This window comes from Paranoxybacillus vitaminiphilus (genome assembly GCF_003259935.1).
In the GTDB taxonomy this organism is placed as follows: Bacteria; Bacillota; Bacilli; order Bacillales; family Anoxybacillaceae; genus Paranoxybacillus; species Paranoxybacillus vitaminiphilus.
Genome location: NZ_QLMH01000004.1, coordinates 115343 through 230685 on the forward strand (window position 1 = coordinate 115343; position 115343 = coordinate 230685).

The following is a 115343-nucleotide window of genomic DNA, read 5'->3' on the forward strand; positions in this document are numbered from 1 at the left end:
CGTGTTCCTGTTCAAGCGCAAGGATAGAAAAATTATACCAACAAGAATGCTGTGCTTCTACATGGATAGTAAAATCATTCGCGATAGGACGTGCCAATTTTACGAGAAAAATACCAACTATTCGTAAAAATTTGCCGAAATTTTGGCACAAAAATGAACGAAATACGCATTTTACTATCATAAATGTAGATTGGTTTTCCTACATATATAAAATTCTTAACGGCTCTTTTGCCCAAACCTAAACGCTTTATTTATGTCGATTTTTCAGTCTGAATTTATATATTTTCACTTTGGCACACTTTTTGCATTTTAAATTTTATGAAACTAATTGAAAGGGGATTGGGAGAATGAAAGCAGCTGTTGTCAACGAGTTTAAACAAAAACTTGAAATTAAAGAAGTAGAGAAACCTAAACTAGAGTATGGCGAAGTACTTGTCAAAATCGAGGCGTGCGGCGTCTGCCATACAGACTTGCATGCCGCACACGGAGATTGGCCTGTAAAGCCGAAACTTCCATTAATTCCTGGACATGAAGGGGTAGGAATTGTTGTGGAAGTGGCCGAAGGAGTCAAATCGATAAAAGTAGGCGATCGCGTCGGCATCCCTTGGTTATATTCCGCTTGTGGTGAATGTGAATATTGCTTGAGCGGACAAGAAACACTTTGTCCACATCAATTAAACGGGGGATATTCCGTAGACGGCGGATATGCTGAATATTGTAAAGCACCCGCTAATTATGTTGCCAGAATTCCAGAAAATTTAGATCCGGTTGAAGTTGCACCTATTCTTTGTGCCGGGGTGACAACATACAAAGCATTAAAAGTTTCGAATGCAAAACCTGGCGAATGGGTAGCTATTTACGGAATCGGCGGTTTAGGGCATATAGCGCTTCAATATGCTAAAGCGATGGGGTTAAATGTTGTTGCTGTTGATATCAGTGACGAAAAAATGGAGCTCGCAAAAAATTTAGGTGCTGACATCGCGATTAACGGGTTAAAAGAAGATCCGGTAGAAACGATTCAGAAAAAAGTTGGCGGCGTACAAGCAGCGATTAGCGTCGCGGTAACAAAAAAGGCATTTGAACAAGCTTATCAATCTGTAAAACGGGGTGGAACGCTAGTTGTTGTCGGATTGCCTCATGATGATTTGCCGATTCCTATTTTTAATACCGTATTAAACGGAGTGACTGTAAAAGGCTCCATCGTTGGTACGAGAAAAGATATGCAAGAAGCTTTAGACTTCGCTGCAAGAGGAAAAGTCCGCCCTATCGTGGAAACGGCTCCATTAGATTCTATTAATGAAGTATTCGAAAGAATGGAAAAGGGGCAAATCAATGGCCGGGTTGTATTGACAATGAATGGAACAAAATAATTCGTTCATGGGATGCGGTCATTTCCGGCCGCTCCCACGCAACATATGCTAAAGAAATATAGGAGGTATAAAACATGATATACAGCCAGCCGGGAGAAAAGAATGCGAAAGTACAATTTAAAAAGAGGTACGACAATTATATTAACGGAGAGTGGGTTCCACCGGTTGCCGGCCAATATTTTGAAAACATTACTCCTGTGACTGGCGAGGTGTTTTGTGAAGTTGCCCGCTCGCAGGCTGAAGATATTGATATGCTTCTCAAAATATTATTCCAGTCACACTTGAACTAGGCGGAAAATCTCCAAATATCTTTTTTGCGGATGTCATGGATAAGGACGACGAATTTTTAGATAAAGCAATTGAAGGTTTTGTGATGTTCGCTTTAAATCAAGGAGAAGTTTGTACATGTCCTTCAAGGGCTCTCATCCATGAATCAATTTATGACACTTTCATGGAACGAGCGATTGAACGGGTAAAGAAGATTAAAACGGGTAATCCGTTAGACACCGAAACCATGATGGGTGCACAGGCATCATCCGAACAAATGGAAAAAATTCTTTCTTATATTGATATCGGTAAACAAGAAGGGGCCGAATGTCTCATTGGCGGTGAAAAAAATATTATCGAAGGATTCGAAAATGGGTATTATATCAAACCTACCGTGTTTAAAGGTCATAATAAAATGAGAATCTTCCAAGAAGAAATTTTTGGTCCTGTTGTATCTGTAACAACCTTTAAGGATGAAAAGGAAGCATTGGAAATTGCCAATGATACTTTATATGGCTTAGGCGCCGGAGTCTGGACAAGAAATATTAATCTTGCCTACCGCTTTGGCAGAGGCATTCAAGCCGGTAGAGTCTGGACGAATTGTTATCACGCTTACCCTGCCCACGCAGCTTTTGGCGGTTATAAAATGTCCGGTATAGGCCGTGAAACCCATCAAATGATGCTAACCCATTATCAACAAACAAAAAATATACTAGTCAGTTATAATCCAAATGCACAAGGATTTTTCTAAAATAAAGAAACGTGAAGAATTGACGAAACAAGTACTTCTGAAGTTGAAACTAACCAACAAAAAGGGACTGAATCTCAAAAGTGATTTATCCTTTTGAGTCAGCCCCTTTTTCTTTTAATAAATATCTAAGTTTACGAATGGTGATATTCAATCGTTCCGCTGCTTCTTTCCTATTTCCTACTGTTTCCTTTAACGTTTTCATCACAAAAGACCTTCCTATCTGTTTTTCTAAATCTTTGACCAATGATAACACTTGTTCAAGGTCAACTCTCTTATTCTCTTTCCATAATGAAAGAATATAGCTTGTCCATTCGTGCAGATAATGTTCTAAATCATCTATGTCATCTTCAGTATTTTTACTAACGGAAAATAATTTCTGTGACGGAGATGTCCTTTCCGTTTTCAATTTTTCAGGCAAGAAATGAGGAGTGATGATTGTTGTTTCTCCTTCTGCCAAAGTCACCGCCCGCTTCACCACATTAAAAAGTTCCCGCACATTTCCCGGCCAATGATATTGTTTCATTTGCAAAATCGTGTCGTCGGAAAAAGATAAATTCGAATTCAATTTTTTCAAAAAACATTCGATGAAAAGCGGCAAATCCTCTATTCGTTCTCTTAGCGGAGGAATCGTTAATTTCACCACGTCTAACCGATACAATAAGTCCTCCCTAAATGTTTTTTCAGCTACAGCTTGAGCAAGATTGACATGAGAAGCAGCAATGATCCGCGTATTTGTTCTTCGGATCGTCTCGCCACCTACCCGAATATACTCTCCTGTTTCCAACACCCTCAGCAATTTTACTTGAGTGGAAAGCGATGCTTCTCCAATTTCATCCAAAAATAAAGTTCCTCTGTTGGCTATTTCAAAAATTCCCTTTTTTTCTTTCACAGCTCCTGTAAACGCACCTTTCTCATGGCCAAACAACTCGCTTTCCAAAAGGGTTTCAGAAACGGCACCACAATTGATTCCGATAAAAGGTTGATCATAGCGCATACTCGCATTATGGATAAAATGTGCGAGTACTTCTTTTCCTGTACCTGTCTCTCCTTCAATCAGCACATTGACATTTTTTTTCGCAATTTTGTAGGCTAGTTTGATTAAATCATTCATCTCTTTGTTTTTGCCTACAATCAAACCAAGTGTTTCTGCCAACCTGTACATATCATTTTGCGATGATGTTGAATGACTGTCTAACAACCCTTCTATTAATCTTTCTAATTCATCAATATCGTCAAATGGTTTTTCAATATAATCGCTTGCGCCATATTTAATCGCTTCGACTGCTGTTTTCACCGTACTATAGCCAGTCATAATAATCGCTTTACAAGATGGCAATACGGTTTTCAATTGTTTTAATAGGTTCAAACCATTTATGTCCGGTAATTTTACGTCAATTAACGCAAGATCAAATCGGTGTTCTTTTATTAGTCTTAAAAAATCTTTTCCATTAAATCCGAGTTTTACGTGATAACCCTTCCCTTCTAATAAATGTAGAAAGAAAGTTCCTACTTCCCGTTCATCATCAATCACTAAAATATTCGCCATAAATTTCCCCCATCCCATTTACCGTTATTGCTTGACTGGAAGTTTTAATATAAACTCACTTCCCTTTCCAAGTTCGCTTATCACCTCAATCGTTCCACCGTGGGCTTCTGCTATTCCTAAACTGACGGATAGTCCAAGTCCAGTCCCTTTTCCCGGCCGCTTTGTCGTAAAAAACGGATTGAAAATTTCTTGTAAATGTTGTTCGCCTATTCCTTTTCCGTTATCTTTGACAGAAAGAAGGACCCAACGTTTTTCATTTTCTAATATTGACCTCGTTTCAATTGTTATCACTTTTTTTGGGATATCCATATCTTCAAGTGCATCTTTTGCATTGATTAAAAGGTTTAAAATAATTTGTCCAATTTGCTGAACATTCCCTTCAATGAATTCAACCGAATCATCCAATTTTTTTTGAATCATAATGTTCTGCTTTTTGATTTGATCACCTACTAATCCCAATACTTGCTCAACCGCCTCATTGACAGAGCAATCTTCAAACATGTATTCATCTTGCCGCGAAAAGGTCAATAAATTTTGAATGATGATTTTGCATCGTTTCCCGCACAAATAAATATCTGACAGAAGTTTATACGAGCGGTCATCTTTTGAAGCAGATCGTAACAATAGTTGCGCGTTTCCGAGAATAGCAGTTAACGGATTATTCAATTCATGGGCGATTCCCGCTGCCATCTCGCCAATTGCCGCTAGTTTCCCGGATTGCAATAATTGAGCTTCAATCTGGCATTTCTCTGTGATGTCGTTGATATAAATAATGACGGCATACATGCTTTGACTCTCGTTAAACACAGGATATGAATGAAGTTCACATACTCGTTGCTGGATATGAATTTGCCGATGAACAGGTTTTTTCGTTTGAAGATTTTCTATTATAGGACTTTCATTGATGTCCATTGATAGCAATTGATGAATGTTTTCTCTCGCACGTTTCTGCAAATCGAATTGAAAAAATTCTTTCGCCGCGTCATTATAGCGTAAAATATTTCCTTGCAAATCAACAACCAATATCATTTCCGAAACGGCCCGAAAAGTCTCTTCCCACTCTTTTTTACTTGTGAGTACCTCATTATAAAGTCTGGCATTTTCAATACAAACAGCCAATTGATCACAAAGCTGCTGGAAAAAAGAACGATCGGCCTCGTCATATTCGATAACCTCTTTACTGCCTATACTTAACACCCCAATGACTTTTCCCTTGCTGACGAGAGGGATTAACAACACACTTTGAATCCCCAACTCTTCATAAACTTTATTTTCAATATAGGAATCTTTTTCGGCCTGTACCTGATAAAAAACCTTTTTTAGTGACTGAATCACTTGCCAATAAAGAGAATTTTCCTTTGGCAAAGCAAAGCCGATTGGGAAATATAATGAATGGGCCGGATAAACATTGGTTAAAATCAATTTTTCATTTTCATATAAAGATAAACTAATCCTTTCTAGCGGGAAAATTTCTTTTAATTTATCAAAAATGTTTTTTAACATTTCATCCATTGACATATCGATGTTAAAACTTTTTGTTACATCATTTATAATTTCTAACTGCATATTCTTCTTTTTTAACTCCACAACCATCTTTTTTAATTCTGTATAATAACTTTTTTTAGAAGATTGAACACCTGTTAGAAGATTAATTATTTTTTGCCGTTCGTTAATCCCCATCATTACCATGCCTTTCTAAATATTTCTTCAATATCTTCCACCGTTACATCCCGAGGATTTGTAATCATGCAGGCATCATGTAAGGCAATTAAGCTCATGTTTCGTATTTCCTCTTTCTCTAAACCAATATCGGATAGTCGCTGGGGAGCTCCAATATCCACTGTTAGATGCTTTACGTATTCAATTGCTTTTTTCCCTGCTTCCATATCAGACATGCCGCGAATATCAATGCCAAGGAAAAGAGCAATATCGGCAAATTTTTTCGGATTTGCTAGAAGGTTATATTCCATTACATGTGGAAGTAATATGGAGTTTACGTCACCGTGAAGGATTGGATACTTCCCGCCTACTGCATGCGACATGGCGTGTACAGCCCCTAAAATGGCATTAGAAAAAGCAAGGCCGGCTTGCAAACTTGCCATCGCCATATTTGTCTTAGCTTCCCTATTTATTTTTGACGCTACCGAAGGACGTAAATATTGCGCTACTAAAGAAATGGCATTTTTTGCTTGAACATCCGTTAACGGAGTCGCAGCCAAACTTACGTATGCTTCAATTCCGTGCGTTAAAACATCTAATCCTGTTGAAGCGGTTAAATGAGCACTTTTGGTTGACAATGTTTTCGGATCGACAATTGCAATGTCAGGAACAAGCGATTTTGAAACAATGGTCATCTTTTTTTGTCCTATTGTATCTACAATGACTGAAAATTGCGACACTTCTGAGCCTGATCCGGCTGTTGTTGGAATCATTACTTGCGGAGGGAGAGGATTTTTAATTTTGTCAACTCCTTCATAGTCATGAATTCTCCCGCCATTTGTTACAAGAACGGCAATCGCTTTCGCCACATCGATAGGACTTCCCCCGCCAATTCCAATAATTGAATCACATTCATTTTGGATATATACTTCACATCCATTTTCCACTTCTTTATCTTTTGGATTAATGGTTACATCATAAAATGTCGTATATTTTAACCCAGCTTGTTTACAGCTCTTAATGACAACATCTAGCCATCCTGCTTCAATAACACCGGGGTCACTTACAATTAATACATTTGTAGCCCCAAGCCTAAGACAGCTTTCTCCTACCTGGTGAATAGCATCATTTCCGAAAATGACCTCAGGCATAACAAATTTATGAATATTCATTTTCTTCCCACCTAACGAAAAAATCGTATTATCACATGCCAGAAGCTTTCACTTTAAGATAAAAAGGCTGCCATATGTTACAAGGTTTTATCCAATAAGACTTTCACGTTGATATCTTTATTCGATAGACAAATGAAAATTTCCTGTTTAACCATCTACCGAGTCTAAGTAAAAAGAGGTTGTCTCATAAAGGGTCTGACCTCACATGCGTTTCACAATATATAAATTTACCCAACATGATGTCCTATATATTGTGTTGTGCGGTCTGACCCTTGACTTTTGATTCAAGCTCTAATCCATATTCAAATGAATATGATAGCGCGGCATTGCTCTTGTAAGTGTTTTATATATTTTATCGCGATCTTTTTCCCTTTGTTTTCGGGAAACATTTTTTGTGGCGTGCACAGTTACCCATGCATCGCGCCCGTTAAGCCAAATTGATCCTGGCCTGTAGTCTGTATACTTTTCAATCGCCTGGGCGATTTGATTCACATCGGCACGATTGTTTGCACTTCCTTCCGTTAAGCTAATAAAATTTGGATTTTGGTTTGTTTTTTCCGGAGCGGCAAAATCGTTATAAAAATCTTCCTCTAAATAACGCCGATAAGCTTTGTTATCCTTATCATACGTCATTAATTTTGTTCCATCTTTATCCAAGCTTTGCGCTTCATAGTCTGAACGATTCGGATTTACTGCACATGCTGAAAGAAGTATGAAAACAAAAAACGGCAGTAAGGTTCTCATGTTTGTCGCCTCCCTGCCGTTAGCTTGCCCAGCCATATGAAAAGTATTTGTCCGTTTAGCCAACAATCTCTTCCATTTACATGATCGCGCCATTTTTTACTTTTTTATCGACTGCGCTCACCGGCTTGTCCGGCACTTCATGGTGATGACGGCACCGCGGTTCATATGACTCACTTGCGCCGACTAAAATAACGGGATCATAATACGAAGCAGGCTTGCCATTAATCAGGCGTTGAGTGCGGCTCGCCGGTGAGCCGCATACCGTACAAACGGCTTGCAGTTTGGTGACAGATTCAGCGATGGCCATCAACACAGGAACAGGTCCGAATGGCTCACCGCGAAAATCTTGATCCAGCCCTGCGACAATGACGCGATATCCTTTGTTCGCTAATGTTTGCACGACTTCAATAATGTCGTTTTCAAAAAATTGTACTTCGTCAATCGCAATGATGTCCGTTTGTTCAGTAATATACTGGAAAATTTCTGCAGCCGAAGAAACAGGAATGGCAATGATGGATGTGCCGTTATGGGAAACAACAGCTTCATCACTGTAACGGTTATCAATGGTTGGTTTAAATACTTTCACTTCCTGTTTGGCAAATGTCGCCCGACGGACACGGCGAATTAATTCCTCTGATTTTCCGGAGAACATGCTTCCGCAAATCACTTCGAGCCAGCCGGATTGCTTCATCACATACATAATAGACGGCTCTCCCTTCTTCGTCCTTTTCTCTCATTCGGTAGTTTTGACGACTGTATAACCGCCATTATTGTTCATCTTTTGCTCTAGTCAGTAAAAAAACAGGCAAGCTCTTTTTATTCACTTGCCTGTTTCTTATAATTGGCTCCGCTTTTTTATTGTCTAGCTCCAGCGGCCAGCCGCTCGGGGTCAAATAACCTTCCGGAGCGAAGTCAAAAAGCGACTTCTTGCTCCGGAAGAACATTTGCCCATCGCGGCTAAGCAGGCCGCTTCCGCTTTTCTTTATTGTCTAGCTCGCCTCGCAACGCCTTCTGGAAAATAACCTTCCTCCCTCGAAGTGACAAGTACTTCTCGTCGGAAGAACATTTTCCTTCGGCGTTAAACGCTCGGCTCCGCTTTTTTTTATTGTCCAGCTCCATCGCCTAGCTCTCTTCTGCCAAATAACCTTCACTCTCGAAGTGTTATGCACTTCTGCGGGCGAAGAACATTTGGCTTCGAGAGCTAATCGCGGCGACTACACCTTTCTTATTTCAAGCCGTATTTTTTGTTGAATTTATCTACACGTCCTGCAGCAGAAGCGAATTTTTGACGTCCTGTATAGAATGGATGGCACTCAGAGCAAATCTCAACGCGCACTTCGTCTTTAACAGAACCGCTTTCGAATTCGTTTCCGCAAGCGCATTTTACCATTACTTTTTTGTACTCTGGATGGATTCCTGCTTTCATTCTTTTCATCTCCTTCCGCCCTGAATCTTTTCGAAACAGAGTTATATATTCATTTGTGAGCAAGATAATCTTCTCACGTTTTATCAAAACACACATGGTAAAATTATAACAAGCCGTATCTCTTTTTGCAACTCCCTGTTTTTTCATGGCAGCAAAGATTGCTTTAAATTCGCTTTGCTGCTGTGGCGCTTAGCCCTTTCCATTCCTCATCAAGCATTTCGAAAAATTCTTCGTTTGTTTTCGTTTGCTTTAATTTGTTTAAAAATCTTTCAATGAAATCCGGCGTATCGGACATTGTTTTGCGGATCGCCCAAAGTTTATCAAGATGTTCTTTCGGAATTAACAGCTCTTCTTTGCGTGTGCCGGAGCGGCGAATGTCAATGGCAGGGAAAATGCGCTTTTCTGCCAACGAACGGTCAAGATGAAGTTCCATATTGCCTGTTCCTTTAAATTCTTCATAAATAACGTCATCCATTCTTGACCCTGTATCAACTAACGCTGTCGCCAAAATCGTCAAGCTGCCCCCTTCTTCAATGTTGCGCGCGGCCCCGAAAAATCGTTTTGGGCGATGGAACGCAGCCGGATCAATCCCCCCGGAAAGCGTGCGGCCGCTTGGCGGAATGACTAAGTTATAAGCACGGGCCAATCGAGTAATACTGTCCATTAAAATGATCACATCGCGCTTATGTTCCACAAGACGCATCGCTCTCTCTAACACAAGTTCCGCTACTTTAATGTGGTTTTCCGGCACTTCGTCAAACGTGGAGCTAACAACATCTGCATCGACAGAACGCTCAATATCTGTTACTTCTTCAGGCCGTTCATCAATGAGAAGGACAATCAACTCTGCCTCAGGATGATTCGTTGTAATACTGTTGGCAATTTCTTTTAATAACGTCGTCTTACCCGCTTTCGGCGGCGCTACAATGAGACCGCGCTGACCAAAACCGATCGGAGCAATTAAATCAATAATTCTCGTTGACAGTTTGTCTGGCGTTGTTTCTAATTTCATTTGGCGATTTGGATAAAGCGGAGTCAATGCTGGAAAGTGAACACGTTCTTTAGCGATTTCTGGATCCTCTCCGTTAACCGCTTCAACGTGAAGCAAGCCGTAATAACGCTCGTTTTCCTTTGGTGGGCGCACTTTTCCGGATACTTTATCACCATTTCTCAAATCGAAACGGCGAATTTGAGAGGCAGAAATATAAATATCCTCAGAGCTTGGCGAATAGTTAATCGGCCTTAAGAAACCGAATCCTTCTGATTGTATAATTTCCAAAACGCCTTCCATAAATAACAGTCCGTCTTGTTCTGCTTGTGCTTTTAAAATCGCAAAAATTAATTCTTTTTTTGTTAGTTTACTGTAATACGAAATTTTGTACTGACGAGCTAATTCATAAAGCTCTTTCAGTTTCATATTTTCTAAAGTAGCAATTGTTAAATCCATTTCTACACCACTCTTTTACTATTTTTAGTTTTCCTCCCATTGTTAATGCGAGTTTTATATTGATGAAATCACTATGGATGGAATGAAAGAAGATAAAGAAGGTTTATTGCAATGGAAGCAGAATAGCAGAGCTTGTTATTTATGCAAGCACAACATGACTATTTTACCCTTTTTACCGTTTTTTAATCAATATATATTTTATTTTTTTAAAAGCAAAAATAGGCGAGGTGATAGGCACACCCCGCAAAAATTTTAAAATTATTTGATGACTAAGTTTGGTTTTTTGTTTAAATTATGACGTCCTTCAATAAAGCGGACAGAGCCGGATTTGGCGCGCATAACAACGGAATGGGTCTCGGCATAAGCGCCTTTAAATTGGACTCCGCGCAGCAATTCTCCATCCGTTACACCCGTCGCGGCAAAAATCGCGTCGTCTCCTTTCACAAGGTCCTCCATACGCAATACTTTATTTACGTCCAACCCCATTTTTTTACAGCGCTCCAATTCTTCATCGTTTTGCGGCAATAGTTTTCCTTGAATTTCGCCGCCTAAACATTTTAAAGCAACTGCAGCTATGACTCCTTCAGGGGCGCCGCCGGAGCCAAATAAAATATCGACACCTGTATGGTCAAATGCCGTATTGATCGCAGCGGCTACATCTCCGTCATTAATCAGCTTAATACGGGCACCGGCCTGGCGGAGCTCGGCGATAATTCGTTCATGGCGAGGACGGTTCAATACGATCGCCACAACATCTTCAATATCTTTATTTTTTGCCTTTGCAACCGCTTTTAAATTATCGATAATAGGCGCATTAATATCAATCATGCCAACTGCTTCCGGTCCGACAGCAATTTTCTCCATATACATATCAGGGGCATGAAGCAAATTGCCATGATCGGCAACGGCAACGACAGCAAGCGCATTCCATCCGCCCGAAGCAACAATATTTGTTCCTTCAAGCGGATCGACAGCTACATCGACACGCGGACCGTAACCTGTCCCTAATTTCTCCCCAATATATAACATCGGTGCTTCATCCATTTCCCCTTCACCGATCACAACCGTTCCTTTCATCGGCACTGTATCAAAAACATCGCGCATTGCCGAAGTAGCAGCCTCGTCTGCCTCATTTTTCTTCCCGCGCCCCATCCAGCGCGCAGATGCTAATGCAGCAGCTTCTGTCACACGAACAAGTTCCATTGATAAGCTTCTTTCCATGATGATTTCTCCCTCTTCCCCTTTATTCACATCAATTTTGCATTTGTTCGATTTCTTGGTCGCTCATTTTCTCGCGCCAAACCGTTGCGCCTAAACCGTTCAGCTTTTCCACTAGATTGCAATAACCGCGGTCAATATGTTCAAGACCTGTAATTTCCGTAATTCCTTCTGCCATTAAGCCAGCCACTACAAGAGCCGCACCGGCACGCAAATCACTAGCTTTCACTTTTGCTCCTTGAAGCTGTGTAGGACCGGTAACAATGGCCGAACGACCTTCCACTTTTATGTTAGCGTTCATTCTTCGCAATTCATCAATATGTTTAAAGCGGGCACAGTAAATCGTATCTGTTACTATGCTTGTCCCATTTGCTTTTGTTAAAAGGGCGGTAAACGGTTGCTGCAAATCAGTAGGAAATCCCGGATAAACGAGCGTTTTTATATCAACTGCCTTTAACTCTTTCGTTCCAGTCACTAAAATTTGATCATCGCTCGTTTCAACCCGTACTCCCATTTCGCGTAACTTCGCTGTTAATGATTCGACATGCTGAGGAATGACATTGTCGACAACAACTTCTTCGCCCATCGCGGCACCGATAATCATAAACGTTCCAGCTTCAATACGATCAGGGATAATGGAATGACGGCAGCCGGACAGCTTTTCAACACCGTCAATGCGAATAACGTCCGTTCCCGCCCCCTTAATTTTTGCGCCCATATTGGATAAAAGGGTGGCAACATCAATAATTTCCGGTTCTTTTGCTGCGTTTTCAATAATGGTGCGCCCTTTTGCACGTACCGCTGCCAACATAATATTTATGGTCGCTCCGACGCTTACCACGTCCAAATAAATGCGGGCGCCGCGCAGTTCATCCGCGCGCAGATAAATTGCGCCTTGTTCGTTCGTTACTTTTGCTCCAAGCGCCTCGAACCCTTTAATGTGCTGGTCAATCGGACGAGGTCCTAAATGACATCCGCCGGGCAAACCGACAACAGCCTTTTTAAACCGCCCGAGCATGGCTCCCATTAAATAATAAGAAGCGCGCAATTTTTTCACTTTTCCGTTTGGAAGAGGCATAGACACGATATTCGTCGGATCCACTGTTGCCTCTTTCCCATCAAAATCAAATGTTCCGCCTATTTCTTCAATTAAATCTCCTAAAACGCGAACATCTGAAATATCCGGCAATCCTTCAATCGTGACGGGCGATTCGGCTAGGATCGTAGCTGGAATTAAAGCAACAGCACTGTTTTTTGCTCCGCTCACTCTTACGGTTCCTCTTAAAGGATAGCCGCCAGCGATCTTTAACTTTTCCATTATAGTCTCCCTTCCAGCGAAGATAACTGCGTTTACACGATGCAACCGGTAATTTTTCCCACACAAAAATAACGCAACAAAATTAGTATCTACTTCTTTAGTTTACACAAAAATGTATAAATCATGTAAGCGGTTTTAACAAAATTCACTGTTTTGATTTATTATTGATTTTGCTTATTCCAGTCAGCTAGAAACTTCTCGATGCCTTGATCTGTCAATGGGTGATGAAATAACTGCATGAGCACTTTATACGGCACAGTGGCAATATGTGCACCTCTCAACGCTGCTTCTGTGACGTGAAGCGGGTGACGGATAGAGGCAGCAATAATTTCTGTGTCAATACCATGGATATTAAAAATTTCTGCGATCGTTGAAATCAATTCTAAACCGTTATGACCAATATCGTCTAAACGGCCGAGGAATGGGGAAACATATGTTGCGCCGGCGCGTGCTGCCAAAAGCGCTTGATTGGCACTAAAAATAAGCGTAACGTTCGTTTTAATTCCTTTTTCGCTGAACGTTTTTACTGCTTTTAAGCCGTCTGGGGTCATCGGAACTTTAATCGTGATATTTGGAGCAATTTTCGCAAGTTCTTCTCCTTCTTTAATCATTTCTTCAGCGGTTGTGGAAATGACTTCAGCGCTCACAGAGCCGGAAACAATGGCTGTAATTTCGCGAAGGCGGTCATGAAAAGATACGTTTTCTTTCGCAACAAGGCTTGGGTTCGTTGTCACGCCTGCTAAAATCCCTAACTCATTTGCTTTTTTTATTTCCTCGATATTGGCGGTATCAATAAAAAATTTCATAATAAACATCCTCCTATTTCTAAGCTTTTATTATTAACAAATGAAAAGGAAACCGCCCTGATGTGACAAGTTATTCGTCACAACAGTGCGGTTTCTTTATTATATTTTTAATTTTTCTGCATTAGCTAAAGTGCAAGTGCTTCTGCCGGAAGAACATTTGGCTTCGAGAGCTAATCGCGGCGACTCCGCTTTTCTTTTTGTCTAGCTCCGTCGCCTAGCTCTCCTCTGCCAAATAACCTTCTCCCTCGAAGTGTCAAGCACTTCTGCGGGCGAAGAACATTTGGCTTCGAGAGCTAATCGCGGCGACTCCGCTTTTCTTTTTGTCTAGCTCCGTCGCCTAGCTCTCCTCTGCCAAATAACCTTCTCCCTCGAAGTGTCAAGCACTTCTGCGGGCGAAGAACATTTGGCTTCGAGAGCTAATCGCGGCGACTCCGCTTTTCTTTTTGTCTAGCTCCAGCGCCCAGCCGCTCGGGGTCAAATAACCTTCCGGAGCGAAGTCAAAAAGCGACTTCTTGCTCCGGAAGAACATTTGCCCATCGCGGCTAAGCAGGGCGCTTCCGCTTTTCTTATGCTCTTCCTGAGGAGCCGAATTCGCGGATTTTGCCGATTACAGTCGCTTTGATGGCGTCGCGGCCAGGGCCGATAATTTTGCGCGGATCGTACACTTTTTCATCTTTCGCCAACAATTCGCGCACGACTTTTGTAAATGCCATTTGGTTTTCCGTATTTACATTAATTTTGGAAGTACCTAACGAAATCGCACGTTGAATTTGTTCCGTCGGAATGCCTGTACCGCCGTGCAATACAAGCGGAACGCCCGTTAAGTCGCGGATTTCCTCCATCTCTTTAAAGCCTAACTTTGGCTCTCCTTTATAAGGGCCATGAACAGAGCCTAACGCAGGAGCCAAGCAGTCGATGCCTGTCCGCTTCACAAGCTCTTCACACTCTTTCGGGTCAGCATAAATGACGCCGTCTGCCACAACATCGTCCTCTTGTCCGCCTACGATGCCTAACTCCGCTTCAACAGAGACGCCGCGGGCATGAGCATACTCTACTACTTTTGATGTGATTTCAACGTTCTCTTCAAATGGATGATGAGAAGCATCGATCATGACAGAAGTAAAGCCTGCATCAATCGCTTCTTTACATTTTTCAAAGCTGGAGCCGTGGTCTAAGTGAATCGCCACCGGAACAGTGATATTCATGTCTTCCATTAAGCCTTTGACCATGTTAACAACCGTTTTGAAACCGCTCATGTAGCGCGCAGCACCTTCGGATACACCGAGAATAACAGGCGATTTTTCTTCTTCCGCTGCCGCTAAAATCGCTTGTGTCCACTCGAGGTTGTTAATATTAAACTGGCCAACTGCATACTTACCTTCCAATGCTTTATTAAGCATTTCCGTCATTGAAACTAAAGGCATTGTAAAGTTCCCCCTTACTATCTAGCTTCGCCTTTCTGCCAAAAAATCGTTTGCTGCTGTCATGTGTAGCATGCCGAAAATGAGAAAATATATGTATGAAAGGCGGTATGAAAACATGCGACAAATACTATACGTTATAAGCATACCAACTTACAGAAAAAACAGCAATATAAACCGCTTGAAGTTCGACAAACAGTCACAGATGGAGACAAAAAACTGTCTTACAAAACATTATGTTATAATTGGCAAATGCTTTTTCACCGCTGCACGCAGTTCGTCAATATCAAACGGTTTAGCAAAATGCATAATCGCTCCTAATTCTTTTGTCTCCTGAATCATATCCAGCTCTCCGTACGCTGTCATAATAATGACGCGAATATCTTGATTAATCGCCTTAATTCGTTTTAAAATCTCAATCCCATCCATCCCTGGAATTTTCATATCCAATAACACAAGGTCCGGCAAATGTTTTTGAACAACATCTAACGCCTGAACACCATTTGCAGCTTGAAACGTTGTATATCCTTCCTTTTGAAAAACTTCGTTTAATAAAATACGAATGCCGTATTGATCGTCTACAATTAAAATTTTATTGCTCATGGCATACACCTCAATTCCATTTTCTATAAAGTATTAATTCGTAATAAAACAAAAATTTCCTGCTGTCTTTTAGTATAATGATTGACAAATTCTATCGAATTTTATTGTTTTTCTCATTTGTATTTTACACCTGTTATAATTAAATATAACTTAAATCAGACAGAAGGAAGGTTAGCCAATGTTAAAAATTTTCATGACACAATTAAGCGGATATTTTAAAAAAATTGCCGAACAAGAGGAATTTAATTTAGAAGATGGAGCACGCCTGCTTGCTCAAGCACTCTTTGGAGACGGACATATTTTTCTTCATGGTTTTAACGAAATGGAAGCGATTGTTCTTGAAGCGACAATGGGACAAGAACCGATGCCAAAAGCGAAGAAACTGATTGAAAATGGAACAATGGCCGATGTGGATGAAACGGATCGCATTTTATTAATTACGCGCTTTTCACATGACAAAGAAGCGATTGCTTTAGCTCAGCAATTAAAAGAGAGAGGATTGCAGATCGTCGGTCTATCAGCCGTTGTAGATGAAGCGAATGCTTCACTTGCAGACTATGTCGATGTACATATTGACACGAAACTCGTTAAACCGTTAATTCCCGATGAAGACGGCAGCCGCTTTGGGTTTCCAGCCGTGATGACCGCATTGTTTGCCTACTATGGCTTGCTGTTTACAATCAAAGAAATTTTAGATGAATATTGAGGCAACAAAAGGGCTGACCCATAAGTGCCTGACCTCACGTGCATTCACAATATATTGTGCTGCGGGGTCTGACACTTTGCCTTAGGTCAGCCTTTTCTTATTACTGTTTTAACGATGCTCTCACAAACTCACGGAACAGCGGCTGCGGTCTCGTCGGACGAGAGGTAAATTCCGGATGGAATTGAGCGGCAACAAACCATGGATGGTCTTTCAATTCAATAATTTCGACTAAGCGGCCGTCCGGGCTTGTACCGGAAAAGACAAAACCGTGCTGCTCCATCACTTGACGATATTGGTTATTAAATTCATAGCGGTGGCGGTGACGCTCATAAATGACTTCATCTTGATATGCCGCAAATGCAAGCGTGCCTTCTGTCAGCTTGCAAGGATAAAGTCCTAAACGCAATGTTCCGCCTAAATCTTCGACTTCTTTTTGCTCCGGCAACAGGTCGATAATCGGATGCGGTGTATTTGGATCAATTTCTGATGAATGAGCGCTTTTCAAGCCGACAACATTGCGGGCAAATTCAACGGAAGCGAGTTGCATTCCTAAGCAAATGCCAAGAAACGGAACTTTATTCTCACGAGCATAGCGAATCGCTTCAATTTTTCCTTCAATGCCGCGGTCGCCAAAGCCGCCCGGCACAAGAATGCCATCAGCGTCTTTTAATAGCTCTTCAACATTTTCGCGATTGACATGTTCAGAGTTAATCCACTTAATTTCTACTTCTGCATCAAACGCATAACCTGCATGACGAAGCGCCTCAACAACGGAAATGTATGCGTCTTGAAGCTCTACATATTTACCAACAAGCGCAATTTTGGTTTTATTAGAAAGATTGCGCACTTTTTCAACAAGCGCTTTCCATTCTGTCATATCTGCTTCTTTGCAATCCAGCTTTAAATGTTCGCAGACGATTTGGTCTAATTTTTGTTCTTGAAGCATTAACGGAACAGCATACAACGTGTCAGCATCGCGCGCTTCGATAACCGCTTTCGGATCAATATCGCAGAATAAAGCAATTTTGTCTTTCATATCTTGAGACATCGGCATTTCTGTACGAACAACAATCACGTTCGGCTGAATGCCAAGGCTGCGAAGTTCTTTTACGCTGTGCTGCGTCGGCTTCGTTTTCATTTCGCCAGCCGCTTTAATATAAGGAACAAGCGTACAATGGATATACATCACATTTTCACGGCCGACATCGCTTTTAATTTGACGAATCGCTTCTAAAAACGGCAATGATTCGATATCACCAACCGTACCGCCAATTTCTGTAATCACCACATCTGCATTTGTTTCACGTCCCGCACGAAATACCCGTTCTTTAATTTCATTCGTAATATGCGGGATGACTTGCACCGTACCGCCTAAGTAATCGCCGCGGCGCTCTTTTTTCAAAACAGTAGAGTAGATTTTTCCGGTCGTTACGTTACTATATTTATTTAAGTTAATATCAATGAAACGTTCATAGTGACCCAAGTCCAAATCCGTTTCCGCACCGTCGTCTGTGACGAACACTTCTCCGTGTTGATACGGACTCATTGTTCCAGGGTCAACGTTAATATATGGATCAAATTTTTGAATCGTTACATTTAACCCGCGGTTTTTCAGCAAACGGCCCAAAGAGGCTGCAGTAATCCCTTTTCCTAAAGATGAAACAACACCGCCGGTCACGAAAATATACTTTGTCATCGCTTGTTTCCCCCTTGCTAAAAATATATGTAACAATTAAAGTGTGCGCAAAACAAAACGATTTCATATTCATAGGGGACGGCAAAAATAAAAAACGCTCCGCTTACTTAATACGTAAGGGAGCGATATATGTTTTTATAAATAGCTTTTTTAAAGAGCCCAAATAAAATTCTACATAGTTCACTATATAAAGTCAAGAAAATTATAATTCCTCTTCTTCAGATTCCTCATCGATGTCTAACTCTTCTTCTAAATCTTCATCGCCTAAATCAAACTCTTCATCATCCAGAAGTTCATCATCGAACTCGTCTGCATCATCAAGATCAAACTCATCATCGATTATATCTTCATCATCGAGATCGATGTCATCTTCATCTTCAAAGTCATCGAGATCATCATATTCAAGTTCGTCTTCATCGATATCATCAAAGTCATCGTACTCATCAAGCGCTTTTTTCTTCTTCTTCGGTCTAACAACCTGTACTGTCTCTTCTTCCGTTTGATCATAAGGATACCATGTGCGCAATCCCCAACGGTTTTCGCCAATACAGATAAAACGGCCGTCAATGTTTAAGTCTGTATAAAATTGCGCGATACGCTCTTTTACTTCCTCCTCTGACAACTGGAGAATAGCGGCAATTTCATCGACCAGCTGTTTAAAAGACACGGCTTCCCTTTTATCGGACAGTACTAAGTAAGCAAGCTCAACGAATGACATTTCTTGCAATTCTTCTTGAGAGTATTGCTCCAAACTCAACTCAGGCACTCCCCTTCTATGTATAATGGAACTTTTATGACAAATAAATCGTGTTCCTATTAGAATACATACCATTCATTATAAACAATTTCATTGAGTTTATGCTAGCTCATTCTTAATAGTTTCTGAAAAATTCTTTTTACAGTTTCGCAAAAGTAAAGGGTCAGACCCCGCAACCATAATATATAGGAAATAACATTAGATAATAACACTATATATTATGGATGAAGCGTGAGGTCAGACCCTTATGAGACAGCCGTTACATGTTGCGGCGATATTGACCGCCGACTTCGTATAGCGCCTTTGTAATTTGACCAAGGCTGGCAACTTTCACTGTTTCCATCAATTCTTCAAAAATATTGCCGCCGCTTACTGCCACATGCTTTAAGCGTTTCAGCGCCTCGTCTACTTTATCTTTATTGCGCTCTTGGAAGGCGCGCAAATTGTTAATTTGCAATTCTTTTTCTTCATAAGAAGCGCGCGCCAGCTGGATCTTATTCAATTCTTCTTCAGATGGCGGATTTGGGTTTAAATATGTGTTCACGCCGATAATCGGAAGCTCTCCGCTATGCTTTTTCATTTCATAATACATCGACTCATCTTGAATTTTTCCGCGCTGATATTGCATCTCCATCGCACCGAGCACGCCGCCGCGGTCATTGAGCCGTTCAAATTCTTTCAATACCGCTTCTTCTACTAAGTCGGTTAACTCTTCAATAATAAACGAGCCTTGCAATGGATTTTCGTTTTTCGTTAAGCCATGCTCTTTTGTAATAATAAGTTGAATCGCCATCGCACGGCGGACAGATTCTTCTGTCGGCGTTGTGATCGCTTCATCATATGCATTTGTATGCAATGAGTTGCAGTTGTCATGAATCGCCATCAATGCCTGCAGTGTTGTGCGAATATCATTAAAGTCAATCTCTTGTGCATGGAGCGAACGGCCTGATGTTTGAACATGATATTTTAATTTTTGGCTTCTTTCATTTGCTCCGTATTTTTCACGCATGACAATCGCCCAAATGCGGCGCGCCACACGGCCAAGCACCGTATACTCCGGATCGAGTCCGTTGCTGAAGAAGAAGGAGAGGTTTGGCGCAAAATCGTCAATATGCATGCCGCGGCTTAAGTAGTACTCGACGTACGTAAAGCCGTTGGCCAACGTAAACGCAAGCTGCGAAATTGGATTCGCTCCCGCTTCGGCAATATGATAGCCGGAAATCGAGACAGAATAATAGTTGCGCACTTTATTTTTTATGAAGTACTCTTGAATGTCTCCCATCATTTTCAGCGCAAATTCGGTTGAGAAAATACATGTGTTTTGTCCTTGGTCTTCTTTCAGAATATCCGCTTGCACCGTACCGCGCACCCTTTGCAGCGTATATGCCTTTACCTCTTCATATTCTGCTTCTGTTAACGGACGGCCCAACTCAGCTTCACGTTTTTCTACTTGCTGATCGATAGCCGTATTCATAAACATTGCTAAAATAATTGGTGCCGGACCGTTAATAGTCATCGAAACGGAAGTTAATGGATCGCATAAATCAAAGCCTTTATACAGCTTTTTCATATCATCTAACGTACATACGCTGACGCCGCTTTCGCCGATTTTTCCGAAAATGTCCGGGCGATAGTCCGGGTCTTCTCCGTACAATGTAACGGAATCAAACGCTGTACTTAAACGCTTTGCTGGATCATCTTTACATAAATAATGGAAGCGGCGGTTTGTCCGCTCAGGTGTTCCTTCACCGGCAAATTGCCGTTTCGGATCTTCATCTTGGCGCTTAAATGGGAACACACCCGCTGTAAACGGGAAGGACCCCGGTATGTTTTCTTTATATACCCAGCGCAAAATCTCGCCGTAATCTTTAAATTTTGGAAGTGCCACTTTCGGAATATCCAAGCCGGATAAGCTTTTTGTTTTCAGCTCTGTAACAATTTCCTTGTCACGAATTTTTGTGACAAATTGATCCGCTGCATATTTTGCTTTTAAATCCTCCCAAGAAGCAAGAATTTGTTTTGATTCTGGAGTCAGCTGATTTTCACAGTGCTGTTTCAATGCTTCCAATGAAGTAAGAATTTCTTCGTTTCGCTCGCGCTCTTTCACCGCTTCAATCGCACCTTCTAACTGAAACAAGCGGCGCGCAATGTTCACTTGTTGTTCAACCTTTTTATGATAGTTGCGAACCGTTTCGGTAATTTCACGCAAATAGTGGCGACGTTCATTCGGAATAATGACGTTTTGTTTTTGGACATGGTCCACTTTTTGGAGTGTTGTCGTCCAGTTTGTTCCTGCTTTTTTGTTAATTAGATCAATGAGGGCAACAAATAATGTGTTCGTTCCCGGATCGTTAAATTGGCTGGCAATTGTACCGTAAACAGGCATTTCTGATAAGTCTTTATCAAAGAGCTGATGGCTGCGCTGATATTGCTTTTGCACTTGGCGTTTCGCATCTTCGGAGCCTTTTCGGTCAAATTTGTTAATGACGACTAAATCGGCATAGTCAATCATATCGATTTTCTCAAGCTGTGACGGTGCCCCAAACTCGCTCGTCATAACATACATGGAAATGTCGCATACTTCCGTAATCGCTGCATCACCTTGACCAATTCCGCTTGTCTCGACAATGATTAAGTCGAACCCAGCTGCTTTGACAATATTAATCGCATCTTTAATCGCAAGTGACAACTCAGAACGGGAATTTCTTGTCGCTAAACTGCGCATATAGACGCGCGGCGAGTTAATGGAGTTCATGCGAATGCGGTCACCTAAAAGCGCCCCGCCTGTTTTTTGTTTCGTTGGGTCAACAGATAGCACCGCGACTTTCTTTTCCGGAATTTCATTTAAGAAACGGCGGATGAGCTCGTCTGTCAATGAACTTTTACCTGCACCGCCCGTACCGGTAATACCGACAACCGGAACCGGCTTTGTCAGTTCTTTCACTTTTTCCATGACGCTTTCGACTGTCGCCGCTGCTTCCTCTGCTGCGTCAATGCGGTTTTCTGAAAATGTAATTAAGCGGGCGATCGCCTGTACATCCCCTTTCGGCAGCCGTTCAATTTCGTCAGTAATTTCCCGGACAGTTGGAAAATCGCACTCTTCCATCATGACGTTAATCATTCCTTGCAACCCAAGGGCGCGGCCATCTTCCGGCGAGAAAATGCGGGCAATTCCGTATTCGTGCAGCTCTTTTATTTCTCTAGGAATAATGACGCCGCCACCGCCGCCATAAATACGGATATGCGGCGCACCGCGTTCTTTTAACAAGTCATACATATATTTAAAAAACTCCATATGCCCGCCTTGATAGGAAGATACGGCAACCCCTTGTACATCTTCTTGAATCGCCGCGTTGACAATTTCCCCAACAGAGCGGTTATGTCCTAAGTGAATGACCTCGGCACCGCTGGCTTGTAAAATGCGGCGCATAATATTAATCGATGCGTCATGACCGTCAAACAAGCTGGATGCTGTTACAAAGCGAACGTGATGTTTCGGACGATAAATATGCGTCATACCTTCTCCCCCTTTTATGACCGATTCTCCAAAATCCCCTTTAACAATAAGTTCGTTTGCAGCTCAATGTACTCATCAAGCGTGTACATTTTTTGTAATGCCCAACGCCGGAAGCTCCACATTTGTCCCAAAACGAAAATGTTGTGAGCAAATAAGCGAATTTCTTGTTCATTTAAGTGAAATACTCCGTTATCGACACATTTTTTCAAGATGTTTTCGAACATGCTAACCATTTGCAGCTCTTTATTCAACACATATGGCAAAGATTCTTTGCTTAGTGATTTCACTTCCTGATACATGACAAGCACTTCATCTTGCAATTCATCAACCACTTTAAAGTAATGGGCAATGGCCAATTTAAAGCTTTCGAGAGTACCTTGATGTGTATCAATATCTTTTTCCATGCGCTCGCGCACTTCATCGTAAATGCGGTCACATACTAAGTAAAGAATATCTTCTTTTTGCCGGATATATTCATAAAGCGTTCCGATACTGAAGCCGGATGCTTTGGCAATTTCCCTTGTCGTCGTACGATGAAAGCCTTTTTGTTTAAACAGGGCAATTGCTCCTTTAATCATTTGGTTACGCCTTTTTTTAATAAGGCGCTCATCTTTAACAGATGCCGGTACTTCACGCTTGCTCATTGTCATCACCTACAAAAGATGAGGCTGACTTTTCCAATATTCACATTTATTGTGCGATGATCAGCCCCATTATATTGATCAAATCATTATTTGGTTAACATACGAGAAATAACAATACGTTGAATTTCTTGTGTTCCTTCATAAATTTGCGTAATTTTTGCATCGCGCATGAAACGTTCAACCGGATAGTCTTTCGTATAACCGTATCCGCCAAAAATTTGTACGGCATCGACTGTTACTTTCATTGCCGTGTCACCGGCGAACAATTTGGCCATTGCCGATTCTTTTCCGTACGGCAGACCGTTTGATTCAAGCCATGCCGCCTGGTACGTCAGCAAGCGGGCCGCTTCAATCGCCGTTGCCATATCCGCCAATTTAAAACTGACACCTTGCTGTTCAATAATTGGTTTGCCGAACTGAACGCGTCCTTTTGCATATTCCACTGCCGCATCCAATGCTCCCTGGGCAATACCGACGGCCTGTGCCGCGATGCCGTTGCGGCCGCCGTCTAATGTCATCATCGCAATTTTAAAGCCTTCTCCTTCTTGACCAAGAAGGTTTTCTTTCGGAATGCGGCAGTCTTCAAAAATTAACTCTGTTGTCGGTGACGAACGGATGCCAAGTTTTTTCTCTTTTTTACCGATGGAGAACCCCGGTGTGCCTTTTTCCACGATGAACGCGCTGATTCCTCTATGCTTCTTCTCTGGGTCTGTTACGGCAAACACGACATAAATTTCTGCTTCACCGCCGTTTGTAATCCATACTTTTGAGCCATTTAATACATAGTGATCGCCATCTAATACCGCTCTTGTCTTCATCGAAGACACGTCCGACCCCGCTCCCGGCTCGGAAAGGCCGTAAGCCCCTAGCTTTTCCCCTGTTGCTAATGCGCGCAAATATTTTTGTTTTTGTTCTTCCGTACCGAACTTATAAATCGGCCAGCTTGCCAAAGAAATGTGTGCAGATAGCGTAACACCTGTAGAAGCGCATACTTTTGATAATTCTTCCACAGCAATGACATAAGCTAAATAGTCGCTGCCGATGCCGCCATATTCTTCCGGCCAAGGAATTCCTGTTAAACCGAGTTCCGCCATTTTATTAAAAATCTCGCGGTCAAATCGTTCTTCTTCGTCACGCTCTGCCGCTGTCGGTGCGACTTCATTTTTCGCAAAATCGCGCACCATTTTTCGTATCATTTCATGCTCTTCTGTTAATTGAAAGTTCATGTCCCCATCCCCCTATAACTGTTTGCTGATGACTAAGCGCTGAATTTCGCTTGTTCCTTCATAAATTTCACAAACTTTTGCATCGCGGAACAGGCGCTCAACCGGGTAGTCTTCTGTATAGCCGTTCCCGCCGAAAATTTGTACCGCTTCGATCGCATTTTCCATCGCTGCTCTTGAAGCAAACAGCTTTGCCATGGAAGCTTCTTTGCCGCATGGAAGTCCGTTAGAGCGCAGGAATGCGGCACGGTACACTAACAGTTTCGCGGCTTCAACCGCCGTTGCCATATCCGCAAGCTTAAATGCCACACTTTGCTGTTCAGCAATCGGTTTGCCGAATTGAATCCGCTCTTTGGCATAGGCGGTCGCATGTTCTAATGCCGCTTCCGCAATTCCGAGCGATTGTGCGGCAATGCCGATGCGGCCGGCATCAAGGTTAGCCATCGCAATTTTAAAGCCTTGTCCTTCTTCGCCTAATAAATTTTCTGCCGGTACCTTTGCATCTTCAAAGGAAATTTGCACTGTGCGCGAACCGTGCAGTCCCATCTTTTTCTCGTCTTTGCCGATCATCAATCCAGGCGTGTTTTTTTCAACAATAAAAGCAGAAACGCCGCGGCTTCCCGGTTCATCATGGTTGGTGCGGGCAAAGACGATATACGTATCCGCCTCACCGCCGTTTGTAATGAATACTTTTGAGCCGTTAAGAATATAGTAATCACCTTGGCGAACCGCTTTCGTTTTTAAGCTTTTTGCATCGGAACCTGCCCCCGGCTCCGTTAAGCAAAACGCTCCCAAATATTCGCCGCTTGCTAATTTCGGCACATACTTTCGCTTTTGCTCTTCCGTACCAAAATATAAAATTGGATTTGTGCCGACAGACGTATGCACGGATAAAATAACGCCGACAGTCGCGCTGACCTTTGAGATTTCATGAATCGCAATAATGTAGGAAGTAAAGTCCATTCCCGCGCCGCCGTATTGTTCAGGAATGGTGATTCCCATTAAACCGAGCTCCGCCATTTTCTTTAAAATTTCGCGCGGAAACTCTCCCTTTTCCATCCGTTCAACAAACGGCGCAATTTCATTTTCTGCAAACTCTTTAACCATTTTCCGCATCATTTCTTGTTCTTCTGTAAAACGTAAATTCACGTATGCCACCTTCTTTGTTGGAATTTAGCCATGAGTTATTCGTATGTGTAAAAACCTCTTCCGGTTTTGCGTCCAAGCCAGCCGGCTTTCACATATTTTCTTAACAACGGGCAAGGACGGTATTTGTCATCGCCAAATCCTTCATGTAATGTTTCCATAATATAGAGGCACGTATCTAACCCGATAAAGTCCGCTAAAGTTAGAGGCCCCATCGGATGATTCATGCCGAGCTTCATCACTTCATCGATCGCTTCTTTTGTTGCTACCCCTTCATATAACGCATAAATCGCTTCGTTAATCATCGGCATTAAAATGCGATTCGACACAAACCCAGGGAAATCGTTCACTTCTACCGGCACTTTATTCAATTTGCGCGTAATATCTTCGATTGTTTGGTACACTTCATCGGCTGTTGCTAAGCCGCGAATAATTTCAACAAGCTTCATGACAGGAACTGGGTTCATAAAGTGCATGCCGATCACTTTTTCTGGCCGTTTCGTTGCTGCGGCGATTTCCGTGATTGGTAATGAGGAAGTATTTGTTGCTAAAATGGCATGCTCTGGAGCGATTTCGTCAAGCTGGGAGAAAATACTTGTTTTCACTTCCATGTTTTCCACAACAGCTTCGATGACTAAATCAATGTTTCTTGCATTGTTTAAGTCAAGGGAAGGAGTAATTCGATTTAAAATGCTTTCTTTCTCTTCTTCTGTCATTCGTCCTTTTTCAACTTGACGCGTTAAATTTTTTGTGATTGTCGCAAGTCCGCGATCCACATACTCTTGTTTTAAGTCGTGCAAGAAAACATCGTATCCGGCCATGGCACAAACTTGGGCAATGCCAGAACCCATTTGCCCGGCACCAACAACCATCATTTTTTGTACGTCCATTGTCCCATCCCCCATCAACGAATATTTTTTGAACAATAGCGCTGACCCATAAGTGTCTGACCTCACGTAATTCATTGATCCAATGTTATGCTCTATCTTATCTATTGTGTTGCGGGATCTGACACTTCGCTGTCGGGTCAGCCTTACTATTTTTAGTTAACTTCAATCATAATCGCATCGCCTTGGCCGCCGCCGCTGCAAATAGAAGCAATGCCAATTCCGCCGCCGCGGCGCTTTAACTCATGAATAAGCGTAATAATAATGCGTGCTCCGCTTGCACCGATTGGATGTCCTAGCGCTACTGCACCGCCGTTGACATTGACTTTTTCCGGATCTAACCCGGCAATTTTGATGCTTGCTAACGCCACTGCGGCAAATGCTTCGTTAATTTCAAATAAATCAATTTCATCTGCTGTTTTGCCTGTTTTTCTTAGCAATTCTTTGATGACAAGACCCGGTGTTTTCGGGAAGTCTTTTGCTTCAACAGCAATCGATGTATGAGCAAGAATCGTTGCCAGCGGTTTTCTTCCTTCACGCAATGCCCGCTCTTCGCTCATCAATACAAGCGCTGCCGCTCCATCATTGACGCCAGGGGCATTTCCTGCCGTAATCGTTCCTGTCGGGTCAAACACAGGAGCAAGTTTCGCTAATTTTTCAAGAGATGTATCTTTGCGCGGCGCTTCATCGTGTTCAACTAGAAGAGGCTCGCCTTTGCGCTGCGGAATTTCCACCGGCACGATCTCCTCCGCTAACTTTCCAGACTCAATGGCCGCAATGGCACGCTGATGGCTGCGGTATGCCCAGGCATCTTGTTCTTGTCGGCTAATTTCAAGCTCTTGTGCTGTTTGGCTCCCATAGTTGCCCATATGCACGCCCGTAAAGCTGCAAGTTAACCCATCATATACCATTAAGTCTTTTACTGTTGAATCTCCCATGCGGAATCCCCAACGCGCCTTCGGCAACAAGTAAGGAGCATTGCTCATTGATTCCATTCCGCCCGCAACAATGACTTCTTCGTCGCCTGCGCGAATAATTTGATCGGCAAGCGTAACGCTGCGCATACCGGATGCGCACACTTTATTGATTGTTTCTGTTTTAACTTCCCAAGGAATTCCTGCATAACGAGCTGCCTGCCGGGATGGAATTTGTCCTTGACCGCCTTGAAGCACCGTTCCTAAAATCACTTCATCTACTTCTTCTGCCTTTACTTGAGCGCGCAGCAATGCCTCCTTTACAGCGATCCCGCCTAATTGAGATGCTGTTAAAGAGCTTAATCCGCCGCCAAATTTACCAAACGGAGTGCGCACTCCGCTTAAAATAACCGTTTTTCCCATTTCCCTCTCCCCTTTAAAAAATGTATATGTTGAACTAGGCAACGCCTAACGTTCAGACATGTGAACTCTAAAGAAAGCGATTACAAAATCGACTGAACGTTCGCTCAATTTATAATGTTATGGTAAGGGGCTGACCCAAAAGCAGAGTGTCAACCCCCTTCAAATTTATTATACTATATTTTACTGATAATTCATTATTTTTTTAATTCGTTTATTTATGTGCAAATACAGATTTTTCTAATAATTCAGCGACATCATAAGTTGCCACTTGATCTTCTACTTCTTTCGCTTTTGTTCCGTCTGTCAACATCGTTAAGCAATAAGGACAGCCAGAACTGATGACGGTTGGATTGACCTCCAGCGCTTGTTCCGTGCGTGCGACGTTTATGCGCGTTCCTGTCGTTTCCTCCATCCACATGAGGCCGCCGCCAGCGCCACAGCACATTCCTGTTTCACGGTTACGTTCCATCTCAACAAGTTTTACGCCAGGAATAGAGCGTAAAATTTTCCGCGGTTGTTCGTATACATCGTTATAGCGTCCGAGGTAACATGAATCATGGAACGTAACCGTTTCGTTCACTTCATATTTCGGCACTAATCTGCCTTCTTCAATGAGCTTTGCAAGCAATTCTGTGTGATGATATACTTCCGCCTCTAAACCGAAATCAGGGTATTCGTTTTTGAACGTGTTGTAAGCGTGCGGGTCAATCGTTACGATTTTCTTAACGCCTGCTTTTTCAAATTCAGCAATATTGTTTGCTGCTAGTTCCTGGAATAAAAATTCATTTCCAAGACGGCGCGGCGTATCTCCGGAGTTTTTCTCTTTGTTTCCTAAAATCGCAAACTTGACGCCCGCTTCGTTTAAAAGACGCGCAAACGCTAAAGCGATTTTTTGGCTGCGATTATCAAATGCTCCCATTGAGCCAACCCAGAATAAATATTCAAACTCTTCACCGGCTTTCTGCATTTCTTTTACTGTTGGAATATGAACATCTTCTCTTAATTCACGCCAATTTTCTTTTTCTTTTCGGTTGAGTCCCCACGGGTTTCCTTGACGTTCAATGTTTGTCATCGCCCGTTGTGCATCTGGATTCATTCTGCCTTCCGTTAGTACGAGATAACGGCGAAGATCGATAATTTTATCGACGTGTTCGTTCATAACCGGACATTGGTCTTCACAATTGCGGCATGTTGTACATGCCCAAATTTCTTCTTCCGTGATGACATCGCCAATCAAATTTGGCATTTCTAGCGCTGCTGCCTGCTCTTGCGCTCCTTGTGCCGCAAAAGCAAGTTGATTTCCCTTTGTGTTTTTAAATAAAAATGTCGGCACCCAAGGCGCTCTTGACGTGACGGCTGCACCTTTTTCGGTTAAATGGTCGCGCAGCTTTAAAATTAAATCCATTGGTGAAAGCATTTTTCCTGTTCCCGTCGCCGGGCACATGTTTGTACAGCGGCCGCACTCCACACAAGCGTATAAATCAATCAGCTGCGTTTGCTTAAAGTCTTCAATTTTTCCAACGCCAAATGATTCTTGTGTTTCATCTTCAAAATCGATTTTTTCAAGTTTTGGTCTAGACAGCCGGCTGAAAAATACATTCACAGGACCGGCAATTAAGTGCGCATGCTTTGATTGCGGTACATACACTAGAAATGTAAGCAAAATTAATAAATGTACCCACCAAGAAACATAGAAAAGAAAAGCCGCTCCTGTTTGACCTGTCCATTGGAATGCAGCGGCAATCGCTGAGGCGACAGGTTCGCTCCACTTCATATCTTCGCCGTGCCAAATGATGCTCATTCCGTTGCCAAACAATACAGACAGCATGAGACCGCCGATGAAAATTAATACTAAGCCTGCTTTAAAATCGCGTTTTAAACGAACAAGTTTTTCAATATAGCGGCGGTAAAATGCCCAAAATACTGCAAATAAAATGATCAGCGTAACAATTTCTTGGAAAAACGTAAAGGCAGGATACAGCGGACCAAGCGGAAGGTGAGCCCCCGGTACTAATCCTTTAATGATGAAATCAATCGCACCGAATTGGACGAGAATAAAACCGTAGAAAAACATCACATGAATGATTCCGCTTTTTTTATCTTTCAATAGCTTTTTCTGCCCGAAAACATTGACCCAGATTTTTTCTAAGCGCTCTTTTACTTTTTGGTCAAATTCCACTTTTTTGCCTAATTTAATGTAGGCAATTCTCGTTTGGACCAGATAAATAAATAAATACACTGCGTAAGCGGTTACAAACAAAAACGCAACAAAATTAATGAGCAGTAATCCGTTCACCGTTCATTCCCCTTTCCCCTTCGATAACATTACATTAATTGAAAATATTTATAACATAATAAATTTTCAGAATTATATTCTTGAGTCTATTTTATTGGTGAATGAGCATTCAGTCAACAATCTTTTTTTGACAAGTTATCCCATTATTGATTCGAGCCAAGAAGGGAAAATTAATAATTAACGGAAACTAGCGGGAGGGAATAAAATGGCGGTTCTTCTTTTCATTGTTATATTATTATTGCTCGTCGTTCTCGATGACAAGCTTGGACAAAAAATATACCGCTCTATTAGAGTACGCAGGGAATACCCGATGCGGAAAAGTAATCTGCAGTTTTTTACAGATGGACGGCAGTTATTTGATGACTATTTTCAAACGATTAAACAGGCAAAACACCATATTCATATTTTGTTTTATATTGTAAAAACCGATCAAGTTAGTCAACAGTTTTACGACCTGTTAAAACAAAAAGCAAAAGAAGGTGTAGAAGTGCGTCTCCTTGTTGACTGGATTGGGAGCTTTGGCCTTCCAAAAACAGTGATTCGTTCTTTACAGGAGAGCGGCGTAAAGCTTGCTTACAGTCATAGACCGACATTTCCCCGCTTTTTTTATAAACTGAACCGAAGAAATCATCGAAAAATTACCGTTATCGATGGGAAAACAGGATACATCGGCGGCTTTAATATTGGCAAAGAGTATATTGGACAAGATCCGAAATTCGGAGATTGGCGGGATTATCATTTAAAAGTAACGGGTGAAGGTGTCCAAGATTTACAAACACAATTTTTCGATGATTGGGCCGCAGCGACAAAAGAAAAATTATTTTCGAAAAATGATTATTTTCCGGAGCTTGAATCCGGAACGATTCCCCATAAATTCATTGCGACAAATGGTCATTTTTTAGAAAATGACTACATTCACTTAATTGAGCAAACAAAAAAAGAATTAATTATTGGGAGCCCTTATTTCATTCCAAGTAAGAAAGTCATGAAAGCCTTATTAGATGCCTTGCGCCGCGGTGTGAAAGTGATCATTCTTGTACCATTAAAAGCTGACCACCCTTTAGTCAAAGAAGCTGCTTTTCCTTACTTTTATCGTCTGCTTAAAGCAGGAGCGCATATTTATCGTTTTTATCAAGGGTTTTATCACGCAAAAGTGATTATTATTGATGACGGGCTGTGCGATATTGGGACAGCGAATTTTGATAAACGCAGCTTTTTCCTTAACAGCGAAATCAACTGTTATATTCATGATAAGCAATTTGTAAAAATAGCTCGGACAGCTGTGAATCGGGACCTTGCTGATGCGGAAAAACTGACGCTTGATTTTTGGCGAAAGCGGACATTATGGGATCGGGGGAAAGAATCTGTTTCCATGTTCATTTCTCGATTATTGTAAAGTGAAAAAAGTTGAGGGAAATCCCTCAACTTTTTAAAATTTACTTCAATAAAGGTGCTACCCACTGAAATACTTTCACTCCTAAATAAATACCAACAATCCCCATAATCCCTGCCAACGCGGGCGGAGCCGGAATGGGCAATTTTAATAAGGCAAAGACAAAGCCAACGACCATGCCAGTTAGTAAAGATAAAATGATTTCATTCATTTTTTTTCCTCCATTTCTCTACTATACATTATGCACACAGAAAAGACCCTCTACTCATAAAAAGTAGAAGGTCAACCATTATCACATTTTTTCTGGTGCTGATACGCCCACTAACGCAAGCGCATTTTGTAATGTAATTTGTACAGCTTTCATTAACGCCAAACGAGCGCGGCTTTTCTCTTTGTTTTCTGGATCTAATACTTTTTCCGCGTTATAGAAGCTATGCAATGCGGAAGCTAAATCAAAAATGTAGTTAGTAATGCGATGCGGCATGCGTTTGAGCGCCGCTTCGGACACCACCGCCGGGAACTCCCCTAATTTTTTCAATAGCTCAATTTCTTTTTCAGATTGAATGTAGTCGAGCTGTAATTCGCCTTCATACGATAAGTTTTGCTCTTCTCCTTGACGAAGAATGCTGCATACGCGTGCATGCGCATATTGTGCATAGTAAACAGGGTTTTCATTTGATTTAGAAACCGCTAAATCCATGTCAAAGTCAAGGTGTGTATCGCTTGAACGCATCGCAAAGAAATAACGTGTCGCATCAAGTCCGACTTCTTCCATTAAGTCGCGCATTGTCACTGCTTTGCCTGTGCGCTTGCTCATTTTTACTTTTTCTCCGTTTTGGTACAGACTGACAAGCTGAATGATTTCGACTTCAAGCATATCCGGGTCATATCCAAGCGCCTGAATCGCTGCTTTCATGCGCGGAATGTATCCGTGATGGTCAGCTCCCCAAATGTTAATAATTTTTTGGAAGCCGCGTTTTAGTTTATCTTGATGATAGGCAATGTCCGGCATTAAATACGTATAGGATCCGTCCTGCTTAATGAGGACGCGGTCTTTGTCGTCGCCAAATGTCGTCGAGCGGAACCATGTCGCGCCATCCTTCTCATAAATATGACCCTTCTCGCGAAGTGTCGCTAATGCCTCGTCAATTTTGCCGTTATGATACAGCGATGTCTCAGAATACCAGACATCAAACGTGACGCGAAAATCTTCTAAGTCTTTTTTAATCTTGTCCAGCTCATATTTTAAGCCATACTCGCGGAAAAATGTTAAGCGTTCCTGTTCGTCGATATGAACGTACTTGTCGCCGTATTCTTCTGCAAGTTTTTTCCCGATTTCAATAATGTCATCTCCGTAATAGCCATCTTCCGGCATATCTTTGTCGATGCCCAGCGCTTGGAAGTAGCGCGCTTCGATCGATTTTGCCAAGTTGTAAACTTGGTTGCCGGCATCGTTAATGTAATACTCGCGTGTTACGTCAAATCCCGCTTTTGCTAAAATATTGCATAGTGAGTCACCGACAGCCGCACCGCGCGCATGTCCTAAATGCAGATTCCCTGTTGGGTTCGCGGAAACGAACTCGACCTGCACTTTTTGTCCTTGTCCGACATTTGTCTCCCCATAAGACGCGCCTGCTTTTATAATCGCCGGAATTAAGTCGGTTAAATAACTGTTGTTCATATAGAAGTTGATGAAACCGGGACCGGCGATTTCAATTTTGTCAATGGATGCTTTTGTTTTGTCAAAGTGGTTGACGATATCTTCCGCGATCATGCGCGGTGCTTTTTTCGCGACGCGCGCAAGCTGCATCGCCATGTTCGTTGAGTAGTCACCATGTGCTTTATCTTTCGGCACTTCAAGAATGACGCTTGGAATTTGCTCTTCTGTCGCTAATCCCGCTTTTAAGACAGCAGCTTTAATTTCGGCTCTAAGGTTCTCCTTCATTTGTTCAACAATATTCATACTCGTGCCTCCCTGAACGTAATCGTAATGGAATAACGCCCTGATTGTTGATTTTGCAGCTGTAATATGTAAGAAAAAAATAATTGTCCTTTTTTTGTTTTTTCATTGTATTGATATTGCACGTTTTCTGTTTTTGTTTTCATTGTAAAATGACCGAACGGACTTTGATAGTTTCCCGTGGTCTCTTTGCTTTTGCGAAATACATGACGCATGTTAACCGCGCCAGAACGGAGCACCGTCACTTCCTCGCCAGCAATTTTTATAATTGTTTTCACTTTTCCTGTTTCTTGTTCTTCCTCAAAGCTTAAATATACAGTATTTCCTTTTAAGTAGTATAGACCATTTGTTTCGAATGCAACAGTCTCTTTGCGGAAACCATCGCGGATTTCTGTGACTTGCTTTAAGCGAATTGGAGTACCGGTTGTTTGGTCCACAACGTACACGCCCTTTTTACAATCTATAACCATAATAGTATAAATAAATTGTTTAATGATATGCAAGAGTTACACGAGATTCAATGAATATCAAAATAAAAAAGAGAGGCCGCTCTAAATGCAGCCTCATTATAACTTATTTTCTCTTTTGTACCCATCCGAGAATCATTTCACGAACAAGTTTACTTGCTGTGTTGGCTGTTTGTTCGGAATGGTCATAAACAGGAGCCACCTCTACTAAGTCGGCACCGACTACTTTCACATCAGACTTAGCAATTTCATGGATCGCAGCAAGCAATTCTTTTGACGTAATCCCGCCGGCATCAACTGTTCCTGTTCCAGGTGCATGTGCTGGATCTAATACGTCAATGTCAATCGTAACATAGACAGGACGTCCAGCGAGTTTTGGGAGAACTTCTTTTAACGGCTCTAATACTTCAAATTTTGCGATGTACATACCGTTTTCTTTTGCCCATTCAAACTCTTCTTTCATACCGGAGCGAATTCCGAAAGAATATACGTTTTTTGGCCCGATTAATTCTGCTGCCTTGCGAATTGGTGTCGAGTGGGAAAGCGGCTCGCCTTCATATTGCTCGCGCAAGTCAGTATGCGCGTCCATATGAATAATCGCTAAATCCGGATATTTTTTGTGCATTGCCTTAATAACAGGCCAAGATACTAAGTGTTCGCCGCCAAGACCGAGCGGGAATTTATCTGCCGCTAAAATTTTGTCAACAAACTCTTCAATCATATCTAAACTGCGCTGTGCATTACCGAATGGAAGCGGGATATCACCGGCATCGAAATATTTGACTTCCTCTAATTCACGGTCTAAATAAGGGCTGTACTCTTCAAGACCGATGGATACTTCACGAATGCGCGCCGGACCGAAACGCGAACCTGGACGATAGCTAACGGTCCAGTCCATCGGCATGCCGTAAATAACCGCTTCACTTTCCGCAAAATTCGGATGACTCTTAATAAACACATTACCAGAATAAGCTTCATCAAACCGCATCACATAAACCTCCTTTATGTAGGGGGTCTGTCCCCCCAGTCAACTAATGCGTTAACGCCTTAAAAAAGCGGGGGTCAGTCCCCGATTAAATCTTTAACGAATTTTGGTAGTACAAAGCAAGCTTTGTGAAGTTCTTTTGTGTAATATTTTGTGTCGATGTCGTGGAAGCGTTCATCGCTGACTTCTAATGGGTCATATTTTTTCGAGCCGATTGTGAAAGTCCACATGCCGCTTGGATATGTTGGAATGTTGGCGATATATAGACGTGTAATCGGGAAAATTTCGCGCACATCTCTTTGTACGTTTTTAATTAAGTCAGCTTTGAACCACGGATTGTCTGTTTGGGCAACAAAAATGCCGTCTTCTTTTAATGCTTTTGCGATGCCCGCATAGAATCCTTTTGTAAATAAGCTCACCGCCGGACCAACAGGTTCTGTAGAGTCAACCATAATGACATCATATTCGTTCTCGCTTTGGGCAATATGCATGAAACCGTCGTCCACTTTCACTTCCACACGCGGATCATCCAATTTTCCAGCAATCTCAGGAAGATATTTTTTTGAATATTCGATAACTTTTCCGTCGATTTCAACTAATGTTGCTTTTTTCACACTTGGATGTTTCAGCACTTCGCGGATAACACCACCGTCTCCGCCGCCAACAACAAGTACGTTTTCCGGATTTGGATGTGTAAATAAAGGAACGTGCGCCACCATTTCATGGTAGACGAACTCATCCTTTTGCGTTGTCATTACCATGCCGTCTAAAATAAGCATGTTGCCAAACTCTTCTGTCTCCACCATGTCCAGCTTTTGAAATTCTGTTTGTTCTGTATGTAAAGTACGTTTAATTTTTGCTGTGATTCCAAAGTTTTCTGTCTGTTTTTCTGTAAACCATAATTCCATTGTGTACACCCTTTCTTTGCTAAATCACTATTAAGAATATTCTACTTATCAAAAAAATGATAGTCCTTTTCAACAAAATTTAACCGATATTTTATATTTCCCTGCCAAACAAAAAACTAAACATGAAAAAGTATAGAGTAATCTAGCAAAATTTCAAGTAAAAATTGCTAGAAAAACGTTTAAAATGAGAAAAATTTCCTCATACTAAAAACAATTCGCAACCATCAAGAAATGTATATGAGGTGATTTACCTTGGAAATCATCCCGAGCCGCCGATTTAGAGGAACGTTGAAATATATTCGCGCGTTTGTTTTTGTGAGCCTCATCCTAGCAATCTTATTCATTATTGGCATTATCAGCGTCATTGTATTGGCTAAAGTTGAAGGAGCTCCACCTTTAGCCGTTCCGCAAACAACGATTTTTTATGCCGATGATGGTTCAAAAATTGGCGAAATCCACAACGGGCAAAAACGTTATTGGATCAACCTCGATGAAATATCTCCCACCCTTATTAATGCAACGATTGCCGTTGAGGATCGCAAATTTTTTGAGCATTACGGCTTTGACATGAAACGAATTGCCGCAGCAGCACTCGCTGATATAAAAGCAATGGCAAAAATACAAGGCGCAAGTACCATTACACAGCAATACGCGCGTAATTTATTTTTAAGCCATGATAAAACATGGACAAGAAAACTTCAGGAGGCGTTATATACGATTCGCCTAGAAGTAAACTATAGCAAAAAAGAAATATTGGAGGGTTATTTAAACACTATTTATTATGGTCACGGTGTATATGGCATTGAAGCAGCTGCCAATTATTATTTTGATAAACCAGCGAAGCAATTAACATTAAGCGAAGCCAGCATGCTGGCAGGCATTCCAAAGGGACCTTTTTACTATTCGCCGCTCATTCATGAAAAGCGGGCGAAGCAACGCCAAAAAGCCGTTTTAACATCGATGATAGAAGCCGGCTATATTAGCAAAAAAGAAGCGGAAAAAGCTTATGAGACAGCGCTTGTGTACTCTCGTCATCATGAAGTCGCAAAAAAACAAATAGCTCCTTATTTTCAAGATGTCGTCAAACATATTCTTAAAACCGATTTAGGACTTGATGAACGAACAATCGAAATGGGCGGTTTGCGCGTCTATACTTCTCTTGACCCAAAACTGCAAACAATCGCAGAAAAGCATATCACCGAAACAATCGACCAAAACTCTAATATCCAGGCCGCCCTTGTCGCGATGGAACCGCACACTGGCGAGATCAAGGCATTAATTGGCGGACGGGATTATGAAAAAAGCACGTTTAATCGAGCCGTCCAAGCAGAGCGTCAGCCTGGCTCTACATTCAAACCGTTTCTTTACTATGCAGCTCTTAAACAAGGATTTACTCCTTCGACAGAAATGCGGAGTGAGCTTACAACCTTTACTTTTGACAACGGAAGTGCGACATACACACCGCGCAACTATAATAACTATTATGCAAATGATACGATTACACTCGCTCAGGCCATCGCCCTTTCCGATAATGTCTTTGCCGTGAAAACACATTTGTTCATCGGTGAAGAGGAACTCGTAAAAACAGCGAAACAATTAGGAATTACAAGTCAACTAAAAGAAGTGCCATCCCTGGCATTAGGAACATCACCGGTGAAAGTGATTGATATGGTCAACGCTTACAGTATTATTGCAAATAATGGAAAAAAAGCCGGGCCTGTATTTATTAAAAAAGTCGTTAACTATCAAGGCGAGACCATTTATGAACATAAAAAGAGCGAAGAGCAAATTCTCGACCGGGATATCGCCTATGTAACAACTCAACTAATGACAGGAATGTTTGATGCGCGGTTAAACGATTATACGTCTGTTACCGGACAAACGATTGCGAGAGAAATGACCCGTCCTTATGCCGGCAAGTCAGGAACGACGAAAACAGATAGCTGGATGATTGGCTATACGCCGCAGCTTGTTGCCGGAGTATGGACGGGATATGATAAAGGCCAAACGATTGACAAAGTAGCGGAAAAGCAATATGCGAAAAAAATTTGGGTCGGCTTTATGGAAGAAGGACTTACAGGAAAACCAGTTAAAACATTTAAACCGACCGAGGGTGTAGTCGGTGTTTACATCAATCCGGACAATGGAAAGCTGGCGACAAAAGCTTGTCCAGTGAAACGTCTTACTTACTATGTCGCAGGTACAGAGCCGTCAGAATATTGTACCGATCACGTTCATCATCATAAAACGAAACAGAAAAAATCAAATGAAAACAAAGAGAAGGAAAATTGGTTCGAGAAAATATTTAATTGGTTCTAAATACGAAAATCCCCAAGCGTTTTGCTTGGGGATTTTCGTGTCCTAGTTTTATATTGTGTTACACATGTAGGTTTAGTTTACTCTTTTTCCAATAAAAGCTCAAGTCTTGACGGAAGGTCTTTCACAAAACCGTCACATCTTTGGTAATTTTTTTCAGAAAATTAGTTTTCCGCCAGCAAACCTTTCTTCAATTCCTCGCTTGAACGGTTCCACATTTCAATGTCATGATTCTTTAAAAAATTGGCAAGCACCTTTTTCGACTTTTCATCCATGTGCTCGACAATAATATGACGCTTTAATGACTTATCCATCCGGTTTACATGTTCCGGCAGCGATTTATAGCCGCGGCGAGCTTCGCGGTCCACCGTCATTTCACAAGCAGCAACCCCTGCATAGTACGGTCCCTCCGCCGTGCGGTCAATTGTCACCCATACAAGCCAGTACGGTTTTCCGTTTGGCACTTCCTCACGATTCGGTGTAAATTTGATCCCCTTTTCAACAACGCTGCGCGCATGCATCGCTCCCATATCAACAAACGCTTCTCCCGCTTCAATATCGATAATGACAGGAGAGACATTTTCCAAGCTTAACGCTCCTACCCCAAAACCGCCATGTCCATGCATAGGATCATTTTTAATAATATTAAAACCGAGATTTTTCTTTTTTTGTTCCATTGACTCGCTCCCCCTTCAACATCTACATAATCAGTCCGGAAAAAATTGAATTAAGCATTTGAATGACAAACGGAATGGCCACATGAAAAATTGGCTGAATCGTATATTTATCCAGCGGTGTTAACACGAGAACAAGAAAAATAAGGGCACCGTAATTTTCAAATTGCGACATTTTCACCCGCACATCATTCGGAGCTAAATCTTCAATAATCCGGTAGCCGTCTAAAGGCGGGAATGGCAATAAGTTAAAAATAAATAATACGACATTCAAGCCAATAAAAATTTGGAAAAACTGATCAAAACCGGCAGCAAACCAATCCGGTATCATGTCAAGGATTCCAAAGCGAATCAGACTGTACCAAGCCGCAAATCCAAACGCTGCCAACATTAAATTGCTAAGCGGTCCGGCAAATGAGACAAGAATGCCTGCGAGGCGTGGATTTTTAAAATGGTGGCGATTCACCGGCACAGGTCTTGCCCAGCCGAACCCGGCAATAAAGATGAGAAGCGTACCGAGCAAATCTAAATGAGCAAGCGGCGATAACGTCAATCTCCCTTGATTTTTGGCAGTCGGATCGCCAAATTTATACGCTGTATATGCATGGGCAAATTCATGCACGGAAAAAGCCATCGCTAACGCCATCAATACATACGGAATTTCTTGAATTGAGTATGGCAGCAAATTTTCCACTCCTTTTTGTACTATTCTCATCAACAGTATACATGATTCTTTATCAATACTAAAACAATGAGGAAACGAAAATGGTATAATAAATTTGCAAACTTCATGATAAAGGAGACGATTGGCATGCCTTACGTAACTGTAAAAATGCTTGAAGGCCGCACAGAAGAACAAAAGAAAGCACTTGTAGAAAAAGTAACGGAAGCAGTTGTCGAAACAACCGGTGCACCAAAAGAAAAAGTCGTTGTATTTATTGAAGAAATGCCGAAAAACCACTATGCAATTGCCGGCAAACGTTTAAGCGATGAGTAAAGTGCATATGGCAGAGGCTGTCTCAAAGGCGAAATATCAGATCTCGCAACTACGATCTATCGTATATCGTGCGCGGGGGCGATACCTTTATGGGACAGCCTCTAATTTTTTGTTGCACTTTTATTAAAAAACGAATATTATAATATATGATTTAAAAAATGTTCGTTTTTTGGAGGGTCACATGTTTAAGCTATCACAATATAAGACAAGCACAAAAACAGAAATATTGGCTGGGTTAACGACTTTCTTGACAATGGTATACATCGTCATTGTCAATCCAGTCATCTTATCAGACGCCGGCGTTCCGTTTGAACAAGTGTTTATGGCAACGATTATCGCTACGATCATTGGAACACTTTGGATGGCGTTGTTTGCCAACTATCCAATCGCCATTGCACCCGGTATGGGATTAAATGCTTATTTTGCCTACTCCGTTGTCGGCTCACACGGAAATATTTCTTATGAAATTGCGTTCTCAGCTGTATTTGTTGCGGGAATTATTTTTATTATCTTATCGTTAACACCGTTTCGCCGCAAACTTATCGAGGCGATTCCGGAGAACTTAAAACATGGAATTACCGCGGGAATTGGACTGTTTATCGCGTTTATCGGGCTGCGTTTGACAGGAATTATTACGGATCATCCGACAAATCTAGTAGCTTTAGGTGATTTACATTCGCCTTCTGCGATTCTTGCGTTAATCGGCTTAGCTGTTACGCTTATTTTGATGTCGCTCCGCATAAACGGTGCTCTCTTTTTCGGAATGATTGTAACAGGAGTTATCGCTTATTTTACTGGACAGTTAAAGTTTGATAAAGGCTTTGTCTCCATGCCGTCTTTACCTGAAGGTCTCATCATTATCAATCCGCTGACGGCCATCGGCGATGTCGTGCAATATGGATTATATGCCGTTGTCTTCTCGTTTTTGCTTGTAACGATTTTTGATACGACAGGAACAATGATTGGTGTCGCGCAGCAGGCCGGTCTTATGAAAGGAAATACAATGCCGCGCGCCCGCGAAGCACTTCTAGCTGATTCGATTGCGACAACAGTAGGCGCTATGTTCGGGACAAGCCCGACATCAGCTTACATTGAGTCTTCTGCCGGTGTAGCAGCTGGAGGACGCACTGGATTAACATCACTGACTGTTGCGGTATTATTTGCGATTTCCGCCTTTTTCGGTCCGCTTGTCGGGGCCGTATCCGGAATTTCAGCGATTACCGCACCTGCTTTAATCATTGTCGGCAGTCTCATGATAGGAAGCATCGCACACATTAAATGGAACGAGCTTGACGAAGCATTCCCTGCTTTTCTCATTATCTTAAGCATGCCGCTGACATCCAGCATCGCGACAGGGATCGCGCTCGGCTTTATCTCTTATCCATTATTAAAAATCACGCGCGGAAAATGGCGCGAAGTACACCCGCTCGTCTACTTGTTCGCAGTATTGTTCTTCTATCAACTGGCTTTCCTGCCGCACTAATTTGCAAGTTTTGAGAAGCAAATAATGACGGCATAAAAAAGGAGGCTGTCCCAAAAGCCCAAGGTCAGACCCCGCAACACAATATATAGGGGATAAATGAACGATATATTGTGAAATGCGCGTGAGGTCAGACCCTTATGAGACAGCCTCTTGATTTTTATTTCCTGTGATTTTGTTACGCAAATTTTCGATATATGCATACGCCTGTTCGATTTCTTCCTCTGTATAGCGCTGTTTACTTTTCAGAGAAAACACTTTTTCTTTCACTTCATCTTTACTTAAATTCTCAAAGTAGAGAATCGTTGATACCAACTCTAAAAACCGCGAGTTTTGTTTATTCATATCCTGCATGCATTCTTGTAAATGCGGCATTTCAATGTCATAGTGGCTTAAAAACTCTTCACCAGCCTCCGTTAAAGTATAACGATATTGGAAATAACCGCCCCTTTTCTCTTTCATTTCATTGAGAAATCCAAGGTTACAAAGCTCTTCTATTCTTAGAGTCAATTCCTCGGAATATGGGCCGTAAAAATGGAAACCGAATTTTTCATAAAAAGGAAAGCTCATTTTTTTCGCAATATAAATCATTTTTTGTAATTTTTTTCGTCCAACAATCTCCCCTGCCATCGCCAAAGCCTTCATAATTTTTGCATGCTCCATTAACAACTCCCCGTCATCTCCTAACCCTCTAATATTTCTTTAATTTTTTTCTTTGTCGCACGCTTCGTCGATAAATCATCAATAAAATCTTGCGGAAAATATAGTTTATGATCGGTCCGCCGCTTCCCCGATATCGCATCGACAATGACAGACTCTCTTGACAGCTCCCGCAATTCACCATTTGGCATCAGCAAATAAATCGGCAGACGCTCTCCCTCTTCTCCCGGCCGATAAAAGTCATAAGGCAAATCAGACGATGAATCAACGACTAAATAATATTCCGGATCAATGCCTGCCTTTTTAAACAGTGCATTCAGTTCCAAAAGCTTCTTCATCTGCTCGTTCGTCGGGCTGAACTCCACATATTTAAACAGGTTGCGGTTGACAAAACGACGGCATAAATCGCTTAAAATCGGGTCCGTTTCATTTTGCCACTCTTGAAAATAATAGAGAATTATCGCCTCATCCAATCTTAAATATTCTTCAAGAGTCACGTTTTCTTGAAATAGGGAATAAAAATGAACAGGTTTTGTCTTAAAAGAATAACCAGCTTCATGGAGTTTTTTCGCACGGTGCAAAATTTTCGTGAGTATCACTTCAGCGCTTCTTGTGACCGGATGAAAGTATACTTGCCAATACATTTGATAGCGGCTCATAATGTAATCTTCTACGGCATGCATTCCGCTCCGTTTAATAACAACTTGGTCTTCGCGCGGACGCATGACGCGCAAAATTCGCTCCATATCAAAATTTCCGTAACTGACGCCTGTATAGTAAGCATCGCGAAGCAAATAATCCATGCGATCGGCATCAATTTGACTGGAAATTAAACTGACAACAAGCTTATTTTTATATGTTTTGGCAATGACTTCGGCAACTTTTTTCGGAAAATCATCGCCCATGCGGCGCAATACTTTATTCACTTCCGTATCGCCTAAAATAATCGCTTGCGTAAAATCTTCATGATCGAGATGAAACACTTTTTCAAACGAATGCGAAAATGGACCGTGCCCTAAATCATGCAAAAGCGCCGCGCATAAACATAAAAGCCGTTCACTATGATCCCAATGCTCCCGTCCAACAAACACATCGTCAATAATGCGGCGAATGATTTCATAGACGCCAAGCGAATGATTAAATCGGCTATGTTCAGCGCCGTGGAACGTTAAATAGGTCGTACCAAGCTGCTTAATGCGGCGCAAACGCTGAAATTCTTTCGTCCCTATTAAATCCCAAATAATTTTATCGCGAACATGTATGTAACGGTGAACGGGATCTTTAAATACTTTTTCTTCGCTTAATTGTCCGCCTGGATACGCCATTTTATCTCCTCTTCCATTTCTAACATGAGTCTATTATAAGCGGTTTATTTCGGCAAAAAAATACTTGATTTTTATATACTAGTATTTCCTGAAAATAGAAACAAAAAATCACCTTTCATAACAATGAAGGCGATTTTTTTCGTTATTTTTTAATCTTTTGTGCGATTTTTTCAATTAATTCATCTTCGTTTGCAGCGGAAATCGGACGGTTATTGACAAAAGCAAAAGATTTTTTTCTTCCCGGACCGCAGTAAGATTGACAACCGATTTGGATTTTCGCGTTCGGATCGAGTTTTTTTAGACGCGGCAAAAGCGTCTTCAAATTCGTCGCTTGACAATCATCACACACACGAAACTCGTTTGCCATCGATTTTCATCCTTTCTATAACATTCAGGCGTTTTAACACTAACGTGTATTCTACATCTTCTCGACTGACAATGCAAGCTGTTCGATCGGCCTGTTAATGGATTAAAAGTCTCGCAAATTTTTATTTATAAAAAATCTACTAAAAAATAGTATGGGCTTTTTTATTTTTGTCTATGCTACTACTAATTAAGAAAAGCGAAGGCGCCCCGCCCAGCCCCGCAACGCGCTGGAAGAAAGCTGCCACAGCAAAACGGAAGCGCCGCGGGCTGCTTAAAGCATCACTTTTCAAGTCATGCTTTCAGCAAGTTTTGAAATGAAGTATTTTCAAGAAGCTAACGGCCGGGCGCTGAAGCTGGACATTTATGAAGAAAAGGGAGTTGAGAGTATGAAACAACGACAAGATGCATGGTCAGAAGAAGATGATTTACTATTGGCGGAAACGGTGTTGCGCCACGTGAGAGAAGGAAGCACACAGTTGAATGCTTTCGAGGAAGTTGGAGATAAATTAAATCGAACGTCAGCTGCTTGCGGGTTCCGCTGGAACGCAGTGGTTCGCCAGCATTACGAACAAGCGCTGCAGCTTGCCAAAAAACAACGAAAACAACGTCAACGAGCGTTTGGCAAAAATCAACCGGTGCGCAAAAAATTACTTTATACACCTCCTGTTCCGCCATTAGAAGATTTAGAAACACCGGGCGTTTTGCAGCCGGCAACGAACAACGTTGAAGTAAATGACATGTCCATTGACCACGTCATTTCTTTCTTGCAAACATTAAAAGGAATGAATACCAATCATGAGGTGCTGCAAAAAGAGAATGAAAGACTGAAAAAAGAAAATGCTGAAATCACGGCAAAAAATGAAGAACTTGAGAAAAAGATTGCCAAACTGGAAGAAAGCTCTTCAACGATTCAAGAAGACTATGAAACATTGATGAAAATTATGAACCGCGCCCGCAAAATGGTGCTGCTTGAAGAAGAAGAACGTCCAGCAACGAAATTTAAAATGGATCGAAATGGGAATTTAGAGAAAATTGCCGAATAAAGAAAGGAGGCTGACCGACAAGCAAAGGGCCAGACCCCGCAGCACAATATATAGTACATAAATTGTGAAATGCATGCGAGGTCGGACACTTAAGGGTCAGCCCTTTTGATGATATGTTAATAAACCATAGTCTTTATAATTGATTAAACACTTTTTCATTCCTTTCCATCATCCGCTGCAAATGATGTTCATACAGCGATAATTCTTCCGCCGTTAATGAGGATGCATACAGCTCGCCGCCAAAGGAATGGAGCGTTTCAAGCAATCGCAGCATTAATGTTGGTACGGTAATCGCTTCTTGCAATAATTCCGACAACGATGCCATTGTTTCCGGAACAATATTCGGGTAGGTGAACTTCGTTTCTTCTCCTTTTAAAGCGCGCTCATAAAACCCGCGAACGACTTCCGCACGGGCTGAGCCGCTGCCGCTGACGCATAAATAAATTTGCACGGCGACACCGCCGCGAAGGCGCCGCTGTGAAATGCCGGCAAATTTTCTCCCGCTAATGCTCAAATCATAGCTGCCCGGACAATATGAGCCGGCAATTTCCCGCGCCTCAACGTTCGCTTGATACGGCGCAAGCATATGTTTGACAAGCTCCCACATTGCATCATAGCCGCGGTTAATATCGATTCCTTTTTTCGTCTCTGGTAAAATAAGCGATATATTCAATACCCCCTCATCAAGAACGACCGCCAATCCCCCAGAGTTGCGGACAATGACCCGATATCCTTGTTCTTCTAAAAAGGACACACCATCATGTAAATATGGAAGCTTCGTATCTTGAATCCCAAGCACAATCGTATTGTGGTGAACCCATGAACGGACAACCGCGTCAGACATACCTTGTCCAACCGTTGTGCAAAGCGTATCATCGATCGCAAATGACTGTTTTGCATCAAACATTGGACCGAAATGCGATTGATCGATAATCCGCCATTTCGGCTGTTGTAAAAGCTCATTCATCATCTCTATCTCCTCACACTGCATTTAACGTTCCCATTATATCATAATGACATCAAGAGAAAATCAACAGGCAAATTTCTTGAAACAATCTAAGATATTAGTTCGTCTAATTTTATAAAACGAAAGGAGAAGAAAGATGAAAACGTTCATTTTTACCGCTTTTGCTCTATTATTGAGCGCCTCTTTATTTGGCTGCAATCATGCAGAAGATGAAGTACAAAATAATGAGCAAAAACGGGATTTAAACCGTAACATGATTATCGTTGACTCTGTCAATGAGCCTTTGCCGCCAGAAGCAAACAATGTTCAATCGCTCCCAAGCAAAAAAGAACCGCAGCAAATTCCTAATGCCAACTTAAACGAGCCGATGATTGTGATTACGAAAATGCCTTATTCAGAAACAAAAAGACCTTAAGACATAAATAGAAAAACGCTCGGATCGTAACATCCAAGCGTTGTTTGTTTACTATCTTCTCTAGATGGGAAAAGATATTTTCTTCATTACAGAGCCTGGGCAGCCGTAATTAACGCCAGCTTGTACACATCTTCGGCATTGCAACCGCGCGATAAGTCATTTACTGGTTGATTTAAGCCTTGTAAAATTGGACCAATCGCTTCAAAGTTTCCTAAGCGCTGCGCAATTTTGTAACCAATGTTGCCTGCTTCAAGGCTAGGGAAAATAAATACATTTGCATCGCCTTGAATGACGGAATCCGGTGCTTTCTTTTTCGCCACAGAAGGCACGAATGCCGCATCAAATTGAAACTCGCCGTCAATGATTAAGTCAGGAGCCTTTTCTTTCGCAAGACGCACCGCTTCAATCACTTTCTCCGTCTCTGGGGATTTTGCTGAACCTTTTGTTGAAAAGCTTAACATCGCCACACGCGGTTCAATGTCAAACATTTTAGCCGTATTGGCCGTTTCAACGGCAATTTCCGCTAAATCGGCACTGTCAGGGGCAATGTTGATGGCACAATCCGCAAACACATATTTCTCATCGCCGCGAACCATAATGAATACGCCTGAAGTTCTGCGTACTCCTTCTTTCGTCTTAATGATTTGCAACGCTGGACGCACTGTGTCCGCCGTCGAATGAGCAGCACCGCTCACTAACCCGTGCGCTTTTCCCATATAAACAAGCATTGTGCCAAAATAGTTCACATCAAGCAGCGTTTTTTGTGCATCTTCTTTTGACACTTTTCCTTTGCGGCGCTCAACAAATGCCTCAACAAACTCATCCATCCGCTCATACTGCTTTGGATCGATAATTTCTACATTTGAAAGGGCAACACCGATTTCCGCTGCTTTTTTCTCTACTGCTTCTTTGTTGCCAATGACAATCGGACTCAGTATATTTTCGTTTGCTAAACGGCTTACCGCTGTTAAAATGCGTTCATCTAATCCTTCTGGAAAAACAATTTTGAGGTTTTTCCCGGAAATTTTTTGTTTTAAGACAGAAAATAAATCACTCACAAAAGTTCCTCCTCAGCATAAATAAAAATCATTCTACCTACTAGGATACCCTGATCGAAGGGAAAATCAACCAAGTTAAGCCCTTACAAAAATAGTTTTTTTATTAAAATAATTCAGTCATATCGTTAGCAGTGCAACTTGCAAACACTTGTTGGGTAAACTATGATATAGTAAATATGTAAATACATAAATATCGGGGTGAAAGTAAAATGAGTGAAGCAGCACAAACGCTTGAAGGTTGGTATTGCCTGCATGATTTCCGTTCTGTCGACTGGTCCGCATGGAAAACACTCACAAGCGACGAACGCCAAGCAGCCATTCATGAATTTTTAGCGATAGTCGAAAAATGGCAGGCGACAGAAGACAAAAAAGAAGGAAGCCATGCAATTTATACGGTTGTCGGACAAAAAGCCGATTTGATGTTCATGATTCTGCGTCCGACAATGGAAGAGCTAAATGAAATTGAGACTGAACTTAATAAGACAAAGTTGGCGGAATATTTAATTCCAACTTATTCTTATGTCTCCGTTGTCGAGCTAAGCAACTATCTGCCTTCTGACGGCAGCGATCCATACGAAAATCCAGAAGTGCGCCGCCGCCTGTTCCCAATTCTGCCAAAAACAAAACATATTTGCTTCTATCCGATGGACAAGCGCCGTCAAGGAAATGATAACTGGTATATGCTTTCGATGGAAGAACGCCGCAATTTAATGCGCGCCCACGGCATGACAGGCCGCAAATACGCCGGAAAAGTCGTACAAATTATTACCGGTTCTGTCGGTTTTGACGATTACGAATGGGGCGTCACACTATTCTCTGATGATGTCTTGCAATTTAAAAAGCTTGTCTACGAAATGCGCTTTGATGAAGTCAGCGCGCGTTACGGCGAGTTCGGTTCTTTCTTCGTTGGGAATATTTTGCCAAAAGAAAAAGTGGCTTCGTTTTTACATGTATAAATAAAAGACAGGGCTGACCTATCAGTGTCTGCATTTCACAATATATTTATCGGGTTGTGGGATCTGACACTCTATTTTAGGTCAGCCCTATTTTTTTAAATTTTTTTTAAATTTAAGGACAAGCTTCGTTTTATTGTCATATAACAACGTATTTTCCCATAAATATAAATCAGAAATTTGTTCATAAAAACCTGTTTTTCTTGTCACCATTTTCCACTTCTGCAATAGCCTATTAATGTCTAGGAAAAACGTAAAACTATGCGCTTGTAGATAAGAGGTGAGAAAATGGCGGTTGTTGCGTGTACAGAAGAAGATGTAAGACTACTGGCAAGATTGATGCGGGCCGAGGCGGAAGGTGACGGAAGATTAGGGATGCTCATGGTCGGGAATGTTGGCGTCAACCGCGTCAGGGCGAATTGTCTTGATTTTCGAGGGATACGTACGATTCCCCAAATGGTATACCAACGTCCAGGTGGCTTTGAGGCGACGCAAAAGGGATATTTTTACCAACGCGCAAGAGAACTAGATATCCAATTAGCGCGCCAAGTCATCCGTGGCTGGCGCTATCATCCTGCTACTTATTGCCTTTGGTTTTTTAAACCGGACGGAGCCTGTCCGCCGCAATGGTTTAATCAATGGAACACTGGACGCTATAAGTCACATTGTTTTTATGCACCGACACAAACAGATTGTCCCGGCGTTTATTCTTAAACTTAAATATTTTGATAGGAGGTAACCCTATGACTAAAAATCAATATGATTCTTTAGATCACTCTCACGGCGACGAACGCCAGCAAGGTTATAATCCATACCCGTATGGCTACATGCTTTCACAGCCGTATTACACAACGGCATACCCATACTACCAACAACCACCTGCCCAACCAACCGGATTCGGACTACAAACACCTACTTTCGCCATGCCGACGCAAGCACCAACAACGGTCAGCCAGCCAATTCCAGGCATGCTCCCACTTGAAGAATCTTATATTGAAAACATTTTGCGCTTAAATAAAGGCAAGATTGCGACTGTCTATGCAACATTTGAAAACAATCGTGAATGGAATGCGAAAATATTTAGAGGGGTCATTGAAGCAGCAGGGCGTGATCATGTCATTTTAAGCGACCCACAAACCGGAATGCGCTATCTTCTACCGATGATTTATGTAGACTATATTACATTTGATGAACCAATCGCCTATGAATATCCATATGCAGGCGGAGGCCCCGGATTTAGCACATACTCTCCTCGTTAACAAAAACGAGGCTGTCCTAAAAGCAAAGTGTCAGATCTCATATAAATGAACGATTATAATGGAATGATCATGAAGTCAGACAATTTATAGGACAGCCTCTGCAACTTTTTACAAATATTTAACCGCTACATATCCAAGAATAAGCCATGCTGCCAAAAAAGCAATTCCACCAAATGGGGTAATGGCTCCTAGTATTTTAACTTGGGTAATGCTTAAAACATAAAGGCTGCCAGAAAAGAGAATGATTCCTGCCAGCATCACCCATCCTGCTGATGTGACAAGCCCAACATTTGGCAGTTTATCCGCTAAAAACGCAACGACAAACAATCCTAATGTATGGAACATTTGGTAGTTGACACCGGTTTTCCATGTCTCTAAATATTTTTCAGGGATTTTCCCCTCTAGACCATGCGCACCGAAAGCACCCAGTGCCACTGCTAAAAAGGCATTAACAGCCCCCAATAATAAAAATATTTTCATTGACCTCTTTCCCCTTTTATGTTTATGTAAAAGCGCTATCTCTATATTAAAACATTATTTTCGAAAAGAAAATATTTCTATATCTTAAAAATCAAACAAGGAAGGACCGTTTGCATCGTCCCCTATCTCAATCCGCTCATTGCTTGCGGAAAATGGCTGTATCGGCTTTACAAGTTGATGATTTAGCATCGTATTGGCGGTTTGCTCCTCGTTTGGCCGCTCATCAAGTATCAGGTCGCAAAGCGCCCGAATAACAGCAGCATGTTCACGAATTTGTTGCATGTTATGGCACAACTGAGCCTCATGAATCTCTTTGGCCATTTTTGCAAAAACCGTTGTAACAGGTATATCCAAAACGTTTTCACTCCCATCTTTCGTTTTTGGGTGATTTAATGGCAACCTAAATGAAAACTGTAAATGTTTAATTTTGATAAGGAAAAAAACAAATAAAGGAAGGCTTCCTGATGAAACTGCTGCTTTTTCATCTCATTTGCAAAACCGCTTCTTTCTCAAACAGCGCCATTTGTTCTTTTGTTCCTAAAACAATGACAACATCTTTTTTATTTCTTAAAAGCTCGCCTAATACTTGTTCACCAACCCGCCCTAAACCGCAAATAATAATATGGTTTTCCAGCGAGCGAATTTTTTTATCCATTTGCCGCCTCCGTACTTTTTTCGAAAACTCCCCTTCAATCATCATTGATGTAACAGCACCTGTGGCATAGGTGACAATACCGATTCCAACCGGAACAATGATTAAAGCAAATAATCTTCCTAATGGCGTTTCCGGAACCGTATCACCATAACCAACCGTGAAAATAGTAATGACGGTTAACCATAATGCTTCAAAAAAAGACATCTGCTCGGAAAAAATAAATCCAACCGTGCCAATCATCACGGAAATCAACATCGCAGTCACTGCGACAACTAGCGATCTCGACGATCTCATTGCTAATTCCCCATTATTTTTTTTGTTTTTGTTCAAACTTCATGCATGGCTGACCAGATGATTGAAATACAACAATAGAAGGTAAGCTTGCGCTTTTAAACGCAAAAGCGCGACAGCCTCTTGGAAACATCGGATCCCATGTGACATAAAAATGTTTGCACTGATAGCAATTCATTCGTTTGTTTTGCATGTTCCCCCCTCATATGTTCTCAATTTGCCAATCAATTGGTTCACGTCCGACTTGTTTCAAAAACTCGTTCGTTTTTGAAAACGGACGGCTGCCAAAAAAGCCGCGTGCTGCAGAAAATGGACTCGGGTGAGGCGCTTCGATCATGTAATGATGCGGATTTGTAATGAGCTCTTTTTTTGCTTGGGCGTGTCTTCCCCATAAAATAAAGACAACTGGTTCGGTTTTTGCATTGACGAGTTCAATGACACGGTCGGTGAAATGTTCCCATCCTTTTCCTTTATGCGAGTTCGCCTCGCCTCGTCTCACTGTTAAAACCGTGTTTAGTAAAAGTACGCCTTGTTCCGCCCACTTAACAAGATATCCGTTATTCGGTATATAGCACCCTAAATCATCTTGTAATTCCTTAAAAATGTTTAGCAGTGAAGGCGGCAAAGGAACGCCCGGCTTAACGGAAAAGCTTAATCCATGCGCCTGCCCGGGACCGTGGTACGGATCCTGCCCTAAAACGACGACCTTCACATTCGCATAAGGAGTATAATGAAGCGCGTTAAAAATATCATACATATCTGGATAAATCGTTCTTGTCCGATATTCTTCTTTTAAAAACTCTCGTAACTTTAAATAATATGGTTTCGTAAACTCTTCTTCCAATAATGGTGCCCAATCATTTTTCAAAATGGCCATATGCAAAACTCCCGTTGTATAAAGTAAAATTCATCATTAATGTACCACATTCACAATGTCTCTATAAATAAATTCTCTCTTTACCGGCGACTTAGGATTCGTTGAAACAGCCAAACAACAATGGCAATGTAAAGTAAAATAATCAGTATGCCGGCAATCCAGTTTTTTGGCTTCCCTTTCTTTTTCCAATTCGCTTGCTTTCATGCGATTGTCTTCAACTACCTCTTTCGGAAGCCACTTCAAGGCTAAACAGAGCCCAAAAGGAATGAGAACAAGGTCATCCATATACCCTAAGACAGGGATAAAATCGGGAATCAAATCAATCGGGCTAAATGCATAGGCGACGACACATAACGTAAATAATCGTAACACCCAAGAAACACGAGGGTCTTTGTACGACAAATACAAAATGAATAATTCTTTTTTAATTCCCTCGCCCGCTTCTTCCATTTTTCTACTATTATTCTTCTCCCTATTACGAAATGATGTTTTTTCACTATTTTACCGAAAATATGAAACAAATAAAACGGTGCAGAAAAATCACTGCACCGTTTTTTATTAAAATTGAATTTTTTCTTCAAGAAAGCTCTTTAACTCAGAAATTGGCACGCGCGTTTGTTCCATTGTGTCGCGGTCACGTACTGTTACCATGTTGTCTTCTTGGGAATCAAAGTCGTAAGTGATGCAGAATGGCGTACCAATTTCATCTTGACGGCGGTAACGTTTACCGATCGAGCCAGACTCATCATAGTCAACCATAAAATATTTTGATAAGTCTTCAAAGATTTTGCGCGCTTCTTCCGAAAGCTTTTTCGACAACGGTAAAACGGCCGCTTTGTAAGGCGCAAGCGCTGGATGCAAGCGCATCACTGTACGAGTGGTGCCGTCTTCTAATTGTTCTTCCTCATATGAATCGATCATGAATGCGAGTGTGACGCGGTCTGCGCCAAGTGACGGCTCAATGCAGTAAGGAATGTAGCGCTCATTTGTTTCTTGATCAATGTAGTTAAAGTCCTCGCCTGAATGTTCCATATGCTGCTTTAAGTCGTAATCTGTACGGGATGCAATACCCCATAGCTCGCCCCAACCGAACGGGAACTTGTATTCAATATCTGTTGTTGCATTGCTGTAGTGTGACAACTCTTCCTTGGAATGGTCGCGCAGGCGGATATTTTCACTCTTAATGCCGAGCGACAGCAGCCACTGCTCGCAGAATTGCTTCCAGTAGTCAAACCATTTTAATTCCTCGCCAGGCTTGCAGAAAAACTCAAGCTCCATTTGTTCGAATTCGCGTGTACGGAACGTAAAGTTACCAGGCGTAATTTCATTTCGGAAGCTTTTACCAATTTGCGCGATACCGAATGGGAGCTTTTTCCGCATTGTGCGCTGCACGTTTTTAAAGTTGACAAAAATGCCCTGCGCCGTTTCCGGACGAAGGTAAATCTCGTTTGCGCTTGATTCCGTTACACCTTGGAATGTTTTAAACATTAAGTTAAATTGGCGAATGTTTGTGAAATCGCTGCTGCCGCACTCTGGACAAACAATGTTATGCTCTTTAATGAGCTCTTCCATTTTTTCAAATGGGAGACCGTCAACGACCATTTCAATGCCCTTTGCTTCCAATGCGTTTTCAATTAATTTATCGGCACGATGACGTGCTTTACAACTTTTACAATCAATCATCGGATCGTTAAAATTGCCTAAGTGGCCGGATGCTTCCCACGTTTTTGGATTCATTAAAATCGCTGCGTCTAAACCGACATTGTAAGGTGACTCTTGAACGAATTTTTTCCACCATGCACGCTTAATATTGTTTTTTAATTCCGTACCCAATGGACCGTAATCCCATGTATTTGCGAGACCTCCATAAATTTCCGATCCCGGGAAAATAAAGCCGCGATGCTTCGCATGAGCAACAATTTGCTCCATTGTCACTGACATTTTCTTTTCCTCCTTCATTTCTTCTGAAAATAAAAACGCTCCCGCCGCTAGGCTTTATGCCTAGGGACGAGAGCGTAACTCCCGCGGTTCCACCCTAGTTGATGGGGCTGATCCAATTGCGTGACCTCCATAATATATAGTGTTATCGTCTAACGCTATGTAGTCGGGTCAGACACTTTTGGCCAGCCTCATCCACTTTTAGAGAAAAGCAACTCCGGACTGCCGTTTCGTTGACCGTCTTCACCGGGCTTCCACCGTCCCCGGCTCGCTAAAAGAAGAGAGGGATCAACTACTATCGATCCTTCATCGTTACTAACATATTCATATTTTTAGTATTTATCATACAAAAGGAAAACATAATAGTCAATGTCGTTCCGTTTATTTTTATCACTTGCCGCAATTTACTTTATTGCGGTGAACCGTAAGCCTCATCGCTTTATCTGCAGCAGCTCCTGAGGCTAAAATAACCCCGATCACAATCAGTACAAAACCGAATATTTGCGCTAAATGAATCATTTCGTCTAAAAATAAATAAGACGCTAGTAATGAAAAGAACGGCGATAAATTAATAAAGATGGCTGATTCCGCCGCCCCAATTCGATGAATCGCCTTATTGTAAATCATATGACCAAGACCAGTGGCAAATATAGCGGAAGCAAAAAATACAAGCCACGCTGTTAATTCACCTTGTGTTAATGTCGATAACCCTTGAGGCTCGCTGAACAGGCTGATGAAAAATAAAACAACGGAACCGGACAAAAGCATCCAACCCGTTAACAGCCGCGTGTCAACAGCATGCGCCATTTTTTTAATTAAAATAAAGCTAATCCCTTGCGATAATACAGATAAAAAAATGGATAAATCGCCAAAGGAAATGCCGCCGATCGCCGTTGAACCGTGCAAAACGATAAAAACAACGCCGATAAATCCGAAAAAAATACCGCTGAATTTTAACAGGCTAAATCGATCTCCTAAAAACAACATTGCCAACACCGCGGTGATCAGAGGAGAAAGACCTAAAATGATGCCGGCATTCGAAGCGGTTGTTTTCGTTAACCCGATTGCTAAAAAGAAATGATGACCAACAACATTGAATAGACTTGCCGCAAAAATCGCCCCCATTTCTTTTTTTGTTAAATTCCTCATTCCTTTTGTCGCCAACAAAACAAGAAAAACAACTAACGAAGCTGTAAAAATGCGGAGAGCTGTAATTGTTATTGGCGCAAAAGCATTTACTAATATTTTAACGGCAACAACATTTCCTCCCCAAATAACCATCACGAATATAAGAGCAATATATGTTGATAGTTTCGACATCGCTTCAACCTCTTTCGATATCATTATCACTAATGTAAGTCAAGGAAGCTTTCGTGCAGCACATAAGCAAAAAATAAAAGGGAAGAAGCCATAGTATCAAAATTATAGCTTCTTCCCTTTTTTGTCAACCGATTACTGTCTTATGCCAACTCCTGCTGCTTCGTTTCTTTGCCTAAAACAAGGACAGCCAATGCACCGATAAAAATCGCTATGCAAAAAATCGCAAAAATCGTTGTCATCGAAGTCTTTTGCGCAACAAGGTAGCCGACGAGCAGCGGACCAAGAATGCCGCCGATTCGTCCAAATGCCGCCGCCATTCCCGCACCCGTACCGCGAATGGACGTCGGGTATTGTTCAGGGGTATACGCATACAGCGCACCCCAAGCTCCTAAGTTGAAAAATGATAAAAGAATTCCAAATATCATTAACAGACTGGCTGATTCAGCATTGCCAAAGAAATAAGCACTAAGGGCTGTTCCCATTAAATAAGTAATAAGAACAAATTTTCTGCCCATGCGCTCAATGAGCCATGCTGCGCTAAAATATCCCGGCAATTGCGCAAGCGTCATAATGAGTACGTATTCAAAGCTTTTAATTAAGCTGAATCCTTTCATGACCATCACGCTTGGCAGCCATAAAAACATTCCGTAATAAGAGAAGACAACGCAAAACCAAAGAATCCAAAGCATCGCCGTTTGTTTGGCATAAGCGGAAGACCAAACTTTGATGATATTTCCAAGGGCTGTTCCTTCTTTCTTAGCGCTTGTAAACCGCGGAGAGTCAGGCAAATTCCAGCGAAGGTAAAGAGCGTAAAAGGCCGGAAGCGCTCCTAAAATCAGCGCCGTTTCCCAGCCGTACTTTGGAATGACAAAATAAGAAATCAACGCTGCTAACAGCCAGCCGCCTGCCCAGAAGCTTTCAAGCAAAACAACCACCTTGCCGCGCTCTTTCGCCGGGACGCTTTCCGATACAAGCGTTGAGGCAACCGGCAGTTCTCCGCCTAACCCTGCGCCAATCAAAAAGCGCAAAATTAAAAAAACGGTTAATGTCGTTGTAAATGCGGATAATCCGCTGCCAACCGAAAAAAGCAAAAGCGTAATAATAAAGACATTTTTCCGCCCGATGCGGTCAGCAAGAAGACCAAAAACAAGCGCACCAACGGCCATGCCGATGGAATTTACACTGCCGATCCAGCCCATTTGCTCGACCGTCAAATTCCAATCCTTTTGCAATGCAGCAATGATAAAGGAGAGCATCCCTACATCCATCGCATCAAACAACCAGCCAAGACCGGCAATTCCTAACAATTTTCGTTTTGAAATCATCTGCTGTTGACTCATGACAACCCCCTTAATTTACAGATGTAAAGATTTTTCTTTACACTATTATATGTGCATAGGCAACAGAAAGCAAAGAAAAAAGAGGCCGACCTAAAACGTCGTCCTCCATAACTACCAAGCGTGCAATGTTGAGTAATCAATATGTTGGAGACAGACATTTATCGGTCATCCCTCTTATTCTTCAAATATTTTTTTAATGGTATACCCTAATAAATCTTTTACCGTCTCAAACGCGAAAGGAACGTTCAGCCGCTCCGTCCATTTATGGGCATCGCGTCCCAAGGGACCGATGTTTAATACAGGCACATTCAACTTCTTAAGGGCATCAAGCGGCAGGTCATAGCCCCGATTCCACATAGGCATATTGTCTGTAAGCAATTGCAAGGAAGAAAGCGGCTGCTGCAAGCCAACATAGCTTAAATCAGAAATTCCGCCGAAATAATGCTGCTGAAGCAATGAAACGCCTTGCTTCTTTTCAGCATATTCTTGCAGCTGTCCGACAATCCGTTGAATCATTGGGTCATCGCTTGAGTTCACTGCCGGATAATAAGGCGGAGCAAAAAATAAAACAATCATTGGCGCTAAATCTTTGCAAAGAATCACTAATTGATCAACTAATTCAATCGTCAGCTCCCGATCGTCTTTATTGCTTTCATTCTTTAGAACGCCTTTTTCTATCTGTTCCACTTTCTCAAGTCCAAACATTTCGACTGCCTTGCCTCTTAATTCGGCAAATGTAAATACATTTATTGAAAGGGATTGCGGCGTTGATCGCTCCAGCTGTGCAAAGCGAACAGCTTGATGATAATAACGCTCCTCAATAAGCTTTGCTGAACGTTTTGCCAACTCAAGCAAAGATGAGATTACTTCGTTCATTGATTTTTTCTGCAAAAATAAATTAAATAATGTGACAGCACGATGCGGAATTTGCACGGAATATTCTTCTTTTAAATCGAGCTGAATTAAATTGGTCGGTGGCGGACTCACTTCTCCACTAAACACTTCGCAAAAATCGGTATTTAATTCCAGCTCATTTATAATTTGCGCAGCCATGAAGTTTCCGTTTAATCCCGCTAAAGGCTCTCCAACATGTGTTTCCTTGCCGTAACAATAGAACCCCGGCAGTACCTTTCCAATGGAGCCCGTGTATACATAATTCGTTTGATCGCCCGGATAGCGGGGAAACATTGGCTCAGAATTTAAGACAAGCTTGTAATTTAACTTGTATTTTTCGGCCATTTCCAGTAAAACAGGAACAGCAGCACGCATGCCGGCCGAGTTTACTTCTTCGTCCGGCACGGTTAAAAGCAGCAAGTTGCCGTTAAACTTGCCTGAGCATGCCTGCTCAATAAGCGACATATGTAAGACAAGCCCGCATTTCATATCCATGACGCCCCGCCCGAATAGCCATTCGTCTGTTTCTAAATCAGCCTGCACCGCTTTTGGAATACTTTCTTTATTTTCATAAAAACGTTTCGTTAATTCCTCGGGAGAGAAAGCAATCTCTTTCCACGTTCCATAATCTTGAACATCGACAACGTCAAAATGGCTGATAAGAACGATCGTATCACGAATTTCTTCGCTTTTTTTCACAAGCGCAGTTACAAAATAACGGCCATCGCCAGTTGGATTTAGCTGCAAATGTTCTTTATTTTCCCGGAAATAATCAAGTGTACTTAATTGCTCAACGATATATTGCGGCAAAAGCACTTCCGCCTGCGATCCGCTTACACTTGGACATTGCACGAATTGACAAAGCAGCTGCTTCAACTGTTGCGTCGTTTGCCATTTCATCTTCTTCCCCCGCTTTTTCTTAAAGACTCTCTGATTATTTTACCAATTATTAAAATAGAAAAACAGCAGCACACATCATGTACACTGCTGCTGCTATAAGTTCCATTTTGCTATATTGAAAAGCACCTGGCTGTTTGCCGCAAACGTAATCAAACGGTTCTCCCGATAAGGAAAGATTCTTGCAGTAAATACTTCTTCACCGTCATTAATAAAGACTTCAATGGAAGAAGTATCTAAGAAAATGTGTAATGAATGTAGTTTTTCAAGATAACATTGTCTTTTTTCCGTCAATTGGTTAACAAAACTTTTGCGTTCAAGTGTAAAGATTCGTTCATGACTATCATAAATTAAACGCGCTACATTTCGAATATTCATTTCAAATATCCCTTTTGATTGACGAATTTGCCCGATTTTCAGTTCAGCAACATCCCCGCAGATCCCTTCGAGTGCAATCTCTTCGTTGACGATTGTGACATCAGAATACATCACTTCATCTTTCCGCAATTGCTGCAATTCTTCAACGGGCTTTTGATAGAGCTTTCCGTCCATCAGCTTGAGTTCCCGCGGCAACGTTAAAGCATGAATCCATTTATGCGCAATCGTTGGATGTTTGTCCTCGTCTTGATCAGGCACACCCATCCAGGCAATTAATAAACGCCGTCCTTTCGCATCAAGCGTTGTTTGCGGTGCATAAAATTCAAAACCGCGGTCCAGCTCGGTAAATGGACCATGAACAAATTCAGCCGTTTCATAATTCAAGCGGCCGACAAAATATCCGGATTGATAGACGTTATTATACAGCATTCCTTCCGCTTTCAAGCCTTGGGGACAAACCATTAGCACATCCTGTCCATCCAATTCAAACAGATCGGGACATTCCCACATATAGCCAAAATACCCTAATTGCTTAGAATTTCCTCCAGTAATCGCTCCAAGATGCTCCCAATCGATTAAATTTTTCGAGCGAAATAATACGGCTTGGCCGTCTAAACTTTCACTTTGTGCACCGACAATCATGTACCAGCAATCATCTTTTTTCCATACTTTCGGATCGCGAAAATGCGCTGTATATCCGCCGGGAAGTTCAACGACAACGCCTTTTTTCGTAAAATCAACACCATTTTCCGAGACGGCCATACATTGATAGGTTTGGCGATTTCCGCTCTCGTCCTTTACGTTGCCAGTATAAAAAAGTGTTAACACCCCGTCGTTATCAACCGCACTTCCTGAATAACACCCGTTTTTTTCAAACCATTCACTTGGCGCAAGGGCAATTTTTTCATGCTTCCAGTTTACTAAATCAGAAGATGTATAATGTCCCCAAAACTTTGCGCCATGTCCTGTTTTAAAAGGCATCCATTGATAAAATACGTGATACGTTCCATTCCAATGGATAAAGCCGTTCGGGTCATTCATTAAGCCAACGGGTGGCATTAAATGATATTTTAACCGGTAATAATCGCTTTCCACTGTTTCCTTATGCTTATCAATTTCCGCGTAAGCTTGCTCAATAAGTTGACGCTCTCTTTCTGATACCATTGACCTCAACCTTTTCTTAAAATCTCCTTTACTTGTTCGAGTGTCGGCAATGCGGCCATCGCGCCTTTTGTCGATGCGGCTAACGCACCCGACACGCTTGCAAAGCGGGCGATTTGCTCTGCTTCTTGCAAGGACAAAGCGGTGAGCTCTCCGGCATATTCATTCATGCAATACAACACTCCAGAGACGAACGCATCGCCTGCTCCCGTTGTATCAACCGCTTCTACTTTTAAAGCCGGCACATGAACAGAGCCTTCATTTGTAAAGACATAGCTTCCTTCTGCTCCCAATGTCACGAAAATCAACGGAATGCTGTACGGCGCTAAAGCTTTGATTCCGTTTTCAATTTCCTTTTCACCTGTAATAAACTTCAGCTCTTCTTCCGATATTTTTAAAATATCCGCCTCCGCAAGCATCGAGATGATGGTTTCCCGCGCTTGCTGCTCACTTTCCCACAGTCCAAGCCGAAGATTAGGGTCATAGGAAACGAACATACCATGTTCTTTGGCGAGGGCAACGGCTTTTTTCGTTGCGCTTTTGGCCGGTTCACTAATCAACGAAATCGAACCGAAGTGCAGAATTTTATTCTCGGAGAATAAAGATTCTTCCAGCTCGTCCTCGCGTAAAAAACGGTCGGCGCTCGGATTGATATAAAAATCAAAACTGCGCTCTCCATTCTCCGCCAGTGTTACAAACACAACTCCTGTACGAGCTTCATCTGTAAGCAACATATGAGATGTATTAACGCCGTATTGATTCAACGTCTCTTTTAAAAATTTCCCTAATACGTCATTGCCAACTTTTCCAAGAAACGTTGATTTCGCCCCCAGCCTTGCGACACCGACCGCTACATTCGCCGGAGCGCCGCCAGGGCTTTTTTGATAAGCAAGATTGTTAGCATCGAGCGGAATAAAATCAATTAACGCTTCTCCTAAACTAATAACTCCCTTTTTCACACTCATCACTCCTTGATAAAATATCGGGGCTGACCCATAAATGTCTAACCTCACACGCATTCTACAATATATATTTAACCTTTGTTATGCCTATATATTGTGTCGAAGGTTCTGACACTTGGCTTTCGGGTCAGCCTCGAATCACTTTTATTTGATTATAGTGGATGATTCTTCCTCTTTGAATCCTAGCAGAAGCGTTGTGATAAATGCTGTTCCGACAGCGATGGCAAAGCCGATTAAATAGTTCATTAAGTTTTGCATCCCTTCTGGTGCAACGATTGCAATCATCGGTATACCTGTTAAGCCGTATGCGTTCGCCACGACATTAGTGAAGACGACATACGCACCGCCTAACGCCCCACCAATTGCCGCCCCGATAAACGGTTTACGGTATTTTAAATTCACACCGAAAATGACGGGCTCTGTGATTCCTAAAAATGCAGACAAAGCAGATGGAAGAGCAACCTCTTTCGTTTTCGCGCGTTTTGCTTTTAAAAATACAGCTAAGCCGGCACCGCCTTGCGCTACGTTTGCCATCGACCAAATCGGCAATAAATAGTTTACACCCAATTTTGCTAACAGCCCTGCTTCAATTGCATGGAAGCTATGGTGTACACCGGTAATAACAATCATGGAGTACAGTCCGCCGAAAATGAGGCCGGCTAACGCGCCGCCGTTGTCATAAATAAAATTCAACACCGTTGTAATGCCATCGCCGAGTGCATTTCCTAACGGTCCAATGACTAAAATCGTAACAAAACCTGTCAAAATAACTGTAACAAACGGAGTAACTAATAAGTCAATCGCATGCGGTACTACCTTTCGCAATCCTTTTTCAATTTTGCTCATGACGTAAACGGCAAGCAAAACAGGAATAACCGTTCCTTGATAACCAATCATTGCGACTTTAAACCCAAGAAAATCTAAATATTCCGGTTTTGCCTCCGCTAATCCCCAAGGGTTTAAAAGAGCCGGATGTGTCATAATTCCGCCGATAACAGCCCCTAAAAATGGATTGCCGCCAAATTCTTTTGCCGCGCTGTAACCGATTAAAATCGGTAAAATAATGAACGCTGCACTTGAGAACATATCTAATAAAACAACCCATGCGCTATCCGGGGCCACCCACTTAAAAACTTTCATCATTCCTAACAGTCCCATTAACAAACCGCTGGCGACAATCGCTGGAATGATCGGTACGAAAATATTAGACAAAGTTTTCGCAAAACGGACGACAGGGTTCATTTTTTGTTTAACTGCCTCTTGGTGTGCGTCAGCGCTTACATTTTGCAGCCCCGTTTCTTTTACAAACGCTTCATACACTTTATTGACAACACCGGTACCGAAAATAATTTGGTACTGTCCGGAGCTGGCAAACGCTCCTTTAACGCCTTCAAGATTTTCAATCGCTTTTTGCTCTGCCTTTTTCTCATCTTTCAAAACAAGACGCAAGCGGGTCGCACAATGCGCTGCACTCACAATATTGTCGCGTCCGCCTAAAAGCGGGATGAGCTGTTTAGCAACCTCACTGTAATTCATTTTCTTAACTCCTCTCTTTCATTGGTATTGTATGTACGCGTACATGGAAGAAAACAAAAAAGACCTAAAATATACAAAGGAATCTTAAAGACAGATACGTCTGCCTTTCCCTTCGTACATTTTAGGTCTTGCCTGCATGACCAGTAACAATCCCAACATATTATTTTTTATTAATACGCTTTCATAATAATCGATTCGACATCTCGCGTCAACACTAATTTTTCTCCTTAAGCCGTTGAATATGCAACGTGATATAGGCAAGCTCCGAATCAGGAAACTCCAGGTTATACTCCTGTTTCGCATATTGTGCTATTTTGGCAGCGCATTTAAATTCTTTTTGATATTTTGTTTTGATAAGCTCCAGCATTTCCGAATCCATTGAATGAAACATTTCATTGTTTTCAATCCGATTAATAGCAAATCGTAAATGAGTGAGAAGCCGTTGATAAGAAATACTTTCTTCGTCAATTTTTATATGAAGTTCCCGTTCAATAATTTCAATCATTTCACGAATGAGAGTCGTTTGCTGCAATGTTTTATTCATACTGACAGCGTCCATTTTTGCCGTATGAATATGAAGTGCGATATGCCCTGCTTCATCATCAGGAATATCGACACCTAACCGTTCCTTAATTAACTGTTTCGCCCATAAACCAATTTGATATTCTTTCTTATACAACACTTTAATTTCGTTCAACAATTTATTTTGAATCCGGTATCCTTGCTGCAGCCGCTCAATCGCAAACGATAAATGGTCCGTAAGCGCAATATGAATATGATTGTTTAAAGGAGCTTTCAGTTCTCCTTCCGCATAACTAATAATCTCTTCAGCAATTTGAATATGCTCTTCCGGCAGCGTTCGCAGCAATTCTTGAAACTTTTCGTTTTCCTCTTCCATGACGAAAATTTTTTCAATTTTTGCGCTTGGAATAATGTCGTTTTTCCGCTTTTGAAAGGCAATTCCGGCACCCATAACAATCTTCTCCTGCCCATTATCCAGCACAACGACAGCATTATTGTTTAAAATTTTATGGATTCTAAATGCCATAACTCTTCTCCTCGACTTATTGTTGGCTATTCTACATTATAATGATAAGGTGCACAAAGCAACAATAAATAAAGTGTCAGAGACCTTACTCCCACGATATATAATACAGTACATTATGTTTAATAAGCGCATGAGATATTGGGCTGTAAAGTCAGACACTTATAAGTTAAGCTTCTCATTCGATTACTTCACTTGAATATTAAGCAGGATTGTTTCACCTTTCACTGCGTTTATCTCCTTCGTTTTATTCATTTCCGCCACAAGTTCACCGTTTGTAATGACGATTGGCGTGATCGTGCTTTTCGCTTTTTGTTTCACAAGTTCTAAATCAAGGGTGATTAATCTTTGTCCCGCCTTTACCTTTTCTCCCGGCTGAACGTGACTTTCAAATCCTTCACCGTTCATCGTGACTGTTTCTAAACCAATATGAATTAAAATTTCCAAACCTGCCTCTGAGCGTAAACCAACTGCATGCTTTGTATGGAATAGCTGTACAATTTCACCATTCACAGGAGCAACAACCTCTCCTTCAGCCGGTTCAACCGCAATTCCGTCTCCCATCATTAATTGCGAAAATACAGGATCAGGAACGTCTTCCATTTTAATAATTTTCCCTGTTAACGGAGAAAACACGGCCTCTGTCTGTTTCTTTTCCTTTTTACCGAATAATTTTCCTAACATGTTACCAACCTCCTCATTCTATTTTTATAAAAAATTTCCAATTAGACAAAAAAGACCTAAAGCGATAATTGCCGTCATCGCCTTAGGTCTTGCCTGCATGACCAGTAACAATCCCTCGTGATTAATTTTTTATTTTAGATTAAATGGAAATTCTTGATTTGTCAAACGGACAAAAGCTATTGAGAGATTTTATTTTTCTATCGCTGCTTTCGCACTTTCATGACAATATTTACCCACCAATTTAATTTCAATATGCGATGCAATGATTATTTTATCAACCCTTTTTCTTTAGCGATCTGTTTAAATTTTTCCGTTTCTTCTTTTACATATTTTGTGAAGTCCTCAGAGTTTAAATAATCAGGTTGAACAAGGATAGATTTCATTTTTTCTTGATAAGCTGAATCGTTTAACATTTTCTCAATGGCACTTTCCCACTTCTTCACTACATAATCCGGAATGCCAGCCGGTGCAGAAACCCCATACCATTGCGTAACTGTAATACCTTTAACACCCTGTTCCTCCATGGTAGGAACATCAGGGAAGTATGGACTTCTTTGAGGCGATGCGATTCCTAGTATTTTCAATTTTCCTGCTTTCACTAAGTTCGCTACCTCACTGACCCCTTGAACACCAAGTACGATATGACCACCAGCTACCTTTGGAAGTGCGTCACCAGAGCCATTGGTCGTAACTAGCTTCGCTTTGGAAAAATCGGCTCCGATACTATCCATCCACTGGATTACGCCAAACGTTGCAATCGCTGTTGTACCGTTACTAGCAAATGTTAACTTATCCGGATTTTTCTTTACCCATTCATTAAATTCTTTTAAATCTTTCCACGGAGCATCAGCTTTTACGACATACGCCAGCGGGTCGACCGCAAGTCTTGCGATAAACCGCAAATCTTCCATTTTAAATGGCAGGTTTGGGTTCCCTGCAAATGATGCTGATACAGCCGAAACACTTTGAGTCAATATGGAGTATCCATCTTTTGACCCCTTCTTCAGAACTTCAAGAGTCCCGGTCGCACCACCTGCTCCCGTTTTGTTTACAACATTTATTGGCTGCCCCCACTCTTTACTTAAATACTCACTCATTGCTCTTGCATTAAGATCGGTTCCTCCCCCAGCAGCAAAAGGTACAGTAATTTCAATTGGTTTTGTCGGATATTTTGGCTCCTCTTTCTTTGCGGTGGAATTTGTTCCTGTTGAACAACCAACCATCACAGCTCCTAACAATACAAGACTAGCCAGCATCCCTGCTACTTTTCTCCTCATCATTGATTACCCCCTTAGTTTATTTTTATAAAATTTATAAAACGCTGATTTTTTAACCAGCGATATCTACTTCAGAACCAACAGCTTCTTTCGCCCGCAATTTCGTACGCCGAATCAATATTAAAGAAACAAACAGAAGGATGGCAGAAGCTATAAGAATGGATAATGAAATCGGTCGTTCGATGAAAATCCAAAAATTACCCCCAGACATTGACAACGATTGAACGAACGACTGCTCTAACATCGGCCCCAAAATATAGCACAAAACAAGGGGAACTACAGGCCACCGGAATTTATGGAAAATATATCCCAAAATTCCGAATACTAATGCTACAAATACGTCCAGCAAATTGTTCCGAACCGTATATGACCCGATAAAGCAAAGAACTAAAATAACCGGACCTATTACACCGAAAGGAATTTGAGTTAATCTGGCCCAAATCCCTACCAAAGGCAAATTTAATACTAGCAGCATAATATTACCAATAAACATACTTGCAATTACAGTCCAGACAAAGCTTCCATTCTGTTCAAACAAAACCGGTCCCGGGGCCAGCCCGTAAATCATCAGTCCTGCAAGCAAAATGGCCAACGGCGGGGAACTTGGAATCCCTAGAGCAAACAAAGGTATGAATCCTGCGGAACTCGTGGCATTATTGGCAGATTCAGGTGCCGCAACTCCTTCAATTGCTCCTTGGCCAAATTTTTCAGGAGTTTTTGACAATTTCTTTTCCAAATCATAAGCCAGAAATGTTGAAACGGCTGTTGAACATCCTGGCAAAAGTCCCAATAGAAAACCAACGAGACCACCCCGGAATATCGATTTCGAACTTTTTCGTAAATCTGAAATACTCGGGTAAACGCTTCCAATTTTTCCGATGGAAATAGCATCCTGTTTCTCTTCCATCCCTTTTAATACTTCAGTGATGGCAAATAAACCAATAATAATGCTAATCATGTCAAAGCCGGCACTTAACTCGTCAATGCCAAAATTAAAGCGTATTTGCCCCGATGGACCCATACCTACCATTGCAAGCAAGTATCCGAAAACTCCCATCATCAATCCCTTAAGAATCGAGTTACCCGCTAAGCTTACAATGACAGTGAGCGCCAATGTCATTAGCGCAAAGTATTCAGGAGGGCCGAATTTCAAAGCTTGATCGGCAAGGAGCGGCGCAAAGAAAACAAGTCCAATTACTCCCATTACGCCTGCTACAAAAGAAGCAATCGCCGCGATGCCAAGTGCTGCTCCTCCCCTCCCTTGTTTAGCTAACGGGTATCCATCCAGACAGGTTGGAACAGACGAAACTTCACCGGGAATGTTAAGCAAAATGGCAGTAGTGGAACCCCCATACATAGCACCGTAGTAAATTCCCGCTAACATAATGATCCCCTGTGTCGGACCAAGCACCGTCGTTAATGGGAGCAAAATAGCAATAGCGGAAGTAGGCCCTAGTCCCGGCAACATACCAACTAATGTTCCTACGAGTGCACCTATTAATGCTGCCAGCAAATTCATAGGTGTAAACGCTTCCACAAAACCAGAGAGAAGCATACTAACTGCTTCCATTCACAATTCACCCCCCGCGTTTATATACCTAAAATCCCAGTCGGGAAAGGTATCGAAAGCCACAAAATAAATAACACGTAAAGAAGCACTGTCAGCACAACAGCAAAAACAACAGATTTATAGAAACTGTAAGAACCAAGAACCTTAAACAAAAACATCGAAATGACAAGCGTGCTGATTAAATAACCTAAAATTTGCAGCAAAATCCAATATGCGAATAACAGACCGATCGTGAGAAGAATTTTTATCATTGTTTTGCGGTCAGCAAACTCAACAGTAAATCGCTCTCCCTTTACAAAAAACATTAAGAATCCGAGAAAAATCATGACCCCGCCAATCAATCCCGGCATTGTGTGGTCTCCCACAAATAAATCAATTCGATTCGGATACAAACGTACTGCTTCTGCTATTGCCACTATCCCGAAAATAATACTTATAAATCCCCCAATCCGGTCAGACCACATATTTTTCGATAACATAGTCTCCCCCTTTACCAGCTAGTATTAAGATATTATTATTTGATTTTTATCAATGTTCTGATAATTTATAACATGCTACACTAATTTCTTCAACCGTCGGCAAATCTCGTCTGTAACCTCACGGGTAGTCGCTTTTCCGCCAATATCCGGCGTCTTGATACCGTCCGCTGTGACATCCTCGACGATCTTCAATAATACGCTCCCTAACTCCTCTTCCCCAAAATGATCAAGCATCATCTTGGCAGTCCAAATTTGTCCGATCGGATTGGCTATGCCTTTACCATAAATGTCCGGAGCGGAACCGTGTACGGGTTCAAACATTGACGGATACTTCCCATTTAAATTGATGTTGGCAGCCGGTGCAATGCCAATGCTCCCCATGATCGCCCCACCTAGATCAGTAAGAATATCGCCAAACAGGTTGCTGGCAACAATCACATCAAACATGTGCGGCCGTGTGACAAAAAACGCAGCCATCGCATCAATATGGTACGAAGCTGTCTCAACTTCCGGATAATCCTGTTTCACTTCAGCAAATACTTCGTCCCAAAACGGCATCGTGTGGAAGATCCCGTTCGATTTAGTGGCGCTCGTCACATGCTTCCGCCGTTTTTTGGACAACTCAAACGCATACCGCATAGCCCGTTCCGTTCCTTTACGGGTAAACACTGCGTTCTGGATCGCGATCTCATCGCTTCCTCGATAAATCCGGCCGCCAACCTCACTGTATTCCCCCTCGCTGTTCTCCCGCACCACAATCAGGTCGAAGTCGTTCGGATTGGCCAGCGGTGACTGCAGCCCTCGGAAATATTTGGCCGGGCGAATGTTAATTACCTGTTCAAATTCGCGTCGAATTTTCAACAGTAGTCCCCAGAGCGAAATATGATCAGGCACTAAATGCGGGTTGCCGATCGCTCCCAAAAAAATAGCATCAAATCCCTGCAAAATCTGCAATCCGTCATCCGGCATCATTTTCCCGTGTTCGACGTAATAATCGCAACCCCAGGGAAACTCCACGAACTTAAATTTCAGACCGCCATGCACCTCCGCAATTGTCCGCAACACGTCCAACGCAGCTGGTACTACTTCTTTGCCGATCCCATCTCCCGGAATGACGGCCAGTTCAAACTGTTTCATACCGATTCCCCCTCTGTTTTTCCACGTTCCCCTTGCAAAACTTGTTGTAAATGCAGCAGATCATTATGGATGTGTTCCGCCATTGCCTTCGCTGCGCGCTCTGCATCACGTTCCTTGATCAATTGGAATACATGTTGATGCTCCCGCAGGATTTGTCTTTCCCGTCCTTCGCCTTGAAAATTAATTGCGCGATAGTAATAGGTGAGCGACCGGAGCTCCTGCAACTGTTTTTGCAGGCGGCGATTTTGGCTAAACTGAACAATCAGATCATGAAAATGAACATTGAGTGCAATTACTGTATCATCTTTCCCTTGTTTTTCAATTTGTGCCTGCGTCTGCTCAAGAACTTTTTCAATCTCTTTTAGCTCTTCGTTGCTTGCCTGTTGTGCAGCTAGTCTAGCAGCTAATGATTCCAGTACCATGCGACACTGGTAAATTTCCTCTACATCCTTCATGGTCGGCTGATAAACCGTGATCCGAGACTTATCATCTACCGTTAGCAATCCTTCTTTCTCCAGTGCCCTCACCGCCTCGCGTACCGGGCTGCGACTCACGTTGAACTCCCGCGCCAACTTCGCTTCGTAAATGCGCTCTCCTGGACGAAACACCCCTTGAAAAATCATTTGGCGCAATGAATGATATATTTGGTCGTAAAAAGGGGGGGATTTCTCCACCATAAACTAATCCAACTCCATCCTCTTCACTTGTTCATGTCGTCTGTCGACAGATTTGGTTTGCTAAAATTGTATTATATGCCCCCGTTTTTCGTCAATAACTTTATCACAAATTTGTCACAAATATCCTAACCAAGACTACGAAATTTATGCTGCCGCCCATACATATGAGAAAAACAGTGTTTCCAGTAAATCAAAGCCCGACTTGCGAAAATCGTATTTCGTACTTAATACTTCAAGGGGCATCACGTAATTATCTAGTTAAACGACTTGCTCATAAGTATTGCAAAAAGGAGCGGATAGCGTATGAACAAAAAGCATATCCAATCCCCAATCAACTTCCTCTACAATGACTCCATTCACAAACACCGGTATAACCGCTACAATAGAAAACAAACGAAATTTTCATTTGTTCCTTTCCACAAATACTACCTTACAGAACGAGGGAAGAAGATGACGTATCACAATGATCCATTCAAAGGGAATTTTGATAGTTTGGAAGAATTCGCCGATCGAATTAGTGATTTGTTACAATGCCCGATTACGATTGAGGACGCAAACCATCGCCTCATTGCCTACAGCGCCCATGACGACTATACAGATCCGGCGCGCACTGCAACGATCATTAGCCGCCGTGTTCCGGAAAAAGTGATTAATAGTCTCTGGAAACAAGGAGTTATTCAAACATTATTAAGCAGCAAAGAGCCGGTACGCGTTGAGACCATCTCAGACGTAGGCCTTGGCAACCGCGTAGCCGTATCGATTTGGAAAAATGATGAAGTCATCGGCTTTATTTGGGCGCTTGAAACCGACCGCAGCCTATCAAAAGACGATATGGAATTATTAAAACAAGCGGCAAAAACGGCAAAAAATAAAGTATTGCAGCTTTATATGCGAAAAAATAAAAAAGAAGAGCGGGTGCAGGAATTTTTTTGGAAGCTGTTGACCGGACATATTACCGCCAATGAAGAGATTAAAGAAAATTTTGCGATGATGCAGATTCCAACCGCTCCGTTATTTTCCGTACTCATCTTCCGGTTTGCGAATGAGATTACAAATGAGATGGAGAAACAAATTTCTTACGTTTTGCAAACGACGCAGCAAATCCAAGTGCTCCTTCACACGATTGACCGTCACGACTTTATTTTACTAGCCGCTCCTAAATCGACGGCTCAGCCTATCCATGAATTCAATCAATTTATGGCGTCATTCGCTACAAAAATGAATGAACGATTTCATGTCAATAGTATCAAAAGCAGCTTTGGCGGCGTTTATGAAACATATGAACATATTGAAAAAAGTTACAAAGAAGCTTTAGCCGTGTTAACAATCAAAGAAAAATTCCCAACGGAAACGGCCGCTATTTACAGCTACCAACAATTAGGAATATACCAGTTTTTTGATTTGCTTTTAGAAAAAAAACGACAAGGCGAGCTTATCAATTCTTCGCTTCACAAATTACAAGCATATGATGAAAAACATCATACGAATTTAGTTGAAACATTTGAAGTGTTTTTTGACCACGACAGCAATGTGAACGAAACAGCAAAAGCGTTAAACATTCATACAAACACGCTCTCTTATCGCTTAAAACGCATCGCGGAAATTGGCGAGATTGATTTAAAAGATATTAATCAAAAATTAAAACTATACATTGACATTAAACTTTCCAAATATGAAGCGCTGCATTAATTTTGTGGAAATCCACAAAAATAGGCCGCTTCTTTTTTTCTTATAAACAAAGAAAAAATCGTGTAAACGGTTTATACTGCAAGTAAAGACCTATATGAGGGAGGAACTCAACCAATGATTATTGGTGTACCAAAAGAAATAAAAAATAATGAAAATCGTGTAGCCATCACTCCTGCTGGAGTTATGTCATTTGTAAATGCTGGTCATAAAGTCATTATCGAAAAAGACGCAGGAATTGGAAGCGGTTTCACTAATGAAGACTACATGAATGCAGGCGCAGAAATTATTGAAAATGCTGCTGATGTATGGGCTCAAGCAGACATGGTTATGAAAGTAAAAGAGCCTTTAGCAAGCGAATATCAATATTTCCGTCCAGGTTTAATTTTATTCACATACCTACACCTTGCTGCTGAACCTGAATTAGCAAAAGCATTAAAAGAAAAAGGCGTTATCGCCATTGCTTACGAAACAGTACAAGTAGGCCGCACACTTCCGCTTCTTACACCAATGAGCGAAGTAGCTGGCCGCATGGCAGCGCAAATCGGTGCACAATTCCTTGAAAAACCAAAAGGCGGCAAAGGTATTCTTCTTGGCGGTGTTCCAGGCGTCAGCCGCGGTAAAGTAACGATCATCGGCGGCGGTGTTGTTGGAACAAACGCAGCGAAAGTGGCAATCGGCTTAGGTGCTGATGTAACAATCATCGACTTAAGCGCCGATCGTCTTCGCGAGTTAGACGATATTTTCGGCAATCAAATTAACACATTAATGTCTAACCCAATGAACATTGCGCAAGCAGTAGCGGAATCTGACCTTGTTATCGGTGCCGTATTAATCCCGGGTGCAAAAGCTCCAAAGCTTGTAACAGAAGAAATGGTTAAAGCAATGAAGCCAGGCTCTGTCATTGTTGACGTTGCCATTGACCAAGGCGGTATCGTCGAAACAAGCGATCACGTCACAACTCACGACAACCCAACATATGTTAAACATGGCGTTGTTCACTACGCAGTGGCAAACATGCCTGGCGCTGTGCCAAGAACATCAACCATCGCATTAACAAACGTAACCATTCCATATGCGTTGCAAATCGCGAACAAAGGAGTTCATAAAGCGATTGCAGAAAATCCAGCACTTAAATTGGGCGTAAACGTAGCAAACGGTGAAATCACATACGAAGCTGTTGCCCGCGATCTTGGCTATGAATATGTGCCGGTTGAAACAGCATTAGAAAAAGAACTAGCTACGAACTAAGCTGCTTTCAAAAGACTTGTTGGCCAAGGCAAACAACAGACAAAAATAAAATTTTCTCCCCAAGGAACTTTAGGATATATATTTTCAAAGCCGATACGGAACTGACCAATTAGTGTCTGACCTTACGCATAATCTATAAATATATAGTACTATATATTTATGGTTGTCGGGTCCGACACTTTGCCGTTAGGTCAGTCTCTGTATTCGGCTTTTTTTCCAACTAAAACAAAGGGGCAGATCAATTATGACGTTTACTCATCATCGCGATACATGGGTGGAAATTCATTTAGACGCCATTGAGCATAATGTGAAGCAATTTAAAGAAAAGCTAAATACAAATTGCCGCTTTATGGCGGTTGTTAAAGCAGACGGATACGGCCATGGAGCAGTGGAAGTAGCTCAGGCGGCCATTAAGGGGGGAGCTGATTATTTAGGAGTTGCTTTTTTAGACGAGGCATTGCAGCTGCGAAAGGCCTGCATAACCTCCCCGATTTTAATTCTCGGCTATACCGCTCCCCAGTACGTCGAAGCAGCAATTACACACGACATTACAATGACGTTGTTTTCGGAAGAAGTACTCGATTCGATTATTCAACAGGCAGCGAATTTAGGCAAACAAGCAAAAGTCCATTTGAAAGTGGATACGGGGATGGGCAGAATTGGTGTACAAACAAAAGAAGAAGCATTAAAACTTGCCGAGAAAGCGTTATCATCTGATCAGATTATCCTTGAAGGCATTTTTACGCACTTTGCTGATGCTGATAATCCTGATCCATCTTATACAAACCAACAATTTGCTAATTTTATGGAAGTGATTTGCTACTTACGTGAACATGGTATTGAAATCCCGATGAAACATTGCTGTAATAGTGCAGCAACGATGAGCTTCCCAGAGTTCCATCTTGATATGGTTCGTGTCGGCATCAGTCTTTACGGCTTGCTTCCGTCGCCAGATATCAAGCATCAATCGTTCGCTCTTAAACAAGCGTTAACTTTCAAAACAAAAATTGCCGCATTAAAACGAGTGGAAAGCGGACAGGCCATTAGCTATGGATGCACATACAAAACAGAACGTGAAGCCATCATCGCGACGATTCCTGTCGGTTATGCTGACGGATTATCACGTTTATTATCCAATCGCGGAACAATGACGGTCCGAAATACAAAAGTGCCAATTGTCGGCAGAGTATGCATGGATCAAACAATGCTTGATGTATCAGCCATTCCGGAAGTCAAAGTCGGCGATGAAGTAACGATTTTTGCCGACCAGCAAATCGATGAAGTGGCAAAACTTATGGGCACGATTAATTACGAAGTTGTTTGTTTAATCGGCAAACGCGTGCCGCGCATCTACCGGTATCAAAATGAAATCGGTAAAATTACGAACCCGCTTTTTGAATCTCATTGACAGCGAAAGATAAACATTTTTGATAGAATATATAGGCAGACGTTTTTCACAGGAGGGAGCTTTTATGACGATGTACAAAGCGTTAACCATCGCTGGCTCCGACAGCAGCGGCGGCGCGGGAATCCAAGCGGATTTAAAAACATTTCAAGAGCGCGGCGTTTACGGCATGACCGCATTAACAACAATTGTCGCAATGGATCCGCACAACAATTGGTTTCATCAAGTATTTCCGATTGACTTGAAAACGATAGAGGCACAGCTTGAAACAATTATCGTCGGTGTCGGCATCCACGCGATGAAAACAGGTATGCTTCCAACGACTGACATTATTGAGCTGGCGGCAAGAACGATTGAAAAGCATCAGCTGACAAATGTCGTTGTTGACCCTGTCATGGTATGTAAAGGCGCCGATGAAGCACTGCATCCGGAAAATACGGTATGTTATCGCGAAGTGCTTGTGCCAAAAGCAACAGTCGTGACACCAAACTTATTTGAAGCAGCTCAATTAAGCGGACAAGCGCCAATTAAAACGATTGAAGAAATGAAAGAAGCGGCGGCAAAAATTCACGAGCTTGGGGCAAAATACGTTCTTGTTAAAGGCGGTAACAAAATTCCGCATGAAAAAGCAGTCGACGTTTTGTATGACGGTAAAACGTTTGAAATTTTAGAATCGGACCGCATTGACACGACACATACTCACGGCGCCGGCTGCACCTATTCCGCAGCAATCACTGCCGAATTAGCAAAAGGAAAATCGGTAAAAGAAGCGATTGTTACAGCGAAGGCGTTTATTACTGAAGCGATTCGCTATTCATTCCCGTTAAATCAATATGTCGGACCTACCAATCATGCAGCATACCGCCTATACAAAGAGAATAAAGAATTACTAACGAATAATTAACCGAAAAATAGGCTGACTCAAGCGAAGTGTCCCCCCCACAATCATAATCATAGTATATATATTGTGGATAAGGTTAGACACTTCTGGGTCAGCCCCTTTTCGTTTTGTCACAATTCGATAAAAACAATTTCGTTCATGCTTCGAATTATCTTGTTTAACTGTCTATAAAATTTTAATAATTAAGAATATTTTTTTAAAAAAACAACAATGTTTAGTTAAATATATAAATTTTTAAACTGAATATATGATATTTTCCATATTTATCCCTGGTGTTATATTACAGTATAAAAAATGTAATTACTATTGAATAAATAGTATTCTTTCGTTATTATTTTAATTAACAATTTTGAAAAGTAAAAACATAACAAAGGGGGTTACACCATGGTATTAACTTCTGTTGTCATTTACATGGTGGGGATGCTTTTCATTGGTTATTGGGCGTATAAACGTACTTCCAACCTTTCCGACTATATGCTTGGCGGACGTACGTTAGGTCCTGCAGTTACGGCATTAAGTGCCGGTGCTTCGGATATGAGCGGTTGGCTCTTAATGGGGCTTCCGGGAGCAATGTATGCGCAAGGTTTAAGTGCAGCATGGATCGTTATCGGTTTGACGCTTGGTGCTTATTTTAACTGGTTATATGTAGCGCCGCGTTTACGAGTGTACACAGAAGTAGCAAACGATTCGATTACAATTCCAGCATTTTTAGAGAACCGCTTTAATGACACTTCAAAAGTGTTACGATTAATTTCCGGTCTCGTTATTATGATTTTCTTTACATTCTATGTATCCTCTGGTCTTGTATCAGGAGCAGTCCTATTTGAAAACTCTTTCGGCTTTAGCTATCATACTGGTCTTTGGATTGTCGCCGGCGTTGTCGTTGCTTACACACTTTTTGGCGGATTTTTAGCGGTAAGCTGGACAGACTTCGTGCAAGGTCTCATTATGTTTATTGCCTTAATACTTGTTCCTGTCGTTACGTTGTTCCATACAGGCGGGGCAGGCGACACAGTTTCAACCATTCGCGACATTGATCCCGCTCTTTTAGACTTATTTAAAGGAACAAGCTTCCTCGGCATCATTTCGCTTTTTGCATGGGGACTTGGCTATTTCGGACAACCACACATCATTGTCCGCTTTATGGCAATCTCCTCCGTAAAAGAAATGAAAAGCGCTCGCCGCATCGGTATGGGCTGGATGATTTTCTCCATTGTCGGAGCTATGCTTACGGGATTTTTTGGAATCGCTTACTTCTCGCAAAAAGGTCTTACACTTGAAGACCCAGAAACCGTATTTATTAAACTTGGTGAGATTTTATTCCATCCGCTTATCACCGGTTTCCTGCTGGCAGCGATTTTAGCGGCGATTATGAGTACCATTTCTTCACAATTGCTCGTAACATCAAGCTCTTTAACAGAGGATTTATATAAAGTATTATTCCGTCGTTCCGCTTCTGATAAGGAACTGGTATTGGTAGGCCGTCTCTCTGTGTTAATTGTATCCATCGTAGCTGCTGCGCTAGCATTTGAGCAAAATGATACCATCTTAGCGCTTGTCGGCTATGCCTGGGCTGGCTTCGGGGCTTCATTCGGCCCGGTGATTTTATTAAGCTTAGGCTGGAAACGCATGACAAAATGGGGCGCACTTGCGGGGATGATCGCTGGTGCAAGCACCGTTATCATTTGGACACAGTTTGACTATTTAAAAAATCTTTTATATGAAATGATTCCGGGCTTCGCCGCGAGCTTAATCGCGATTGTCGTTGTAAGCTTATTGACAAAACCATCTGAGCAAGTGGTTGAGCAGTTTGATAAATTTAAGCAAGCTTTATAATAAAAAAGGAAAAAACCCTTCTCGTCTTGAGAAGGGTTTTATTATAAAGCCCAACCTCTATTGATGTTCTCAAGGGTTTTTAAATCATCTATTATTGAACGCCTGTCATTCTTTTGTCAGCAGGTTTATTCCATTTAAATATCTTGTTTAGGAATTCGTAAATTCGTTTGGATTCTTTAGTTAATAAGGGACCGATTATAGCTAATATCAACACATATAAAGCAGCAAAAGGTTTCAGGCTGGCTGATAAACCACCGGCTATCCCTAGATTGGCCATAATGATAGAGAATTCCCCTCTTGACACAATAGTTAATCCGATATTAGAGGAGGCTTTATGGGACAATCCTGCTCTTCTGCCTGCGATCATACCTGCTACAAAATTACCGACTATCGTTAATACAACCGCTCCTATTGCAAGCCAGACAGATTCACCTAACGTAAAAGGATCAATACTTAATCCAAAGCTGAAAAAGAAAATGGCTCCAAAGAAATCACGAAAAGGAACGACCAGATGCTCGATTCGATCACTATGCTCTGTTTCCGAGAGAACCAGACCTAATAACAACGCACCGATCGCTTCTGCAACATGAATCGTTTCGGAGAACCCTGCTACAAAGAACAAGGTGGCAAATACAACAATGACAAAGGTTTCGTCCGAGGAAATATTAAGCAGTTTGTTTATAAAAGGTGTAGCTTTTCTAGCTAGGATGAAGAATAATAGCATATAACCTAAAGCAATGACAACTGATAACAATGTTCCTCCAAGTGAAGTAGAGTCGCCCAATATTAATCCTGAGACAATTGATAAGTAAACAGCAAGGAAAATATCTTCAAACATAATAATCCCTAATATTAATTCGGTTTCAGGGTTAGCTGTTCTTCGTAAATCGACTAATACTTTTGCGACAATGGCACTCGATGAAATCGTAATAACACCTGCGATAATCAAAATCTCAAGAAAAGGAAATCCCATAATATAACCATACAAAAGACCAAGGCTAAAATTAATGAGGATATAAATGGAGCCTCCAACGACAATGGAGCGACCGGACCTGATCAGTTTACCGATGGAGAACTCTAAACCAAGGTAGAATAATAAAAACAATACGCCAATACGTCCGAAAAATGCGATAATCTCCGAACTCTCAATAAATGTAAGATCGATAATTCCAAATTGAGGGGCATGAGGACCTACGGCCATCCCTAACAAAATTAAAAAAGGGATAATGGAGAAGTTTAATCTTCCAGCCAATAATGCTGCAATAGCAACTAAAATCAAAGCTACACCGACTTCCAAAACTAAATGATTTGTCATCGGATGTTAAGACCCCCTTCCAGCCAACAGCTCTTTGACCATGTTCTTTACTTGAGTACGCTCACCTGAAACAATAAGTGTATCCCCCTCTTCAATGATATTTTCAGGCCCAGGGGTATGGATGATTTGATGGTTCTTTTTGACAATAGCGATGATATTTACGTCAAAAGATTGACGGACATTTAATTGACCGATGGATTGATTGGCCGCTTGGGCACCCTGTTCCACTTTAAACCATTCAATGACCAGCCCATCAAAAGCAATTTCAATGTTCTCCAGCGCTTTCGGTTTATATGTCATACCGCCGATAATCGCTGCGATTTGTCTAGCTTCAGTGTCATCGAAAGCAGCACTGGCCACATAATCTTCATAATTGTCCTGTTCAAAATAATAAAGCTCTCTTCGACCATTATCATGAATAATAATCACCATTTTGTCCTTGTTTTTCGTAAACACTTCAAATTTTTTTCCAACTCCAGGAAGTTCGCTTTCTCGAATATTCATTTTCTAATCCTCCTTTTGTGATTATAGAATTAGAGTGTACAAACTCCATTAGTTACTTAGATATGCTTTCACATGTTATTTCTAATCATATTGTGAGCCGCTATCAAAATTAGCTTCACAAACAATAGTGAACGGAATTAACAACTTATTTTACGTAAAAATACATACAAAAGTTTCAATTTTTTCGGGGAAAATTGTTTAATTAATTGCTGTATTGGAGTGTCACTTTTTTATTCTACTTGGACGGGATTGTTGAGCAGGAAAATTTAGCAAATCTTCAATCGTTTGCGCTTGTTTTTTGTCATTAGGAATCGACATTAATTGCATTGTCACAAACTCTGGAAACAACACGAAGTCTGCCTCGAATTCTTGCGCTGTTTTCACATAATGTGTCACTTGGTCAACAAATTCCTAATAAGAATGAATCGTATGAAGATGATATTGAACAGCTGATACACGCACTTGACTTCACTTCCTTTCTCTCGCTCATAAACAAGATTATATTACAGCAGGTCGTATATAATTAAGAATTTTCTTGTCAAATTACAACGCTGATTACACGTCCTTTTTACTCAAAAAGAGGTTGTCTTTTTTCGCTGAAGACAACCTCTTTCCTCTTTTATATAGATACATACATCGATGTAAACCAGCCTTAGGAAATAGCCCCTATTTCAATCATTTTTCTTACTCTTGGATTAAGCGTGTCCATCATCCATTTTTCATAAATCTCTTTTTTCTCCTCGCGGGTTAAATAATAACGCTCACCTGCGATTTTTCTCGCCCGTTCCGTTACATCATATAAGCTTAGAGCGGCGGCGACTGAAATATTAAAGCTTTGGACAAATCCTTGCATCGGAATCATAAATTTCCCGTCCGCCAAACGAATTGCCTCTTCAGAAATTCCCGAATGTTCATTGCCGAATAAAAGTGCTGTCGGTTTTGACAAATCCATTTCTTTAAGTGGAATCGTTTCTTCACCGAGGTAACTGGCAAATACTTGATATCCGCTTGCCTGCAAGTCTTTAATTGCTGTTGCGATATCCGGTTTTTGATAGATGTTTAACCATTTATCCGCATTGCGGGTAACAAACTTATTTGGTCGAAACGGTGCCTTTCCTGTTACGACAAATACATCTTGCAATCCAAATGCTTCGGCTGTACGCAATACGGCTGATTGGTTATGAGGGTCGTCGACTCCTTCTGTCAAAACAGTAATATAGCGGGTACGTCGGTTTAATACATCGTACATCCGCTTTAGACGCTCAGGAACAATCATTTCCCAAACAATACGGTTTTCCTCTGTTAACAACCCTTCTGCTTTTAATTTTTCAATAAAAGCTTTCGCCTCCTCAGACGACATCTTCGCAGCAAAATGATCCATCTCCTTCTCCTCCTCTCTCTGAAAAAAATTGTTATATCGTACGAATTTTTATTGACATCGTTTTAGAACGAGTTTCATTTTACATGATTTATCTTTGCTGCACAAACCACAATCATTTACTGCGATCAATAGCAATCTAAAACAAAAAAGCAGCTGTTTCCAACAAAGGGTCAGAGCCACAACCACATAAAAATATTATGATTGGTTCATAAAGTAAACCTCTTCTTTTGGAAACGACCCGTTCTTTATCCGGTTTTTCTAAAAGCTTTCATTTTCATTTCTGCTTACCTTCCCAACACTGACTTTCGCTAAAGGAAGATAAACACTTAATTTTTATAATAATAGTTTTTCGATATTATAAATGTTTTTGATTAAAAAAATTATTTACAAACATATTCATTTTATATATATTAAAAACGAGCCGTATATTCATTCAAAAATTCCTTAGGCAATCCAATAGGATATTTTTTGCAAAACAAAAATGTAAGCGTTTTATTTTATTTTGTTAAAATTTTATTTATTTTCTTAAAATTATTTCTTGGGGAAGGAGAATTTTTTATGAAAAGTAACGGTCCTGAAAAAGAGTTGCATCGGGGGCTGGAAGAAAGACATATTACTCTTATGTCCCTTGGTGCAGCGATCGGGGTTGGATTATTCCTTGGTTCTGCTTCTGCAATTAAAATGGCAGGGCCAGCGATTCTTTTGGCGTATGCGATCGGCGGAGCCGTCATGTTTTTAATTATGCGCGCGCTTGGTGAAATGGCGATTGAAAATCCGGTTGCCGGCTCCTTCAGCCGTTATGCGCGTAACTATTTAGGTCCTTTAGCCGGTTATTTAACCGGTTGGAACTATTGGTTTTTATGGGTTGTTACGTGTATGGCGGAGATTACAGCAGCTGGAATTTATATGCAATATTGGTTCCCGGAAACTCCGCAATGGATTTGGGCATTAGCGGCACTAGTAATTATGACGGCCGTAAACTTCCTTGCCGTGAAAGCCTATGGAGAACTCGAGTTTTGGTTTGCCCTTATTAAAATTGTCACAATTGTCTTTATGATCTTAGTCGGCCTTGGCATGATTATTTTTGGTTTGGGTAACGGCGGCGTTGCAACTGGAATCAGCAACCTTTGGAAGCATGGCGGATTTTTCCCGAACGGAATTACCGGCGTGTTAATGTCTTTACAAATGGTGATGTTTGCTTATTTAGGCATTGAGATGATCGGTGTAACAGCCGGCGAAGTAAAAAACCCGCAAAAATCATTAACACGTGCGATTGACTCTGTCTTTTGGCGAATTCTAATTTTCTATGTCGGTGCTTTATTCGTTATCATGTCTATCTATCCGTGGACTGAAATTGGACAAAAAGGAAGCCCGTTTGTACTGACATTCGAAAAAATCGGCATTCCTGCCGCTGCGGGAATCATTAACTTTGTTGTCTTAACAGCGGCATTGTCTTCGTGCAACAGCGGTATTTTCAGCACAGGACGGATGTTATTTAACTTAGCACAACAAGGGGAAGCTCCGAAAAAATATGCGAATTTAACAAAACGCGGCGTACCTGGTACAGCGATTTTAGCGTCCGCAACCGCATTGCTCATCGGTGTTGGTTTGAACTATGTCGTTCCTGCAAAAGTATTTACATGGGTGACAAGCATTGCAACATTCGGTGCCGTCTGGACTTGGGCCGTCATTTTACTATCACAAATTCGTTTCCGGAAAAGCTTAAGTCCTGACCACCAAAAACAGTTGAAATTCAAAATGCCTTTCTTCCCTTACAGTTCTTATATCGCGCTTGCCTTTTTAACCGGTGTCATCGGGTTGATGGCCTACTTCCCTGATACACGAATTGCTTTAATGGTCGGTCCAATTTGGTATGCCATCTTAATTGCGTTTTACTACGGCAAAGGATTGCATAAACGAAATCAAGAAACTACTGCAAAAAACACAAAAGTCAGCTAATGAAAAGAGGCTGCCCTAAAAGCGTCTGACCCCGCGCACAACTTGCAGAGGCTGACACTTTGCTTTAGGGCGAGCCTCTTCTTATTTTACTAAAGAGTGTTTAAATGCATAGATGACTGCTTGAGTGCGGTCTTGGACTCCGAGTTTACTTAATATATTGCTGACGTGCACTTTTACCGTTTTTAACGCAATGAACAACTCATCGGCAATTTCCTGGTTCGTCTTTCCTTGAGCCATCAACAACAAAACTTCCATTTCCCGATTCGTTAATTCCTCGTGGGGAAGGCGTTTCTCTTTCTTGCGCATTTTCGCCATCATCTTGTTCGTTACTTCCGGCTCTAAAACCGACTGGCCGTAATAGGTGGCGCGAATGGCATTGGCGATTTCATTGGCCTTTGATGTTTTTAGCATATAACTGGCTGCTCCTGCTTCCAATGCCGGATACACTTTTTCATCATCAAGAAAGCTTGTTACAATGATGATTTTTGCTTCCGGCCATTCTTGAATAATTTTTTTTGTCGCTTCAATTCCGTCCATTTCCGGCATGACCAAATCCATTAAGATGATATCCGGGCGCAAATTTAAAGCCATTTCTACCGCCTTTTTTCCATTATCGGCCTCGCCGACAATCTCGATGTCCGGCTGTGAAGACAAAAAGGCGGATACACCGATTCTTACCATTTCATGATCATCGACAAACAACACTTTAATCATTATCCTCACCCTCTAACGACAGCAGCGGAACACGCACTTCCAAGCGCGTCCCTTGATTCGGTACGCTGACAATTTGCAACGTTCCGCCAATTTCTAAGGCACGCTCGTGCATATTTTGCAATCCATATGATCCCGTCTTTGTTTGTTCAACATCAAATCCAATTCCGTCGTCTACAACACGCAAAATAACAAGGCTGCCGCGCTTCACTAATAGCACTTCGAGCGTTGTCGCTTTCGCATGGCGAAGCGTATTGGAAACGGACTCCTGTAAAATACGGAATAAATGATCTTCGATTCCTTTATCAAGCGAAAAATGTTCAATTTTCCATTGAATCTTCATTGGAACTTTTTGCTGTAATTCGATTAGCAGCTCTTGAATTCCTTCCTGCAGCGACTTTCCTTTTAAGGCAACAGGGCGAAGATGTAAGAGAAGCGCCCGCATTTCCAGCTGTGATTGATGAATCATCTCTTCGACTAACTTGAGTTGTTTTGCTTGCACATTGTCAGAAATTGTTTTTGCTTCGTTTATGGCAGATATTAGCATGGAAGCCGCAAACAACTGCTGGCTGACGGAATCATGAAGCTCACGGGCTAAACGATGACGTTCTTGGGAAACAATCTCTTGAATGCGCTTTTCTTGTTCTTCTGCTTTCTCGCTCGCAAGCCTTTGCGACAGCTTTGTCTGCTCGGCAAGATGCTTTTGAATTTTTCCAATGCGTGCGCTAATCAATTCTAACTCTTTAAAACGCAACGGCTCGTTTATTTCTGCCTGCTGCCCTTGCTCGATTTGCCTTAACACATCTTCTACAATGTACAGCTGCTTTTTCAAAAAAAGACCAGAAACAACACCAAAGACGATACCAATAAATACACTAATACCGGAAACAAAAATAATAAACGGAACATCTATAATCTCTTGTTTCCATAATAAAGACCAGTCTGATAAAGGAAATACGACAAAAGCCGTTGCCATCACAAAAAGAAACACGAAAAAAGCGAGACTCGCACCAATCACAATTTGCCTCTGCAGTATATTCATCTTCGTTTCACCTCTAAGTTTCCGACAATCATAGAGGTGACAATTTTAATTTTTTGCGGCGCATTTTCATATCCTGCTGTTTGGAAATGGAGCGTTTCGTTCCATACTTTCATTTCACTGTGCTCGAAGATTGTAACAGAGCCGGCAATAACCGAATGATGAACGCTCACTTCAATCTCATAAGGTACAATAATCTGAATGTTTCCGAGAATATTGCGAATCACGATAACAGATTCGCCTTTAGGAAGCAACGTATAACTTAAATCAATAATCGTATCGCCAATACCGGTTTGAACGTTTACATCGTTCCATTCATATACATGTTCCGGTGTCTTTTGAGTTCCGAACAAAACATTTTTCAATAATGGTTTTCTTCTAAGGAAAGATTCTCCGGATGGAATCCTCTCAGCCTCTTGAATGACGGGAGTGATATATGTTGGTTTTTGTTTTGAGCGGACAAAATGAATAATCACATATATAAGAGAAGCAAATAACAAAAATTTAAATGCGAACATATTAAAAACTAAAATAATTAAGCTGATGACACCAAACCAAAACAAACCTGTTCCAGATATCCGCGGCATCCGCTTTCGTCCTATATAAATACAGCCAATCGCAATGATTAAGAAAAAAATTGCGCCCCCATGGAAAAACAATAGTTCTCCTAAGAAAAGAATGACTCCAATAAAAAGAACCCAGCTAATAAAATCATTTTTCAGTTGGTTTATCATGAGGGCCGCCTCCCTTCCGCTGAATGGGATCCGTTTTCTTATATTACGAAATGCACAGAAAAAGGCGCAGAGACCTACGCCCTTTTAGAATACCATGTTTATATTAGCAATTTGAATGAGTTTCTTGCTTTTTTAATTCTTTTTCCAGCTGAGCAATGCGGGCATCAATCGTGCTCGAATAATAAGCCAAGCTTACTTTCTGTTCTAGCTGCTCAAGATATTGCTCGATTTCGGCAAAACGGGAAAAAGGTTTATTTCCATATTGCTCTTGTTCCAATACTTTATTTATTCGATAATGAGCCCGTGCCACATTTTCCCGCCCCATCAGCTCCATGCGTTTAATATGCATATCTTTCAGCTTATGTTTCATCTCTTCGTATTTTCGCTCTAATTCTTCAAGATAATGTAACGCCTGTTCAAGAGATTGTTTTAATCTTGAAGCCCGTTCTTCATATTTCATTTGTTCTTGAGCCGCAAATTGATATAGCTCTGTCTCCCCTGCTTGCGAAGCAATTTGTGCTTGGTGCTTGCGTTTTTCTGCAAGTTCTTGTGCATAATGATATTCACGTGCAAGCTCTTCCTTCAATAAATGCTGGCGTTCAACAAGCTTTTGCACCTTTTCGGCTTCCTGTTCGCACTGACGTAAATATTCATTCAATAAGGCGATTGGGTTTTGCCGTTCTTTTTGCTCAAGTATGTCATGTAAATCAGCCATGATGACATTTTTTATACGTGTCAATAAGTTGTTCATATCTTCCACTCCTCTTAATTAATAATTTCGTTTTAACTCTGCCCATTGCTTTTCAAAGTTTGTAAACGGGTCATCGACAGTTCTTCTTTCTTTCGTTTCATTCCATTTTTTGTACACGATATATAACACATATGCCGCTGCCATGCCGAGAATAGCAGGCACGTTTGAGACAGAGGCGGATAATACAATCAGTCCAAGGACAGCCCAAAACACTTTTTTCCCAGTTGATTCCGCCTTCATAAATTGTTTAAACGAATAGTAAAGAATGATGAAACTAATGGCGAGACCGACCATCGGACCAAGGTTGGCAAGCAGCACTGCCGCTGCAATTCCGCCTGCTATAAGCAATCCGAACTTTTTCATTTTCCATCTCCCTCCTTTCGTACCTTCATCTTATCCTCAATCCAAAATTTACATAATGAACTTGAGCTATATTTTTGTCTAAGACTTGAGACGTATGAATAAAAAAGTGGCCCATACATAAGTGTCTGATCTCACGCGCATTTCACAATATATAGTTCATTTATCTAACGTTATGCCTTTTATATTGTGTTGCGCAGTCTGACACTTTGGGCCAACCTCTTGACAATCAACCGCTTTTAGAAAAGAGATGCTACTTTGCAACCATATAAGCTTGCTTCGGATGATTCGGTTGATCGGGGTATTTTAACTTTATTTTTCCTTCGCTTAATAACTTGGCTAAATAATTGTTTCTCAGCCCGTCTGGTGTTCTTTCCAGCAAATAAGCTAATTCCTTTAACATTAATGGCCTTTTCGAACAAAGCTGTAAAATAATCTCTTCCATTACAGCCGGACTGAGACGTTTTTTCTTACGCGCCAGCTCGGCGATTCTCCATAATTCGTCTTCCATTTCTTCTTGAGCCGTTTTATTTCTTGTCTCATCGACTTTTTCTTCCATATATTGCATCAGTCGGGAAACCTGATTGTTATTTACAGAGTTCAACTCCTTATTTACTGAGTTATTACTATTATTTAAGGAGTTGCTTGCTTTATTTATGGAGTTGATTTCTTTATTTATGGAGTTTGGCGCCTTATTTTCGGAGTTAATCGTTTTATTCATGGAGTTTCCTTCTTTGTTCATGGAGTTTAGCTTTTTATTTACGGAGTTACTCTTTTTATTTATGGAGTTATCTTCAGCGCTAACATCCGTGACGAAAAAGTCCAATTCCTCATCTATATGGCTCATATAGTCTTTATGTTGATGAACACCGGCTAAAATGCTCAATGTTAAAATCGTCCGTTTGGATTGAAGATGTTGTACTAATTCAGGTTTTGGCCAACGTTGCTGTTTCCACGTTAACTCAATGCTTTTTAACCCTGAACCAGCCCGTTTGCAAAGACCGATTAAAATAAACATTTTAAACAGGTTCGGATTACGCAAATTGCTTACCCCACCCTCAAAAGCTTGTTCGACCGAAGTTCGAAAAAGACCGGGATTGGAAAAACGGAACAAGTTTTGTTCTTTTTCAACAACGATGCCGCCTTCACCATCATAATCACAATGGACGATCGCATTGATTAACGCTTCATGTAAAGCCGGACGAATTGTTTGTTCAACAAAGGAATCCGCAACGATGTGGGACATGACTTTAAAATAAAAATCATACACATTGCCTGACCACGTGCCATCCTGTGATGTAAATCGCTTTGACCATGTGCCATTTACTATATTCGACAAATTTTCCCGATATTCGAGAAAATATTGCGGTAAAACTTCTGTAATGATTCTTTCTTCACTGAACATTAGCAACCCCGCAAGAGTAACTCCTTCTTTGCTGCTGTTTCGCAGTTTCCCCCATGCACCAATTTTGTATAAAAATTCTTTCGTCTCAAGGCCGTTCCAAGGATGATTCGGTTTAGCCGCCGCAAAACGCTCGCGATAGTTTTTGACAGACTCAAAGTTCAATTCATTTAATCCGTAATGCTCTAAAATTAAATTATCCTGCAAAACGGATGAATGATCAGTCGAATAAATGGTGTTTTTGTTCACTTCCAATCTCCCTCTTATATTATTTTATAAAAATAATTCGTTCGAAAAATTTATTGACTAATTATTCTTATTTTATCATCTTTCATGTTAGTTGCGTGTTGTTACTGAAAAAAGAAAAGAGACTAACCGTGTAGCCTCTTTACTCCAAATTCATAATTTTAGTAAAAATTTGTTCACTATTTCTGCTAATAGGAAAGTAATGACTTTCCATCCATTTTAGAAATTCATCAGTCAGGGCCGGATCAAATTGCGTCCCTTTTCCATTCTTAATTTCATAATAGGCTTCTTCCCAGCTTAACGATGAACGATATGGACGAATCCCGGTCATTGCCTCAAGTGAATCAGCAAGACACAGTAGACGCGCTTCAAAAGGAATATGTTCTCCCTCTAAGCTGCAAGGATAGCCATTGCCATCCCAACGCTCATGGTGGTGCAATGTCATTTTAATAGCGGTATCATTTAGTGCATACTTCTGTAGTATTTCGATTCCAAATTGCGGGTGTTTTTTCATTTCGACAAACTCATATTCAAGCAATTTTCCTTTTTTCATTAAAATATTTCTATTGATTTTTATTTTTCCAATATCATGAAGAAGGGCGCCTAACTCGAACTCTTTTTGTTTACTTTTTTCTATACCAATATAGTTTGCGAAAGAAAGTGCTATTTCCGTTACGCGGTAGGAATGAAGAAACGTCAGCTCATCTTTCCCCCAAAGCTCCCTCATTAAAAAGCATAATTCCATATTGTTAAATACTGACATGTTATCTACCTACTATTCTCTCATCATTCTACTATAAATTATAATGAAAACGATTATCACCATCAAATATAAAGTAAATTTCTCTATGTTATAAATAAATCTTTATTTAATGGGGAAATTATGTAATATTAAATCGATTAATAGGAGGAGCATTTCATGATTGAAAATGATACACTTCAAGACCGTTTACCTCAATTTCCCGAACCATATTGGCGCGACTCAGTGAAACTTCCAACCTTTCCGAAACTTGAGAAGGACATAGCCGTAGATGTCGCCATTGTTGGCGGGGGGATATCGGGAATAACAGCGGCTTACTTGCTTGCTCAGCATGGAGTAAAAGTTGCGCTAGTCGAAGCCGACCGCATTTTAAATGGAACAACCGGGCATACAACCGCAAAAGTCACGGCACAGCATGGTCTTATTTATGACGAATTGAGCAATCATTTAGGTGAAGAAAAAGCAAGGATGTATTATGAAGCCGCTGACGATGCGCTGCAGTTTATCCGTAATACGATCGGCAAGCATAACATTGAATGCGATTGGACGGAAGAAGACGCCTATGTATACACGAACTCCCATTCATACATAAGCAAAATCATTAATGAATTTAAAGCATATGAAAAATTAGGAATTAAAGGGGAGTTTACAGAAAGCATTGCTCTTCCCATACAAATAAAAGCAGCAGTCGTCATGAAAAATCAAGCCCAATTCCACCCTGTAAAATATTTAAAAAAACTTGTCGAACGAATGACAAAAAATGGTTCTGAAATATATGAACAGACAACCGCTATCAGCATCGAAAGAGGAACGCAGCCAAAAGTGGTCACGAGAGACGGATATAAAATTACATGCGAACATGTAGTTGCCTGTTCTCATTTTCCTTTTTATGATGCCGGGTTTTACTTCTCAAGAATGTATGCCGAACGCTCTTACATCATTGCGGTAAAAACAGCAAAAGATTATCCCGGCGGTATGTACATAAGTGCAGAAGATCCTGTCCGTTCACTGCGATACACGAATGTCAATGGCGAAAAGCTTGTATTAATCGCCGGCGAAAACCATAAAACGGGACAAGGCGTTCCGATGATGCAGCATTACGAAGCTCTGCAATCTTTCGGTGACGAAGTATTGGGAATCAAAGAAATTCCTTATCGCTGGTCTGCCCAAGACTTCACAACATTAGACAAAGTTCCTTATATCGGGCAAATGAATGAGCGTACACCAAATATCTTTGTTGCCACAGGGTATCGAAAATGGGGTATGACAAACGGAACTGCCGCAGCATTATTGCTGACAGATTTAGTGCTGGAAAAAGAAAACCGCTATCGCGAACTTTATACGCCATCAAGGTTTTATGCCGATCCAAGCGTAAAAAAGTTTATTTCGCTGAACACGGATGTCGCCAAACATTTAATTGAGGGCAAGCTGGAATTTGCTCTCAGAGAACCTGAAAATTTAGCGGCCGATGAAGGAGCGGTCGTTTCCGTTAACGGGAAAAGAGCTGGAGCCTATAAAGATAAAGAAGGAACGCTGCATATTATTGACACAACATGCACGCATATGGGCTGTGAATTGGAATGGAACAGCGGCGATCGGACATGGGATTGTCCTTGCCACGGCTCAAGATTTTCGATACATGGTGATGTTGCGGAAGGCCCGGCGAAAAAACCGTTAAAGAAATTGGAACAATAGAGAAAAAAGGCTGTCTCATAACGGTCTAATCTTGGACTTTTTATATGAAAATGTCCCGAAAAAACAAAAAAGCCATGGGACAAAGTAATCATCGTTATGCCTCACAAAAAAGAAAACGGTCTGTGACCTGCTTCTCTATTAAGCAAGTCACAGACCTATCCATTTATGGCTGATAAACCAGGGAGGGCGAGACAGTCCGCTTTTGCCATATTTTACTAAAGATATGTTTACTATTTAAACGAACAGGAAGATGGTAAAATTACATCCATTTTAGATTCTTCTAAATCAACTAATATTCCATGAGTAAGTATTCGTTTTGGAATTAGCGGATGATTTTGAAGCAGTGAAACACTGTTGCGTACGTTTTCCTCGATTGTTTCGGCACCCTGAAACCATTCAAAAAGCGACTGTCCAAGCGTATATTTTAATAAATAGTCTATTGTATTTGATGTATCCTCATATATTTTTTCTTTTTCTAACCACTTCTTAAAAATAGATTTCGAGACGGGTTGTTGGTTTGTTGTTTTCTCTCCTACTACAAAAATATCTGTAATAGGGAAATGAAATATATTCATAACAATGTTTCGAATTAAACACCCATATGAGTGGGAGATAACAGCCCTGTGACTTGGCAACCATACAATGTCTTCCGGTGTCGTTTGTATGATTTCGGGCAATTTTTTCTCCATTCGTTCATGCACTTCGGCAACTACAATTTTAGTCGGTTTTAACACTTCCTTCATATTCATTCTCCTTTCATTCATTATTGAATCCATTGAGCTATGTGATAGTACACAGATATGCCAATAGTTAAATTAAAAGGAAATGTAATCCCTAATGACATCCCAAGATAAATGGAAGGATTGGCTTCAGGAACAGAAGCTCGCATTGCCGCAGGTGCTGCAATGTAAGAAGCACTCGCTGCCAGCACCCCCATCAGCATCGTTCCTCCTACAGACAATCCGCACCATGCACCTATGAAAATTCCTACTACGCCATATAATAGCGGGAAAAATAGTCCTAAAAAAATTAATCTAAATCCGTATTTCTTCACCGCGGCTAATTGTTCTCCGGCTAAAAGTCCCATCCCCAGCAGAAAAATCATTAAAATACTTGAATATAAATCAACAAAAAGCGGCTTAATTTTCGGAAATGCACTTTCCCCGGCGATAAGACCTATGATAAAACTTCCTGCCATGAGCAAAACACTTTTTCCAAACAAACTCTCCTTAAGAATTCCTGAATAAAACGGGCTCTTTGAAATTGCCTGATTCCGTAATACCTCCATCTGATTTTCCGGTTTAACCCTCTTCAGAAAATGCAGCATGAATATCGACAAAATAATCGCGGGACTTTCAAGCAATACGACTAACGCATTCATATAACTTTCATACGGAACATTTTGCATATTAAGAAATGCGAGCGCAGCGCCAAATGTTACAATACTCACTGAGCCGTATGTCGCCGCAATACCAATCGCATTTTTTCGGTCGAATCTCATTCGTCTGCATATAACAAAGGTTATGATTGGAATAAGGATACCGAGTAAGAGTGTCCCTGCGACCGGTTTTATTAATTCATGTACAGAATGCTCCGACAGCTCAATTCCCCCCTTAATGCCGATTGCAATTAATAAATAGATACTGAGTGATTCGCTAAGGGCTGAAGGGAATTTCAAATCTGATTTCACCCATGATGCGATTAATCCCAATGCAAAAAACAATACAGCCGGCGAAACTAGGTTTGTCAAAATGATCTCCAACACCATTATCCTCTCCTTCTATATATTTATCTAAGACGACAAATTAAAAAAACCGGAAATATCCTCGAGAGTAAAAACTTCGACTGTTTTACTGCCTCGATAAGATACTCCGGTTTATTTTTCACAGACCATTGCGGCCGTTGAAAAATCATCCCGTTACTAATTTATGAAGCATTTCTTCCAAATTGTTGGACAGGATAAATACAATCACGCGCTCACCCGTCTTCGTGCTTATATCTGTATGCATACTAACAACCTCTTGTCCGGTTAGATTAAAAATGATTTCCTTAAGTTGTGCACTGCCAGATTCTAATAAATCGGACCGTATTTTTTTTATAGACAACAGTCCATCGAGCGTTTTCGCCACTTCCTTTTCGGCGGGAGTTAATATCCCTTTTAATACAACAATAATCATATTGCGAACAATATCTGTTTTGACCGAAATCGGTCCGCGGCCTAAATATTCCTTTTCCCATTGTGTGAGCGTACGGCTAATTTTATCTTCTAAAGCCCCTTTGGACATCACTGTCGTCCGACCCCCTTTCTCAATAAAAAATCGGCATGTTTCACTTACGATAGAAAGTGAGACATACCGATTTATTCTCAGCTTTATCGCAGCTTGTTTCAGCCTTTTCGTCTTGCCATACCTTGTATAGCAAGACGCTAAAGCTATTCTTGAATGCGATAAATCTTGCAATCATTCGGAACTATTTAATTCATATTTCGCAACCTTTGCATAAATTATGAGGTGTTTTTTGAATATCGCTGAATAAAAATGTTTTATTTGTAAAATAGGATATAATTTAACTTGTTTAAAAATCGTTTTATTGTTAATTGAATGATTAAATATTCATTCGCTATAAATTATTTTTGAATTTTTATTCAGGGTGCGAAATGTAAGATCTAATTTTGATTTTAATTATATTAAATGACTGCATATTGTCAAGCCTATTATGGGGTTGTTCTCCCTCACCAATCCGTTTTAGATAACAAGTTTCCATCTTATCTCCAAAAATTTTTACCACTATTTGTGATACGGTTCTCCCCTATTAATGCGAAACGCCCTGTATATTTGTTCAAGAAGAATAAGCCGCATGAGCTGATGCGGGAACGTCATTTTCGAAAATGACAAGGCTTCGTCAGCCCGTTGCATGACTTGTTTGCTTAAACCAAGTGAGCCGCCAATAATAAAAGCGATTTTGCTTCGTCCATAGGTAGCTAGCTGGTCGATTTGTTTCGCAAATTCCTCGGATGATCGCATTTTTCCGTCAATCGCAAGGGCAATCACGTATGCATCAGGAGCAATTTTCGCCAAAATGCGCTCCCCTTCCTTTTGCTTAACCAACTCCACTTCATTGTCGCTCAGTTCTTCGGGTGCCTTTTCATCCAAAACTTCGAGAATTTCTACTTTTGCATAAGCAGAGAGCCGTTTGGCGTATTCATCAATTCCTTGTTTTAAATATTTTTCTTTCAGTTTGCCGACACAAATAATCGAGATATTCACAATTCATCCCCACTTTACAAACATAATATCCACAGAACTTATCCACATATTCACAAAATATATCCACATATTGTGTAGAAACATTAGTTCCCTACAATATATATTGCTTGATTATTGCAAAAATCACACCTTACTCCCTGATTATCCACAAAGATCTTCTCAATTTCCGGCGCCATTTCTTTTTCATCAACATACATATCAATTGCTAACTCAATATGATTTTCACAGCATCTATACATATTGATCCCTCCTGTTATCCACTTGTGGAAAAACAAAAACAGGAGAGCATTGACTCCCCTGTTGATAAATTATAGCCAAAATTCTTTTCATTTTTCTACTTAAAACGATTCTTTTGCTAGCTTCATTGTGACCGTTTGCTTTTTGCCTTCTCTGTAGAACGTCACTTTCATTTCATCTCCGATTGATTTTTCTGTATATAAATATTTTCTCAATTCAAGGACGTTACGAATTGGTTTGTCATCTAAAGCAACAATGACATCGAACTGTTTTAAACCAGCTTGTGCGGCCGGAGACATTGGTACAACTTGAACAATCGCCACTCCCTCAGTTACGTCTTCCGGTAAATGAAGCGTTTCTTGTAAATGATAAGAAGAAATATCACTTAACGAACGGAGTTCCACTCCCATATATGGACGGCGTACTTGTCCATATTTTTCTAAATCAGCAATAATCGGTTGAGCAAAATTAATTGGAATGGAAAATCCAATTCCTTCAACAGCTTCTTGAGCAATTTTCATTGAGTTAATACCGATAACTTGTCCTTCAATATTAACAAGAGCTCCGCCGCTGTTTCCAGGGTTAATGGCCGCGTCTGTTTGTAACACTTCCGCATTCCAATCCGGCATACCGTCTTGGTCTAAATCAACTTCAATCGTACGGTTCGTTCCTGAAATAATACCTTGCGTAACAGAACCGGCAAATTGAAGACCTAACGGGCTACCAATAGCGATGACCGGTTCGCCCGGTTTGACCACATCGGAATTGCCAAACTCCGCCACTTTCTTTACATGCTTCGCATCAATTTCAAGGACCGCTAAATCTGTCAACACATCACTTCCTAATAGTTTGGCAGGAACTCTTGTGCCGTCTTTTAAGCTAACTTCTATTTGGCTCGCGTTTTCCACAACGTGGTGATTCGTTACAATAAATGCTTTACCGTTTGCCTTTTTATAAATGACACCTGAACCTGTTCCTGCTTCACCGCCTTGAGACCAGAAGCTAGCTTCTTGAATATTGACAACTCCGACAACTGCGTCAGATACTTTATCAACGGCTTTCGTCACTTGGGACACGACATCGACCGCAACACTTTTTTGCACAACCGGCTTCTGGGACATATCTTCCTTCATTTCGTTCTCATCTCCCTTAATAGCTATATCATAAGGGAGAACATTCCATTTTGAAAGAGTCGGAATGGAAAACATGATTAATAATGCGCCTAAAATCGCGCCAACTAAAGCTGCTAAAAATGTGCCGCCGCGATTTCCTTTTTGTTTTTGTTGATACTGCTGATAATGATCGTCATAATACCCCACTGTGCTCACCAATCCTTTCATCGAAGAGGATGCTTTCAGTAAAAGGTAGTGTATGTATCTAACTACCATTATACTCCTCTGCACCGGTAAAAATCCATTATTAAAACATTAGCACAGCATGTCCAAAAATATCGTTACACATACGCCAGCTTTGTCGGAATTTTTGGATCTGTATCATATAAGTCAAACTGCTCTCCAACAATAATTCCTTTGCTTGCTAAGACTTGAGTAACGGACATTCTCGCCAACTCTTTCATATTATTATCTTGACTTAAATGCGCTAAATAAATGCGCTTTGTTTTCTCACCGATCACATCAGCTAAAGCAAGTCCGGCATCTTCATTGGAAACATGCCCAACATCGCTCAAAATACGGCGTTTAATATTCCATGGATAATGCCCCATTCTTAGCATTTCCACATCGTGGTTGCTTTCAAATACAAACACATCGGCATTCTTAATGATCCCTTTCATCCGGTCGCTTACATAGCCTGTATCGGTAATTAATACAAGCTTCTTGCCTTCATGATGAAACACATAAAACATCGGCTCAGCGGCATCATGGGAAACACCGAATGATTCAACATCAAGATCGCCAAACGTTTTTACTGTTCCCATTTGAAATACAAATTTTTGCTCAGTTGGAATATCGCCGATTAATCCTTCCATCGCTTTCCACGTCTTCTCATTAGCGTAAATCGGCAATTGATATTTTCGGGCAATGACACCGAGACCTTTAATATGGTCACTATGTTCATGGGTAACTAAAATGCCTGATAGCTGCTTCATATCCCGCTCAATTTGCTTGAACAGCTGTTCCATCTGTTTTCCGCTCAATCCTGCGTCAACAAGCAAACTGTTTCGTTCAGTTTCCACATAAAAGGCGTTTCCCGTACTTCCGCTTGCAAGGACGCTAAACCTTATACTCACTATGTCTCACTCCAGCATTTTATTTTCTTCATTAATGACTTGTCCTTCAAAAGCATTTACATAATAATCCTCTTTTCCATTCACAACAATACGCCATGTTGGCGTTAACACTTGTGAAGCTGTAAATTGAACAAGGGCATAATAACCGAGTTCAATATTCGTCACATGATCACCAGGATTTAAGTGATTTTTCTTATATAACGTTTCAATTGCTTTAATAGCGGGTACAATTTCTTGCTTTTCATATTCTTCCAAATCATGAAGCAGCGTTTGTTCATAAGAAATAATTTCATTATTTTCATTTAAATGCAGTACGAGCATACTGCTGACATTTTTATAAATGACTTTTCCGTTATACTTTTGAAAAAATAAAATCTCTTTTTCTTTTTCATCAAACTTCCAAAACGAATAATTTTCGCCTGAAATAATGTTTCGCTTTATGAAATTATTTAGGAAATATTGATCCCTTGGATTAGAAAGTGGAACAGGCTCAATAAATGATACCTCCAATACCGGTTGATTGCTAATTACGACTTTTTGATTAGGTAGCTTTTTTATTTCTTGAGCAGTAAATATTTTACTTTTTCCGCTTAAATAAGCTGCTTTTGTAATCTCCTTTGGCAGCTCAACATATGTAATTCCATTTGCTTCTAACTGTTCTTCAATCGTCGTTTCCAAAATAACATCCAGCTGGCTGCTGTTTCGTTTCTGAATAAATTGATAAGCCAAAAAAATATCGAGGATGAGGAATGTAATAATAAATATGGTCTTTGTTTTACTCCAATCCAATTACACTCCCCCCTCTGTTTCGTTCTTCGTTCTCTTTAAAAACAATTTTCCGCCATGTTCCGGCATATAAACAAAACCATGCAGGTTCCAATACAACAATTTTGTCTCTTTGCGAGTCTCTAATTAATTCATATCCTAAAGCAATATCATAAACTAGCTCTTTTTGAAATCCTTTCATGTTTTGCAATTGCTCAATAACCTCTCGTCCGGATGGCAATTGAACTGAAACGCTGGTCCGGTCAGCGATTTCAAGCCTGAAAATTGGACGGTAATATTTAATGATTTCGCTGTCTCCCCATTCTTGCACAACTTCGGACATACCAAATCGATTAAATACGGGATAGCTATTTGTCACTAAACGAAAAATAACTTTTCGTTCTTCCTCATCCCATTCCGCAAAATGATACGTATCTGTCCAGCCACCATGTTCATTAACAAAATCAATGCTTTTCTGAATTAAAAAAGGATCTTTCTCCTTTATCACTGTTCTTTGTGCAGCTGGATTGACATATGATAATATCTTTTGCGTAGCATTAACGTTCATGAGACTGGACCCATCCGTATATTCTTCACCATATGTTAATAAATCTCGCTTTACAAAGCTTGGATTACTAAAAAGCGCATCTTTAAATTTATCAGGGTCCAATTCATCCGTGTAATATTGCAAGCGGTTCATCGTAATAGGCCCTTCAGGAATAAATAAAGATTTTGTTGCATTGATATTATAAACAAAATAACGTGGATATTTTTCGGCTTGATAATAGTATGTGTTTTGAATTTCTTGAAGTGAGAAGTTGTTGACCGTTGTTTTATAAATTTTACGGTCCTTCATACATACAAAGTAAACAATTGCTTCCTCTTCTTTATCTACAGGAATGACAATTCGATCAAAACTGACCCCTTCAATGTCATCATCCTCGATTTTAAAAATATAACGATACATTTCAATTGGAAAATCATCGGGGTAAATGATTTCAATTTTTTCCTTTCCATGAAGAAAAGATAAAAAATCTTTCTTTGAAACGGTTAACGAGATATTTTCAAATTCATCAAACGACCACTTTTTCACTTGCTTCATCAATTTATTCATTTCCGTTTCCTGGACAATTCCATAGTGCTTTCTATCTTTATGAATCAATATTTTGGAAGGACGAATAATAATGCCTGCATCAACTTGAGCATTACTCACTGATACATTTTGAATATAATCTGAGTCAGCATTCTCGATAAAATCATACTTCGGTTGATATGTCCATAATGCCCCTGTTAAAACAATGCTGGTCAATACCAAAACGGTCAAAATAATTGTTTTTATTTTTTCATATGTCATTCCATTCATCCTCTTGAATACGATCAAGCGGTAAAGTAAAGAAAATGGTTGTGCCTTTGTTTTCTCGGCTTTCCGCCCAAATTTCACCGCCATGGGCGACAACAACCTCCTTTGCGATTGCCAAACCTAATCCTGTTCCACCAAGCTTTCTTGAGCGCGCTTTGTCTACGCGATAAAATCGTTCAAAAATCTTTGAAAGATCTGCTTTTGGAATTCCAACTCCTTCATCGCTTACACTAACTTCAATATGATTGCTTAACTCTTTTACACGAAACGTAATCTTACCGCCTTGAGGCGAATATTTTAACGCATTGGAGGTAATATTATCGAGCACTTGTGTAATTTTATCTTCGTCAATTTCAATGAATATCGCCTCGTCAGGTATTTTGCGAACAAACTGAACATTTTCTTGCTTTGTTAATTCAAAGCGATCAATAATTTTATGAAAATAGCGTGAAAAGTTCACCCATGATGTATTTAGCTTATAATCTTTACTGTCCAGCTTTGAAAGCTGCAATAAATCGTTGACTAAACGAATCATTCGTTCTGTTTCTGTCTGCGCTACTTCAATAAACCGCGGGGCAATTTCTTCATCTTTCCATGCTCCGTCAGCAAGCGCTTCTAAATAACTTTTCATCGTTGTTAAAGGTGTTCTCAGCTCATGCGAAACGTTCGCCACAAATTCTCTTCTCTCTTGGTCAATTTTTTCATGCTCAGTAATGTCATGTAGCACGACAATTAATCCGTTTATAAACCCTGTTTCCTTTTGAATAACAGATAAAGAAGCACGTAAAATATAAAGTTCATTATCCGTACTAAAATCTAAAATTAAAGAATCCCGTTCTTCTACTAAAGTTTCAAACGTATATTGTTCGTTTAAGCCCAATACATCAATAATCGAGCTGGAAAGAACTGTTTCACGTGAAACATTTAATATATTAAGCGCTGCATCGTTGATTAAAATAATTCTGCCTTTTCTATCAGTTGCAATCACTCCATCGGTCATATGCGTCAAAACAGAGGCCAGCTTTCGCCGTTCTCCTTCTGTTGTCGCCTGAGCTTCCTGCAATCTTTTTGTTAAGTTGTTAAATGTTATTGCCAGCTGTCCAATCTCATCATAACCATATACTTTTACTTTTCGTGAAAAATTCCCCTTTGTCATCGCGAGCGCTTGTTTTCTCATGTCAGAAATGGGCCGCGTAATTGTTCGCGCCAATAAAATGCCTAACAAAGCTGTAATAGCCAGAGCGATCCCCGTTCCTGTTGCTAAAATCATATTAATTTGTTTCATTTGTGAAAAGACATTTTCCATCGAAGCGATCACGTAAATCGCTCCTTTTATTTCTCCATCCGATTTAATCGGTGTCGAAGAAATGTACATTCGATGTCTCGTGTTGGGATCTACTAACGGCTTGTCCACTTCCACTGTTTCACCAGCTACTAATGTTCGCTTGACAAATATTTCAGTTGTCCTTTTGCCGACAATATTTTGTTTATATGGATTTGATGTTCCTAATACTTTACTTTTATGATCAATCACTCTGACTTCGGAAATGTCCTGCGAGACAAAATCTTGCAACAGAAGTCGAATATCTTCTTCCAGCGTCGGGCTATTCTTATCCCGCTCTTTATTCATTGCTTGCTCTACATTGTATGCAAGTAGTGTCACACGCTCATTTAAAGAGTTTTTAAAATTATTAATAAGCTGCTCTTCCAATTGTCTGACAAAGTACACACCGATAATTTGCATCGCAACAAGAATTAAAAGAACATAAATGAGAACAAACTTAAAATGAATTGAACGAAATGGTCCAACTTTTTTCATTTTCTTCCTTTACTCCTGTTCTGGATTGCGCAAATAATATCCTACTCCCCGGCGCGTTACAATCCATGTCGGATGGGATGGGTTATCCTCAATTTTTTCCCGCAAACGGCGCACTGTGACGTCAACTGTCCGCACATCTCCATAGTAATCGTATCCCCATACCGTTTGCAGCAAATGTTCACGCGTCATAACTTGACCAATATGTTTGGCGAGATAATGAAGCAATTCAAACTCGCGATGAGTCAGTTCAATTTTTTCTCCGCGCTTAGATACGATGTAAGCATCCGGATGAATAATGAGAGAGCCTATGACAATTTCGCCTGTATCATTGTTCCCGTCAAGAACATTTGCAATTTGTTGATGACGGCGCAAGTTTGCTTTTACACGAGCAAGCAATTCCCTTGTACTGAATGGCTTTGTCACATAATCATCCGCACCTAATTCTAAACCAAGGACCTTATCAATCTCTGAATCTTTAGCGGTTAACATAATAATCGGCATATCATACTTTTTTCTTACTTCTCTGCATACTTCCATTCCATCTTTTTGTGGAAGCATAATGTCTAACAGAATAAGGTCAGGTACAAGTTCTTCTACTTTTTGCAATGCTTCCACTCCATCATAAGCACAAACGACTTCATACCCTTCTTTTTTTAAATTAAATTGTAAAATATCCGCAATCGGTTTTTCATCATCGACAACAAGAATCCTCTTTTTCATCGTGATTCACATCCCTTCTCTTCTTCTCATTTCTATTAATCACATCTGATGTGCTAGACGATTTTTTAAAGATAAGTACATTTATAATTTACCACGTTACATAACCTAATTCACTTATTAACCATTACCAATATTAGGATAAATAAAAAAAGCATAGACACATTCGTGTATCTATGCTTTGCATAAAAAGTGGCTCGGGACGGAATCGAACCGCCGACACAAGGATTTTCAGTCCTTTGCTCTACCGACTGAGCTACCGAGCCATGTTATTTTAATGACATCTCTTATGTTAACATATGAATGTTGATTTTGACAAGTGTTTTCTAAAAATATTTTCTTTATAAAACATTGATTCTTGTTTTAATGCCGTTATTCATTGTAACAAAGAGGCTGTCTCAAAAGCCAAAGGTCAGACCCTTATGAGACAGCCTCTTCTTGTTCTGCCTATTATTAAGCATATACGCTGCGGACAACGTTTGTTTGTGAACGGTCTGGGCCTACAGAGAAAATGGATAAAGGAATCCCTGTTAACTGAGAGATGCGTTCAACATAATGACGAGCATTTGCCGGAAGTTCATCGAGACTTTTTACGCCCGTAATATCTTCTGTCCATCCAGGAAGCTCTTCATATACCGGCTCGCATTCTGCCAACACTTTTAAACTTGCTGGAAATTCCTCAATTATTTGCCCTTTGTAGCGATAAGCAACACAAATTTTTAATGTTTCAATTCCTGTCAAAACATCAATGGAGTTTAAAGATAAGTCGGTAATTCCACTGACGCGGCGGGCATGGCGGACAACGACGCTGTCAAACCAGCCGACGCGGCGCGGTCGACCTGTCGTCGTACCATATTCGCGTCCTACTTCGCGGATACGGTCGCCGATTTCATCTTTTAGTTCTGTTGGGAATGGACCATCACCGACACGAGTTGTATAAGCTTTTGCCACACCGACAACATGTTTAATTTTTGTCGGCCCAACACCTGAACCGATCGTCACTCCGCCAGCTACTGGATTAGAAGAAGTAACGAACGGATATGTGCCTTGGTCAATGTCGAGCATAACGCCCTGGGCACCCTCGAATAATACGCGCCGGCCCTCGTCTAAAGCATTATTTAAAACAACAGATGTATCACAAACATATTTGGCAATTTGTTGACCATATTCATAATACTCATCTAAAATATCTTCCAGTTTAAATCCTTCAACACCGTATACTTTTTCAAATAATATGTTTTTCTCTTCTAGATTGCGGGCAAGTTTCTCCTCAAATACTTCACGATCAAGTAAATCGGCAATGCGAATGCCAATGCGGGCCGCTTTATCCATGTAAGCTGGTCCAATTCCTTTTTTCGTTGTTCCGATTTTATTAGCGCCTTTTCTCTCTTCTTCTACTTGATCTAACTTTAAATGATAGGGCAAAATCACATGGGCGCGATTGCTTATGCGTAAATTATCTGTACTAACGCCGCGTTCATGTAAGTATTTTAGTTCCTCTACTAACGCCTTCGGATCGACAACCATTCCGTTTCCGATCACACAAATTTTATCTTTATAAAAAATCCCTGATGGAATAAGATGCAATTTATATTTTTCGCCATTAAACACGATCGTGTGTCCTGCGTTGTTTCCACCTTGATATCTTGCCACAACTTCCGCATTTTCTGAGAGAAAATCTGTAATTTTCCCTTTTCCTTCATCTCCCCATTGTGTCCCGACAACAACAACTGAAGACATGATGAGCACCTCCGCTTTTGTCTCAAATAAGAACATTTTATTTTTACCAAACATAGTAAGTGTATCAGTTTTATGGATGAAAGTCAATAAAATCCGAACATTTATAATGTTATTTCAATATTTTATTCGTATTAATAGAAATTAAAAAAATTCCCTCCTAAAATGCTGAAGAAGGGTTATGCACCAGGAGGGATATTCGCATCATCAAAACGGCGCTCTAAATTAACGAATTTATTGTACTCTTTAATAAATGCCAATTGCACTGTTCCAACCGGGCCATTCCGCTGCTTCGCAATAATAATTTCAATAATGTTCTTATTTTCTGAGTCTTTATCATAGTAATCATCGCGATATAAAAACGCGACAATATCAGCGTCTTGTTCAATGCTTCCCGATTCACGAATATCGGACATCATTGGCCGCTTATCCTGCCGCTGTTCGACGCTGCGGGATAGCTGCGATAGAGCGATAACCGGAACTTCTAATTCGCGGGCAAGCGCCTTTAAGGAGCGGGAAATTTCCGATACCTCCTGCTGACGGTTTTCACGATTTCTGCCGCTGCCTTGAATCAATTGCAAATAATCGATCAATACCATTCCTAACCCGCTTTCTTGCTTTAAGCGGCGACATTTTGCACGAATTTCACTGACACGAATACCTGGAGTATCGTCGATATAAATTCCCGCATTCGATAAGCTCCCCATTGCCATTGTTAACTTCCCCCAATCCTCTGGGGTCAGTTTGCCTGTACGTAAATTTTGCGCATTAATGTTTCCTTCCGCGCATAACATCCTCATTACAAGCTGCTGGGCACTCATTTCTAAACTGAAAATCGCTACATTTTCATTCGTTTTTGTCGCCACATTTTGAGCAATATTGAGGGCAAATGCTGTTTTTCCAACAGAAGGACGGGCAGCGACAATAATTAAATCACTGCGCTGAAATCCTGCTGTCATTCGATCAAGTTCAATAAAACCGGTTGGAATTCCAGTAACTTCCCCTTTGCGATTATGAAGCATTTCAATATTATCGTACGTTTGAACAAGAATATCTTTTATATTTTGGAAACCCCCTGTATTTTTCCGTTGGGAAACTTCCATAATTTTCTTTTCCGCTTCATTTAGAAGGTCATTGACTTCATCTTCTCTTGTATATCCTTCTTGAGCGATCGAGGTGGCTGTACGAATTAACCGGCGCAAAATCGATTTTTCTTCCACAATGCGTGCATAGTATTCCACGTTAGCCGCTGTTGGGACAGAGTTAGCCAATTCGCTTAAATACGAAACGCCGCCAACCTCTTCTAACATTTTCGCATCCGCTAACTCTGCTGTTACTGTTACTAAATCAACAGGTTCTCCTTTGTCGGCCACTTTCAGCATCGCATGAAAAATCTTCTGATGGGAAGCGCGGTAAAAATCTTCTGGAACAAGAACTTCAGAAGCTAACGTTAACGCAGCTGAATCGAGAAAAATCGCTCCTAATACGGCCTGTTCTGCTTCGATATTTTGCGGTGGAATACGGTCAGCAAATAAATCACTCATCCTTTTCACCTTCCTTTCCTCTTATTCCCGCGAACTGATTAACAATAAGAAAAATGTGATTATTATGAAGAAAACCATCTTCATAAAATCACATTTTTATCAATTTAATTATTTTTGCTCACTTACATGTACTTTTAATGTCGCTGTTACTTCCGGATGCAGCTTAATTGGTACATTTGTATATCCTAGCGAACGAATGGCATCGTTTAATTCAAATTTCCGTTTATCAATTTTAATATTGTGCTGACTTTGAAGCGCTTCGGCAATTTGCTTACTTGTAATCGAGCCAAACAGGCGTCCGCCTTCTCCTGCTTTTGCTGAAAGTTCCACTGTTAACTGTTCCAGCTGTTCTTTTAGTTGTTTGGCTCTAGCTAACTCTTCTTCAGCTTCCCGCTTTTGTTTATTTTTTTGCGCTTCTAATGCTTTAAGATTGGCTGGAGTAGCCTCTATTGCCAAACCTTGTCTAAAAAGGAAATTTTGCGCATAACCATCTGCTACATTTTTCACTTCACCTTTTTTCCCTTTTCCTTTTACATCTTTTAAGAAAATGACTTTCATAGTTTATTACCCCCTTCTAAATAATCATCAATGGCTGCCTTAAGCCGCTTTTCTGCTTCCTCCAATGTCATATCGCGGAGCTGGGCAGCTGCATTTGTTAAATGCCCGCCTCCTCCAAGACTTTCCATGATTACTTGAACATTGATATCTCCTAAAGAACGGGCACTTATCCCTATCGTTTGATCGTCCCTCTTCGAAATAACGAATGAAGCAGCAACACCATTTAGCGACAACAATGTATCGGCTGTTTGTGCAATTAATACTTGATCATATGTTTCATTTGCATTTCCTTTCGCAATCGCAATGCCATTGACATCAATAGATGCATTTTCAATGATTTTAGCACGCTTTAAATAATTGCTCATATTTTCTTTTAATAACTTCTGAACAAGGACTGTATCGGCTCCTTGAGCGCGCAAATAAGAAGCAGCATCAAACGTGCGGGAGCCGGTCCTTAACGTAAAGCTTTTTGTATCAACAACAATACCGGCGAGCAAAGCTGTTGCCTCCAACATCGTTAACTTCATTCGTTTCGGTTGATATTCAAGCAGTTCTGTTACAAGTTCCGAAGTCGAAGACGCATATGGTTCCATATACACAAGAAGCGGATCGTTAATAAATTCTTCACCGCGGCGGTGATGATCAATAACGACTACATTATCAATTCTAAACAATAATTTTTCTTCGATCACGAGAGAAGGCTTATGTGTATCAACCACAATGAGCAGCGTATCATCTGTGGCGATTTCAAGAGCTTCTTCTGAAGAAATAAAACGAGACCAAAGTTCTGCATGTTTTTTTATTTCTTCAATTAACCGTTGAACTCCTGAATCGGTGCGGGCTGTATCGATAACAATAAAACCTTCTTTTTGATTGAGCTGGGCCACTTTCAAAATACCAATACAAGCACCTAATGCATCCATGTCAGGATATTTATGTCCCATAATGAGCACTTTATCACTTTCGGTAATCAACTCTTTTAATGCATGAGAAATGACCCTCGCCCGAACCCGTGTCCGTTTTTCCATTGGATTTGTTTTGCCGCCGTAAAATTTCACTTTTCCGTTCGTTTGTTTAATCGCTACTTGGTCACCGCCGCGACCTAATGCTAAATCTAAGCTTGATTGTGCCAACGCTCCTAACTCCGGCAAAGAGGAAACTCCTGAGCCAATTCCGATACTTAACGTTAATTGAATATTATTTTTCATCGTTTGCTCGCGAACTTCATCTAATATCGAAAACTTATTTTTCTCAAGCTGCTGTAAAATATGTTCATTCATCACAGCAATAAAGCGGTCAGAAGAAGTTCTTTTTAAAAACAAACCGTAATCATTTGCCCATTTATTCAAAATCGACGTCACTTGACTATTAATTTGGCTTTTCGTTTGATCGTCCAATCCTTGAGTGACTTCATCATAGTTATCAAGAAAAATAACTCCTAATACCGTCCTTTCTTCTGCATATTGTTTTTCGAGTTCTACTTGTTCCGTTACATCAAAAAAGTATAAAAGCCTTTCTTCTCTTTTAACAATTACCCTAAACTTTCTGCCATGAATATCAATCACTTCTGTATCCGTTTCCTGCTTTATAAGCGGGATTAATTGCTCAGCAATATCATATAGCGAGCGGCCAACTAACGTATCCTCATTAAAACAAGAAGCTAAAAACGAGTTTGTCCACTCAATCCCATAATCATCATTAATCAGCATGATCCCTATAGGCATTTCCATTAATGCCTCTTCGCCAACTTTTTTGATCCGATAGGAAAGAGTGGAAATATATTCTTCCATTTCTTTATCTAACGCCTGTTGTGACTTCAGCCAATAATAAATCACAAATCCAAGGAGCAATAAACATGCTAACCCAATCATCCATTGGAAATAGGAAACAATGACGATAAAAATCAGCGACAATCCAATTAAGGCATATATGGGATAGCGATATGCCTGCTTTTTATAAAAATTAGACATTAATGTCAGCTCCTAAGTTACAAGTAGTATAAAATACTTATTTATTAATATGCTTCCTCAATTCAAATCCTAAATCAATTATACCTAAGATTGCGATAAGATAAAGCAAAAATGGAACCATGAAAGAAATAATCGTAAAAACGCCTGCTATTCCTCTCGCTAAACCTTTTTGATGACTAACGTAATGGATAAATGAAAAACCTTGAATGATCATTAAAATTTGCAGTAAATAATAAATATTCAGTATGGCTATATAAACAAACGTTCCTTTTTCTATTGGGAAAAAGGTTGCAAGGACGACTAGCAAATAGTACCATAAAAGACTTTTAGGAAAGACGATATGACGAAAAGGCGGCCAAGCCCCCACATTTATTCTTAAGCGTTTTAATATTGGCATCGAGATTAAAATCGTTACATAAGATAAAACAGATGCGGCTATAACGAAAAAAGTTGGAATGATATAGCTGAGCAACTCCAGTCCTTCATTAAAGCGCTCCACAAGTTCTTTTGGCGGCTGATTTCCCGTTGCTTCCATAAACTTAAAAGCATGATGAAAAGCATTTCTCAATAATGATATCGCTTCTTTGATTACATCAAACTGCAAAAATACAACAGAAATAATGTAATCAATAATCATCCCAACTAAAAAGGCAATCGTTCCTGCCAATAAAATCATATAATGATTTTTCATTTTAGACAAAAGCGAACCAATGACAATTCCGCTCATTCCAAACATAAGTGCAACAGGCATAGAAAGTATGGAACCAATGACTGAAGAGATGATTAACGATACGAAAAGTAATAATAACCCATTTCTAATCCCGTGCCTGATAGTAAAAATGATAAAAGGAAGGGATAAAAATAAAGCGGCAACCGCTCCTAATAAAGGAATATTGAGAGAAACGAAAAACAAAACAAGAAAAATCGCCAGTTGAATAGCACCTTCTGTAAGAACATATGTATTTTTCACTTGTCCCCCTCCTTAAAATCGTGAATCATTACTTTAACTTAGTAAGCATTGCTGATTTAAGAACAAAAAATAAAAAGCAGTAAGGACCCCCCCTACTGCCTTTTCATTATTATTCCGCAACGTATGGCAATAATGCCATTTGACGAGCGCGTTTGATTGCAACCGTTAATTTGCGTTGATATTTTGCGCTTGTTCCAGTTACACGCCGAGGTAAAATTTTACCGCGTTCAGAAATAAATTTCTTTAATGTTTCAACATCTTTATAGTCGATGTGTGTGATGCCGTTTGCTGTAAAATAGCACACTTTACGACGTTTTGCGCGTCCACCTTTACGTGCTGCCATCCCTTTTTCCTCCTTCCTATTTTTTGATCTGCCTTTGGCGTTAAGCGCTCGCTTCCGCTTTTCTATTAAAACGGTAAGTCGTCATCGGAAATATCGATTGTTTGTCCATCATTGGCAAATGGATCTTCATCGATGCGACTAAATCCTGGATCGTTTGTGCTGCGTGGGTTCTGATTTGGTCCAAATGGAAACGGATCACCGTAGTAGCCGCCTGCTGTCGTACCACGTTGTTCTGAGCTACTTTTCGGTTCTAAAAATTGAACGCTATCAGCCACCACTTCAGTCACATATACTCGTCTTCCGTCTTGACCTTCGTAGCTTCTTGTCTGCAGCCGACCGTCTACTCCCGCTAAACTGCCTTTCTTTAAGAAGTTGGCAACGTTTTCTGCGGGACGACGCCAAACAACACAGTTAATGAAATCTGCTTCGCGCTCACCTTGTTGATTTGTAAATGTCCGGTTAACAGCCAGTGTAAACGTGGCAACAGCTACTCCATTTGGAGTATAGCGTAATTCCGGGTCTCTTGTAAGCCTTCCTACAAGAATTACGCGGTTAATCATCAGAACCACTCCTTAAAAAGGGAAATTATTCTTCCTCTTTTACGACGATGTGACGAATAATGTCTTCGCTAATTCTCGCTAAACGGTCAAATTCTTGTACCGCTTTAGGCTCAGACACTACGTTCACAATCATGTAGTAACCGTCGCGAAATTTTTCGATTTCATATGCTAAGCGACGTTTACCCCACTCTTTTACGTTTGTAATTTCCGCGCCATTTTCGGTTAAAACGTTGTTGAAACGCTCAACTAACGCTTTTCTTGCTTCATCGTCCATATTTGGGCGGATGATGTACATGATTTCGTATTTTCTCATCACAGTCACCTCCTTTTGGTCTCAACGGCTCTATAGACAGAGCAAGGAGCAATAAAGCATTACTCACATTTTTTGATTATAACATGGTGCAAAGACCGATGCAATATTAAACATTGAAGCGGAAATGCATAATATCGCCGTCTTGTACTTCGTAATCCTTTCCTTCCAGGCGCACTTTGCCTGCCTCGCGCGCCGCCGCCATTGAACCGCAAGCAACTAAATCTTCATAAGAAACGGTTTCAGCACGAATAAAACCGCGCTCAAAGTCCGAATGAATAATCCCTGCACATTGCGGAGCTTTCATACCTTTACGGAACGTCCAAGCACGTACTTCCTGTTCTCCGGCAGTAAAGTAAGTCGCTAAGCCAAGTAAATTGTAAGCTGCACGAATTAATTGATCTAATCCGGATTGTTTAATGCCAAGCTCTTGTAAAAACAGCTCTTTTTCTTCATCATCAAGTTCAACGATTTCCGCTTCGACCTTCGCACAAATAACAATGACCTCGGCATTGTCATTTTTCGCAAACTCGCGCACTTGCTGCACAAACGGATTGTTGTATGGATCAGCTAAGTCCTCTTCACCGACATTCGCCACATATAACATCGGCTTAATCGTTAACAAATGAAGATGCTTAACAACTTTCATTTCTTCTTCCGTAAATTGCAGCGTACGCGCTGCTTTTCCTGCTTCAAACGTTTCTTTTAAACGGAGAAGAATATCGTATTCAAACATCGCGTCTTTATCTTTTTGCTTGGCCATTTTACCTACGCGATCAATGCGCTTATCAACCGTCTCAAGGTCAGCTAAAATAAGCTCTAGATTGATTGTTTCGATATCAGCAATCGGATCTACTTTCCCGGCAACGTGAGTAATATTTTCATCAGCAAAACAACGTACTACTTGGCAAATCGCATCTACTTGGCGAATATGAGATAAAAACTTATTTCCTAATCCTTCTCCCTTACTTGCGCCTTTTACAATTCCAGCGATATCCGTAAATTCAAAAACTGTAGGTACTGTTCTTTTTGGTTTTACTATTTCAGTCAATTTTTTTAATCGCTCATCAGGAACTTCAACGATTCCTACGTTTGGCTCAATTGTACAGAATGGATAGTTGGCTGATTCAGCTCCTGCTTTCGTTATCGCATTAAATAATGTCGATTTTCCGACGTTAGGAAGACCGACAATTCCTGCTGTTAATCCCATTTATTTTCACTCCTCTTTCAAACCGTAAACATCTTTCACAATTATAGGATAGTAGTAAAAGAAATGACAAGCATCTCTATATTTTTTCAAGAGTAACTAAACAATCATATAATGTGCTGCCAACACCGTTGTCAGACTCAAGATCGGATGTTAAAACATTAACACTTCCGCCAAATTTTTGCCACTGTCCCTCATCAATATTAATCGTTTTTGGATGGGCTTTCTTCATCACCTTTATATTTCCGATGAGTTCACCGCGGTCATTAAATACTTTTACAAGGTCGCCGTCCTTTAACCCTTTTTCGATTGCAATATCCTCGGAAACTTCTATTTTCACAGACTGCATTGATTCAAGCAAATGATAATACTGAGAATGATTGGAACGAAGCGGATGAATCGTTAACAATGTATAAGGATATTTACTTTCTAATTTTGAATTGCCAACTTCCGCCGGATACATTATTTTCAGCTTTCCGTCAAATCCTTTTTGTCTGGCAAGCAAGGAAGTAAACTCGTACTTTCCGCTCGGTGTTTTAAATTGATAATCATCCCATGGAACTGGTTTTACCGGAAGAAGTATATGTTTTTCTTGTTTTAACTTTTCCAAAGTAATTCCATGTTTTTCAAGATGGCTTAAACCCATTTTTAAAAACTCTTCCCTTGAGTAAGCAAAATCATCACCGAAGCCAAGCCGCTTTGCCAGTTCCGTCCAAATCCAAAGATCGGATTTCGCTTCGCCAGGCGGTTCAACAATGGCTGGGCCGTAATTGACATAAGCATGGTACATTGACGAATAATAAATATCTTCCTCTTCAAACACAGTCGTCGTTGGTAATACGTAATCGGCAAGTTCCGCTGTATCGGTCATAAACTGTTCAAACACAACAACCGTTTCAACGGATTGAAATGCTTTTTTTACTAGATTTGTGTTTGGTACTTGAGTAAGCGGATTGCCGCATGTGACGATAATCATCTTAATTGGCGGATTTTTGGCCTGCAAAATTCCTTCTGCCTGCTTCATCATTGTAAATGTTCTTGAAGCTGTTTTCCTTTCCGGCAACGTTAACGCTTTTATATTAAAGCTTTGTCCTACTTGAAGATTGCCAAAATTCGCGCCGCCTCCCGGGATTCCGATATTGCCGCTTACAGCAACTAATGCATCTATTAAACGAATCGTATTTCCGCCATTGGCATATCGTTGCATTCCTAATCCTAAATACGTCATCGTTGGGCGGTTTCCATATATATAGGCAAGTTCTGTAAACACTTCACGGCGAACTTCAGTGATCTCGATAATTTCATCAAGCGTGATTTGTTCCATTAGCGCTAACAAGTCTTCAAAACCGACTGTGTAGTTCTTAATAAATGTTTGATCCTCAAGCCCAAGGCGAAGCAATTCTTTCATAATACCAATCGCAAGAAAACCATCCATTCCCGGTTTTATCGAAACATACATATCGGCTATTTTTGCAGTTTGGTTAAAAATCGGGTCAATAACAATCAACTTAGTTCCTTGTTTTTTGACTGCTTGAAGATGCTGGAATAAGTGCATATTGGTGCGTGCAACATTTCTTCCCCAGATGACAACGTTTTTGCTGTTGTAAATATCTTCTGGAGCGTGGCTATAGGAACTGCCAAAATCCCATGTTTGCGCTTCAATTCCCGCCCCCCAGCAAAGGCTGCCCGTTAATTCTGTAACTCCCCCAAAGCAATTAAAAAAGCGCTGATCTAAATTTTTCAACAATCCATTGTTTGCATAATCGTGGCTATGGAGAATAGCAGTTGTCCCGTATTTTTCTTTCATTTCTTTCATTTTTTCAGCAATTTCATTTAATGCTTGTTCCCAAGCAATTCTGATGAATTGTCCATTCACTTTTTTGAGCGGATAAAGCAGCCGTTCTCTTGAATTTGTTCTCGTTTCCAGCATGCGGCCGCGACTGCAAATTTTTCCCTGCGTAATCGGATGGCTCTCGTCTCCTTCTACTTTCACTACTTTGCCATTTTCTACCGTTACCGTAAATCCACACGTATCCCAACAGTTTAACGGACAAGAGGATTGATATGTAGCTGCCATACTCCTAACCCCTTTCCTTATAGAAATAGCATGAGGAAATTATTCCTCATGCTTTACTAATACCTTTTTTAATTTTCTTACAAACTCTTTGCGCGGCATTAACACGCTATGAGCACACCCTTCGCATTTAATGCGGATATCCATGCCCATTCGAATAATTTTCCAGCGATTTGTTCCGCAAGGATGCGGCTTTTTCATTTCAACGATGTCGTACAAATTAAATTCTTTATTAAGCAACGGAATCCCGCCTTTCTTCGATTATTTAAGCATCTGATTTCATCGTTTTTTGCACCGGTTCCGCTTCCTCTTGGCGATTATAAAGGACAAGGCGCGGAAACGGTATCTCGATTCCATGCTCATCTAATCGAAGTTTTATTTCCTTGCGTAACGCCCGGGCAATAAACCAATGACGCATTGGCTTCGTTTCGCAAGTTACTCTCAGAACAATTTCAGATTGCCCGAAATTTTGAATTCCTAATAGCTCTGGCGCTTTAACCATATCTTCATACTTTGCCGGCAGTTCCGCCAGCAGCTCGCGAATGATATTTTCCGTTCTTTCAATATCTCCTTCATAAGCAATGCTAACATCAACAACGGCTATACTGTTATTTAACGAGAAGTTTGTTACTTGATTAATACTTCCATTAGGGAGAATGTGAACTTCTCCTGTCCAACTTTTGATTTTCGTTGTTCTTAGGCCAATTTCCTCTACATAACCTTCAAAGTTTCCAATGCGAACGTAGTCACCGACAGAAAATTGATCTTCAAAAATAATGAAAAAGCCGGTAATGATATCTTTTACTAAGCTTTGTGCCCCAAAACCGACAGCAAGACCGACAATCCCTGCACCGGCAAGAATCGTTGTTACTGGAATTCCCACTGTATCTAAAATCATCATAATAACAACGAAATAAACAACATATGTCAATACATTATCTAATAAGCGTAATAATGTCGCTTCTCTACGCTCTGAAATTCGTAATGAGGTTTTCTGGCGTACTTTAAATACGTTATGCAAAGCCAATTTAACAATTTTTAAAAAAACGGTTGATAAAACGATAATGGCAATAATTTTCACTAAACCTAAGCCGATATTCATCCATAAATCTTCATTGGTAAGAATCCTCAACATTTTATTGTATAACTTTTCCACGCTGCTCACAAAATGTACACCTCTATCTAAATTAGTTGCCTATACAGATGATTCGTTGAATACATAAATTATTTTACCAAGATTTCATGTTTATTTATAGCGATATACATTGTTATAACAAAAAATAGCTTAGATATGTATAGAAATTTGTTATTTTCCGTATACTGTTAATACTTAAATGAAATCGGGAGTGAAAATAATGAGCTTAAAGTCTGCCTTTTTTGGTCAGAAGGGTGGGAAAGAACGGATTTTCTACGATGAACAAGATGCTTCCACACTAGTGGCAATGAGACTCACTTCTTTATTGAATTCTAATTTATCCCAACCAATTGCCATCGTGTGCATCGGAACAGACCGTTCCACTGGAGATTCTCTTGGTCCGCTTGTTGGAACGATGTTAAAAGAAAAAGATGTTTCTTCTTTCCATGTGTACGGTACATTAGAAGATCCCATCCACGCAATGAACTTACAAGAAAAGTTAAACATGATTCGCTCGCTTCATGAAAATGCATTTATCATTGGAATTGATGCTTGCTTAGGCAGATTAAAAAGCGTCGGTGCAATCACGATCGGAGAAGGACCGGTACGGCCAGGAGCAGGAGTGAACAAGGATTTACCTCCCGTTGGTGATATTCATATTACCGGAACTGTTAATGTGAGCGGTTTTATGGAATTTTTTGTTTTGCAAAATACACGACTTCATTTAGTTATGAATATGGCGAAGACGATTGCGAGCGGTATTTATGAAGCTGATTTACAATTAACGAGAAGAAGCCATTTAGCAAAGCTCAATATGAATCATGAACAGTATAAATTTTTTTAAAATAAATAAATCCCCTCTTTCTTAAACAACAAAGAAGGGATTATTTATTTTATATGATATAGACAACAGAAACTAATAAAGCCGCTACTAAAATACTCGGCAGTAAATTAGCAACGCGAATTTTCGTCAGCCCTAACATATTTAAACCAATTGCAATAATTAAAACGCCACCCGTAGCGGTTGACTCAGCGATAAAAGATTCAAGAAGATCACTTGGTATCCACCGTTCTATTTGCGTTGCTAATAGAGCAATTGCTCCTTGATAGAGCATAACCGGTATAGCTGAGAAAATAACGCCGATCCCAAGAGTTGTCGTAAGAATAATACTTGTAAAACCATCAATAATTGACTTTGTATATAACACTCGGTGATCTCCTCGCAGCCCGCTGTCTAAAGCACCAACAATAGCCATAGCACCAATCACAAATAATAAAGTTGCCGTTACAAACCCTTTGGCAATATTCCCTTCTTGATTATCCCCTAATTTTTTCTCCAACCACTGACCTAACTTGTTCAGCTTATCTTCGATTTTCCATACTTCCCCTAAAACACCGCCAAGTACAAGGCTAAAAATAACAATTAAAAATTGCTCACCTTTTAACCCCATCTGAATTCCTAGCAAAGTAACCGCAAGACCAATTCCGCTCATCACTGTCGTTTTTATTTGTTCCGGAATGCGGTGGAATACTTTTCCCAGCAAAGCTCCGATCGTGATGCAAACTCCATTGACAACTGTTCCTAATAAAACCAATAGTTTTTCCCCCTATGTAGTAAAAAAATAGATGCTGTCTCAAAAGTCAAGGGTCAGACCCCAACACAATATATAGGACATAATATTGGAAAAATGAACTATATATTGTTAAACGCACGTGAGGTCAGACCCTTATAAGACAGCCTCATCGTTACTCCAACTCATCAAATTTTATATTTAACAATTCTAGTATTCTTTCTAAGTCTTCATTCGAAAAAAACTCGATTTCAATTTTTCCTTTTTTTCGATTTTGTTTAATCACAACAGAAGTTCCGAGCTTTTCCCTTAACAAAGACTCGCTTTGTTTTAAAAATATGCTTTTTTCTACTTTTGGTTGTGATGTTTCACGTGAAACATTTTCGTTAATATGATTGATAAGTTGTTCCACTTGGCGAACATTTAGCTTTTCTTTTATAATCTTGTCAACAATCTTCTTCAATTGTCCTTTTTTCTTCAATCCTAACAAAGCCCGGCCATGTCCCATCGATAAAACGCCATCCGTAATAAGCTGCTGCACATCTTTTGGAAGCGAAAGTAAACGAATATGATTAGCAATATGAGGACGGCTTTTTCCTAATCGCTTTGCCAATTCTTCTTGAGTAATGTTCAAATGGTCAATAAGCGCTTGATAAGCACGTGCCTCCTCAATGGGTGTTAAATCCTCACGCTGTAAATTTTCTAATAACGCAAATTCCATCATTTGCTCTTCGGTTAAATTGCGGACTACGGCAGGGACCGTTTTTAATTTTGCTTCTTTAGCGGCGCGATACCGTCTTTCGCCAACAACAATTTCATAACCTTTAATGCTTTTTCTGACAATGAGCGGCTGTAAAATACCATGTTGAAGAATGGACTCTTTTAACTCGTCAATCGTTTCTTGCTTGAATGTTTTCCGCGGTTGATACGGATTGGGCCGCAGCTCTTTAATGCTGATTTCTTGAATGACTTCATCTTCTTGCGTTTCTAAATTTGCAAACAATGCATTAATCCCTTTTCCAAGACCTTTAGCCACGTTCTAGCACCTCCTTCGCAAATTCTAAATACACTTCAGCTCCGCGGGATTTTGTATCATAAAGAATAATTGGTTTCCCATGGCTTGGTGCTTCGCTTAAGCGGACATTCCGCGGGATAATCGTTTGATAGACTTTTTCACGAAAATATTTTTTCACTTCTTCAATCACTTGAATGCCGAGATTTGTTCTGGCATCCAACATCGTCAGAACAACGCCCTCTAACCGCAAATCTGTATTTAAATGTTTTTGCACTAAACGTATTGTATTCAGTAATTGACTTAATCCCTCAAGGGCATAGTATTCACACTGTACCGGAATTAAAACGGTATCTGCAGCAGTTAAAGCATTGACAGTGAGCAAGCCTAAAGAAGGCGGACAATCAATAATAATAAATTCATATTCAGATTTTAAAGGCTCAAGCGCTTTCTTCAAACGAATCTCACGAGAAATAATCGGAACAAGCTCTATTTCCGCCCCTGCAAGCTGAATGGTAGCGGGGATGATATGTAGGTTTTCTATAGAGGTTGGCCTTATCACTTCTTTCGCTGTCATCTCTTCAACAAGAACATTATAAATACATTCGTCGACATCGCCTTTTTCAATGCCGATTCCGCTTGTCGCATTTCCCTGGGGATCAATATCTACAAGCAACACTTTTTTTCCTATATATGCAAGGCAGGCAGCTAAATTGACCGCTGTTGTCGTTTTCCCTACCCCGCCTTTTTGGTTTGCAATCGCGATAACCTTGCCCACGATGACACCTACCCTCAACTCATACTATCTTTCTTCCATTCTAAACGTCCGTCATGCTGTTTTCACATTTATTGTTAAAAAACCGCTATGTTTTTTATTTTATCACGAAACAACTAAGATTGATGTTTTTTCTAATCGGTAAATGCAATTTAAATAAAAAACCTCATCAATGTAGCTTATGATGAGGCATAATAAGAGCAATATTACTTTTTAGGAATGCGAATCGTAATTTGATAGTAATCTTCAAAGTCTTCTTCCTCTGAATCAATCGCAAGACCGCTATCTGCGACCATCGTTAATGATTGACGGATTGTATTTACAGCGATTCTCATGTCTTTGCTGAACGCTTTTCGTTTAGGCTTTGGCTTAGGTGCAGCATTCTCCAGCATTTTGAGAACGCGATCTTCTGTTTGTTTTACATTTAACTGCTTTTCCATAATTTCTT

108 protein-coding genes, 1 tRNA gene and 3 pseudogenes (1 of these 112 cut by a window edge) are annotated in these 115343 nt (G+C 40.8%); 21 read left to right on the plus strand and 91 right to left on the minus strand.

Annotated features, from left to right (window positions below; all coding sequences use genetic code 11):
• Positions 1–347 precede the first annotated feature (347 nt).
• The 3 genes and pseudogenes from adhP to adh all read left to right on the plus strand — a co-directional run.
• Positions 348–1370 carry an alcohol dehydrogenase AdhP gene (adhP, locus tag B0I26_RS07080; RefSeq protein WP_111644757.1) on the plus strand — a complete coding sequence of 341 codons (1023 nt, stop codon included), beginning with the start codon at positions 348–350 and terminating at the stop codon, positions 1368–1370.
• Between the two features lie 74 nt (positions 1371–1444).
• A complete protein-coding gene (locus tag B0I26_RS19075; RefSeq protein WP_245934726.1) occupies positions 1445–1660 on the plus strand; it encodes a hypothetical protein in 216 nt (71 codons plus the stop codon).
• Positions 1621–2388 (plus strand): annotated as a pseudogene (gene adh / locus B0I26_RS07085) (aldehyde dehydrogenase); the annotation flags it as partial. The gene B0I26_RS19075 and the pseudogene adh, both read left to right, overlap by 40 nt.
• Before the next feature lie 85 nt (positions 2389–2473).
• On the opposite strand, the gene B0I26_RS07090 reads toward adh, so the two are convergent.
• From B0I26_RS07090 to B0I26_RS07145, 12 genes are all read right to left on the minus strand, one after another.
• Positions 2474–3934: a sigma-54-dependent transcriptional regulator gene (locus tag B0I26_RS07090; RefSeq protein ID WP_111644758.1), complete on the minus strand. Its 1461-nt coding sequence runs from the start codon at positions 3932–3934 to the stop codon at positions 2474–2476.
• Positions 3935–3958: 24 nt separating this feature from the next.
• Positions 3959–5617, minus strand: a complete 1659-nt coding sequence (locus B0I26_RS07095) for a sensor histidine kinase (RefSeq protein WP_409991414.1) — start codon at positions 5615–5617, stop codon at positions 3959–3961.
• A complete protein-coding gene (locus B0I26_RS07100) occupies positions 5617–6765 on the minus strand; it encodes an iron-containing alcohol dehydrogenase (protein ID WP_111644759.1) in 1149 nt (382 codons plus the stop codon). Before B0I26_RS07100 ends, B0I26_RS07095 begins: the two co-directional genes overlap by 1 nt.
• A 291-nt stretch (positions 6766–7056) precedes the next feature.
• A complete protein-coding gene (locus B0I26_RS07105) occupies positions 7057–7509 on the minus strand; it encodes a hypothetical protein (protein WP_111644760.1) in 453 nt (150 codons plus the stop codon).
• Positions 7510–7585: 76 nt separating this feature from the next.
• Entirely contained in the window at positions 7586–8209 is a 624-nt protein-coding gene (locus B0I26_RS07110) for a thymidine kinase (protein WP_111644761.1), read from the minus strand.
• A gap of 525 nt (positions 8210–8734) precedes the next feature.
• Complete coding sequence (rpmE, locus tag B0I26_RS07115) at positions 8735–8935, minus strand: 50S ribosomal protein L31 (RefSeq protein WP_027408040.1); 201 nt, start codon at positions 8933–8935, stop codon at positions 8735–8737.
• A 163-nt stretch (positions 8936–9098) separates the two neighbouring features.
• On the minus strand, positions 9099–10382 hold the full coding sequence (rho, locus tag B0I26_RS07120; protein WP_111644762.1) for a transcription termination factor Rho: 1284 nt from the start codon (positions 10380–10382) through the stop codon (positions 9099–9101).
• 258 nt (positions 10383–10640) lie between these two features.
• Positions 10641–11603 (minus strand): class II fructose-bisphosphatase, encoded by a 963-nt coding sequence (glpX, locus tag B0I26_RS07125; RefSeq protein ID WP_111644763.1) that lies wholly within the window; start codon positions 11601–11603, stop codon positions 10641–10643.
• Between the two features lie 31 nt (positions 11604–11634).
• On the minus strand, positions 11635–12918 hold the full coding sequence (locus B0I26_RS07130) for a UDP-N-acetylglucosamine 1-carboxyvinyltransferase (RefSeq protein ID WP_111644764.1): 1284 nt from the start codon (positions 12916–12918) through the stop codon (positions 11635–11637).
• 161 nt (positions 12919–13079) lie between these two features.
• Entirely contained in the window at positions 13080–13724 is a 645-nt protein-coding gene (fsa, locus tag B0I26_RS07135) for a fructose-6-phosphate aldolase (RefSeq protein WP_111644765.1), read from the minus strand.
• Positions 13725–14290: 566 nt separating this feature from the next.
• Positions 14291–15148 carry a class II fructose-bisphosphate aldolase gene (locus B0I26_RS07140; protein ID WP_111644766.1) on the minus strand — a complete coding sequence of 286 codons (858 nt, stop codon included), beginning with the start codon at positions 15146–15148 and terminating at the stop codon, positions 14291–14293.
• Positions 15149–15379: 231 nt separating this feature from the next.
• Complete coding sequence (locus B0I26_RS07145) at positions 15380–15748, minus strand: response regulator (RefSeq protein WP_111644767.1); 369 nt, start codon at positions 15746–15748, stop codon at positions 15380–15382.
• A 178-nt stretch (positions 15749–15926) separates the two neighbouring features.
• Here B0I26_RS07145 and B0I26_RS07150 point away from each other — a divergent pair, with 178 nt between their 5' ends.
• Positions 15927–16454, plus strand: a complete 528-nt coding sequence (locus tag B0I26_RS07150; protein WP_111644768.1) for a DUF2529 domain-containing protein — start codon at positions 15927–15929, stop codon at positions 16452–16454.
• A 100-nt stretch (positions 16455–16554) separates the two neighbouring features.
• Here the strand turns inward: B0I26_RS07150 and B0I26_RS07155 are convergent, their stop codons facing one another.
• From B0I26_RS07155 to B0I26_RS07195, 9 genes are all read right to left on the minus strand, one after another.
• Positions 16555–18150: a CTP synthase gene (locus B0I26_RS07155; protein ID WP_111644769.1), complete on the minus strand. Its 1596-nt coding sequence runs from the start codon at positions 18148–18150 to the stop codon at positions 16555–16557.
• 202 nt (positions 18151–18352) lie between these two features.
• Positions 18353–18907 carry a DNA-directed RNA polymerase subunit delta gene (gene rpoE / locus B0I26_RS07160; protein ID WP_181502776.1) on the minus strand — a complete coding sequence of 185 codons (555 nt, stop codon included), beginning with the start codon at positions 18905–18907 and terminating at the stop codon, positions 18353–18355.
• A 259-nt stretch (positions 18908–19166) separates the two neighbouring features.
• Positions 19167–22424 carry a fused isobutyryl-CoA mutase/GTPase IcmF gene (gene icmF / locus B0I26_RS07165; RefSeq protein ID WP_111644771.1) on the minus strand — a complete coding sequence of 1086 codons (3258 nt, stop codon included), beginning with the start codon at positions 22422–22424 and terminating at the stop codon, positions 19167–19169.
• A gap of 14 nt (positions 22425–22438) precedes the next feature.
• Positions 22439–23068 (minus strand): TetR/AcrR family transcriptional regulator, encoded by a 630-nt coding sequence (locus B0I26_RS07170; protein ID WP_111644772.1) that lies wholly within the window; start codon positions 23066–23068, stop codon positions 22439–22441.
• Positions 23069–23154: 86 nt separating this feature from the next.
• Positions 23155–24294, minus strand: coding sequence for an acyl-CoA dehydrogenase (locus B0I26_RS07175; RefSeq protein ID WP_111644773.1), 1140 nt, complete (start codon positions 24292–24294; stop codon positions 23155–23157).
• Between the two features lie 12 nt (positions 24295–24306).
• The gene (locus B0I26_RS07180; protein ID WP_111644774.1) at positions 24307–25440 is read right to left on the minus strand and encodes an acyl-CoA dehydrogenase; all 1134 of its coding nucleotides are present in this window, start codon (positions 25438–25440) and stop codon (positions 24307–24309) included.
• A 35-nt stretch (positions 25441–25475) separates the two neighbouring features.
• A complete protein-coding gene (locus B0I26_RS07185) occupies positions 25476–26327 on the minus strand; it encodes a 3-hydroxybutyryl-CoA dehydrogenase (RefSeq protein ID WP_111644775.1) in 852 nt (283 codons plus the stop codon).
• Positions 26328–26479: 152 nt separating this feature from the next.
• Positions 26480–27661 (minus strand): acetyl-CoA C-acetyltransferase, encoded by a 1182-nt coding sequence (locus B0I26_RS07190; protein WP_111644776.1) that lies wholly within the window; start codon positions 27659–27661, stop codon positions 26480–26482.
• Positions 27662–27872: 211 nt separating this feature from the next.
• Positions 27873–29957, minus strand: a complete 2085-nt coding sequence (locus B0I26_RS07195) for a (Fe-S)-binding protein (protein ID WP_111644777.1) — start codon at positions 29955–29957, stop codon at positions 27873–27875.
• Positions 29958–30162: 205 nt separating this feature from the next.
• Between B0I26_RS07195 and cls the strand changes: the two genes are divergently transcribed.
• Positions 30163–31353 carry a cardiolipin synthase gene (cls, locus tag B0I26_RS07200; protein ID WP_111644778.1) on the plus strand — a complete coding sequence of 397 codons (1191 nt, stop codon included), beginning with the start codon at positions 30163–30165 and terminating at the stop codon, positions 31351–31353.
• 40 nt (positions 31354–31393) lie between these two features.
• Here the strand turns inward: cls and B0I26_RS07205 are convergent, their stop codons facing one another.
• The 5 genes from B0I26_RS07205 to speE all read right to left on the minus strand — a co-directional run bounded on the left by B0I26_RS07205 (position 31394) and on the right by speE (position 35670).
• A complete protein-coding gene (locus B0I26_RS07205; protein WP_111644779.1) occupies positions 31394–31561 on the minus strand; it encodes a XapX domain-containing protein in 168 nt (55 codons plus the stop codon).
• A gap of 81 nt (positions 31562–31642) precedes the next feature.
• Positions 31643–33313: an arginine--tRNA ligase gene (argS, locus tag B0I26_RS07210; RefSeq protein ID WP_111644780.1), complete on the minus strand. Its 1671-nt coding sequence runs from the start codon at positions 33311–33313 to the stop codon at positions 31643–31645.
• Positions 33310–33747: a YwiB family protein gene (locus B0I26_RS07215; protein ID WP_111644781.1), complete on the minus strand. Its 438-nt coding sequence runs from the start codon at positions 33745–33747 to the stop codon at positions 33310–33312. The genes argS and B0I26_RS07215 overlap by 4 nt, the downstream gene beginning before the upstream one ends.
• A gap of 136 nt (positions 33748–33883) precedes the next feature.
• Entirely contained in the window at positions 33884–34765 is an 882-nt protein-coding gene (gene speB, locus B0I26_RS07220; RefSeq protein WP_111644782.1) for an agmatinase, read from the minus strand.
• A 74-nt stretch (positions 34766–34839) separates the two neighbouring features.
• Positions 34840–35670 (minus strand): polyamine aminopropyltransferase, encoded by an 831-nt coding sequence (speE, locus tag B0I26_RS07225; protein ID WP_111644783.1) that lies wholly within the window; start codon positions 35668–35670, stop codon positions 34840–34842.
• A gap of 252 nt (positions 35671–35922) precedes the next feature.
• On the opposite strand from speE, the gene B0I26_RS07230 reads away from it, so the two are divergent.
• Entirely contained in the window at positions 35923–37989 is a 2067-nt protein-coding gene (locus tag B0I26_RS07230) for a transglycosylase domain-containing protein (protein WP_111644784.1), read from the plus strand.
• A 161-nt stretch (positions 37990–38150) separates the two neighbouring features.
• On the opposite strand, the gene B0I26_RS07235 is transcribed toward B0I26_RS07230, so the two are convergent.
• Together B0I26_RS07235 and B0I26_RS07240 are read right to left on the minus strand one after the other, a co-directional pair.
• Positions 38151–38663 carry a YwhD family protein gene (locus B0I26_RS07235; protein ID WP_111644785.1) on the minus strand — a complete coding sequence of 171 codons (513 nt, stop codon included), beginning with the start codon at positions 38661–38663 and terminating at the stop codon, positions 38151–38153.
• 22 nt (positions 38664–38685) lie between these two features.
• Positions 38686–39354, minus strand: a complete 669-nt coding sequence (locus B0I26_RS07240; protein WP_111644878.1) for a site-2 protease family protein — start codon at positions 39352–39354, stop codon at positions 38686–38688.
• Between the two features lie 96 nt (positions 39355–39450).
• Between B0I26_RS07240 and B0I26_RS07245 the strand changes: the two genes are divergently transcribed.
• Together B0I26_RS07245 and B0I26_RS07250 are read left to right on the plus strand one after the other, a co-directional pair.
• Positions 39451–39657, plus strand: a complete 207-nt coding sequence (locus tag B0I26_RS07245) for a 2-hydroxymuconate tautomerase (RefSeq protein WP_111644786.1) — start codon at positions 39451–39453, stop codon at positions 39655–39657.
• 181 nt (positions 39658–39838) lie between these two features.
• The gene (locus tag B0I26_RS07250; RefSeq protein WP_111644787.1) at positions 39839–41140 is read left to right on the plus strand and encodes an NCS2 family permease; all 1302 of its coding nucleotides are present in this window, start codon (positions 39839–39841) and stop codon (positions 41138–41140) included.
• 135 nt (positions 41141–41275) lie between these two features.
• Here B0I26_RS07250 and B0I26_RS07255 read toward each other — a convergent pair whose 3' ends face one another.
• From B0I26_RS07255 to B0I26_RS07265, 3 genes are all read right to left on the minus strand, one after another.
• Complete coding sequence (locus tag B0I26_RS07255; protein ID WP_111644788.1) at positions 41276–41806, minus strand: YwgA family protein; 531 nt, start codon at positions 41804–41806, stop codon at positions 41276–41278.
• Positions 41807–41820: 14 nt separating this feature from the next.
• The gene (locus B0I26_RS07260; RefSeq protein WP_111644789.1) at positions 41821–43122 is read right to left on the minus strand and encodes an HD domain-containing protein; all 1302 of its coding nucleotides are present in this window, start codon (positions 43120–43122) and stop codon (positions 41821–41823) included.
• A gap of 142 nt (positions 43123–43264) precedes the next feature.
• On the minus strand, positions 43265–43489 hold the full coding sequence (locus tag B0I26_RS07265; RefSeq protein WP_111644790.1) for a YuzB family protein: 225 nt from the start codon (positions 43487–43489) through the stop codon (positions 43265–43267).
• Positions 43490–43874: 385 nt separating this feature from the next.
• On the opposite strand from B0I26_RS07265, the gene B0I26_RS07270 reads away from it, so the two are divergent.
• The gene (locus B0I26_RS07270) at positions 43875–44531 is read left to right on the plus strand and encodes an RsfA family transcriptional regulator (protein ID WP_111644879.1); all 657 of its coding nucleotides are present in this window, start codon (positions 43875–43877) and stop codon (positions 44529–44531) included.
• Between the two features lie 133 nt (positions 44532–44664).
• On the opposite strand, the gene B0I26_RS07275 is transcribed toward B0I26_RS07270, so the two are convergent.
• The gene (locus B0I26_RS07275; protein ID WP_409991415.1) at positions 44665–45507 is read right to left on the minus strand and encodes a lipoate--protein ligase family protein; all 843 of its coding nucleotides are present in this window, start codon (positions 45505–45507) and stop codon (positions 44665–44667) included.
• Positions 45508–45634: 127 nt separating this feature from the next.
• On the opposite strand from B0I26_RS07275, the gene B0I26_RS07280 reads away from it, so the two are divergent.
• Complete coding sequence (locus tag B0I26_RS07280; protein WP_111644792.1) at positions 45635–45913, plus strand: hypothetical protein; 279 nt, start codon at positions 45635–45637, stop codon at positions 45911–45913.
• Positions 45914–45999: 86 nt separating this feature from the next.
• Here B0I26_RS07280 and pta read toward each other — a convergent pair whose 3' ends face one another.
• On the minus strand, positions 46000–46971 hold the full coding sequence (gene pta, locus B0I26_RS07285; protein ID WP_111644793.1) for a phosphate acetyltransferase: 972 nt from the start codon (positions 46969–46971) through the stop codon (positions 46000–46002).
• Positions 46972–47180: 209 nt separating this feature from the next.
• Between pta and hemQ the strand changes: the two genes are divergently transcribed.
• From hemQ to gerQ, 3 genes are all read left to right on the plus strand, one after another.
• On the plus strand, positions 47181–47927 hold the full coding sequence (hemQ, locus tag B0I26_RS07290) for a hydrogen peroxide-dependent heme synthase (protein WP_111644794.1): 747 nt from the start codon (positions 47181–47183) through the stop codon (positions 47925–47927).
• Positions 47928–48212: 285 nt separating this feature from the next.
• The gene (locus B0I26_RS07295; protein ID WP_111644795.1) at positions 48213–48638 is read left to right on the plus strand and encodes a cell wall hydrolase; all 426 of its coding nucleotides are present in this window, start codon (positions 48213–48215) and stop codon (positions 48636–48638) included.
• Positions 48639–48667: 29 nt separating this feature from the next.
• Positions 48668–49183: a spore coat protein GerQ gene (gerQ, locus tag B0I26_RS07300; RefSeq protein WP_111644796.1), complete on the plus strand. Its 516-nt coding sequence runs from the start codon at positions 48668–48670 to the stop codon at positions 49181–49183.
• A gap of 108 nt (positions 49184–49291) precedes the next feature.
• Here gerQ and B0I26_RS07305 read toward each other — a convergent pair whose 3' ends face one another.
• From B0I26_RS07305 to B0I26_RS07400, 19 genes and pseudogenes are all read right to left on the minus strand, one after another.
• Entirely contained in the window at positions 49292–49663 is a 372-nt protein-coding gene (locus B0I26_RS07305; RefSeq protein ID WP_111644797.1) for a DUF423 domain-containing protein, read from the minus strand.
• Between the two features lie 84 nt (positions 49664–49747).
• Complete coding sequence (locus B0I26_RS07310) at positions 49748–50017, minus strand: YwdI family protein (protein WP_111644798.1); 270 nt, start codon at positions 50015–50017, stop codon at positions 49748–49750.
• Between the two features lie 127 nt (positions 50018–50144).
• Positions 50145–50612, minus strand: coding sequence for an ion channel (locus B0I26_RS07315; RefSeq protein ID WP_111644799.1), 468 nt, complete (start codon positions 50610–50612; stop codon positions 50145–50147).
• Positions 50613–50811: 199 nt separating this feature from the next.
• Complete coding sequence (locus B0I26_RS07325) at positions 50812–51486, minus strand: uracil-DNA glycosylase (protein WP_111644801.1); 675 nt, start codon at positions 51484–51486, stop codon at positions 50812–50814.
• An 80-nt stretch (positions 51487–51566) separates the two neighbouring features.
• Positions 51567–51947, minus strand: a pseudogene (locus B0I26_RS07330) (YkvA family protein).
• A 97-nt stretch (positions 51948–52044) separates the two neighbouring features.
• Positions 52045–53427 carry a glycine--tRNA ligase gene (locus B0I26_RS07335; RefSeq protein WP_111644802.1) on the minus strand — a complete coding sequence of 461 codons (1383 nt, stop codon included), beginning with the start codon at positions 53425–53427 and terminating at the stop codon, positions 52045–52047.
• Between the two features lie 387 nt (positions 53428–53814).
• Entirely contained in the window at positions 53815–54744 is a 930-nt protein-coding gene (locus B0I26_RS07340) for a DMT family transporter (RefSeq protein WP_111644803.1), read from the minus strand.
• A 140-nt stretch (positions 54745–54884) separates the two neighbouring features.
• Complete coding sequence (locus B0I26_RS07345) at positions 54885–56084, minus strand: MFS transporter (protein ID WP_111644804.1); 1200 nt, start codon at positions 56082–56084, stop codon at positions 54885–54887.
• Positions 56085–56258: 174 nt separating this feature from the next.
• On the minus strand, positions 56259–57878 hold the full coding sequence (locus B0I26_RS07350; protein WP_111644805.1) for a M20/M25/M40 family metallo-hydrolase: 1620 nt from the start codon (positions 57876–57878) through the stop codon (positions 56259–56261).
• Between the two features lie 93 nt (positions 57879–57971).
• Positions 57972–59417 carry a sucrose-6-phosphate hydrolase gene (locus B0I26_RS07355; RefSeq protein ID WP_111644806.1) on the minus strand — a complete coding sequence of 482 codons (1446 nt, stop codon included), beginning with the start codon at positions 59415–59417 and terminating at the stop codon, positions 57972–57974.
• Positions 59418–59422: 5 nt separating this feature from the next.
• Complete coding sequence (locus tag B0I26_RS07360; protein WP_111644807.1) at positions 59423–60379, minus strand: aminoimidazole riboside kinase; 957 nt, start codon at positions 60377–60379, stop codon at positions 59423–59425.
• Between the two features lie 141 nt (positions 60380–60520).
• On the minus strand, positions 60521–61912 hold the full coding sequence (locus tag B0I26_RS07365; protein WP_111644808.1) for a sucrose-specific PTS transporter subunit IIBC: 1392 nt from the start codon (positions 61910–61912) through the stop codon (positions 60521–60523).
• Between the two features lie 214 nt (positions 61913–62126).
• Positions 62127–62960 carry a BglG family transcription antiterminator LicT gene (gene licT, locus B0I26_RS07370; RefSeq protein WP_111644809.1) on the minus strand — a complete coding sequence of 278 codons (834 nt, stop codon included), beginning with the start codon at positions 62958–62960 and terminating at the stop codon, positions 62127–62129.
• Positions 62961–63143: 183 nt separating this feature from the next.
• Positions 63144–63641, minus strand: a complete 498-nt coding sequence (locus tag B0I26_RS07375; RefSeq protein WP_111644810.1) for a PTS sugar transporter subunit IIA — start codon at positions 63639–63641, stop codon at positions 63144–63146.
• A 266-nt stretch (positions 63642–63907) separates the two neighbouring features.
• Entirely contained in the window at positions 63908–64921 is a 1014-nt protein-coding gene (locus B0I26_RS07380; protein ID WP_111644811.1) for a tripartite tricarboxylate transporter substrate binding protein, read from the minus strand.
• Positions 64922–64970: 49 nt separating this feature from the next.
• On the minus strand, positions 64971–66488 hold the full coding sequence (locus B0I26_RS07385; protein ID WP_111644812.1) for a tripartite tricarboxylate transporter permease: 1518 nt from the start codon (positions 66486–66488) through the stop codon (positions 64971–64973).
• Positions 66489–66508: 20 nt separating this feature from the next.
• Entirely contained in the window at positions 66509–66967 is a 459-nt protein-coding gene (locus B0I26_RS07390; RefSeq protein ID WP_111644813.1) for a tripartite tricarboxylate transporter TctB family protein, read from the minus strand.
• 75 nt (positions 66968–67042) lie between these two features.
• A complete protein-coding gene (locus B0I26_RS07395; RefSeq protein ID WP_111644814.1) occupies positions 67043–68104 on the minus strand; it encodes a tartrate dehydrogenase in 1062 nt (353 codons plus the stop codon).
• Positions 68101–68781 carry a GntR family transcriptional regulator gene (locus B0I26_RS07400; protein WP_181502778.1) on the minus strand — a complete coding sequence of 227 codons (681 nt, stop codon included), beginning with the start codon at positions 68779–68781 and terminating at the stop codon, positions 68101–68103. The genes B0I26_RS07395 and B0I26_RS07400 overlap by 4 nt, the downstream gene beginning before the upstream one ends.
• A gap of 450 nt (positions 68782–69231) precedes the next feature.
• Here B0I26_RS07400 and B0I26_RS07405 point away from each other — a divergent pair, with 450 nt between their 5' ends.
• The 5 genes from B0I26_RS07405 (at position 69232) to putP (ending at position 75860) form a co-directional block, all read left to right on the plus strand.
• Positions 69232–70470 (plus strand): PucR family transcriptional regulator, encoded by a 1239-nt coding sequence (locus B0I26_RS07405; RefSeq protein ID WP_111644815.1) that lies wholly within the window; start codon positions 69232–69234, stop codon positions 70468–70470.
• Positions 70471–70584: 114 nt separating this feature from the next.
• Positions 70585–71718, plus strand: a complete 1134-nt coding sequence (ald, locus tag B0I26_RS07410; RefSeq protein WP_111644816.1) for an alanine dehydrogenase — start codon at positions 70585–70587, stop codon at positions 71716–71718.
• A gap of 244 nt (positions 71719–71962) precedes the next feature.
• Positions 71963–73126 carry an alanine racemase gene (gene alr / locus B0I26_RS07415; protein WP_111644817.1) on the plus strand — a complete coding sequence of 388 codons (1164 nt, stop codon included), beginning with the start codon at positions 71963–71965 and terminating at the stop codon, positions 73124–73126.
• 64 nt (positions 73127–73190) lie between these two features.
• Positions 73191–74027: a pyridoxine/pyridoxal/pyridoxamine kinase gene (gene pdxK / locus B0I26_RS07420; protein ID WP_111644818.1), complete on the plus strand. Its 837-nt coding sequence runs from the start codon at positions 73191–73193 to the stop codon at positions 74025–74027.
• Positions 74028–74408: 381 nt separating this feature from the next.
• Positions 74409–75860, plus strand: a complete 1452-nt coding sequence (gene putP / locus B0I26_RS07425) for a sodium/proline symporter PutP (RefSeq protein WP_111644819.1) — start codon at positions 74409–74411, stop codon at positions 75858–75860.
• Positions 75861–75951: 91 nt separating this feature from the next.
• On the opposite strand, the gene B0I26_RS07430 is transcribed toward putP, so the two are convergent.
• The 4 genes and pseudogenes from B0I26_RS07430 to B0I26_RS07445 all read right to left on the minus strand — a co-directional run bounded on the left by B0I26_RS07430 (position 75952) and on the right by B0I26_RS07445 (position 79039).
• Positions 75952–77175 carry a cation:proton antiporter gene (locus B0I26_RS07430; protein ID WP_111644820.1) on the minus strand — a complete coding sequence of 408 codons (1224 nt, stop codon included), beginning with the start codon at positions 77173–77175 and terminating at the stop codon, positions 75952–75954.
• A gap of 6 nt (positions 77176–77181) precedes the next feature.
• On the minus strand, positions 77182–77679 hold the full coding sequence (locus tag B0I26_RS07435) for a cation:proton antiporter regulatory subunit (protein WP_111644821.1): 498 nt from the start codon (positions 77677–77679) through the stop codon (positions 77182–77184).
• Positions 77680–77940: 261 nt separating this feature from the next.
• Positions 77941–78141: pseudogene (locus B0I26_RS07440) on the minus strand (carbon-nitrogen hydrolase family protein); the annotation flags it as partial.
• A 190-nt stretch (positions 78142–78331) separates the two neighbouring features.
• Positions 78332–79039, minus strand: a complete 708-nt coding sequence (locus B0I26_RS07445; protein ID WP_111644880.1) for a TrmH family RNA methyltransferase — start codon at positions 79037–79039, stop codon at positions 78332–78334.
• 579 nt (positions 79040–79618) lie between these two features.
• Between B0I26_RS07445 and alaP the strand changes: the two genes are divergently transcribed.
• Complete coding sequence (gene alaP / locus B0I26_RS07450) at positions 79619–81019, plus strand: alanine permease AlaP (protein WP_111644881.1); 1401 nt, start codon at positions 79619–79621, stop codon at positions 81017–81019.
• Between the two features lie 81 nt (positions 81020–81100).
• Here alaP and B0I26_RS07455 read toward each other — a convergent pair whose 3' ends face one another.
• From B0I26_RS07455 to B0I26_RS07485, 7 genes are all read right to left on the minus strand, one after another.
• Positions 81101–81733 (minus strand): response regulator transcription factor, encoded by a 633-nt coding sequence (locus B0I26_RS07455; protein ID WP_111644822.1) that lies wholly within the window; start codon positions 81731–81733, stop codon positions 81101–81103.
• Positions 81726–82772 carry a sensor histidine kinase gene (locus B0I26_RS07460; protein ID WP_111644823.1) on the minus strand — a complete coding sequence of 349 codons (1047 nt, stop codon included), beginning with the start codon at positions 82770–82772 and terminating at the stop codon, positions 81726–81728. The genes B0I26_RS07455 and B0I26_RS07460 overlap by 8 nt, the downstream gene beginning before the upstream one ends.
• Positions 82769–83503 (minus strand): cell wall-active antibiotics response protein LiaF, encoded by a 735-nt coding sequence (gene liaF, locus B0I26_RS07465; RefSeq protein WP_111644824.1) that lies wholly within the window; start codon positions 83501–83503, stop codon positions 82769–82771. The genes B0I26_RS07460 and liaF overlap by 4 nt, the downstream gene beginning before the upstream one ends.
• 103 nt (positions 83504–83606) lie before the next feature.
• Positions 83607–84254, minus strand: a complete 648-nt coding sequence (locus B0I26_RS07470) for a PspA/IM30 family protein (protein WP_111644825.1) — start codon at positions 84252–84254, stop codon at positions 83607–83609.
• Between the two features lie 18 nt (positions 84255–84272).
• Entirely contained in the window at positions 84273–84617 is a 345-nt protein-coding gene (locus B0I26_RS07475; RefSeq protein WP_111644826.1) for a lmo0954 family membrane protein, read from the minus strand.
• Positions 84618–84867: 250 nt separating this feature from the next.
• Entirely contained in the window at positions 84868–86265 is a 1398-nt protein-coding gene (locus B0I26_RS07480) for an ATP-binding protein (protein ID WP_111644827.1), read from the minus strand.
• A gap of 139 nt (positions 86266–86404) precedes the next feature.
• A complete protein-coding gene (locus B0I26_RS07485; protein WP_111644828.1) occupies positions 86405–87025 on the minus strand; it encodes an HD-GYP domain-containing protein in 621 nt (206 codons plus the stop codon).
• A 156-nt stretch (positions 87026–87181) separates the two neighbouring features.
• On the opposite strand from B0I26_RS07485, the gene B0I26_RS07490 reads away from it, so the two are divergent.
• Positions 87182–88717, plus strand: coding sequence for an FAD-dependent oxidoreductase (locus B0I26_RS07490; RefSeq protein ID WP_111644829.1), 1536 nt, complete (start codon positions 87182–87184; stop codon positions 88715–88717).
• A 230-nt stretch (positions 88718–88947) separates the two neighbouring features.
• Here B0I26_RS07490 and B0I26_RS07495 read toward each other — a convergent pair whose 3' ends face one another.
• The 24 genes from B0I26_RS07495 to B0I26_RS07610 form a co-directional block, all read right to left on the minus strand.
• Complete coding sequence (locus B0I26_RS07495; RefSeq protein WP_111644830.1) at positions 88948–89460, minus strand: carbonic anhydrase; 513 nt, start codon at positions 89458–89460, stop codon at positions 88948–88950.
• A 20-nt stretch (positions 89461–89480) separates the two neighbouring features.
• On the minus strand, positions 89481–90482 hold the full coding sequence (locus tag B0I26_RS07500) for a sodium-dependent bicarbonate transport family permease (protein ID WP_111644882.1): 1002 nt from the start codon (positions 90480–90482) through the stop codon (positions 89481–89483).
• 145 nt (positions 90483–90627) lie between these two features.
• On the minus strand, positions 90628–91002 hold the full coding sequence (locus tag B0I26_RS07505; RefSeq protein ID WP_111644831.1) for a Na-translocating system protein MpsC family protein: 375 nt from the start codon (positions 91000–91002) through the stop codon (positions 90628–90630).
• 501 nt (positions 91003–91503) lie between these two features.
• Complete coding sequence (gene rlmH / locus B0I26_RS07510; protein WP_111644832.1) at positions 91504–91983, minus strand: 23S rRNA (pseudouridine(1915)-N(3))-methyltransferase RlmH; 480 nt, start codon at positions 91981–91983, stop codon at positions 91504–91506.
• Between the two features lie 83 nt (positions 91984–92066).
• Complete coding sequence (locus B0I26_RS07515; protein ID WP_111644833.1) at positions 92067–92222, minus strand: CxxH/CxxC protein; 156 nt, start codon at positions 92220–92222, stop codon at positions 92067–92069.
• Positions 92223–92321: 99 nt separating this feature from the next.
• Positions 92322–93539 (minus strand): S1C family serine protease, encoded by a 1218-nt coding sequence (locus tag B0I26_RS07520; RefSeq protein ID WP_111644834.1) that lies wholly within the window; start codon positions 93537–93539, stop codon positions 92322–92324.
• A 134-nt stretch (positions 93540–93673) separates the two neighbouring features.
• Positions 93674–94468, minus strand: a complete 795-nt coding sequence (locus B0I26_RS07525) for an MBL fold metallo-hydrolase (RefSeq protein WP_111644835.1) — start codon at positions 94466–94468, stop codon at positions 93674–93676.
• Positions 94469–94474: 6 nt separating this feature from the next.
• On the minus strand, positions 94475–95257 hold the full coding sequence (locus tag B0I26_RS07530; protein ID WP_111644836.1) for a two-component system regulatory protein YycI: 783 nt from the start codon (positions 95255–95257) through the stop codon (positions 94475–94477).
• Positions 95244–96596, minus strand: coding sequence for a YycH family regulatory protein (locus tag B0I26_RS07535; RefSeq protein ID WP_181502780.1), 1353 nt, complete (start codon positions 96594–96596; stop codon positions 95244–95246). Before B0I26_RS07535 ends, B0I26_RS07530 begins: the two co-directional genes overlap by 14 nt.
• On the minus strand, positions 96577–98412 hold the full coding sequence (gene walK, locus B0I26_RS07540; RefSeq protein WP_111644838.1) for a cell wall metabolism sensor histidine kinase WalK: 1836 nt from the start codon (positions 98410–98412) through the stop codon (positions 96577–96579). The genes B0I26_RS07535 and walK overlap by 20 nt, the downstream gene beginning before the upstream one ends.
• Before the next feature lie 9 nt (positions 98413–98421).
• Complete coding sequence (yycF, locus tag B0I26_RS07545) at positions 98422–99132, minus strand: response regulator YycF (RefSeq protein ID WP_111644839.1); 711 nt, start codon at positions 99130–99132, stop codon at positions 98422–98424.
• Positions 99133–99322: 190 nt separating this feature from the next.
• Positions 99323–99395: transfer RNA gene (locus B0I26_RS07550), tRNA-Phe, on the minus strand.
• 187 nt (positions 99396–99582) lie between these two features.
• The gene (locus B0I26_RS07555; RefSeq protein ID WP_111644840.1) at positions 99583–100869 is read right to left on the minus strand and encodes an adenylosuccinate synthase; all 1287 of its coding nucleotides are present in this window, start codon (positions 100867–100869) and stop codon (positions 99583–99585) included.
• A 176-nt stretch (positions 100870–101045) separates the two neighbouring features.
• Positions 101046–102410 carry a replicative DNA helicase gene (dnaB, locus tag B0I26_RS07560; RefSeq protein ID WP_111644841.1) on the minus strand — a complete coding sequence of 455 codons (1365 nt, stop codon included), beginning with the start codon at positions 102408–102410 and terminating at the stop codon, positions 101046–101048.
• Between the two features lie 108 nt (positions 102411–102518).
• Positions 102519–102968, minus strand: a complete 450-nt coding sequence (gene rplI / locus B0I26_RS07565) for a 50S ribosomal protein L9 (protein ID WP_111644842.1) — start codon at positions 102966–102968, stop codon at positions 102519–102521.
• Complete coding sequence (locus tag B0I26_RS07570) at positions 102965–104938, minus strand: DHH family phosphoesterase (protein ID WP_111644843.1); 1974 nt, start codon at positions 104936–104938, stop codon at positions 102965–102967. Before B0I26_RS07570 ends, rplI begins: the two co-directional genes overlap by 4 nt.
• A gap of 37 nt (positions 104939–104975) precedes the next feature.
• Positions 104976–105908 (minus strand): YybS family protein, encoded by a 933-nt coding sequence (locus tag B0I26_RS07575; RefSeq protein WP_111644844.1) that lies wholly within the window; start codon positions 105906–105908, stop codon positions 104976–104978.
• A 109-nt stretch (positions 105909–106017) separates the two neighbouring features.
• The gene (gene rpsR, locus B0I26_RS07580) at positions 106018–106251 is read right to left on the minus strand and encodes a 30S ribosomal protein S18 (protein ID WP_111644845.1); all 234 of its coding nucleotides are present in this window, start codon (positions 106249–106251) and stop codon (positions 106018–106020) included.
• A gap of 65 nt (positions 106252–106316) precedes the next feature.
• A complete protein-coding gene (gene ssb / locus B0I26_RS07585; RefSeq protein WP_111644846.1) occupies positions 106317–106811 on the minus strand; it encodes a single-stranded DNA-binding protein in 495 nt (164 codons plus the stop codon).
• Between the two features lie 25 nt (positions 106812–106836).
• Positions 106837–107124 carry a 30S ribosomal protein S6 gene (gene rpsF, locus B0I26_RS07590; RefSeq protein WP_111644847.1) on the minus strand — a complete coding sequence of 96 codons (288 nt, stop codon included), beginning with the start codon at positions 107122–107124 and terminating at the stop codon, positions 106837–106839.
• A 106-nt stretch (positions 107125–107230) separates the two neighbouring features.
• On the minus strand, positions 107231–108331 hold the full coding sequence (gene ychF, locus B0I26_RS07595; RefSeq protein ID WP_111644848.1) for a redox-regulated ATPase YchF: 1101 nt from the start codon (positions 108329–108331) through the stop codon (positions 107231–107233).
• A gap of 76 nt (positions 108332–108407) precedes the next feature.
• Positions 108408–110405 carry a molybdopterin-dependent oxidoreductase gene (locus tag B0I26_RS07600; RefSeq protein ID WP_111644849.1) on the minus strand — a complete coding sequence of 666 codons (1998 nt, stop codon included), beginning with the start codon at positions 110403–110405 and terminating at the stop codon, positions 108408–108410.
• A gap of 39 nt (positions 110406–110444) precedes the next feature.
• Positions 110445–110642, minus strand: a complete 198-nt coding sequence (locus B0I26_RS07605) for a DUF951 domain-containing protein (RefSeq protein ID WP_111644850.1) — start codon at positions 110640–110642, stop codon at positions 110445–110447.
• Positions 110643–110667: 25 nt separating this feature from the next.
• On the minus strand, positions 110668–111567 hold the full coding sequence (locus tag B0I26_RS07610; RefSeq protein ID WP_111644851.1) for a mechanosensitive ion channel family protein: 900 nt from the start codon (positions 111565–111567) through the stop codon (positions 110668–110670).
• Between the two features lie 190 nt (positions 111568–111757).
• Here B0I26_RS07610 and yyaC point away from each other — a divergent pair, with 190 nt between their 5' ends.
• Complete coding sequence (gene yyaC / locus B0I26_RS07615) at positions 111758–112381, plus strand: spore protease YyaC (RefSeq protein ID WP_111644852.1); 624 nt, start codon at positions 111758–111760, stop codon at positions 112379–112381.
• Between the two features lie 49 nt (positions 112382–112430).
• On the opposite strand, the gene B0I26_RS07620 is transcribed toward yyaC, so the two are convergent.
• The 4 genes from B0I26_RS07620 to noc form a co-directional block, all read right to left on the minus strand.
• Entirely contained in the window at positions 112431–113132 is a 702-nt protein-coding gene (locus B0I26_RS07620; RefSeq protein ID WP_111644853.1) for a DUF554 domain-containing protein, read from the minus strand.
• Between the two features lie 151 nt (positions 113133–113283).
• Positions 113284–114144: a ParB/RepB/Spo0J family partition protein gene (locus B0I26_RS07625; RefSeq protein WP_111644854.1), complete on the minus strand. Its 861-nt coding sequence runs from the start codon at positions 114142–114144 to the stop codon at positions 113284–113286.
• Positions 114137–114898 carry a ParA family protein gene (locus B0I26_RS07630; protein WP_111644855.1) on the minus strand — a complete coding sequence of 254 codons (762 nt, stop codon included), beginning with the start codon at positions 114896–114898 and terminating at the stop codon, positions 114137–114139. Before B0I26_RS07630 ends, B0I26_RS07625 begins: the two co-directional genes overlap by 8 nt.
• A 203-nt stretch (positions 114899–115101) precedes the next feature.
• On the minus strand, positions 115102–115343 hold the final stretch of the coding sequence (noc, locus tag B0I26_RS07635; protein ID WP_111644856.1) for a nucleoid occlusion protein. The gene runs 604 nt beyond the window's last position; the window shows 242 of its 846 coding nt (coding positions 605–846); its start codon lies beyond the right edge, outside the window; it ends in the stop codon at positions 115102–115104.

What these genes read in the sequence shown, in the direction of transcription:
- adhP (WP_111644757.1), top strand. Translation starts at nt 348, where the DNA reads ATGAAAGCAGCTGTTGTCAACGAGTTTAAACAAAAACTTGAAATTAAA.
- B0I26_RS19075 (WP_245934726.1), top strand. Translation starts at nt 1,445, where the DNA reads ATGATATACAGCCAGCCGGGAGAAAAGAATGCGAAAGTACAATTTAAA.
- B0I26_RS07090 (WP_111644758.1), bottom strand. Translation starts at nt 3,934, where the DNA reads ATGGCGAATATTTTAGTGATTGATGATGAACGGGAAGTAGGAACTTTC.
- B0I26_RS07095 (WP_409991414.1), bottom strand. Translation starts at nt 5,617, where the DNA reads ATGATGGGGATTAACGAACGGCAAAAAATAATTAATCTTCTAACAGGT.
- B0I26_RS07100 (WP_111644759.1), bottom strand. Translation starts at nt 6,765, where the DNA reads ATGAATATTCATAAATTTGTTATGCCTGAGGTCATTTTCGGAAATGAT.
- B0I26_RS07105 (WP_111644760.1), bottom strand. Translation starts at nt 7,509, where the DNA reads ATGAGAACCTTACTGCCGTTTTTTGTTTTCATACTTCTTTCAGCATGT.
- B0I26_RS07110 (WP_111644761.1), bottom strand. Translation starts at nt 8,209, where the DNA reads ATGTATGTGATGAAGCAATCCGGCTGGCTCGAAGTGATTTGCGGAAGC.
- rpmE (WP_027408040.1), bottom strand. Translation starts at nt 8,935, where the DNA reads ATGAAAGCAGGAATCCATCCAGAGTACAAAAAAGTAATGGTAAAATGC.
- rho (WP_111644762.1), bottom strand. Translation starts at nt 10,382, where the DNA reads ATGGATTTAACAATTGCTACTTTAGAAAATATGAAACTGAAAGAGCTT.
- glpX (WP_111644763.1), bottom strand. Translation starts at nt 11,603, where the DNA reads ATGGAAAGAAGCTTATCAATGGAACTTGTTCGTGTGACAGAAGCTGCT.
- B0I26_RS07130 (WP_111644764.1), bottom strand. Translation starts at nt 12,918, where the DNA reads ATGGAAAAGTTAAAGATCGCTGGCGGCTATCCTTTAAGAGGAACCGTA.
- fsa (WP_111644765.1), bottom strand. Translation starts at nt 13,724, where the DNA reads ATGAAATTTTTTATTGATACCGCCAATATCGAGGAAATAAAAAAAGCA.
- B0I26_RS07140 (WP_111644766.1), bottom strand. Translation starts at nt 15,148, where the DNA reads ATGCCTTTAGTTTCAATGACGGAAATGCTTAATAAAGCATTGGAAGGT.
- B0I26_RS07145 (WP_111644767.1), bottom strand. Translation starts at nt 15,748, where the DNA reads ATGAGCAATAAAATTTTAATTGTAGACGATCAATACGGCATTCGTATT.
- B0I26_RS07150 (WP_111644768.1), top strand. Translation starts at nt 15,927, where the DNA reads ATGTTAAAAATTTTCATGACACAATTAAGCGGATATTTTAAAAAAATT.
- B0I26_RS07155 (WP_111644769.1), bottom strand. Translation starts at nt 18,150, where the DNA reads ATGACAAAGTATATTTTCGTGACCGGCGGTGTTGTTTCATCTTTAGGA.
- icmF (WP_111644771.1), bottom strand. Translation starts at nt 22,424, where the DNA reads ATGACGCATATTTATCGTCCGAAACATCACGTTCGCTTTGTAACAGCA.
- B0I26_RS07170 (WP_111644772.1), bottom strand. Translation starts at nt 23,068, where the DNA reads ATGAGCAAGCGTGAAGTACCGGCATCTGTTAAAGATGAGCGCCTTATT.
- B0I26_RS07175 (WP_111644773.1), bottom strand. Translation starts at nt 24,294, where the DNA reads ATGAACTTTCAATTAACAGAAGAGCATGAAATGATACGAAAAATGGTG.
- B0I26_RS07185 (WP_111644775.1), bottom strand. Translation starts at nt 26,327, where the DNA reads ATGGACGTACAAAAAATGATGGTTGTTGGTGCCGGGCAAATGGGTTCT.
- B0I26_RS07190 (WP_111644776.1), bottom strand. Translation starts at nt 27,661, where the DNA reads ATGGGAAAAACGGTTATTTTAAGCGGAGTGCGCACTCCGTTTGGTAAA.
- cls (WP_111644778.1), top strand. Translation starts at nt 30,163, where the DNA reads ATGGCGGTTCTTCTTTTCATTGTTATATTATTATTGCTCGTCGTTCTC.
- B0I26_RS07205 (WP_111644779.1), bottom strand. Translation starts at nt 31,561, where the DNA reads ATGAATGAAATCATTTTATCTTTACTAACTGGCATGGTCGTTGGCTTT.
- argS (WP_111644780.1), bottom strand. Translation starts at nt 33,313, where the DNA reads ATGAATATTGTTGAACAAATGAAGGAGAACCTTAGAGCCGAAATTAAA.
- speB (WP_111644782.1), bottom strand. Translation starts at nt 34,765, where the DNA reads ATGCGGTTTGATGAAGCTTATTCTGGTAATGTGTTTATTAAGAGTCAT.
- speE (WP_111644783.1), bottom strand. Translation starts at nt 35,670, where the DNA reads ATGGAATTATGGTTTACAGAAAAACAGACAGAAAACTTTGGAATCACA.
- B0I26_RS07235 (WP_111644785.1), bottom strand. Translation starts at nt 38,663, where the DNA reads ATGGAACAAAAAAAGAAAAATCTCGGTTTTAATATTATTAAAAATGAT.
- B0I26_RS07245 (WP_111644786.1), top strand. Translation starts at nt 39,451, where the DNA reads ATGATAAAGGAGACGATTGGCATGCCTTACGTAACTGTAAAAATGCTT.
- B0I26_RS07250 (WP_111644787.1), top strand. Translation starts at nt 39,839, where the DNA reads ATGTTTAAGCTATCACAATATAAGACAAGCACAAAAACAGAAATATTG.
- B0I26_RS07260 (WP_111644789.1), bottom strand. Translation starts at nt 43,122, where the DNA reads ATGGCGTATCCAGGCGGACAATTAAGCGAAGAAAAAGTATTTAAAGAT.
- B0I26_RS07265 (WP_111644790.1), bottom strand. Translation starts at nt 43,489, where the DNA reads ATGGCAAACGAGTTTCGTGTGTGTGATGATTGTCAAGCGACGAATTTG.
- B0I26_RS07270 (WP_111644879.1), top strand. Translation starts at nt 43,875, where the DNA reads ATGAAACAACGACAAGATGCATGGTCAGAAGAAGATGATTTACTATTG.
- B0I26_RS07280 (WP_111644792.1), top strand. Translation starts at nt 45,635, where the DNA reads ATGAAAACGTTCATTTTTACCGCTTTTGCTCTATTATTGAGCGCCTCT.
- hemQ (WP_111644794.1), top strand. Translation starts at nt 47,181, where the DNA reads ATGAGTGAAGCAGCACAAACGCTTGAAGGTTGGTATTGCCTGCATGAT.
- B0I26_RS07295 (WP_111644795.1), top strand. Translation starts at nt 48,213, where the DNA reads ATGGCGGTTGTTGCGTGTACAGAAGAAGATGTAAGACTACTGGCAAGA.
- gerQ (WP_111644796.1), top strand. Translation starts at nt 48,668, where the DNA reads ATGACTAAAAATCAATATGATTCTTTAGATCACTCTCACGGCGACGAA.
- B0I26_RS07305 (WP_111644797.1), bottom strand. Translation starts at nt 49,663, where the DNA reads ATGAAAATATTTTTATTATTGGGGGCTGTTAATGCCTTTTTAGCAGTG.
- B0I26_RS07315 (WP_111644799.1), bottom strand. Translation starts at nt 50,612, where the DNA reads ATGAGATCGTCGAGATCGCTAGTTGTCGCAGTGACTGCGATGTTGATT.
- B0I26_RS07325 (WP_111644801.1), bottom strand. Translation starts at nt 51,486, where the DNA reads ATGGCCATTTTGAAAAATGATTGGGCACCATTATTGGAAGAAGAGTTT.
- B0I26_RS07335 (WP_111644802.1), bottom strand. Translation starts at nt 53,427, where the DNA reads ATGTCAGTGACAATGGAGCAAATTGTTGCTCATGCGAAGCATCGCGGC.
- B0I26_RS07340 (WP_111644803.1), bottom strand. Translation starts at nt 54,744, where the DNA reads ATGTCGAAACTATCAACATATATTGCTCTTATATTCGTGATGGTTATT.
- B0I26_RS07345 (WP_111644804.1), bottom strand. Translation starts at nt 56,084, where the DNA reads ATGAGTCAACAGCAGATGATTTCAAAACGAAAATTGTTAGGAATTGCC.
- B0I26_RS07350 (WP_111644805.1), bottom strand. Translation starts at nt 57,878, where the DNA reads ATGAAATGGCAAACGACGCAACAGTTGAAGCAGCTGCTTTGTCAATTC.
- B0I26_RS07355 (WP_111644806.1), bottom strand. Translation starts at nt 59,417, where the DNA reads ATGGTATCAGAAAGAGAGCGTCAACTTATTGAGCAAGCTTACGCGGAA.
- B0I26_RS07360 (WP_111644807.1), bottom strand. Translation starts at nt 60,379, where the DNA reads ATGAGTGTGAAAAAGGGAGTTATTAGTTTAGGAGAAGCGTTAATTGAT.
- B0I26_RS07365 (WP_111644808.1), bottom strand. Translation starts at nt 61,912, where the DNA reads ATGAATTACAGTGAGGTTGCTAAACAGCTCATCCCGCTTTTAGGCGGA.
- licT (WP_111644809.1), bottom strand. Translation starts at nt 62,960, where the DNA reads ATGGCATTTAGAATCCATAAAATTTTAAACAATAATGCTGTCGTTGTG.
- B0I26_RS07375 (WP_111644810.1), bottom strand. Translation starts at nt 63,641, where the DNA reads ATGTTAGGAAAATTATTCGGTAAAAAGGAAAAGAAACAGACAGAGGCC.
- B0I26_RS07380 (WP_111644811.1), bottom strand. Translation starts at nt 64,921, where the DNA reads ATGATGAGGAGAAAAGTAGCAGGGATGCTGGCTAGTCTTGTATTGTTA.
- B0I26_RS07385 (WP_111644812.1), bottom strand. Translation starts at nt 66,488, where the DNA reads ATGGAAGCAGTTAGTATGCTTCTCTCTGGTTTTGTGGAAGCGTTTACA.
- B0I26_RS07390 (WP_111644813.1), bottom strand. Translation starts at nt 66,967, where the DNA reads ATGTTATCGAAAAATATGTGGTCTGACCGGATTGGGGGATTTATAAGT.
- B0I26_RS07395 (WP_111644814.1), bottom strand. Translation starts at nt 68,104, where the DNA reads ATGAAACAGTTTGAACTGGCCGTCATTCCGGGAGATGGGATCGGCAAA.
- B0I26_RS07400 (WP_181502778.1), bottom strand. Translation starts at nt 68,781, where the DNA reads ATGGTGGAGAAATCCCCCCCTTTTTACGACCAAATATATCATTCATTG.
- B0I26_RS07405 (WP_111644815.1), top strand. Translation starts at nt 69,232, where the DNA reads ATGACGTATCACAATGATCCATTCAAAGGGAATTTTGATAGTTTGGAA.
- ald (WP_111644816.1), top strand. Translation starts at nt 70,585, where the DNA reads ATGATTATTGGTGTACCAAAAGAAATAAAAAATAATGAAAATCGTGTA.
- alr (WP_111644817.1), top strand. Translation starts at nt 71,963, where the DNA reads ATGACGTTTACTCATCATCGCGATACATGGGTGGAAATTCATTTAGAC.
- pdxK (WP_111644818.1), top strand. Translation starts at nt 73,191, where the DNA reads ATGACGATGTACAAAGCGTTAACCATCGCTGGCTCCGACAGCAGCGGC.
- putP (WP_111644819.1), top strand. Translation starts at nt 74,409, where the DNA reads ATGGTATTAACTTCTGTTGTCATTTACATGGTGGGGATGCTTTTCATT.
- B0I26_RS07430 (WP_111644820.1), bottom strand. Translation starts at nt 77,175, where the DNA reads ATGACAAATCATTTAGTTTTGGAAGTCGGTGTAGCTTTGATTTTAGTT.
- B0I26_RS07435 (WP_111644821.1), bottom strand. Translation starts at nt 77,679, where the DNA reads ATGAATATTCGAGAAAGCGAACTTCCTGGAGTTGGAAAAAAATTTGAA.
- B0I26_RS07445 (WP_111644880.1), bottom strand. Translation starts at nt 79,039, where the DNA reads ATGTCGTCTGAGGAGGCGAAAGCTTTTATTGAAAAATTAAAAGCAGAA.
- alaP (WP_111644881.1), top strand. Translation starts at nt 79,619, where the DNA reads ATGAAAAGTAACGGTCCTGAAAAAGAGTTGCATCGGGGGCTGGAAGAA.
- B0I26_RS07455 (WP_111644822.1), bottom strand. Translation starts at nt 81,733, where the DNA reads ATGATTAAAGTGTTGTTTGTCGATGATCATGAAATGGTAAGAATCGGT.
- B0I26_RS07460 (WP_111644823.1), bottom strand. Translation starts at nt 82,772, where the DNA reads ATGAATATACTGCAGAGGCAAATTGTGATTGGTGCGAGTCTCGCTTTT.
- liaF (WP_111644824.1), bottom strand. Translation starts at nt 83,503, where the DNA reads ATGATAAACCAACTGAAAAATGATTTTATTAGCTGGGTTCTTTTTATT.
- B0I26_RS07470 (WP_111644825.1), bottom strand. Translation starts at nt 84,254, where the DNA reads ATGAACAACTTATTGACACGTATAAAAAATGTCATCATGGCTGATTTA.
- B0I26_RS07475 (WP_111644826.1), bottom strand. Translation starts at nt 84,617, where the DNA reads ATGAAAAAGTTCGGATTGCTTATAGCAGGCGGAATTGCAGCGGCAGTG.
- B0I26_RS07485 (WP_111644828.1), bottom strand. Translation starts at nt 87,025, where the DNA reads ATGTCAGTATTTAACAATATGGAATTATGCTTTTTAATGAGGGAGCTT.
- B0I26_RS07490 (WP_111644829.1), top strand. Translation starts at nt 87,182, where the DNA reads ATGATTGAAAATGATACACTTCAAGACCGTTTACCTCAATTTCCCGAA.
- B0I26_RS07495 (WP_111644830.1), bottom strand. Translation starts at nt 89,460, where the DNA reads ATGAAGGAAGTGTTAAAACCGACTAAAATTGTAGTTGCCGAAGTGCAT.
- B0I26_RS07505 (WP_111644831.1), bottom strand. Translation starts at nt 91,002, where the DNA reads ATGTCCAAAGGGGCTTTAGAAGATAAAATTAGCCGTACGCTCACACAA.
- B0I26_RS07515 (WP_111644833.1), bottom strand. Translation starts at nt 92,222, where the DNA reads ATGTATAGATGCTGTGAAAATCATATTGAGTTAGCAATTGATATGTAT.
- B0I26_RS07535 (WP_181502780.1), bottom strand. Translation starts at nt 96,596, where the DNA reads ATGAATGGAATGACATATGAAAAAATAAAAACAATTATTTTGACCGTT.
- walK (WP_111644838.1), bottom strand. Translation starts at nt 98,412, where the DNA reads ATGAAAAAAGTTGGACCATTTCGTTCAATTCATTTTAAGTTTGTTCTC.
- yycF (WP_111644839.1), bottom strand. Translation starts at nt 99,132, where the DNA reads ATGAAAAAGAGGATTCTTGTTGTCGATGATGAAAAACCGATTGCGGAT.
- B0I26_RS07555 (WP_111644840.1), bottom strand. Translation starts at nt 100,869, where the DNA reads ATGTCTTCAGTTGTTGTTGTCGGGACACAATGGGGAGATGAAGGAAAA.
- dnaB (WP_111644841.1), bottom strand. Translation starts at nt 102,410, where the DNA reads ATGAGTGATTTATTTGCTGACCGTATTCCACCGCAAAATATCGAAGCA.
- rplI (WP_111644842.1), bottom strand. Translation starts at nt 102,968, where the DNA reads ATGAAAGTCATTTTCTTAAAAGATGTAAAAGGAAAAGGGAAAAAAGGT.
- B0I26_RS07570 (WP_111644843.1), bottom strand. Translation starts at nt 104,938, where the DNA reads ATGTCTAATTTTTATAAAAAGCAGGCATATCGCTATCCCATATATGCC.
- rpsR (WP_111644845.1), bottom strand. Translation starts at nt 106,251, where the DNA reads ATGGCAGCACGTAAAGGTGGACGCGCAAAACGTCGTAAAGTGTGCTAT.
- ssb (WP_111644846.1), bottom strand. Translation starts at nt 106,811, where the DNA reads ATGATTAACCGCGTAATTCTTGTAGGAAGGCTTACAAGAGACCCGGAA.
- rpsF (WP_111644847.1), bottom strand. Translation starts at nt 107,124, where the DNA reads ATGAGAAAATACGAAATCATGTACATCATCCGCCCAAATATGGACGAT.
- ychF (WP_111644848.1), bottom strand. Translation starts at nt 108,331, where the DNA reads ATGGGATTAACAGCAGGAATTGTCGGTCTTCCTAACGTCGGAAAATCG.
- B0I26_RS07600 (WP_111644849.1), bottom strand. Translation starts at nt 110,405, where the DNA reads ATGGCAGCTACATATCAATCCTCTTGTCCGTTAAACTGTTGGGATACG.
- yyaC (WP_111644852.1), top strand. Translation starts at nt 111,758, where the DNA reads ATGAGCTTAAAGTCTGCCTTTTTTGGTCAGAAGGGTGGGAAAGAACGG.